At 61.2% G+C, this 115,343-nt stretch carries 89 protein-coding genes and 3 pseudogenes (2 of these 92 cut by a window edge); 35 read left to right on the forward strand and 57 right to left on the reverse strand.

Going from position 1 to position 115,343, the window contains the following annotated elements; all coding sequences use genetic code 11:
• The 16 genes from AC1RTB_RS13955 to AC1RTB_RS14030 all read right to left on the reverse strand — a co-directional run.
• A protein-coding gene (locus AC1RTB_RS13955; RefSeq protein ID WP_492881861.1) for an arylsulfatase crosses the window boundary here: on the reverse strand, nucleotides 1-642 show its 5' portion. 1,098 nt of this gene lie to the left of the window's left edge; 642 of the gene's 1,740 nt are visible here — the first part of the coding sequence; its start codon is at nucleotides 640-642; its stop codon lies beyond the left edge, outside the window.
• 102 nt (nucleotides 643-744) lie between these two features.
• Complete coding sequence (locus AC1RTB_RS13960; protein WP_492881862.1) at nucleotides 745-2,316, reverse strand: sulfatase-like hydrolase/transferase; 1,572 nt, start codon at nucleotides 2,314-2,316, stop codon at nucleotides 745-747.
• A 27-nt stretch (nucleotides 2,317-2,343) separates the two neighbouring features.
• Entirely contained in the window at nucleotides 2,344-3,777 is a 1,434-nt protein-coding gene (locus AC1RTB_RS13965; RefSeq protein WP_492881863.1) for an arylsulfatase, read from the reverse strand.
• A gap of 12 nt (nucleotides 3,778-3,789) precedes the next feature.
• On the reverse strand, nucleotides 3,790-5,490 hold the full coding sequence (locus AC1RTB_RS13970; RefSeq protein WP_492881864.1) for an arylsulfatase: 1,701 nt from the start codon (nucleotides 5,488-5,490) through the stop codon (nucleotides 3,790-3,792).
• 121 nt (nucleotides 5,491-5,611) lie between these two features.
• Nucleotides 5,612-6,619, reverse strand: coding sequence for a cation diffusion facilitator family transporter (locus AC1RTB_RS13975; protein WP_492881865.1), 1,008 nt, complete (start codon nucleotides 6,617-6,619; stop codon nucleotides 5,612-5,614).
• A gap of 393 nt (nucleotides 6,620-7,012) precedes the next feature.
• A complete protein-coding gene (locus AC1RTB_RS13980; RefSeq protein WP_492881866.1) occupies nucleotides 7,013-7,222 on the reverse strand; it encodes a heavy-metal-associated domain-containing protein in 210 nt (69 codons plus the stop codon).
• A 320-nt stretch (nucleotides 7,223-7,542) separates the two neighbouring features.
• On the reverse strand, nucleotides 7,543-8,961 hold the full coding sequence (locus AC1RTB_RS13985; RefSeq protein ID WP_492881867.1) for an MFS transporter: 1,419 nt from the start codon (nucleotides 8,959-8,961) through the stop codon (nucleotides 7,543-7,545).
• A gap of 452 nt (nucleotides 8,962-9,413) precedes the next feature.
• Complete coding sequence (locus tag AC1RTB_RS13990; RefSeq protein WP_492881868.1) at nucleotides 9,414-9,806, reverse strand: ArsR/SmtB family transcription factor; 393 nt, start codon at nucleotides 9,804-9,806, stop codon at nucleotides 9,414-9,416.
• Nucleotides 9,807-10,287: 481 nt separating this feature from the next.
• Nucleotides 10,288-11,238, reverse strand: coding sequence for a transaldolase (gene tal / locus AC1RTB_RS13995; protein ID WP_492881869.1), 951 nt, complete (start codon nucleotides 11,236-11,238; stop codon nucleotides 10,288-10,290).
• Between the two features lie 63 nt (nucleotides 11,239-11,301).
• Nucleotides 11,302-12,789, reverse strand: coding sequence for a mannitol dehydrogenase family protein (locus AC1RTB_RS14000; RefSeq protein ID WP_492881892.1), 1,488 nt, complete (start codon nucleotides 12,787-12,789; stop codon nucleotides 11,302-11,304).
• A 76-nt stretch (nucleotides 12,790-12,865) separates the two neighbouring features.
• Nucleotides 12,866-13,888: an ABC transporter permease subunit gene (locus AC1RTB_RS14005; protein WP_492881870.1), complete on the reverse strand. Its 1,023-nt coding sequence runs from the start codon at nucleotides 13,886-13,888 to the stop codon at nucleotides 12,866-12,868.
• Between the two features lie 41 nt (nucleotides 13,889-13,929).
• A complete protein-coding gene (locus tag AC1RTB_RS14010) occupies nucleotides 13,930-15,468 on the reverse strand; it encodes a sugar ABC transporter ATP-binding protein (protein WP_492881871.1) in 1,539 nt (512 codons plus the stop codon).
• Nucleotides 15,469-15,478: 10 nt separating this feature from the next.
• Nucleotides 15,479-16,954, reverse strand: a complete 1,476-nt coding sequence (locus tag AC1RTB_RS14015) for a mannitol dehydrogenase family protein (protein WP_492881872.1) — start codon at nucleotides 16,952-16,954, stop codon at nucleotides 15,479-15,481.
• Nucleotides 16,955-17,043: 89 nt separating this feature from the next.
• Complete coding sequence (locus AC1RTB_RS14020) at nucleotides 17,044-18,003, reverse strand: ABC transporter substrate-binding protein (protein ID WP_492881873.1); 960 nt, start codon at nucleotides 18,001-18,003, stop codon at nucleotides 17,044-17,046.
• A gap of 178 nt (nucleotides 18,004-18,181) precedes the next feature.
• Nucleotides 18,182-19,267, reverse strand: a complete 1,086-nt coding sequence (locus AC1RTB_RS14025) for a LacI family DNA-binding transcriptional regulator (RefSeq protein ID WP_492881874.1) — start codon at nucleotides 19,265-19,267, stop codon at nucleotides 18,182-18,184.
• A gap of 77 nt (nucleotides 19,268-19,344) precedes the next feature.
• Nucleotides 19,345-19,914, reverse strand: a complete 570-nt coding sequence (locus tag AC1RTB_RS14030; RefSeq protein WP_492881875.1) for a glucose-6-phosphate isomerase family protein — start codon at nucleotides 19,912-19,914, stop codon at nucleotides 19,345-19,347.
• A 308-nt stretch (nucleotides 19,915-20,222) separates the two neighbouring features.
• On the opposite strand from AC1RTB_RS14030, the gene AC1RTB_RS14035 reads away from it, so the two are divergent.
• The 3 genes and pseudogenes from AC1RTB_RS14035 to AC1RTB_RS14045 all read left to right on the forward strand — a co-directional run bounded on the left by AC1RTB_RS14035 (nucleotide 20,223) and on the right by AC1RTB_RS14045 (nucleotide 21,977).
• Nucleotides 20,223-20,396: a type IV toxin-antitoxin system AbiEi family antitoxin domain-containing protein gene (locus AC1RTB_RS14035; RefSeq protein ID WP_492881876.1), complete on the forward strand. Its 174-nt coding sequence runs from the start codon at nucleotides 20,223-20,225 to the stop codon at nucleotides 20,394-20,396.
• A 630-nt stretch (nucleotides 20,397-21,026) separates the two neighbouring features.
• Nucleotides 21,027-21,406, forward strand: a pseudogene (locus AC1RTB_RS14040) (IS30 family transposase); the annotation flags it as partial.
• Nucleotides 21,407-21,533: 127 nt separating this feature from the next.
• Entirely contained in the window at nucleotides 21,534-21,977 is a 444-nt protein-coding gene (locus tag AC1RTB_RS14045) for a DoxX family protein (RefSeq protein ID WP_492881877.1), read from the forward strand.
• A gap of 24 nt (nucleotides 21,978-22,001) precedes the next feature.
• Here the strand turns inward: AC1RTB_RS14045 and rraA are convergent, their stop codons facing one another.
• Genes rraA through AC1RTB_RS14060 form a run of 3 tightly spaced genes read right to left on the reverse strand, consistent with a single transcriptional unit; the run spans nucleotide 22,002 to nucleotide 23,930 of the window.
• A complete protein-coding gene (gene rraA, locus AC1RTB_RS14050; RefSeq protein ID WP_492881878.1) occupies nucleotides 22,002-22,496 on the reverse strand; it encodes a ribonuclease E activity regulator RraA in 495 nt (164 codons plus the stop codon).
• Nucleotides 22,497-22,513: 17 nt separating this feature from the next.
• Nucleotides 22,514-23,365, reverse strand: coding sequence for a helix-turn-helix domain-containing protein (locus tag AC1RTB_RS14055; protein ID WP_492881879.1), 852 nt, complete (start codon nucleotides 23,363-23,365; stop codon nucleotides 22,514-22,516).
• Nucleotides 23,366-23,405: 40 nt separating this feature from the next.
• Nucleotides 23,406-23,930: a VOC family protein gene (locus AC1RTB_RS14060; protein ID WP_492881880.1), complete on the reverse strand. Its 525-nt coding sequence runs from the start codon at nucleotides 23,928-23,930 to the stop codon at nucleotides 23,406-23,408.
• 173 nt (nucleotides 23,931-24,103) lie between these two features.
• Here AC1RTB_RS14060 and AC1RTB_RS14065 point away from each other — a divergent pair, with 173 nt between their 5' ends.
• Entirely contained in the window at nucleotides 24,104-24,700 is a 597-nt protein-coding gene (locus AC1RTB_RS14065) for a MarR family winged helix-turn-helix transcriptional regulator (protein ID WP_492881881.1), read from the forward strand.
• Here the strand turns inward: AC1RTB_RS14065 and AC1RTB_RS14070 are convergent.
• From AC1RTB_RS14070 to AC1RTB_RS14080, 3 genes are read right to left on the reverse strand one after another with little or no spacing between them, the layout of a single operon-like run.
• Nucleotides 24,671-25,852, reverse strand: coding sequence for an alpha/beta hydrolase family protein (locus AC1RTB_RS14070; RefSeq protein ID WP_492881882.1), 1,182 nt, complete (start codon nucleotides 25,850-25,852; stop codon nucleotides 24,671-24,673). The genes AC1RTB_RS14065 and AC1RTB_RS14070 overlap by 30 nt on opposite strands.
• Before the next feature lie 23 nt (nucleotides 25,853-25,875).
• Nucleotides 25,876-26,628 (reverse strand): alpha/beta fold hydrolase, encoded by a 753-nt coding sequence (locus tag AC1RTB_RS14075; RefSeq protein WP_492881883.1) that lies wholly within the window; start codon nucleotides 26,626-26,628, stop codon nucleotides 25,876-25,878.
• Nucleotides 26,625-27,275 carry a glutathione S-transferase family protein gene (locus tag AC1RTB_RS14080; RefSeq protein WP_492881884.1) on the reverse strand — a complete coding sequence of 217 codons (651 nt, stop codon included), beginning with the start codon at nucleotides 27,273-27,275 and terminating at the stop codon, nucleotides 26,625-26,627. The genes AC1RTB_RS14075 and AC1RTB_RS14080 overlap by 4 nt, the downstream gene beginning before the upstream one ends.
• Before the next feature lie 314 nt (nucleotides 27,276-27,589).
• Here AC1RTB_RS14080 and AC1RTB_RS14085 point away from each other — a divergent pair, with 314 nt between their 5' ends.
• The 4 genes from AC1RTB_RS14085 to AC1RTB_RS14100 are packed head-to-tail and all read left to right on the forward strand — an operon-like array spanning nucleotide 27,590 to nucleotide 31,452.
• On the forward strand, nucleotides 27,590-28,720 hold the full coding sequence (locus tag AC1RTB_RS14085) for an acetamidase/formamidase family protein (protein ID WP_492881885.1): 1,131 nt from the start codon (nucleotides 27,590-27,592) through the stop codon (nucleotides 28,718-28,720).
• A 7-nt stretch (nucleotides 28,721-28,727) separates the two neighbouring features.
• Nucleotides 28,728-30,011: an MFS transporter gene (locus tag AC1RTB_RS14090; protein ID WP_492881886.1), complete on the forward strand. Its 1,284-nt coding sequence runs from the start codon at nucleotides 28,728-28,730 to the stop codon at nucleotides 30,009-30,011.
• Nucleotides 30,012-30,049: 38 nt separating this feature from the next.
• Entirely contained in the window at nucleotides 30,050-30,493 is a 444-nt protein-coding gene (locus AC1RTB_RS14095) for a GlcG/HbpS family heme-binding protein (protein WP_492881887.1), read from the forward strand.
• Between the two features lie 17 nt (nucleotides 30,494-30,510).
• Entirely contained in the window at nucleotides 30,511-31,452 is a 942-nt protein-coding gene (locus AC1RTB_RS14100; protein ID WP_492881888.1) for a fumarylacetoacetate hydrolase family protein, read from the forward strand.
• A gap of 90 nt (nucleotides 31,453-31,542) precedes the next feature.
• Here the strand turns inward: AC1RTB_RS14100 and AC1RTB_RS14105 are convergent, their stop codons facing one another.
• From AC1RTB_RS14105 to AC1RTB_RS14115, 3 genes are all read right to left on the reverse strand, one after another.
• Nucleotides 31,543-34,842: an autotransporter outer membrane beta-barrel domain-containing protein gene (locus AC1RTB_RS14105; RefSeq protein WP_492943821.1), complete on the reverse strand. Its 3,300-nt coding sequence runs from the start codon at nucleotides 34,840-34,842 to the stop codon at nucleotides 31,543-31,545.
• Between the two features lie 110 nt (nucleotides 34,843-34,952).
• Nucleotides 34,953-37,682 (reverse strand): autotransporter family protein, encoded by a 2,730-nt coding sequence (locus AC1RTB_RS14110; RefSeq protein WP_492881364.1) that lies wholly within the window; start codon nucleotides 37,680-37,682, stop codon nucleotides 34,953-34,955.
• Between the two features lie 766 nt (nucleotides 37,683-38,448).
• Nucleotides 38,449-39,324, reverse strand: a complete 876-nt coding sequence (locus tag AC1RTB_RS14115) for an AraC family transcriptional regulator (protein ID WP_492881363.1) — start codon at nucleotides 39,322-39,324, stop codon at nucleotides 38,449-38,451.
• Between the two features lie 252 nt (nucleotides 39,325-39,576).
• Between AC1RTB_RS14115 and AC1RTB_RS14120 the strand changes: the two genes are divergently transcribed.
• Together AC1RTB_RS14120 and AC1RTB_RS14125 are read left to right on the forward strand one after the other, a co-directional pair.
• Nucleotides 39,577-41,097, forward strand: a complete 1,521-nt coding sequence (locus AC1RTB_RS14120; protein ID WP_492881362.1) for an amidohydrolase family protein — start codon at nucleotides 39,577-39,579, stop codon at nucleotides 41,095-41,097.
• An 85-nt stretch (nucleotides 41,098-41,182) separates the two neighbouring features.
• Nucleotides 41,183-42,688 (forward strand): amidohydrolase family protein, encoded by a 1,506-nt coding sequence (locus tag AC1RTB_RS14125; RefSeq protein ID WP_492881361.1) that lies wholly within the window; start codon nucleotides 41,183-41,185, stop codon nucleotides 42,686-42,688.
• 266 nt (nucleotides 42,689-42,954) lie between these two features.
• On the opposite strand, the gene AC1RTB_RS14130 is transcribed toward AC1RTB_RS14125, so the two are convergent.
• The 8 genes from AC1RTB_RS14130 to AC1RTB_RS14165 form a co-directional block, all read right to left on the reverse strand.
• Nucleotides 42,955-43,551: an NADPH-dependent FMN reductase gene (locus tag AC1RTB_RS14130; protein WP_492881360.1), complete on the reverse strand. Its 597-nt coding sequence runs from the start codon at nucleotides 43,549-43,551 to the stop codon at nucleotides 42,955-42,957.
• A gap of 73 nt (nucleotides 43,552-43,624) precedes the next feature.
• Entirely contained in the window at nucleotides 43,625-44,188 is a 564-nt protein-coding gene (locus AC1RTB_RS14135; RefSeq protein ID WP_492881359.1) for a flavin reductase family protein, read from the reverse strand.
• Nucleotides 44,181-44,717: an ester cyclase gene (locus tag AC1RTB_RS14140; RefSeq protein ID WP_492881358.1), complete on the reverse strand. Its 537-nt coding sequence runs from the start codon at nucleotides 44,715-44,717 to the stop codon at nucleotides 44,181-44,183. The genes AC1RTB_RS14135 and AC1RTB_RS14140 overlap by 8 nt, the downstream gene beginning before the upstream one ends.
• Nucleotides 44,718-44,727: 10 nt before the next feature.
• Nucleotides 44,728-45,717, reverse strand: a complete 990-nt coding sequence (locus AC1RTB_RS14145) for an ABC transporter substrate-binding protein (protein WP_492881357.1) — start codon at nucleotides 45,715-45,717, stop codon at nucleotides 44,728-44,730.
• Between the two features lie 64 nt (nucleotides 45,718-45,781).
• Nucleotides 45,782-46,582: an ABC transporter ATP-binding protein gene (locus AC1RTB_RS14150; RefSeq protein ID WP_492881356.1), complete on the reverse strand. Its 801-nt coding sequence runs from the start codon at nucleotides 46,580-46,582 to the stop codon at nucleotides 45,782-45,784.
• Nucleotides 46,583-46,606: 24 nt separating this feature from the next.
• Nucleotides 46,607-47,491: an ABC transporter permease gene (locus tag AC1RTB_RS14155; RefSeq protein WP_492881355.1), complete on the reverse strand. Its 885-nt coding sequence runs from the start codon at nucleotides 47,489-47,491 to the stop codon at nucleotides 46,607-46,609.
• Nucleotides 47,488-48,216: an ABC transporter permease gene (locus AC1RTB_RS14160; RefSeq protein ID WP_492881354.1), complete on the reverse strand. Its 729-nt coding sequence runs from the start codon at nucleotides 48,214-48,216 to the stop codon at nucleotides 47,488-47,490. Before AC1RTB_RS14160 ends, AC1RTB_RS14155 begins: the two co-directional genes overlap by 4 nt.
• Before the next feature lie 171 nt (nucleotides 48,217-48,387).
• Nucleotides 48,388-49,491, reverse strand: coding sequence for an LLM class flavin-dependent oxidoreductase (locus tag AC1RTB_RS14165; protein WP_492881353.1), 1,104 nt, complete (start codon nucleotides 49,489-49,491; stop codon nucleotides 48,388-48,390).
• Between the two features lie 129 nt (nucleotides 49,492-49,620).
• Between AC1RTB_RS14165 and AC1RTB_RS14170 the strand changes: the two genes are divergently transcribed.
• On the forward strand, nucleotides 49,621-50,544 hold the full coding sequence (locus tag AC1RTB_RS14170; protein WP_492881352.1) for a LysR substrate-binding domain-containing protein: 924 nt from the start codon (nucleotides 49,621-49,623) through the stop codon (nucleotides 50,542-50,544).
• A gap of 251 nt (nucleotides 50,545-50,795) precedes the next feature.
• On the opposite strand, the gene lpdA is transcribed toward AC1RTB_RS14170, so the two are convergent.
• Genes lpdA through mdeB form a run of 3 tightly spaced genes read right to left on the reverse strand, consistent with a single transcriptional unit; the run spans nucleotide 50,796 to nucleotide 56,544 of the window.
• The gene (gene lpdA, locus AC1RTB_RS14175) at nucleotides 50,796-52,520 is read right to left on the reverse strand and encodes a dihydrolipoyl dehydrogenase (RefSeq protein ID WP_492881351.1); all 1,725 of its coding nucleotides are present in this window, start codon (nucleotides 52,518-52,520) and stop codon (nucleotides 50,796-50,798) included.
• 7 nt (nucleotides 52,521-52,527) lie between these two features.
• Nucleotides 52,528-53,814, reverse strand: coding sequence for a dihydrolipoyllysine-residue acetyltransferase (gene aceF, locus AC1RTB_RS14180; RefSeq protein ID WP_492881350.1), 1,287 nt, complete (start codon nucleotides 53,812-53,814; stop codon nucleotides 52,528-52,530).
• Between the two features lie 33 nt (nucleotides 53,815-53,847).
• Complete coding sequence (gene mdeB / locus AC1RTB_RS14185) at nucleotides 53,848-56,544, reverse strand: alpha-ketoglutarate dehydrogenase (RefSeq protein WP_492881349.1); 2,697 nt, start codon at nucleotides 56,542-56,544, stop codon at nucleotides 53,848-53,850.
• A gap of 145 nt (nucleotides 56,545-56,689) precedes the next feature.
• On the opposite strand from mdeB, the gene AC1RTB_RS14190 reads away from it, so the two are divergent.
• Nucleotides 56,690-57,178 carry an Lrp/AsnC family transcriptional regulator gene (locus tag AC1RTB_RS14190; protein ID WP_492881348.1) on the forward strand — a complete coding sequence of 163 codons (489 nt, stop codon included), beginning with the start codon at nucleotides 56,690-56,692 and terminating at the stop codon, nucleotides 57,176-57,178.
• A gap of 275 nt (nucleotides 57,179-57,453) precedes the next feature.
• Here the strand turns inward: AC1RTB_RS14190 and AC1RTB_RS14195 are convergent, their stop codons facing one another.
• Nucleotides 57,454-58,245 carry an IclR family transcriptional regulator gene (locus AC1RTB_RS14195; RefSeq protein WP_492881347.1) on the reverse strand — a complete coding sequence of 264 codons (792 nt, stop codon included), beginning with the start codon at nucleotides 58,243-58,245 and terminating at the stop codon, nucleotides 57,454-57,456.
• 196 nt (nucleotides 58,246-58,441) lie between these two features.
• Here AC1RTB_RS14195 and AC1RTB_RS14200 point away from each other — a divergent pair, with 196 nt between their 5' ends.
• The 10 genes and pseudogenes from AC1RTB_RS14200 to vapC all read left to right on the forward strand — a co-directional run bounded on the left by AC1RTB_RS14200 (nucleotide 58,442) and on the right by vapC (nucleotide 66,640).
• Nucleotides 58,442-59,848 carry an amidohydrolase family protein gene (locus tag AC1RTB_RS14200; RefSeq protein WP_492881346.1) on the forward strand — a complete coding sequence of 469 codons (1,407 nt, stop codon included), beginning with the start codon at nucleotides 58,442-58,444 and terminating at the stop codon, nucleotides 59,846-59,848.
• Nucleotides 59,849-59,997: 149 nt separating this feature from the next.
• Nucleotides 59,998-60,873, forward strand: a complete 876-nt coding sequence (locus AC1RTB_RS14205) for a fumarylacetoacetate hydrolase family protein (protein ID WP_492881345.1) — start codon at nucleotides 59,998-60,000, stop codon at nucleotides 60,871-60,873.
• 35 nt (nucleotides 60,874-60,908) lie between these two features.
• Entirely contained in the window at nucleotides 60,909-61,973 is a 1,065-nt protein-coding gene (locus AC1RTB_RS14210; RefSeq protein WP_492881344.1) for a cupin domain-containing protein, read from the forward strand.
• Nucleotides 61,974-61,993: 20 nt separating this feature from the next.
• A complete protein-coding gene (locus AC1RTB_RS14215) occupies nucleotides 61,994-62,491 on the forward strand; it encodes a nuclear transport factor 2 family protein (RefSeq protein ID WP_492943822.1) in 498 nt (165 codons plus the stop codon).
• Nucleotides 62,488-62,856, forward strand: coding sequence for a YciI family protein (locus AC1RTB_RS14220; RefSeq protein WP_492881342.1), 369 nt, complete (start codon nucleotides 62,488-62,490; stop codon nucleotides 62,854-62,856). Before AC1RTB_RS14215 ends, AC1RTB_RS14220 begins: the two co-directional genes overlap by 4 nt.
• Before the next feature lie 63 nt (nucleotides 62,857-62,919).
• Nucleotides 62,920-63,813, forward strand: coding sequence for an NAD(P)-dependent oxidoreductase (locus tag AC1RTB_RS14225; RefSeq protein WP_492881341.1), 894 nt, complete (start codon nucleotides 62,920-62,922; stop codon nucleotides 63,811-63,813).
• Between the two features lie 45 nt (nucleotides 63,814-63,858).
• Nucleotides 63,859-64,812, forward strand: coding sequence for a VOC family protein (locus AC1RTB_RS14230; protein WP_492881340.1), 954 nt, complete (start codon nucleotides 63,859-63,861; stop codon nucleotides 64,810-64,812).
• Entirely contained in the window at nucleotides 64,812-65,789 is a 978-nt protein-coding gene (locus tag AC1RTB_RS14235; protein ID WP_492881339.1) for a fumarylacetoacetate hydrolase family protein, read from the forward strand. The genes AC1RTB_RS14230 and AC1RTB_RS14235 overlap by 1 nt, the downstream gene beginning before the upstream one ends.
• Nucleotides 65,790-66,012: 223 nt before the next feature.
• Nucleotides 66,013-66,243 (forward strand): type II toxin-antitoxin system VapB family antitoxin, encoded by a 231-nt coding sequence (vapB, locus tag AC1RTB_RS14240; RefSeq protein WP_492881338.1) that lies wholly within the window; start codon nucleotides 66,013-66,015, stop codon nucleotides 66,241-66,243.
• A pseudogene (gene vapC, locus AC1RTB_RS14245) lies at nucleotides 66,243-66,640 on the forward strand (type II toxin-antitoxin system tRNA(fMet)-specific endonuclease VapC). Before vapB ends, vapC begins: the two are co-directional and overlap by 1 nt.
• Before the next feature lie 451 nt (nucleotides 66,641-67,091).
• On the opposite strand, the gene AC1RTB_RS14250 reads toward vapC, so the two are convergent.
• Nucleotides 67,092-67,754, reverse strand: coding sequence for a LysR substrate-binding domain-containing protein (locus tag AC1RTB_RS14250; RefSeq protein WP_492881367.1), 663 nt, complete (start codon nucleotides 67,752-67,754; stop codon nucleotides 67,092-67,094).
• Nucleotides 67,755-67,841: 87 nt separating this feature from the next.
• Nucleotides 67,842-67,964 (reverse strand): annotated as a pseudogene (locus AC1RTB_RS14255) (LysR family transcriptional regulator); the annotation flags it as partial.
• Nucleotides 67,965-68,106: 142 nt separating this feature from the next.
• Here AC1RTB_RS14255 and AC1RTB_RS14260 point away from each other — a divergent pair.
• From AC1RTB_RS14260 to AC1RTB_RS14270, 3 genes are all read left to right on the forward strand, one after another.
• Nucleotides 68,107-69,321, forward strand: coding sequence for a CaiB/BaiF CoA transferase family protein (locus AC1RTB_RS14260; RefSeq protein ID WP_492881337.1), 1,215 nt, complete (start codon nucleotides 68,107-68,109; stop codon nucleotides 69,319-69,321).
• A gap of 20 nt (nucleotides 69,322-69,341) precedes the next feature.
• Nucleotides 69,342-70,538: a 3-sulfinopropanoyl-CoA desulfinase gene (gene acdA, locus AC1RTB_RS14265; RefSeq protein ID WP_492881336.1), complete on the forward strand. Its 1,197-nt coding sequence runs from the start codon at nucleotides 69,342-69,344 to the stop codon at nucleotides 70,536-70,538.
• A 103-nt stretch (nucleotides 70,539-70,641) separates the two neighbouring features.
• Complete coding sequence (locus AC1RTB_RS14270) at nucleotides 70,642-71,652, forward strand: YeiH family protein (protein WP_492881335.1); 1,011 nt, start codon at nucleotides 70,642-70,644, stop codon at nucleotides 71,650-71,652.
• Between the two features lie 61 nt (nucleotides 71,653-71,713).
• Here the strand turns inward: AC1RTB_RS14270 and AC1RTB_RS14275 are convergent, their stop codons facing one another.
• The 6 genes from AC1RTB_RS14275 to AC1RTB_RS14300 all read right to left on the reverse strand — a co-directional run bounded on the left by AC1RTB_RS14275 (nucleotide 71,714) and on the right by AC1RTB_RS14300 (nucleotide 79,200).
• Entirely contained in the window at nucleotides 71,714-72,427 is a 714-nt protein-coding gene (locus AC1RTB_RS14275; protein WP_492881334.1) for a gamma-glutamyl-gamma-aminobutyrate hydrolase family protein, read from the reverse strand.
• Between the two features lie 73 nt (nucleotides 72,428-72,500).
• Complete coding sequence (locus AC1RTB_RS14280; protein ID WP_492881333.1) at nucleotides 72,501-73,832, reverse strand: tetratricopeptide repeat protein; 1,332 nt, start codon at nucleotides 73,830-73,832, stop codon at nucleotides 72,501-72,503.
• A gap of 138 nt (nucleotides 73,833-73,970) precedes the next feature.
• Nucleotides 73,971-75,287: a glutamine synthetase family protein gene (locus AC1RTB_RS14285; protein WP_492881332.1), complete on the reverse strand. Its 1,317-nt coding sequence runs from the start codon at nucleotides 75,285-75,287 to the stop codon at nucleotides 73,971-73,973.
• 94 nt (nucleotides 75,288-75,381) lie between these two features.
• Nucleotides 75,382-76,815 (reverse strand): APC family permease, encoded by a 1,434-nt coding sequence (locus tag AC1RTB_RS14290; RefSeq protein ID WP_492881331.1) that lies wholly within the window; start codon nucleotides 76,813-76,815, stop codon nucleotides 75,382-75,384.
• A gap of 97 nt (nucleotides 76,816-76,912) precedes the next feature.
• Nucleotides 76,913-77,950 (reverse strand): 2Fe-2S iron-sulfur cluster-binding protein, encoded by a 1,038-nt coding sequence (locus AC1RTB_RS14295; RefSeq protein WP_492881330.1) that lies wholly within the window; start codon nucleotides 77,948-77,950, stop codon nucleotides 76,913-76,915.
• Nucleotides 77,947-79,200 (reverse strand): cytochrome P450, encoded by a 1,254-nt coding sequence (locus AC1RTB_RS14300; protein WP_492881329.1) that lies wholly within the window; start codon nucleotides 79,198-79,200, stop codon nucleotides 77,947-77,949. Before AC1RTB_RS14300 ends, AC1RTB_RS14295 begins: the two co-directional genes overlap by 4 nt.
• A gap of 150 nt (nucleotides 79,201-79,350) precedes the next feature.
• Between AC1RTB_RS14300 and AC1RTB_RS14305 the strand changes: the two genes are divergently transcribed.
• From AC1RTB_RS14305 to AC1RTB_RS14315, 3 genes are all read left to right on the forward strand, one after another.
• Complete coding sequence (locus tag AC1RTB_RS14305; protein WP_492881328.1) at nucleotides 79,351-80,148, forward strand: alpha/beta fold hydrolase; 798 nt, start codon at nucleotides 79,351-79,353, stop codon at nucleotides 80,146-80,148.
• A 22-nt stretch (nucleotides 80,149-80,170) separates the two neighbouring features.
• Nucleotides 80,171-81,253: a Zn-dependent alcohol dehydrogenase gene (locus AC1RTB_RS14310; protein ID WP_492881327.1), complete on the forward strand. Its 1,083-nt coding sequence runs from the start codon at nucleotides 80,171-80,173 to the stop codon at nucleotides 81,251-81,253.
• A 95-nt stretch (nucleotides 81,254-81,348) separates the two neighbouring features.
• Nucleotides 81,349-82,032 (forward strand): GntR family transcriptional regulator, encoded by a 684-nt coding sequence (locus tag AC1RTB_RS14315; RefSeq protein WP_492881326.1) that lies wholly within the window; start codon nucleotides 81,349-81,351, stop codon nucleotides 82,030-82,032.
• A 202-nt stretch (nucleotides 82,033-82,234) separates the two neighbouring features.
• Here AC1RTB_RS14315 and AC1RTB_RS14320 read toward each other — a convergent pair whose 3' ends face one another.
• Complete coding sequence (locus AC1RTB_RS14320; RefSeq protein ID WP_492881325.1) at nucleotides 82,235-83,920, reverse strand: hypothetical protein; 1,686 nt, start codon at nucleotides 83,918-83,920, stop codon at nucleotides 82,235-82,237.
• Between the two features lie 93 nt (nucleotides 83,921-84,013).
• On the opposite strand from AC1RTB_RS14320, the gene AC1RTB_RS14325 reads away from it, so the two are divergent.
• From AC1RTB_RS14325 to AC1RTB_RS14345, 5 genes are all read left to right on the forward strand, one after another.
• Nucleotides 84,014-84,670: an HAD family hydrolase gene (locus AC1RTB_RS14325; protein ID WP_492881324.1), complete on the forward strand. Its 657-nt coding sequence runs from the start codon at nucleotides 84,014-84,016 to the stop codon at nucleotides 84,668-84,670.
• An 85-nt stretch (nucleotides 84,671-84,755) separates the two neighbouring features.
• A complete protein-coding gene (locus AC1RTB_RS14330; protein WP_492881323.1) occupies nucleotides 84,756-85,592 on the forward strand; it encodes a protein kinase family protein in 837 nt (278 codons plus the stop codon).
• A complete protein-coding gene (locus AC1RTB_RS14335; protein WP_492881322.1) occupies nucleotides 85,589-86,644 on the forward strand; it encodes a glycosyltransferase family protein in 1,056 nt (351 codons plus the stop codon). Before AC1RTB_RS14330 ends, AC1RTB_RS14335 begins: the two co-directional genes overlap by 4 nt.
• Before the next feature lie 222 nt (nucleotides 86,645-86,866).
• Nucleotides 86,867-87,574, forward strand: a complete 708-nt coding sequence (locus AC1RTB_RS14340) for a class I SAM-dependent methyltransferase (protein WP_492881321.1) — start codon at nucleotides 86,867-86,869, stop codon at nucleotides 87,572-87,574.
• Between the two features lie 30 nt (nucleotides 87,575-87,604).
• Nucleotides 87,605-88,873 (forward strand): glycosyltransferase family 4 protein, encoded by a 1,269-nt coding sequence (locus AC1RTB_RS14345; protein WP_492881320.1) that lies wholly within the window; start codon nucleotides 87,605-87,607, stop codon nucleotides 88,871-88,873.
• Nucleotides 88,874-88,877: 4 nt separating this feature from the next.
• Here AC1RTB_RS14345 and AC1RTB_RS14350 read toward each other — a convergent pair whose 3' ends face one another.
• The 5 genes from AC1RTB_RS14350 to AC1RTB_RS14370 all read right to left on the reverse strand — a co-directional run bounded on the left by AC1RTB_RS14350 (nucleotide 88,878) and on the right by AC1RTB_RS14370 (nucleotide 95,522).
• Nucleotides 88,878-89,861: a glycosyltransferase family 2 protein gene (locus tag AC1RTB_RS14350; protein WP_492881319.1), complete on the reverse strand. Its 984-nt coding sequence runs from the start codon at nucleotides 89,859-89,861 to the stop codon at nucleotides 88,878-88,880.
• Nucleotides 89,861-91,204, reverse strand: coding sequence for an oligosaccharide flippase family protein (locus AC1RTB_RS14355; protein WP_492881318.1), 1,344 nt, complete (start codon nucleotides 91,202-91,204; stop codon nucleotides 89,861-89,863). Before AC1RTB_RS14355 ends, AC1RTB_RS14350 begins: the two co-directional genes overlap by 1 nt.
• A gap of 46 nt (nucleotides 91,205-91,250) precedes the next feature.
• The gene (locus AC1RTB_RS14360) at nucleotides 91,251-92,738 is read right to left on the reverse strand and encodes a Wzz/FepE/Etk N-terminal domain-containing protein (RefSeq protein WP_492881317.1); all 1,488 of its coding nucleotides are present in this window, start codon (nucleotides 92,736-92,738) and stop codon (nucleotides 91,251-91,253) included.
• 33 nt (nucleotides 92,739-92,771) lie between these two features.
• A complete protein-coding gene (locus AC1RTB_RS14365) occupies nucleotides 92,772-94,040 on the reverse strand; it encodes a polysaccharide biosynthesis/export family protein (RefSeq protein WP_492881316.1) in 1,269 nt (422 codons plus the stop codon).
• A gap of 138 nt (nucleotides 94,041-94,178) precedes the next feature.
• Nucleotides 94,179-95,522 carry an O-antigen ligase family protein gene (locus AC1RTB_RS14370; protein WP_492881315.1) on the reverse strand — a complete coding sequence of 448 codons (1,344 nt, stop codon included), beginning with the start codon at nucleotides 95,520-95,522 and terminating at the stop codon, nucleotides 94,179-94,181.
• 196 nt (nucleotides 95,523-95,718) lie between these two features.
• On the opposite strand from AC1RTB_RS14370, the gene AC1RTB_RS14375 reads away from it, so the two are divergent.
• Entirely contained in the window at nucleotides 95,719-98,361 is a 2,643-nt protein-coding gene (locus AC1RTB_RS14375) for a glycoside hydrolase family 9 protein (protein ID WP_492881314.1), read from the forward strand.
• Between the two features lie 9 nt (nucleotides 98,362-98,370).
• On the opposite strand, the gene AC1RTB_RS14380 is transcribed toward AC1RTB_RS14375, so the two are convergent.
• The 4 genes from AC1RTB_RS14380 to AC1RTB_RS14395 all read right to left on the reverse strand — a co-directional run bounded on the left by AC1RTB_RS14380 (nucleotide 98,371) and on the right by AC1RTB_RS14395 (nucleotide 105,954).
• Nucleotides 98,371-99,441, reverse strand: coding sequence for a hypothetical protein (locus tag AC1RTB_RS14380; protein WP_492881313.1), 1,071 nt, complete (start codon nucleotides 99,439-99,441; stop codon nucleotides 98,371-98,373).
• A gap of 8 nt (nucleotides 99,442-99,449) precedes the next feature.
• The gene (locus AC1RTB_RS14385; protein WP_492943823.1) at nucleotides 99,450-100,391 is read right to left on the reverse strand and encodes a glycosyltransferase; all 942 of its coding nucleotides are present in this window, start codon (nucleotides 100,389-100,391) and stop codon (nucleotides 99,450-99,452) included.
• A gap of 329 nt (nucleotides 100,392-100,720) precedes the next feature.
• Nucleotides 100,721-101,320 (reverse strand): 4'-phosphopantetheinyl transferase family protein, encoded by a 600-nt coding sequence (locus AC1RTB_RS14390; protein WP_492881311.1) that lies wholly within the window; start codon nucleotides 101,318-101,320, stop codon nucleotides 100,721-100,723.
• Nucleotides 101,321-101,418: 98 nt separating this feature from the next.
• A complete protein-coding gene (locus AC1RTB_RS14395; protein ID WP_492943824.1) occupies nucleotides 101,419-105,954 on the reverse strand; it encodes a MupA/Atu3671 family FMN-dependent luciferase-like monooxygenase in 4,536 nt (1,511 codons plus the stop codon).
• Nucleotides 105,955-106,349: 395 nt separating this feature from the next.
• Here AC1RTB_RS14395 and AC1RTB_RS14400 point away from each other — a divergent pair, with 395 nt between their 5' ends.
• The gene (locus AC1RTB_RS14400; RefSeq protein WP_492881310.1) at nucleotides 106,350-112,820 is read left to right on the forward strand and encodes a type I polyketide synthase; all 6,471 of its coding nucleotides are present in this window, start codon (nucleotides 106,350-106,352) and stop codon (nucleotides 112,818-112,820) included.
• Between the two features lie 42 nt (nucleotides 112,821-112,862).
• On the opposite strand, the gene AC1RTB_RS14405 is transcribed toward AC1RTB_RS14400, so the two are convergent.
• Together AC1RTB_RS14405 and AC1RTB_RS14410 are read right to left on the reverse strand one after the other, a co-directional pair.
• Nucleotides 112,863-114,203: a TolC family protein gene (locus AC1RTB_RS14405; RefSeq protein ID WP_492881309.1), complete on the reverse strand. Its 1,341-nt coding sequence runs from the start codon at nucleotides 114,201-114,203 to the stop codon at nucleotides 112,863-112,865.
• A gap of 389 nt (nucleotides 114,204-114,592) precedes the next feature.
• On the reverse strand, nucleotides 114,593-115,343 hold the 3' portion of the coding sequence (locus AC1RTB_RS14410; protein WP_492881308.1) for an SDR family NAD(P)-dependent oxidoreductase. It continues 8 nt past the right edge of the window; the window shows 751 of its 759 coding nt (coding positions 9-759); the start codon falls outside the window, past its right edge — the gene reads right to left on this strand; it ends in the stop codon at nucleotides 114,593-114,595.

Below are 115,343 nucleotides of genomic sequence, written 5' to 3' on the forward strand. Positions count from 1 at the left end.
GTTCATGAAACCGTAGAAATAGTCAAAGCCCCATGTGCTGCCGGTCGGCCAGCGATCGAACGGGCCGGCAGCACTGATCTCGACCGCCGGGGTGTTATGCCACTTGCCGATGGCAGCCGTGGTATAGCCGTTCATGCGCAGGATCTGGGGCAATCCGGCCGCGGTGTTCGGCACCAATCCGGTGTAGCCGGGATAACCGGTGCCCATTTCGATGATCACGCCGGTGCCGACCGAGTGATGGTTGCGGCCGGTCAGCAGCGCGGCCCGCGACGGCGAGCACAATGCGGTTGTGTGGAAGCGGTTGTAGCGCAGGCCATTCGCGGCCAGGCGGTCGAGCGTCGGTGTGGCGGCAGCACCACCAAAGGTCGCCGCATGTCCGAAACCGGTGTCGTCAGTCAGGATCAGCAAAACGTTGGGTGCGCCTTGGGGGGCGGCGAGCGCTTTGGGATAATCGGGCGTCGATTCTTGCCAGGTCGTTCCGATCTTGCCCGCAAAGGGCGGGACAGGTTTTGGCAGGGCAACCGGTGCCGTGGGATCGGCCGCCGTTTGCGGTGCGGCTTGACTTGAGCTGGACTGGCCATGCGCCAACCCGGGCATGAACAGCATCAATGTCGACGCTGCGAGGAGATGGATTCGAGTCATGGGAGCCTCCGCTGAATATCCGGTTCAATCTCAGGTCGCTTGCGTTTCGATGCATGTCTGGACGAGCGCTATGGCCGCGCGTCCATGGTCATGGCCTGTTCCTCATTGCTGGCGTATCGCCTCGAACTTGCCTTGCACGCCTTCCGCGCCGGTTTCAGCGCCCGCATTATCCGCGCCGTAGCGCGGCAACTGATCATTGGGTTGGCCGCCCACGAGATTGGGGAACTTCTTTGCGCTTGCCTCGTAGGCGGCAATGACAGGTCCGATCTCCTCGCCGAGCCATGTGTTCTGCCAGATGATGTTCCAGCGTTCCTTCGGATCGGATGCGAGGTTGAAGGCTCGCGGGAACGACCAGTCTTCGATCACCCCGTCGACGCGGTCGAGGCCGTCGATATGGATCTTGTAGTTGCGCCATTTGACGGCCATGAGCTTCTGCCCGAGAAAAAGCAGAACATGCTCGCGGCCCGATTTCTCCTGCTTTCCCGTGAAGAAATCGAGCTGGTCCACGCCATCGACCGGACGGTCTGTGGGCACCTTGCCGCCGGCGATGCGGGCGAGGGTTGGAAAGAAGTCGACGATCGCAACGATCTGGTTGCTCGACTGGCCCTTGGGAATCTTGCCTGGCCAACGGATGATGCACGGCGTGCGAATATTGCCTTCCAGCACTGTACCGATTTCGCCGCGCCACGGGCCGGCATCGCCAATCGTCCACCAGGGCGTGACGGTGGGAAGCGGTGACGGGCCGTTGTCGCTTGCCCACACAACGACGGTGTCGTCGGCGATGCCAGCGGCTGCAAGCGCGTCGAGAATACGCCCGACATTGTGGTCATGCTCAAGCAGGCTATCGCCGAACTCCCCGCCGGGGGATTTGCCTTTGAAATCGGGATGGGCAAGTGCCGGATGGTGGGCGAAGGCAAACGGCACGTAGAGAAAAAACGGCTGCCCGCCACTATTGGTCTTGGCGATGTAATCCACCGCGCGATCGGTCACCATCCGGTCGATTTGTCTGCGCGTGTCCTCGTCGTAGATCTGCAGGTTGCGCGGCGCTTCGCCCTTCTTGGCTTCGCGGATATACTCCACATCCCGCAGGGGCATGCCGGGTTTTCCCGCCCAGTAGATGATGTCGGTGGTTTCGAAGCCGAACCATTCGTCAAAGCCCTGATCGGTCGGCAGGCGACCCTTTCCCGCTCCGAGGTGCCATTTCCCGAACATTGCGGTGCGATAGCCCGCATCGCCAAGCATCTCGGCGATCGTGATCTCCCACGGATGCAGCCCGCCGGGCGCGCCGGCCGCAATCGCCTTGCCGATGCCAGAGCGGATCGGCAGGCGGCCGGTCATGAGCGCGGCGCGGCTGGGCGTACACTGGTTTTCGACATTGAAGTTTGTCAGCCGCAGGCCTTCGGCGGCGAGTTCATCGATGCGCGGCGTGGGGGTGTCGAGGATGCCGCCATTGTAGCAAGACGGCACCCCGTAGCCGACATTGTCGGCGAGGATGAACACGATGTTGGGACGCTGGCCGTCCCTCGCGGATGACTGCTGTGCCTGCGCGACCTCTATTGGCGCACCCGCCCCGAGTGCCGACGCCGCCGCAACCGTGGCTCCACCGAGCAGGATGCTACGACGGTTGACGGAGGCTCCCCAGGTACCAGGCTGCTGAACGACGTCGGTTGGCATGACACGTTCCCATGGTTCAACTGATGGCTATTTGGGCGGCGTATAGGGATCGGGCGTACCCATCGCGATCAGGGGGTATTTCTTCGTGCTTTCTTCGAAGTCGGCGACCATCTTCAGCACCGGGCCGAAAATCCAGCTGTCGGTGATCACCTTGTCCTCGTCCTCGCGGGGGTTGGTATAGAGATTGAACAGAAGCGGGATGCCGAGTTTGATCGGCGGTGAAACCATGGTTTCCTGCAGGTAAAAATGGACCTTGAAATTCCGCCATTTCACCGCCTGCAGGCGGTCGGCGCACCAGATCAGAATGCCGTCGCGGGCTGATTTCTCGGTCTTGCCCTCGAAAAAGGCGGACTGGTCGACGCCGTCGATCGGGCGGTCATTCGGAACGGTCGCGCCAACGATGCTCGCAAGCGTCGGGAACAGATCGACGCCGTGGACGATCTCGTCGCTGACCCGGCCGGCGGGCACTTTGCCCGGCCAGCGCAGCAGGAACGGCACGCGGATGCCGCCCTCCCATGCGGTGAAATATTGGCCGCGCCAGGGGCCGGACCAGCCGTCCCATGGCTTGATGAACTCCGGCCCGTTGTCGCTGGCAAAGATGACGATGGTGTTGTCGCGAACGCCGAGGCGGTCCACCGCGTCGAGCATCTGCCCGACATTGTGATCCATCTCCGCGAGCATGTCGGCCCAGTCGCCATTGCCGGTCTTTCCCGCAAATGCCGGGTTTGGCAGTGTCGGCAAATGCGGCTGCGTCAGTGTCGCGAATGCGAAAAAGGGCTTTCGCGCTTGCGCCTCGCGCTCCATGAAGCCGATTGAACGCTTCGTGATCTCGGCGTCGATCAGCCGCCGTTGCTCAAGGTCGTAGACCTTCACGTCATGGCTTTTTTCGCCCTTGCGCCCCTCCATGATCTGTTCAGGCGGCATGATATCGGGCGAATAACCAGACGAACCCGGCCACATCGCCTCGTCGGTGGTACGTGGAATGCCGTACCACTCGTCGAACCCCTGATCGTTGGGCAAGCGGCCGTCATGGCTGCCGAGATGCCACTTGCCGTAAAGCGCGGTCGCATAGCCGGCAGCCGACAGCGACTCGGCCATCGTCACTTCCCATTGGGTCAGGCCGTCGGCCACGCCGCCAAAAGGCACCGAGTGCGTGCCGGAACGGATCGCATATCGCCCGGTCAGGATGCTCGACCGGCTGGGCGTGCACTGCGCCTCCATGTTCATGTTGGTGAGCCGTAGGCCCTCGCTGGCAAGCTTGTCGATGCGGGGCGTGGGCGCGCCGCGCGTGATGCCGCCGCCATAAACGCCCAGCTCGCCATAGCCGAGATTGTCAACAAGGATGAACAGGATGTTGGGTTTGCCGGTATCCGGCGCAGGCGATTGCGCCGAAGCAGCCTGCATCGAAAGCGACGCCGCCCCAAAGACTGCCGCGCCGACGAGTGAACGAAAAGCCCTCATTCGCCACCTATTCTAACGGGGTTGTGCTGCCTCGAAATTCTGCTGCATCTTTTCGACGATCTGGTCGATGGTGAAGCTCGCCGGGCGCTGGCTCGGCGGAAAGTCCTTGAAGGTCGCCAGGAACCTGGCGACCACTGGCTGTGCTGCGATGAGCACATAGGCGTTGGACTCGGCCCAATCGTAATAGGTGTCCGAAGTGATGTCGGCTCGCTCGTAGGGGTCGGCGCGCAAATCGAAGAGCTTTGGCATTCTAAGGCTCACGAACGGCTCGGCCCACACCTTCAGCGTGCCAGGTGCGCGCTGTTCATCGAACACAACCTTCCAGTTCTCGTAGCGCAGCGCGATGAGGTCGCCGTCGTCGTTGAAGTAGACGAACTCCTTGCGTGGACCTTGCTCCTGTGCGCCGGTAAGGTGCGGAAGCTGGTTGTAGCCGTCGAGATGGACCTTGAAGGTCTTTCCGTTGGCGTCATGTCCGGCAAGAAGCTTTCCCTTGATCTCCGGTTCGCCGGCCGCGGCCAGAAGCGTCGGCAGCCAGTCAAGCCCGCTGAAGATCGTGTTGGAGACCTCGCCCGGCCGGATATTGCCGGGCCAGCGAATGCAGCAGGGCACCCGGAATGCGCCCTCCCAGTTCGTCGCCTTTTCGCTGCGGAAGGGTGTATTGGCGGCGTCCGGCCAGGCATGGCCGGCAGGCCCGTTGTCGGTGGTATAGATCACGATGGTGTTGTCGGCGACGCCGAGTTCGTCGAGCGCCTTGAGCAACAGTCCGACATGGTTGTCATGCTCGATCATGCCATCAGCATATTCGGTGCGAGCGGTCAGCCCGCGCGGACCGCGATGCTCCTCGCGCACATGTGTACGGAAATGCATCCGGGTCGAATTGAACCAGCAGAAGAAGGGCTTGTCGGCGCCGGCTTGGCGTTTGATGAAATCGATGGCGGCTGAGGATGTCTCGTCGTCAATCGTTTCCATGCGTTTCCTGGTCAGGGGGCCGGTGTCGTCGATTGTCTGCTTGCCGACCTTGCCGAAGCGCGGATCTTCCGTCGGATCGTCCTCTTGGGATGCCCTGCAACGCAGGACACCGCGTGGCAGATAGGCCTGCTGGAAGGCCGGCTCGAGCGGATAGGTGCGCGACTCCGGATCTTCTTCGGCATTGAGGTGGTAGAGGTTGCCGAAAAATTCGTCGAAGCCATGCACCGTAGGCAGGAACTCGTTGCGGTCGCCGAGATGGTTTTTGCCGAACTGGCCGGTCGCATAGCCGAGCGGTTTCAGCAATTCCGCGATCGTGGCGTCCCTCGTTTGCAGGCCGACAGTCGCTCCCGGCGTTCCAACTTTGCTGAGGCCGGTGCGTAGCGTCGCTTGGCCTGTGATGAAGGACGACCTGCCGGCGGTGCAGCTCTGCTCCGCATAATAGTCGGTGAACATCATGCCTTCGCGGGCTATGCGATCGATGTTCGGGGTCCGGTATCCCACAAGGCCAAACGTATAGGCGCTGACATTCGCCTGGCCAATGTCATCGCCGAAGATCACCAGGATGTTCGGACGCTTCTCTCCGGAGGCAGCCGGCCGTTCTTGTGCTTGCGCCTGCTGCAACGAAGCCTTCGACATCAACGCGGACGCAGTTACGGCTGCGGCAGCACCGAGCAGGACGCCACGACGGCTGACTGGAGTGATGGGATTGGCGCCTGGGTCGTCGCAATCGGATCGGCGCGTCATGGCTCGCTCCCTGCACCTGCGTGGACCGGACCAATCTGACACCAAGGCCCGCAGCGAGCTATCATATACTTCACCAGAGACGGCGAAAACCCTGCTGCCGCTGGTCGTGACGGGCAGTCGGTTAATGTGAGTGACCTGCGTGGAGAGCGGTCACATTGCCAGGCCCCTCCAGGCTGCAACTGGCGTCTCCTTCCCAGTTGATGCCGATCGTCGGGTGCTCGATATTGAACTTCGTCTTCAGTTCGTGCTCGACCTGCTTGACGACACTGCGAACATCGACCCCATCCATCGGCTGCACCTGGAGCGTCGCCAGCACGCGACCGGAAGTCAGTGACCAAACGTGGATGTGGCTGACGTTCTGAATGCCCGGAACACTCGTCCGAAGATGCTCGGATATCTGGGAACTGTCGGCGTTGGCGGGAGCGCCCTCAAGCAGGATATGCAGCGTGTTCTTGAGCAAGCTCCAGGCGCTGCGCAGGATCAGCAGGGACACGAACACCGAGAGAATCGGGTCGATGGGGGTCCAGCCCGTGTACCAGATCACGACTGCTGCAACGATCGCGCCGACAGAGCCGAGCAGATCGCCCATCACATGCAGCACCGCACCCTTGACGTTGACATGTTCAGAATCGCCGCGGGTAAGAAACCAAAGGACGAAAATGTTCACGAGCATGCCGATGAGGGCCACCACGAACATCGATCCGGCCAGGACCGGTTGGGGTTCCTGGAACCGTTCGATGGCTTCGTAGAGGATCCACCCGACAATGCCAAACAGCGTGAGTGCATTGACGAGGCCCGCTATCACCTCGAAACGGGCATAGCCAAAGCTACGCTGCCCATCAGCAGCCCGCCTTCCCAAACGAAAGGCGACGTAGGCCAGACCGAGGGCGATTGCGTCGGTCAGCATGTGGCCGGCATCTGCAAGAAGGGCGAGCGAGCCTGAGACATATCCGCCGACGGCTTCGACGAACATGAACGAGAAGATGATCAGGAAGGAAATGAGAATCTTGCGCTCATTGTCCTTCGTAACCACCGGAACGTGGGAGTGATCATGGTCGTGGTCATGATCATGCTCCTTGCCGTGATCGTGACCGCGATGGCCGCTGTGGGAGGGAGATGGGTTTGCCATAGGTTGGTCCAATTCGCTTCATTTAAACAGTTGAATATCTGTTCATATGTTTGTTTGTCAACCTGCCGTGGCAAAAGAATGTGCAAGCAGTGAGGTTCAGCACGAACGGTCCAGCGAGGGACTTGAGGGCGCCCGAGAAGACCGACCGCCAGAATGGCGGTAGGCGCATCTGGTCCTTCAGAGGCAGCAGCGTCGGTATTGATGAGTTCTTGGAAAGCCGCTTTCCTGGGCCGCGTTCCCTCCAGTTCCGCTTCCGACTGGCTTGCGAAGGCAGCCAGAACCAGACACAAACAATGAGGGCAGCCGGGGAGGGCTGCCCTCATTGTTTAGATTGCCTGAGGCACCGTCGCCTGCATCACCAGCGCACGCTTGCGCTGACACGAGCGAAATGTGTCAGGCGGCAGCCGTCTTTTCCTCGGCCGGATAACCAGCTTCAGACAGAATGGCGCGAACAGCCGCTTCACTCGCAGAGGTCTGGACCTGGACTTCACGCTTCGGCGGATCGGTCTCGATCTTCGCGTCGGCATCGACACTCTGCAGCGCATTGGTCACCGATTTGGCGCAACCGCCGCACGTCATGTTGGGAACATTAAAGAGATACATGGAGGCCTCCTTGGTTTGCCTCCACAACAAATGCAGCTTCCCACCGTTGTAAGGTCAAGTCCTGGAGATGAATAAATTGAGGCTTGACCTTGCTGCGGTTGGAATTTGCACGCTGACATTCCCAGAAGCGAATGGCAGGCCGTCACGACGCAGGGCACGGCGCGGTTTTGGCTAAACCCAGGGGCATGACCAGGTACGGTTGGCGCAAGCAGCGCGAACAGCGGGCGGGATCGCTGCCATGAACGGATTCCCGCATCGGACATGGAAGCGGCCGTCCGAGGTCAGGGCGGCCGCTTGGTCCGTGTTCAATCCTCGTCTGGTCAGCCGACGGGAACGTCCCGCACAGCCGGAGCGCTCCGCAACGCAACCAGCGCGAAAACGGCAGCGACTCCCGCGACGATGGCAGCGCCCAGGAAGGCAAGCTGGAAGCCAGCGAGAAGGTCCGGGTTATCCGCCGCATCCACGACCTTCCGCTGCGAGGTGGCGAGGGCGACCATCACCGCGAGGCCGACTGCGGAGCCGACCTGATACGTCGTGTTTATGAGGCCCGACGCCAATCCCGTCTCCTCAGGACGCGCGCCGGACATGCCTGCCATGGTCACCGGGATGTAGGCGAGCGACATGCCAGCCGCAGCCAGGAGGGAGGCGGGCAGGACGTCGGTCCAGTAGTTGCCATTGGCCGGAACGTTGGCGAACAGCAGGAGAGCTCCAGCCATCGCCAGAAGACCGACGACGAGGTTGGCCTTGATACCGAAGCGGCCGACGAGCCGTCCTGTTGCTCCAACCATCAGCACCATGATCAGCACTGTCATCGGCAGGAGCGCGAGGCCGCTGGCGAGCGCCGACAGATGAAGCGTCTGCTGCAGGTAGAGGTTCAGGAAGAACCACAGCGGAATCCATGCTGCGCCGAGAAGCGCCATCAGGACGTTGGCGGAAGCGAGGTTCGGGGCGCGGAAGATGCTCAGCGGCAGCAGCGGATCGCGGCTCGCCGACTGGATCGCCACGAACAGGACGAACAGGACCAGCGAGGCCGCCAGCAGCCCGAGCGTCGAGGCCGAGGCCCACTCGCCGGGTTCGGTCGTCACGATGGCGTATACAGCCGTGACCAGCGCTGCGGTCACCACGAGGGCGCCGAGAATGCCGACCTTCCCCCTGACCGCCGGCGCGTAGCGGAGCACGACGGGACTTGCGGCAAGGACGACCACGCCGAGCGGTACGTTGATCAGGAAGGTCCAGGGCCAGCTCATCCATTCCGTGATGACACCGCCGAGAAATACGCCTGCGGTACCTCCGGCCGCAGCCGACGCGCCCCAGAAGCCGAACGCCTTGCCGAGTTCGGCGCCACTATGACTGAACAGCCGCATGATGATGGTGAGCGCCGACGGAGCGATGAGCGCCGCGCCGACCCCCTGCAGGGCCCGTCCCGCGATCAGGGCTTCCTGGCTCTCGGCGAGTCCAGCAAGGAGCGACGCCCCCGTCAGGATCGCGAAGCCGAGCATGAACATACGGCGGGCACCCAAGACGTCGCCGAGCTTGCCGCCGAGCAGCAGCAGGCCGCCAAAGGCGATGACGTAGGCGTTGAATATCCAGGACAGCCCTTCGGCGGTGAAGCCGAGGTCAGTCTGGATGGCGGGCAAGGCCACGCCGATGATTGAGGTATCGAGGATGACGATGAATTGCGCCGCGCAGAGGAGCGCCAGCGCCCACCATCTGAGGTGGTCGGGCATGGTCGTGTGCATGAGGTCTGTTCCTTCGAAAGGGGCGGGTCCCGCCGGGCGAATTTTTATCGATTCCCGCGTGGCCATCCGCACGGTTCGGCCAGCCCTACGGTTTCCCGCGCTTGGAAGGTCAAGAGGCTCGTTCAGGGAATTTTGTGACGGACCCGAGCAGCCGATGCGGAGGCAGCCGGAACAGGAAAGTGGCGGCCCCCATCAGGTGATCCGGGCTCAATGAGAGTGCATGACGGGTCTTGGCGCTGCGGCGGGCGCGGTCGGCGAAGCTGGTCCGGGTTGCGCAGCCGGCCGGGGCAACGAGTCCAAGTTAACGGATTTGGGGTGTCACGTCTGGATGACGCCGGTTTGGCGATGCGATTTTATGAGATGAAAAAGCTTGGCCGGTCTGGCGGGCGCCATCGATGTCAGCAGACGCTGTCGGCCATACCTCGATTGAGGCACCGCAATGCTGGCCCAGATCACTCGTCCGCATGATCTTCCGCGATGTGCGTTGCCATGTCCTGCAGCACCTGGCTGACGTGCTGGTCGGAGATCTCGTAGAATATATGCTTGGCCTGACGCACGCCGTTGACGAGACGCGCTCCTCGCAAAAGGCGCAGGTGATGGCTGACAAGGGACAGCGACAGGTCCAGTCGCTCGGCGATGTCGCCGACCGATATCGGCCCCGCCAAACAGCTTAGGAGAATCTTCAGTCGAGACGGATCGCCGAGCAGGCGGAAGGTTTCCGCCAGAATCGTGATCTCGTTCTGCGACAAAGCGGAATGATCCAAGGGCTGGTCGGGCGCCGCGAAACTTGGTGGCCTTGCGATTTCGTCCTGTTTCTCAACTTTTGTCGGCTTGCGAGAAATCATCTGCTTGAACTACCTGTGCGGGGACGCAGATCGCCGGTTCTCAAAACGAGATGCAGTCCACATTGATTTGTCGATTTGTCGAGCCCAATCTACCGCAAGTGCGAGCGATCACAATGCACAACGCGGTCACCACCCAACGGCTGCGCGCAGTTCCTTGGTTCGCAACTCCCTCACCATGGGTTGAATCACTGAACAGCCTAGATGGTGAGAAGGCTGTTAGCGCGGCCTCTTTGGGCTGCATTCCGACATTCATTGCTGGCCTCAATTCGTAATTCGAAAAAGCCCTTTGCAGCGCAATGGGGCCAGAGCCTACTTCAAACCGGATTGGAGGCAGGCGGCAACGTCACACTGATCTGAACCCCGGAAACTCCACCTTCCGGCGGTCTGGAGAATGGTATCGGATCAGACCCGTCAAGCACTCGGACCACCTGAAGGAGGCAGGCAGATTTAGCCTCTGGGATAGTAAAGCCAAACTATCCTGTCAGAGTGTTCTTCCTATCATGGCGCGCAGGCTGCCGAGATCCTTGGCGAAGGCGCGGATGCCTTCGGAGAGTTTATCGGTGGCCATGGCGTCTTCGTTCAGCATCCAGCGGAAGGTCTTTTCGTCGATCTTGATCGGCGAAACTTTGGCGGCCTTTTCCGGCGAGAGCTTGCGCTCCAGCGTGCCTTCTGCGGCGTCGAGCTCTTCGAGTAAAGCCGGGCTGATCGTCAGGCGGTCGCAGCCGGCAAGCGCTTCGATTTCGCCGGTATTGCGGAAAGAGGCGCCCATGACGATCGTGTTGATGCCGTTGGACTTGTAGTAGTCGTAGATCGCGCGGACCGAGACCACGCCCGGATCTTCTTCCGCCGAAAACGTCTTGCCTGATGCCTTGACGTGCCAGTCGAGGATACGGCCGACGAAGGGCGAGATCAGGAAAGCACCGGCGTCGGCGCAGGCGATTGCCTGGGCCTTGTTGAAGAGCAGCGTCAGGTTGCAGTCGATGCCGTCCTTCTGGAGCATTTCCGCAGCGCGGATGCCTTCCCAGGTGGAGGCGAGCTTGATGAGGATGCGGTCGCGGGTAATGCCGCGCGCTTCATAGGCCTTGATGATCTCGCGGCCCTTGGCGATCGAGGCTTCCGTGTCGAAGGAGAGGTCGGCGTCGACTTCGGTCGAGACGCGGCCCGGAACGAGTTCGGAAAGGGCTGAACCTACGGAGATCGCGAGGCGGTCGGCAACGGCCGAGACGACGCCGTCGCGGTTGCCGCCCTGGGACTGACCCCAGCGGATCGCTTCGGCAACGGTGTCGGCAAACATCGGTGTGCCGAGGGCCTTCAGGACGATCGTCGGGTTGGTGGTGCAATCGACCGGCTTCAGGCGGCGGACGGCTTCGATGTCGCCGGTGTCTGCCACGACGGTGGTCATCGCGCGGAGTTGTTCAAGCTTATTGGTCATGGTGCTTCTCCAATCCTTCGTTTGTGTCCTCGTCTATCTTTCTTGCGTTTTCTTCGAGAGTGCTCATGCCGGGTTCTCTTCGTTGCGCCCATAGCGCGCAAGGGTGGCTCTGGTGCCGCGTGTCCAGAGTGAATCGAGATTCTGGGCAAAGGCCTCGACGAAATCCGGTGCATCTTGCAGGTCGCCGTAGATGTCGCGCATCTCTGTCCACGCGCCGGGATTGGCCCTAGCCGCCGCCGCGGTTTCTTGCAGCCTGGGCCAGATCGGGTCGCTTGGTGGGATCTGCCGGTCCGATTCCGTCGTGCCAAAGCAATGGCGGCACCAAAGGGCGGATACGAGAGCGAGCCCCGTGACGTTTCCACCACCTGCCAGCCGATCGCGGATGGCGGGCAGGATGAACTTCGGCTGCCGGTTCGAGCCGTCATAGGCAAGGCGCGAGATGGTGTCCGCGATCTTGGGATTGGCGAAGCGCTCACGAACGCGCTCGAAGTACTGTATGAGATCGACATCAGGTACAGGCGTCACCACGGGGATGATTTCGTCCCGCATCAGCCGGGAGAGGAATGCCCCAATATCCGGGTCGGCCATTGCTTCGTGCACAAAATGAATGTCGAGCAGTTCGCCGGCATAGGCGATCGATGCGTGGCCGCCGTTGAGAATGCGCAGTTTCATCAGCTCGTAGGGTGCGACATCGGCAACAAACGTCACGCCCACCTTTTCCAGGGCCGGCCTGCCTGCGGAAAACTTGTCTTCCAGCACCCATTGCGTGAAGTCCTCGCAATAGACCGGCACGGCATCGGCGATGCCGAAACGCTTTTGGCAATCCTCGATCTCGCGTGGCGTCGTGGCGGGTGTGATGCGGTCGACCATGCCGTTGGGGAAGGCAACATTGGCTGCAATCCATTCTGCGAAGCCAGGATCGGAAAGCCGCGCGAGGCCGCAGAGCGTTTCCATTGCCGCATGGCCATTGCCGGGAATGTTGTCGCAGGACATGACGGTGAAGGGCGGGGTGCCGGTGGCCTGTCTCTGCCGGAGGCCGGCGAGGATCAGGCCGAAGATCGTTTTGGGGTTTTCCGGATCGGCGGCGTCCGTGCCGATTGCATCGAGGGTCGGATCGAAGCGGCCGGAGGACGGGTTGATGAAATAGCCGCCTTCGGTGATGGTCAGCGACACAATACGGATCGCGGGGTCGGCGAGCTGCTCGATCATGCCACGCAGATTGCCCGGATCGAGGAAGCCGATCATCGCGCCCGTCACACGGGCGATGGATGCGGTGGCGGTCTGCTCGACGACGGTCGTCAGATAGTCCTGGGCTTGCAGCTTGTCCCGCATCGCTCGGTCGTAATCGGTGACGCCGGCGCCGATCAAGCCCCAATCGCGGGCTTCGCTGAGGTTCAGCAGGCGATCGAGATAGACCGCCTGGTGGGCGCGATGGAAGTTCCCCACACCGAAGTGAATGATTCCGGCGGTGATCTCTTCGCGCCTGTAGCGGGGGACTGAGGCGGACCGGGATATCGCGTCGAGGGAGGAGAGGGATAGCAGGTGTGCCATCGTGAAGCCTTTTGAGATTTTGTCTTCCGGGGGCCGGCGCGGGATACGTTCTCCACGCGCCGGGTTGGGATTTGTGTCAGGTCCGTGCGCCGGACGTCCTGAGGCGATCAAGGGCGACGGCGCCGATAATCACCAGGCCCTTGATGATGAACTGCCAGATATCGGAGACGCCGGTGAGGATGAGGCCGTTGGACAGAACCGCGATGATGAGCGCGCCGATGAGCGTGCCCCAGATCGAACCGATGCCGCCGACGAAGCTCGTCCCGCCCAAAATGACAGCGGCGATGGCATCGAGTTCGTAAGACTGGCCGAGTTGCAGGCCGTTGGCCGCATAGAGCTTTGCTGCGGACATGACACCGCCGAGCCCGGCCAGCAGGCCGGAAATGCCGTAGACGAAAAGCGTGATCAGCCAAACCTTGATGCCGGCAAGGCGCGAGGCTTCCGGGTTGCCGCCGACGGCATAGATGCGCATGCCGAGCACGGTGCGGCGCAGGATCAGCCATGAAACGACGACGGTCGCAAGCGCGATGATCACAAGCCAAGGGATGCCAAGGAATGTTCCGTTGCCGATGAAGGCGAAGTCGAGGCTGGAGTTGAAGATCGTGTTGTCGCTACCAAAGAGACGTGCAAGGCCGCGCACCGAGGTCATGGTGCCGAGGGTGACGATGAAGGGCGGCAGGCGGAGTGCGGCGATAAGCGCGCCGTTGATCAGGCCGAACCCGGTTCCGACGGCGAGTGCCGCGGGGATGCTCAGCGTGCTTAGGCCGGGCACGAGTGATGCCATCATGGCGACCATGGCGGAAGCAGCTAAAACGGCGCCGACCGAGAGATCGATCCCGCCCGTCAAGATGACAAATGTCATGCCGGCGGCGAGAACCGTGTTGATCGAGGCCTGTTGGGCGACGATCGACAGGTTGTTCCAGGACATGAATCGACCATCCGACCAGCTTAGCGTTCCGGTCTCGACATAGCCGGACAGGAGTTGGAACAGGATCGAAATCAGCACCAGCGCCGGCAGCATGCCGAGCGTACGCATTATCCCGGCAAGCGCAAACTTGCGGCTTGCTGCCCCTGTGGTGGGGCTTGTATTGCTTGTCATAGTCTCCTCCCAAATAAGACTTGCTCGTGGGGCCGGCCGCGTCAGCCCGCTTGTCCGGCATCCGATGTTGCCAGCGCCATGACGGCTTCCTGGGTGATTTCGGCAGATCCAGCGCCACCGCCGAGTTCGCCGGCGATGTGGCCTTCGCGCATGACGACGACCCGGTCGCAGATCCCGATGATTTCGGGCAGTTCGGACGAGATGACCGCGACGCCGACGCCGTTGCGGGCTAGCTGATCGATTAGTCGGTAAATCTCGGACTTGGCGCCGATATCGACGCCGCGGGTCGGCTCGTCGAGGATGAGGACGCGCGGTTTCGTTTCGAGGAGGCGCGACAGCAGGACTTTCTGCTGGTTGCCCCCCGAAAGACCGCCGACCGACGTGTCGGGGGACGCGGTACGGATGCCGGTCGCCTTGATAGCCTCGGCGGCGCGCAGCCGGCCTTTCATCCGGTTCAGAAAACCAGCTGGCCGAGCGTCGTGGGCGATGACACCAAGATTAATGTTCTCCGACACCGACATGTCCAGCATCAGGCCGAGCAACTTTCTGTCTTCAGTGAGGTAGGCGATCCCGGCATTGATCGCGTCGAGCGGGGAGCGGATGTCCACCTCGCGGCCGTCGACCGCGATCGTTCCGGAAACCTTCATGTCGGCGCCGTAGACGAGGCGCGCCAGTTCCGTGCGGCCCGCTCCGACGAGGCCGGAAATTCCGAGAACCTCGCCCTCGTGGATGTCTAAGGAACAGGGCTGCACACGGCGGTGGTCAGAGAGATCGCGGACCGAAAGGATGGTTCGGCCCCGGCTGCCATGGGCATCGTGCTCCTTCTTGTAGAAAGAGGAGAGGTCGCGGCCGACCATCATGCGGACCACTGCAGCGGGCGAAATGTCGCCGCGCTCCAATGTGCCGACATAAGTTCCATCTCGCAGCACCGACACGCGGTCGGAGAGTTCGTAGACCTCCTTCATGCGGTGGCTGATGTAGACGATGGCAAGCCCTTCGGACTTTAGTTGGCGGACCAGTGCGAACAAGCGTTCGGTCTCCCGGTCCGAGAGCGTAGTCGTTGGTTCGTCCATGATCAGCACGCGCGATTGCGCATGGACTGCACGGGCGATCTCAACCAACTGCCGTTCGGCGATTGAGAGGCCTGCAACCTTGTCGCGCGCGGTAAAACTTGCCCCGAGGCGTTTCAGCACACCCTCTGCGCCGGAGACCATGGCCTCGCGGTCAATCAAGCCATTCTTGCCGAGCTCGCGACCAAGGTGAATGTTCTCCGCGACGGTGAGGTTGGGAGCGAGTGCCAGTTCCTGGTAGATGATCGCGATGCCGAACTGCATGGCCGACATCGGGCCGGAGATCGCGACCTTCTGGCCGTCGATCAGGATTTCCGATCCTTCATCTGGCACATAGGCGCCAGAGAGGATTTTCATGAGTGTCGATTTGCCGGCGCCGTTCTCGCCCATCAGGGCGTGGATCTCTCCAAGCCGGATATCGAGGGATACATTGGAAAGAGCGCGGATTCGCCCGAATGTTTTTGAGACGTTGCGCACCTCGAGGAAGGGATGATGCGTGTCTGTCGTCATGGAAGCCTCCCTAGACCAGGAGCCGAGCCAGAGTTTCGGCAGTTCCTGTGGTTTCGAGTTGGACAACGAGGCTCAAATAGGCCTCGACGAAGCGTGGGCTCTGCCGCAGGTTCAGGCTGCGGAATGCCTCGATGTCGAGCACTGCAAGTGGATCGCCCGTGCGAACACGGCTCCAGTCGCGTTCGGTAAGATGCGGTTCGAAAACCTCAAAACGCGCTCCCTCATCGTCGACGCCCTGCAGATAGCGCCCGTAGCAAGCCATCAGGAAGGCGATACGCGAAAGGTCGCCCCCATCCTCGAGGAGTTGAGCGATGGTCTTTCCATGGAACACGACGATCTTCGAAGCGCCGTCGCCTGCAACGCGCAGCAACTGGTCCTTGATCGCCAGGTTGGCGAAGCGCTCGATCACCTTGTCCGTGAACGCTTGGACAGAGTAGCCGGCTGGCGGATCGACCCGTGGCTTTCCGTCGATATCCCAGAAGTTTTGGAGAAGCCTCGGAATCTCCGGCCGCTGCATGCCTTCATCGACGTAGCGCGAACCCATCAGGAGTGACGGATAGCACATCAACATATGAGCGGCGTTGGAGAGGCGACCCTTCACTGCGACATATGCCGACACCTCATCGCTAAAAACGACGCCGGCGAGCTCAAGCGGCGGCCGACCCGCACAGAACCGGTCTTCCACCACCCAACTTGTGTAGGTTTCGCATGTCGCGGCAACCAGGTCGTCGACGCCGATCAATCGGGTCACGCGCTGCCGTTCTGCCTCCGGCACCTGGGGTGCGATGCGATCGACCATCGAGTTGGGGAAGGCGCCGTTTTCGTCAATCCAATCTGCCAGCTCGGGGTCGACGGCGCGAGCGAAGGACACGACACCTTTCCGGGTCACATCGCCGTTGCGTTGTAGGTTGTCGCAGGAGAGAACCGTGAAGGGTAGAAGCCCGGCGTCGCGGCGGCGCGCCAGGGCCTGGACGATGTAGCCAAAGACCGTCCTCGGTGTGCCACCGGCGAGATCCTGTCGAACTGCCGGCGCGTCGAGCTGAAATTCGCCCGTGGCTTCATCGATGTTGTAGCCGCCTTCGGTGATGGTCAACGAGACGATCCGCGTTGTGCCGTCCGCAAGGCGCTCCAGCACCCGTGCGGGATCGCTCGGGGCATGGATATAGCCCGCCATGGCGCCGACGATCCGTGTTTCCATCGGCTCGGGGGAGGTGAGGGTGGTTACCGTATAAAGGTTGTCCTGGCGGCGATAGGCTTCCGCCTTTTCGCGGGCAGCGGGTCCATCCGTCAGGCCGACGCCACAGATTGCCCAGTCTTCGTTGCCGGCGTGATGCAGGCAGGTGTCGATAGCGATCGCCTGGTGGACACGATGGAAATTGCCGACGCCGAAATGTACGATGCCCGGCCGCAGTCGGCTTCGGTCGTAGGCCGGCTTGGCGACAGTGGCACCAAAAGCGTCGAGATTGGCAGCGTTGAGTTTGAGCATGATCGGGCGGGCCTTCGTAGTGTTTCACAATGGTCAGGCAGCAGCCCCAGCCCTTACGAGAAGGGGCTGCCGCAGGTCAGCCGGGAGGCTTAGTCTTCGTGCTTGTAATTCCAGCCCTTGTATTCCCCGACATTTTCGCGCGTGACGAGCGTGGAGGGGATCAAGATGAGCGGGTTCTCCGGCTTCTTGCCGTTGATGATGTTGATTGCGGTTTCGACAGATACCTTGGGGATGGCGTAGAAATCCTGGCTCGCGGAGGCCTTGATCATCTCAAAAGCCGGGTCCTTCAGGGCGTCCTCGATGTCGGGCGAACCGTCGACGGACGTGATAAAGAACTCGTTGCGGTTTGCCTGCTTTGCGGCAAGCGCGGTGCCGATGGCTTGCGGATCGTTGATCGTGAAGATGGCGTCGATCTTCGGGAAGCGTGTCAGGTAGCCCTGGGCGACTGTCATGCCACCATCACGTGATCCTTTGCCGTCCTGGTCGTGGGAGAGGATCTTGATGTCCGGAGACTTGCCGAGTGCTTCCTTGCAGCCATTGACGCGTTCGATCACCGACGACACCTGCGGACCGTTCTGGATGATCACGTTGCCCTTGCCCTGAAGCTTGTCGACGATGTACTGGCACGCGACACGGCCCGCCATGACGTTGTCGGTGGTGACGGCGGCATCCGCACCCTCAGCCGACGTGTCAAAGGCGATTACGGGAATGCCGGCTGCCTGCGCCTTCTTGATCGCCGGCGTAATGGCATTCGGGTCGCCCGGATTGAGCAGAATAAAGTCGACACCCGCAGCGATGAAGTTGTCGATCTGGTTGACCTGCTTGCCGATGTCGTAATCGTAGCCGACGGTGGTGACCTGGGCAGACGGGTTGGCCTTCTTGATCAGGCGCGTCGCCGTGTTGCTGATGATGACGAAGCCAGGATTGCCGAGCGAGCCAACCGAGATGCCGACGGATTTGACATCCTTGGCGAGCGACGGTGCGGCAGAGATGGTGACGGCAGCCGCGCCCAGCAGAAGTACCTTGGACAAAGTATGACCGATTTTCATTTTAGAACCTCCTCACAAGAGTGTTTCTCCTCAAAGAGATCGATCTCACTCCCAATGGGATCGATCTCATCGTAAAAGATTTCTCAATTTAGCGTTTTTGTCAACTGAAAATCGAGCGCTTGAGATGGAGGTCTGAAATGCCCGGCCAGGAGCGCTGCCTGCCAACGCGATGAAATCTCTACTTGGTTCCGCCGAGTCGACTGACCGAGCCACGATCGATTAACTCTGTTGGAAGCTCGATGCGCCCGAGCCTTCCCTCTCCCTTGATCTCCCTGATCAACGCGGCAACGGCTGCGCTTCCCAGATCATAGACCGGCCGTCTGACGACCGAGATCGCCGGGGCAACAACCTTTGCCCAAGGCGAATCGTCAAAGCTGATCAGCGACACATCGCGGCCAACCGCCAGGCCCAACTCACTGCAGGCAGTCAGCACGCCGAGGGCCATTTCCTCATTCGTGGCCAGGATGGCCGTCGGCCTTGGATTGAGCATCAAAAGTTCGCGCGCCGCTTGGGTGCTTTCATCGAGATTGCTGCGGCTGTAGCGAATTGCCGGGTTTGGAGCGTCCCTTGCGGAAATCGCCTCCAAGGCGCCGTCGCGCCGATCTTTTACTGTGGAAACGACGCCTTCGGGCTGTGAAATCTTGGGGCCGTTTGCCGCCGCCGTTGCGAGCAGTAGCCCGATATTCCTGTGCCCGTATTCGAGGAACAGCTCCACGGCCTCCCGCGCGCCCGTGCGGTCGTCAGTATACGCGCTGGTCACATCCAGTGCCTCGACCCGACGGTCAAGCAGGACGACCGGTTTCGCCAGTTCATCGTCCAGAATGAGATGCTTGTATATTGAGACGGACGAGGGAACGACGATCAGGCCATCCACCCTGTTTTCCAGCAACACCCTGACGGCGTCGATTTCCTTGTCGATGTTGTCGTCTGTGTTGAGCACGAGGGTCTGATACCCGGCGAGCGTGGCCGTATCGATGATGGCGCGGATTGCGGAGGAGAAGAACGAGTTGCTAATATCGGCGACGACAACGCCAATCGTCTGGGTGGTGCCGGCGCGCATCGCCCGGGCAAGGACGTTTGTGCTGTAGTTCAGCTCCCGGGCCGCCGCCATGACCCGTTCGCGCGTTTCCTCACCGACAAGGCCATAGCCGCCCAGTGCGCGCGCGGCAGTTGCGCGCGAGACTTTGGCCCTCCGCGCCACATCGATGAGCCGAGCGGGGCGGTCGCCAACGGTACGCCGATTTGTTTCTGCGTTCTCCGACACAGTTCTCTCCAATGTCATTCAAAATTCGAATCTGGCCGACGTGCTCGCTAGCCCCGGAAGGCCAAGCGATGTCCAACTCATCCGCCGTGGTAAGCAGGGTTTTCGGTGACCTTGAATCCGTCGCCGTCCCTTACCACACGTTTTCGCATTCCTTTGCGTAGGATTTCACCGTAGTCGTGGCCGGCAAGCGGGCTGCAGACCCAGACGAATACCAGCTTCTCCGTGCCGACGTTGATCGATCGATGGGCCCAGTCCGGAGGAATGAACGCGCAAACTCCCGGCAGCATGTCTACCGTTTCCGTCCGGCCCTGGCGATCCTCCAGCAGCAAGACGCCCTTGCCGCTTTGTGTGTAATAGACTTCGCCAAGATCCCGCCGTTCATGAAAATGCCCCCGGGTCATGTAGAACTCACCGGAAACATCGCCGGCATACATAGTTGTCGTGCCGAAGAAGAGGTCAGAGCCGTCCTTCCGGTACTCGATGACCTCGTAGACCAGGGGATCCGCCTCGCGACGCACCTTTTCGTCCAGTGCGCGCTTGTCCTGAAAAATTGAGGAGAGCGCCGAAAGGCGTTTGGCATACCGCCCGGTCTGCGGTGCCATTTCACCGCTTTGGCCATCGATCTTAATGCCGTCTGGGAGGAGCATGTTTTTATCCCTGCTGACATCGCCCTCGTTGGCGCGTGTCCGTGGGTCGGTCCCGAAGAAGAGTAAGCGAGGATGCGCACCGCGCGCACGGTTTCGGGCACTGGGAAACGATGGACGCTTTTCCATCACAATCGAAATGATAAAACAAAGGGTATCGAATATCCTTCATCTTAAAAGGAAATATTGAAAACACGCCCATCGAGCGCGTGACAAAACCTCTGATAATATCGAGATCGATTAGAGAATTTATGCCCTTGGCGGAAGAATCGTAAAAGGCGAAGCTCAGAAGCCTGCTCAATGCGCGCAGCATGATGCATGCGCATGAACTGCGTGAGGCTGGCATCAGCGAGCAAACGATCGCACGGGCCGTCGAGAACGGTCAAATCGAGCGTATCTCGCGCGGGGTTTATCAAAAGCGTGACGCGGAAGTCGAAGAGAACCAGATCCTCGCCAAAGCCGCTGCCGCAGGCTCCGGATTATGAATTTTCATCATATCGTGTCGATCTTCGTGCTCCCGATGAGGGGCTGTGTGGCGGCTGGATCAGGGCGGAAGGTGAACAGTTGGTGGTGCCAGTTGTGCCACAATTACCGAGAGCGACGAGCCTATTTAGGTCTGCCTAATTTAGTAAATTCATTATTTAGGCATTGTCTGGCGCTGACAGAAGGCGAAGCCTCGTTCGGACAGGCAGGTTTCAAGCGGGGATGGCCAAGGGTGTCAGGTGGGGAGAGTAGCCTCTACGGGACGGAATTCGAGATCCAGCTACGCAACAAGCTGACGCAGCGCGCGGGAATACGCGGACTGGATTCGCAAGAAAGCTCGTCACATTGATTGATCCGCAGGAGAGAATGTTCCCAGACGGCGTATCCGGAAACAGCGATCGCGTCTGGCGCTGCAAATCGACGGTAGACAGTGCGCTGCGCTTGCGATCTTGCCGGGCCCCTAAGGGTCGTGCGCTCCAGTTAGTTCCATAACCTTTGTTATGCGCCAACGACATGTAGCGGCATTTTAGAGATGCGACAGTCGTCGCCTCTTGGGATGCTGGTCGAAGGTCGGCGTTGGGGAGCAAGATCAGCGACTTGCATCGTGGCCACGGCCATCTGTGTTCGGAGTCGTCATGTCTTGTTTGATCGTCACGTCGCAGAATACCTTGAGCGCCCTTCCCCATGCCGCGCGCCGTTCGATCACCTTTGATCGCGGCACCGAATTCACCGACTGGCCACATCTTCAAGCCGGGCTCGGCGTGCAAACCTGGTTCTGCGACCCACGGTCGCCGTGGCAGAAAGGATCGGTCGAAAACACCAATCGCAGAGCCCGCAAATGGCTGCCGCGCGACCTCGCCCTCCCCTGTCGCTCAACGACAGCGACCTGAAGGCTAGTTGCAACCAGCTCAACACCACGCCGCGCAAATGCCACGGCTTCAAGACGCCATCCGAAGCCTTCCGGCAAAAGATGATGACGGCGCTGCGGCGGTCGAAGCAAGTGCGGATGTGACCACGCCCGGCACCTGCTCAATTCGTCCGGAAAAAGCTTAGGGATACAACTAAATGCAGATCTACGCATTGATCGATCGGAATCTGCACCTAACTCGTGGCAGGAACCGAAACAAACGTGAGAGATCATGCTCGAAAATCCAAAGATCCCGCTTGTCATCCCATCGCTCGGCCCGCTCTATGACGGCCTGGCCCCGCTTGGCTATACGGTGCTGCGCGTCATGGCAGGCGCCATGGTCGCCACCTTCGGTGCCGCAAAGCTTTTCACCGAAGGCGGTGCGCAAACAGATATCGACATCATCCGCCAGGTTGGTTTTGAGCCGGCCGAAATCTGGGCCTCGTTCGTTATCTGGCTGGAGTTTCTGGGGGGCTTGGCGATTGCGATCGGTCTGCTGAGCCGACCGGTCGCGGCGATGTTCGTCGGGCTGTTCGGTGTGATCCTCATCACGGTGATGATCCCGCGCTGCGAGAATTACCAACTGTCCGCGCTGTGGTTTGCGGCCTTCGCTTACATCGCGCTGAAAGGGGGCGGAAAGTTCTCGATCGACCGGCTGATCGGTCGCGAGTTCTGATGCCGCCACCGGCCGATGGCCCGTCTAAAGCGGGCCGTCGCTGGTGATGACTGCATCCTCGTCGACATGGACCCAATCCCCTTCGCGGAAGGTAACTCCACCAAAGGTGACCGGACCGGGTGACAAAACCTCGGGCTCGGCCAGGCTACGCCGAGCTGTCGTGCCAAGCGCCCTGACACCTATCCACATGTCGTCAATCGCGGTGCTGTCGCGGATCACCCCGTTGAGGATGATTCCGACCCAGCCGTTCTCGATGGCGATAGCCGCCAAGCGGTCGCCCATCAGCCCCACCCTCATCGAGCCGCCGCCATCGACGACCAGAACCTTGCCGTGCCCATCCTGTCGCAAGGCCTCCAGCACCGGGCGATGGCTGTCACGGGTTTTTAGCGGTACGCAGCGGCCCCTGAAATGGATGCGTCGGCCGAAGCGGCGGAATTGCAGATCGACCACGCGCACGTTATCGGGTGCAGCATCATGCAGGTCCGAGGTGGAGGTGGTCAGGTCGTATTCGTCTTGCATGGCATCTCCGGGGGAAATCAGGCGGCGACGCGGGCGGCAAAGCCCTCGGCCGCGATGGTGATGGTCTGGCGACGGAATTCGCTGGGAGGCAGCGCCAGATGCTGGGTGAAGAAGCGGGTGAAATTGCTGTGGCCGCTATAGCCAAGCTGCTCCGACAGCACCCAGAGCGGCGCATCGTTGCGGGTCAGCCATTCGGTAGCGATCCGCAGCCGCAGGCAGTTCAGGTAATGTCGCGGCGAGATGCCGACGCAGAGCCGGAACTGCTCGAAGAAGCGCGAGCGCGAAAGGCCGACCACCCGGGCCACATCCTCCACCCGCAGGCAGACATCGGCATTTTCCGACATGTAGGCCAGGGCCTTGCGGATGCGGTAGTCGATCGGCCGTGCCCGCTCGGACAAGGGCGCGATGGTGCCATGCTGGACGATCACCGACTGCAGAAGCGTTGCCAGCCGAGCTTCGAACAGGCGCGGATCGACCAGGGAACGGGTCATGATGAACTCGGCCAGGTCCTTAACGAGGACGCTGAGCATGGGCGACAGGTCGGCACCGTCTCGGGCAAAGGGCTGACCGACTTGCGCCAGCCCCAGCCGGGCAGCCAGCCAGGCCGGGTCGATCAGCATGGCCATGATCGTGGTCGGCCCGACGTCCGATGCGGGCTTGGCATGGCACTGCCACGCATTGACCATGACAAACCGCCGGTCGCTGATCTCCGGCGCCTGACCGTCGACCTGCATGGTGACGTCAGCCCCCGAAAGCTTGAAGAACAGGTTCAGTTCGGGATGGGCGTGCTCAACGATCGGCTGGTCGGTCGTGTTGATCGTGACCCGCCCGAACGCGCCTTGAATGATCCAGCTGGCATTCTCGGACATCGGTATCATCCTTCTCTGTGAACGGCGGCGCCAAAGGCGGTCAGTGCGCAGCCGATTGGGTTAGGAACGACCAGTCATGCGTCTTGTCCCACTGCGCGAGAAGCTTTGGCGCTTCTTCGGCATTGCGGGCGATAGTCGCCTCGCTAAGGTCCTCGGGCGCGGCCAACTCAAGCCGATGACCCGACGGGTCGAAGAAGTAAATCGAGTGAATGAAGCCGTGATCGGTGACACCCACGACCTTGATGCCCATGGCTTCCAGCCGGGCCTTGGTCTCTTCCAGCACGGCGACGCTTTCGACCTCGAAGGCGAAATGCTGGATCCAGTCGGGCGATTCGAGATCCTTCATGTTGCCCGGATCCTCCGGCACCTCGAAGAAGGCGATCGAGCTCCCGTCCTCCATTTCGAAAAACAGATGCGCATGCGGGCTGTAGAGCCCGGTCGACGGTACGTGGTCGCTGCCCACCATGTGTGAGAATTTCAGTCCCAGAACCTTGGTATAGAAATCGGCCGTCTCGCGCGCGTCACGGCAGCGATAGGCGGCGTGATGAAGCTTCTTGCAAAGCATGAACTCTCCTCCATGAAAATCCGGGGCCTTCCCCTTGGAAAACTTACCCATACAATACTTGTATATGCAGGCATTTTAATTGTGAAGGGACATGCTTATAGTCGGGGCAACGCGGGTGCGAAGCGCGGCGCCTGCCGCCGGGCTTCGACAAGACGGATGAAGGACATGATTGCATGACAAAAATCGACAAGGACGCCACCGCTGACCAGCTCGGCGGCTTCACTGTCAGTTGGCGCGGATCGCACCGCAAGGACGGTGACGGGCGCGAGGTCTTCGTCATCGAGGACAGCTTGCATCACCTGACCGCGCTGGCCGGGCGCGTGATCGGGCGCTCATTGGGCTTGCGGCTGCAACCCTATGGGGTTTCGACCGGGCAATGGCCGATCCTCGTGCATCTGTGGGAGACCGACGGCCTGTCGCAGCGCGAGCTGTGTGAACGTATCGATATCGAGGAAAGCTCGATGACGCGGGCGCTGGACGGTATGGAGCGGTCAGGGCTGGTCAGCCGCGAACGCAGTCCCGAAGACCGGCGACGCTACCATATCCGCCTGACGCCGCGGGGCCATGAACTGCGCGACCAGTTGCTGCCCGAGATGAACCAACTGGTGGCGGATATCACCGCCAACTGGCACGATGCGGATGGCGACCGGCTCCGGGTCATGCTGCGCAAACTGATCACAGCTGCCCGCGCCGATCAGGCACGCGATGACCGGAACACCAACGTCACGGCCACACAGGTCTCAAGTATCGCCGAACCCGTGCCGCGCTGACCAGTCGAGCAGCGCCGCGATGCAATCGCGCAACTGGTCCGGCTGGTCCTTGTAGTAGTGGTTCGCGCCGGCAATCTCGACATACTCCTTGTCGCGCGTGCCAAGCGCGTCGCGGATGATCGGGTTGTGGGTCGCAGGTGTGGCGTCGTCAGCCTGATTGACGATCTGGAGAACCGGCACCTGTCGCACCCGCGCCGCATTGCGCGCGCCGTTCACGTTCGAGCGGTCATAACTCCACTGGCTGAGCCAGGACCGCAAGGTCGAGAACCGTGCCAGTCCCACCGGCCCGACATTCACCGTGGCCGGATCCCCTAGGTAGCACCAGTACGGTCGCCTGCCGTTCGGATCTACCGTCGGGTCCAGCCAGCGGGGATCGGCCATCGTGCGATGGACGATGAAACCACGTTCCTGTTCAGGCCCGCCGCGTCTTTTCAACCGCTCGAGCATCTCGTCGGCCCAGGCGGTGATGCGACGGTTGCGGGCAATCTGAGCCTTGCGGTAGCGAGCCACGAATGCCGCCGTGTAGGGCGGCGGGTGAGCCGCTACAGGCGCGTAAAGGTCCAGTGAGGGATCGCGGAGCTCGGGATCGGTCTCATCTACGACCGAGGCGTCAAGCCATTGGGTCAGCGTCTCGGCCCGGGACAGATGCGCAGCGATGAAGATGATACCGTCGGCCCGCGGCAGATCGGCTCGGGTCAGGTCATAAACATCGCCCGCCGGCGTCTGCGTCACGGTTGGAGCCTCGGCCTGACCCTGGTAGAACAGGCTGAGCGAGCCGCCGCCCGACCAGCCCACCAGCACCACCTTTTCATAGCCGCCTTCCTCACGGGCCCAACGTATCCAGGCGCCCATGTCGACGGCGGTTTTTTCCATGATCAGCGCGGTGTCGTTGCGCGCATAGCGGCTGGTGGCAGTGAGCACATGCAGGCCGGCCTTTGCACAGGCAATCGGCATCGGCAGCACGTTCAGCGAGGATGACGGGTGCATGAAGATATAGAGCGTCTTCGATGCGGCGCCTTCGGGCTTCAACAGGTTGCCCTCCAGCGCGATCAGCCCCTGGCTTCCGACGAAGCCGTAGGTCTCGGTGAATGCGGCGGTTTCGCGAAACTGGACCACGACCGCGTGGCGGGTGAACTCATAGGAATGTGGCATGGCGGCTTTCCTGGGCAGACACGTCACGGCACGGCGATGAAATCTTCGACGATACGAGCCAGGCGTAGCGGCATCTCGCACATCGGGTAATGGCCGCACGCAAGCTGGGTTAGCCGGGCATCGGGCAATTTCGCCAGCCAGCTTGCGCGGATATCGTCGATCGAAAGCCCCGCGTCGCGTTCGCCGGCAAGCACCAACACTTCGTGCGGCAGGCCGCTAGCCAACGCAGCGAAGTCTTCGGCCGACCAGGCCTCGAAATAGTCGGCATAGGCAGCCGCGTCGCAGCACGCCATCGAGCGTTCGGCAACAAGCCTCGCCCAGCCTTGCGGCAGATCCTGGCCGGTTGTCACATCGACCAGAAGCGCGCGCAGCGCCACATCATGAGCCGAGTTCCGACAGATCGCCACCAGGTCGTCGCTCAGCGGCGCCTTCCCGGCCCAGACCGGGGTGACGGCCAGGATGCGGCGCACGCGGCTGGGTTGATCCACGGCCAGCCGTAGCGCCGCCTTGCCACCCATGGAGTGGCCGATGACAGAAAAGCTGTCCCAGCCCAGATGTTCTGCCAGCCCAGCCGCGTCGGCAGCGATGGTCGCGATGTCATAGGGTCCGCTCAGATCACGCGACAGCCCATAGCCCCGGTTATCCATGAAAGCGAGCGTCAGCAGATCGGGGTCCAGTGCGTCCAGCATTGGCCGGAAGATCTGCCAGTCGCCGATCCAACCGCCCAGCACGATGGCGTGGGCCGAGCCGTGGCCATGGATGTGATGCCCGATCATGCCTGCACCTTTGTCGGGCTGACAGCGGGCTTGCGAGGCGGCAGCGGCCTGAAGGCGGTGTTGTCCTGCAAGCGCTGATACCATTGCTCGATCCGAGGCAGATCACCGCCCGGACGGACCGCATTCCACATGTTGATGCCATAGGCGACGGCCATGTCAGCCAGTGTCAATGTCGGGCCGGCCAGATAGGCGCGGCCGTCTGATAGTACGTCCTCGATCAATTGCAATTCGCGGACGACACCAGTCGCGGCGAGTGAAAGCTCGGCCTGGGTGGCGGGGGGCAGGCCGGGCGCGCGGCGCAGTGCCAGGTCGGTTAGTCCCTTCAGCGCTGGGGCAAGGTGTGCCAGCTGCCAGTCCATCCATTTTTCTACCGTCGCGCGGGCGCGCGGATCAGTCGGGTATAGGCTCTGGCCGGGAATGATGTTGGCCAGATAGCGCAGGATCGTGTTCGATTCCCACAGGATGAAATCGCCATCCCGGATCACCGGAATGCGGCCTGCGGGGTTCATCGCCAGGAACCCGGAACTGTCGGCACCGCCGAACGGGCCACCAATGTCACGGCGATCATGGAGGATTTTCAATTCCTCGCATATCCACAGCACCTTGCGCACACTCGGCGCCGTATCCCGCCCCCAGACGATTAGCATGATGCCCCTCCCTCGGCTGTCGAAAGACGGGCGAGTATGGCTTGGCGGCGGCTGAGGGTCGTTTCCCGTATGTCCCGGCGCTTGCCAATTCGTCCGGTTCCTTCCACCCCGCCATCCCATGAAAATCGTACGAATTGCACAGTCGGACAACCATCGGGCAAAGCCCCCGCCCCTCTTCCGCGCCTATCCTGCCCATCTGCAACCGCCCCTGAGGAGAGGCCGGTTGCACGATCAACGACACGCAAGGGGAGGAGACCCGGATGACATATCTCAATGAGTAAGGCGTAAGAACGGACGGAATTGCGCGCAGGACATTGCTACGCATCGGCGGCCTCGGCGGGCTTGCTGCATTGGCTACACCGGTTCTCGGAATGGGCGCGGCTGGTCCTGCCAAGGCGCAGGGCACCGCCAGCGCGGCTGCGGGCGCGGTGTTCGACCCGGCCAGCTTCGGCAAGATCCACCGCTTGGATTGCAGCGAAACCACCGTGCGTGTGGGCATGATGGACCCAACCGCGAAACCAGTGCTTGAAATTGACTCTGGCGACCTGGTTCACTACCGCGACACCTGGGTCAACTGGGCCAACGAAGCCACCTATAAGATGGCAACGGAAGAGCGCGAGAAGATCCCGAAGCGCTATCCGAATGGCCCCACCTCGCTGATCGGGCCGGTGAATGTCCGCGGCGCCGAGCCGGGCGATGTCATCGAATGCCGCATGGTGCGGATTAGGCCGCGCGACTGGGGCTGGAACTCGGCCGTACCGGGCATGGGCGCCCTGCCCGAGCGGTTCTCCGACGCCTACCTGCATTACTACCGCTTCGACGAGGACCGGAAATTCGCCGAGTTCCTGCCCGGCATGAGGATCCCGCTGAACCCGACGCAGGGCTTCCTTGCCGCGCAGCCCGCGGGCGCGGATCCGGTCAGCGCGCTCTACGCCGGCGCCTATGGCGGCTGCGTAGAGATCCCGCAACTGGTCGAGGGCACCTCGCTCTACGTCCAGGTCCAGCAGCTTGGAGGCCGGATCTGGACCGGCGATTCTCAGGCCGCCCAGGGCGATGGCGTCGTCAACCAAACCGCCATCGAGACAGGGATGGAGGACCTGCGCATCCAGTACGTGCTGCACAAGCAGATGAAGATCGCTTCGCCCATTGCCCAGACGCCCACACATTGGATCGTCGCAGGCTATGGCGAGACCGTGGATGACGCAATAACCGCCACACTGGAATCGGCGATCACCTGGCTAAGCCCGGCGCTGCAGATCACCGAGATGGACGTCTTCTCGATCCTGTCCACCGCCGGCAGCCTACGTGTCACCCAGTACGCCCGCCAAAGCGGCAAACGCTACAAGTATAAGACGGCCAAGGCGGTCCATATCCTGATCCCGAAAGAGGTCTTCGACGAGGAGAAGCAGGCCATGATCCTTACTTCACTGTCCGGAAAGGCATAGGTGGCCTATGATTTCACCCGCCACGCTGCCCGCATCCAATACGGACATCGCCGACCGCAAAGATCAGCGCATGACCACATTGCACTGGCGGGTGTTTCTTCTTTCAGCGCTGGTCGCCTTCTTCGATGGCTTGGACACGCAGGCGCTTGGGCCAGCGGTTTCGGCCATTGCAGCAACGATCCAGGTCGATCCTGCCAGTTTCGGACCGGTTTTCAGCGCCTCGCAGGTGGGTTTCCTGCTGGGTGCGATGCTTTTCAGCACCCAGGGCGATCGCTACGGCCGCAAACGGATGCTGATCATCACCACGGCTCTGTTCGCCATCTGCTCGCTGGCGACTGCGATGACCTCAAGCCTGGAATACATGGTCGCGGTGCGCTTCCTGGCCGGTATTGGATTGGGGGGCGCGACGCCGAATTTCATCAGTCTTACATCGGAATATTCGCCCCCCGCGCATCGCCCGCGCATCGTCACCCTGCTTTGGGCGGCGGTGCCCATCGGCGGCATGGCAGGCTCCTTCGGCAGTGCTGTCACCCTGCCCCTGTGGGGCTGGCCTGCTATTTTCGTGATCGGAGGTGTCATGCCATTGCTGCTGGTTCCGGTGCTGATGCGTGCCATGCCCGAAAGCTGCGAGGTCGGTGCCGCCATCAAACAGGACAGCGGGGCCGCCACTATCTCGGAGACCTTTGCCGGTGACGGACGCCTGATTGCGACAATCTGGCTATGGCTGGCCTCCTGGATGACCTGGACCACGCTGATCGTGATCTCGTCCTGGACGCCACTCTTGCTGCAACGCCTGGGCTGGTCGCCCTCGAGCTCGGCCTCAGTGTTGGGTGCGATCAATGCGGGAGGCGTGATCGGTACGCTGATCATTGGCGCGATGCTGGTGCGCATCACCGCGATCCGCGCCTATATGGTCACGCTGCTGGCGACCGGGGCAGCGACGATCCTTCTAGGCAGCGCCAGCGGTAATTCTGTTCTGGTGGTGCTCGCCGCAATCGCCACGGGCTTCTTCGCCTCGGCCTCGGGCGGGCTACTGCTGTCGGTTTCATCCAGCATCTATCCGGCCAAGGTACGTTCGACCGGAGTTGGCTGGACTCTGGGCTTCGGTCGTATCGGAGCAGTCCTGGGCCCGATGATGGGCGGGGTACTGCTGGCGAACGCCTGGGGTACGACGCAGATCTACTACCTCATCGCTGCCCTGCCGCTGATGGCCGCGCTGTTTATCTGGCTGCTGTCGCGTACCCATGTTGTGCGCGCAGCCATCGCCGCGCGCCTAAGCACGCAAAGCTGATCTCCGGCCCGCCGGAACCACTAAAGGAAGGAAATCACATGTCCGCAAATCCCCATGCCGCCCTTGGCTATGACGACGCCCGCCGCGCCATCGACTGCGCCATGACCTTCGCCCGCGACCGCGGCCTGAGGCTCAGCTTCGCTGTCGTCGATGCCGGGGGGCATGTCGTCGTCATCGCCCGCATGGACGGCGCGGCTTTCGTCACGACCGAGGTTGCGCGGGGCAAGGCCTATGCCTGCATCGCCACCGGCGGCCAGCCGGGGCGGCAGCTTCGTGAACGCTATATCGAAAACCCGAACATCTGGGGAAACCTGTCGTCGCTGGGCTATAACGCGCCGCTTCTGCCTGCCATCGGTTCATTTCCGATCTGGCGCGACGGGCAGTTGATCGGCGCGATGGGTGCCTCGGGCGGGTCTGCCGAATTGGACGAGGAAGCCGTGACACAGGCCATCAGCGCAATCGGCGCCGACATCCGGCCCTGACAGAAAAAGGCAACAGCATGAAAATCTTTTCCTTCGACGATGCGGGCCGTGCCCGGCTTGGGGTCATGACAAGCGACGATCAATTCGTTGCGCTCACCGATACCGGGGCCGAACTGCCCGACGACCTGATCACCCTGATCGCATACGATCCGTCCTTTGTCGGTCTGCGCACTGCCATGACCTGGGGACGGGCAAAACCGCGTCCGCTGGAGGACGTGACGCTTCTGCCCTTCCTGGACCGGCCTAACGCGATCTGGGCGCTTGGGCTGAACTTCAAGACCCATATCGAGGAAACGGGACTTGAGACGTCGCGCATCCACCCACATGCGTTCATCCGCGTGGCCTCGTCCTTCGTGGGCACGGGCCAGCCACTCCTGGCCCCGCCCGAAGAAGTCGCCCGCGCTTTCGATTATGAAGGCGAACTGGGCGTGATCATCGGCAAGCCCGGCCGCCATATCCCAAAGGATCGCGCCTTCGAGCATGTCGCGGGCTATACCATCGTCAACGAAGGCTCGGTCCGGGAATACCAGGTGCACAACCGGCAATATGCACCCGGCAAGAACTTCGAGCAGTCAGGCAGCTACGGGCCGTGGCTGGTTACGCCCGACGAATTCGGCGACCCGGCCCGGCGCAGTGTGCAGACCTTGCTGAATGGCGTGATGCGCCAGCGCTCGGGGCTGGATGACATGCTGTTCGACGTGGCCTCGGTCATTTCCTACCTGTCCGGGGTCTATCGCCTGCGGGCCGGCGATCTGATTGCCATGGGCACACCGGGCGTCCTAAAGCCACAGCCCGGCGACACCGAGGGTAACGACCTGGAGCGGCAGTTCGGCCTGTTCAAGATCCCCGGCCTGGTCCACATGCGCCCCGGCGACGTTGTCGAGGTCACGATCGACGGCATCGGCACCCTGCGCAACCCCGTCGCGGCGGACGCGCCACGCAGCTATAGGGTGGGATAAACCATTCTTTTCAATCAGCGTGCGTCATTGCGTCGAGTCGTCCGCTCCGCCAAGGGCGTTGGTGCGTCACTCGCCGAGCCGCTCCTTGCCTCACCAATTCACCTTCAAGCCGGCCTTGCCTTCCCAGGCATGGGCATCGCCGTTGAAGGCGGCCTCGTAATTGACGTTGCCATAAAGCGTGGTGGCGTCGGTGAGCTGCATGGCAGCCCCCAGGCCAAGCTTGCCCCAGGTGCCGCCAAGGTCGGCGGTGAAGGGAATCGGGCCAGTCGCCGACGAGAACTCGGTCGTCGGATCGCCGAGGAACTCGTGCCAGACATCGGCACGGCCCCATAAGGTCAGCTTGCGCGGCGGCCCGCTGCCGTTGCGCGTGGCAGGTTCCTGGCCTCCCAGGTCCCAGCTGTGCGACAGCCGCGCCCCGATCCGCCCGGCCAGTGAATTGGTGTCGGAATAGCTGACATTGGCGGCCCCGTCGTTGAAGCCGGAGACATTGATCAGCTGGTAGACAAGCTGCGCCTGCGGTTCGAGCAGCCAGTTGTTGCCGAGGTCGAAGGGATAACCGCCTTCGAGTGACGCAGCCAGGCCGAAGGCGTCGGTGTTGCCTGCCCGCAGGCCGCGATCGGCACTCATTTCCATATCGTACCAGGTCGCCTGGACAACGCCGTCGAGATAGGCGTTGTTCTCCCAAAACCGCGTCCAGTAGCCGCCGACGCTGAAGGCGGTGAAGTCGTCGCTGCCGCCAGCGAAGCTGCGGCCGAGCAGGCTGTGCTCGACATCGGCGCTGGCGCGGCCAAGCGCAAAATAGACACCGGCATTGTCGCGCTTGCCGTCTGCATATTCCTTGCGATGCAGGTCGAGGCCGAACTGCAAGGCGCCGTAGGAATAGTCGAAGGCCGGACCTTCGCTGCCATAGATGCCGACCGGATCGCCGTCGCGGTGGCCCCATTGGCCGATCACCCGGCCCCAGGCACCGTCAGGCTGGTTGTCGCGGCCGGGGCTGAGCAGCTGGGCATCGCCGCCCATGCGTTCATGCAAGGTGCTGATGAGCCCACGGCCATAGATCGCCGCGGCAACCGGCATCGCCGCATAAAGCGAGACCTCCTGGCGGTAATGCGGCTCCAGCGGCTGACACGGTGGAGTGGCTGGGGCCAAGGTGCAATCGAGTTCGGAGCGCAGATACCAGTTTTCCGGCCCCGAGCCGTCGACACTTGCGCGGTAGAGCGTGTATTCGTAAGGACCGGCAACGGCTGGCCGGCCGAGCGCGAAAGCGCCTGGTACGGTGGTTCCGCCATTGACCGTATCGACCACCAGGATGCCGTTGGCGACGGTGAGGTCGCCGAGACCGCCGGCATTGGTGATCACCAGCTTGCTCGTGCCGCTCGCGCTGCCACCGTCGATCACCAGCCTGTCCGAAGGCGAGCCGTCGGCGTTGAGATGGGTGTTGAGCCCGACCGTGCCGCCCTCGCCGATGTAGTTGACGACCGTCAGCGTCTTGTAGCTTGCAAGCTGCGCCAGGTCGCCGGTGGGTGCTGAAAACTGGATCAGGCTCGGGTCGTTGACCAGATTGGTCAGGTTGGACGATCCCGTCATGTTCCAGGTGCTGTCGACCAGCGTCAGGTTCGAGGTGCTGCCAGGATCGGTCAACGCCGCACCGGTAAGGGTGGTGCCGGTCGCGGTCAGATTGAGGACGCCGTTGCCGGTGACATCGAGCAGCGCGCTGGCGCCTGATACCGATGAGCCGGAGACTGTCGCATCAAGCGTGGTGCCGGCGACCGCGATGCCCGCGCCTTGTACCGAGACGAGCGTGCTGTTGACGATGCTGGCCAGGCCCGGTCCTTCCACCTGGAAAGGTGTCGCCGCCAGCGCGGCGGATCCGGCGCCATGGGCGCTGATCTGGCTGTCGCGGATGACCATGCTCGCGGGTCCGCGCAAAAGCGCGCCGGATGCGGCTGGCCCATAGGTGTTGACGACAACGCCCGTTGCTTCCAGCCTTGCTCCCGGCTCGCCAGTCGCCGGCTGGAGCGGACCTCCTGGATCGTCGAGCGCAGCGACGACCGCCATTGTCGGCGGATCGCCCGGGAGAACCACCGAGGCAGCGTCGCCAAAAGCGGACAGGCCGGTGGACAAGGCTCCCGAAGTGGTGATGGAACCGCCATTGATGATAACAACACCGCGTTGCTGGGCATTCGCCCCACCCGACCTCATGCCGGTCGTTGTGACCGCCACGTTGTTTGCGGTCAGTTGATCTTTCGTGCCGGCCAGCAGACCAAAGGAGAAGTCCCCTGTGGTCTTCACCGAGCCACCGCTTATGGTCAACGTGTCGATGCCAATTCCTGTACCCGACGCGCGCACGGCGTGCGCCTCTTGCCCGGACGTCGTGATCGCCACGTTGGTGGCAGTGAGCGCGGCACCGTTCCAGTATGAAACCAGCGCGCTGGAATTGTTCGCCGTTGTCGTGACCGATCCGCCGACCAGCTTGATCGTTGCCCCGTTCTCGACAAGGACAGCAGTGTCGCTGCCACTTGTGCTGATGACCATGTCTTTGGCATCGATCGCCGCGCTAGCCCCCGTTGCGTAGAGTGCGTGGGAGGCGCTGCCCGCGGCAGTTATAGACCCGCCACCTGACAGGGTGATCACACCGCCACCGGTCCTCACGGCGCTCACTTCCGAGCCAAACGTGCCTCTGGTGCTGATGGTGCCGGTATTGACGAGGGTTCCGGACGCGCCGTTGCGGACCCAAAAACCGTTGCCCGAGACGTCGATGATCCCGGCATTTTCAGCGGCAAAGCTGCCGCCATTCATGATCACGCCATGAGCGCCCGCGATCTGTCCGGTCGTACCTTGGTTGAACGTGCCGCCGGCCACGAAATAGACGCCGGCCTTGTTGGCCCCGCCCTGGATGAAGCCGTTATTGGTCATCGACCCGCCGGCGACGTTGAAAAAGACCCCATCGGCGGCACTTGTGATGCTGGCGCCCTGCCGGTTGGTCACGGTACCGCCAGTGCGCATGTTGACCGCGGCGTTGGTCGTGGCGGTCGCGGTCACCGAACCAAAATTGTCAAAGACAGAGCCATTGGCCGCGCTGGACTCAAGCAAGACGCCATTGGCCGCTCCGCTGATCGCGCCGTTGTTGACGAGTGTCCAGTTCCGCGACGTATTGCCCTGAATTGCATTACCAGAAACGACGCTGACCGTGTTGCCCGACGGGACGACGAATTCGGTCGCGCTGGGTGTCGACTGCAGCAAAACTGTCGACGTACCGCTGGGGATCACGACAGCTTGCGCGCGCGCGGCGGGCGCAAGCGGCAAGACGGCAACGCCGCAGCCCAGAGCGGCGGCCCGCGCTGTCAGGAACATCGACCTTGGTCTTGGCGTCGAGAACATGCGGGGCATAGGGGTCTTCCTGTAAACAGGGCCGCTACATCAGACTTCGCAGTTTACTGAAGCCGACTTTGCCGCCCTTGCCATAGGTGTCGTCTGACTTTTGGCCGCGATGACTGGGTTCACCACTTCACTCTCATGCCGGCGATGCCCTTAAGCTGGTAGCTGTCGCCGAAGTTTTCCAGCGAGGTGTTGACGCTCGCCTCGCCATAGACCGAATATTTGTCGCTGTTCCAGTTGTAGGTGCCGCCAACGCCGATGCCGCCCCAGAACCGGTCGTCGCGGCTGGCGAAGGCAATCGTGTCTGAACCGTCGGCACCGCCGACGGACACTTCGGCGCCATCGAGGAATTCGTAATACAAATTGGCGATGCCATAGAGGTGGCTGCGGCTCAGGCTGCCGTCCTCGGCATCCCAGGTCTTTTCCTTGTCTAAGGTGAGGCCCGCCCGGCCACGCAGGCTGTCGCCTTGCAGCAGCGATACCTGCGCGCCAAAGACATCGTGGAATGTATCGAAATCGACATTCGAATAGGTAAGCTGCGCCTGCGGCGTCAGCGTCAGCCCGTTGTCGAGGTCGATGCGCTTGCCCGCCTCGGCCGACAGCGAATAACCGCTGCCATCGGAGCCGGAGATCAGCGTGTTGTCGGCTGTCGCCGCGGTCAGGTCGCTGTCATACCAGGAATATTGCGCCTGGGTGTCGACATAGACGCCGCTGGCGTCATACCAGGTCAGCGTCGCACCGACGCCATAACCACTCGTGTCGATCTTTCCTGTACTCTGCGGCGAAGACATGTCGGCCCAGGCCTTGGCGTAATGCACGGTCAGGCCGCCGATCAGCACCGAGCCGTCCCCGGCCTCGTGCAGCATGAAGTCGGTGCCGGCCTGGAACTTGAGCAGGTCGATGTCGCGCTGGCTATTGCTGGTCGAAAAGGCCGGATCGATGGAAAAATGGCTGGCCTCGATCCGCCCCCAGCTGCCGCGGCCCTCGATGAAGGGCGCGCCGGTTTCAGCCATCATATCGGGACCTTGTTCGGCGCCGACATTGCCTTCGCCCGACCAGTAGCGGTTGCCGACGCGCTGCTGCAGGGTCGGCAGGTCGTTCAGCGCCGCCAGGACCCTGGGATAGCTCTCATACATGGGCACGCCCGGGTTGAGCAGCGGCACATCGGGATTGCCGGCCAGCTCGGAGCGTAGGTACCAGTTGTTGTCGCCGGGGTTGGTGACGCCGTTGCGGTGCAGCGTGTAGGCATAGGCCCCGCCCACCACCGCCTGCTGGCCGTCTTGGGTGACAAAACTGCCGTCGAGCACAAATGCACCGGCGGCCGTCGTGCCTCCGTTGATGGTGTCAACAACCTTGATGCCGTCGGACAAGGTCAACGCGCCCGCCCCGCCGGCATTCTTGATCACCAGCAATGTCGAACCGCTTGCCGTGCCGCCATCGATGACCAGCATGTCCGAAGGCGAGCCGTCGGTGTCGAGACGGGTGTTGAGCCCGATCGCGCCGCCCTCGCCGATGTAGTTGACGACCGTCAGCGTCTTGTAGCTGGCAAGCAATGTCGGGTCGCCGACAGGCGCGGAGTAGTTGATCGTGCTCGCCTGGTTGGTCAGCGATGTCAGGTTCGAATTGCCCGTGAGGGTCCACAGGCTGGCGTCAAGCAATGAAACGTTTGACGTACTGCCCGCTTCGGTCATCGCCACTCCGTTCAGTGTCGATGCCCGTGCCGTGAAGTTCAACGTGCCGACGATGCCGGCATTCGCGGCGGTGTCGATGGCGACACCCGATGCGTTGTTGAGTGTGACACGGTTGAAGTTCAGCTCCGTTGTGCCAGCACGAGCGACGATGCCGTCTTTGCTCGATGTCAATGTCGAATTCGTCACGTTGATGGTGGCGAGATCCCCTGCAAGATTGCTCGAAGCAAAGATAGCTGCGGCGCGAAGACTACCTCCGGTGACGTTCACCACGCTGTTGTTCAAATTGATTGTGCCACCGCCGTAGACATAAAGCCCATAAGCTCTGTCTGCCGCCGACACGCTGATATCGGACGTTCCGGTAAAATTGACGGTTCCATTCGTGACCGCGCTCAGTCCGTAAGCGTTCGTCGTGGCGATCGCGCTTAGCTTGGCGTGGCCAGTCACATTGACGATTGCCCCCAGATCGGCTCCGGCAAGCCTTGCGTAGCCGGCGACGGCCTGTGCGGTTCCGGTAATGTTGTTGACATTCACCACCCCGGGCTGCGTCGCCGAACCGCGCGCAAACAGCATATCTATGGTCTTGCCCGTCATATCGACGGTTGCGTTTCCAGTGACAGTCGTGGTCCCGCGAAAGCTGGAAATGGCATATTGCCCGCTGCCGAATACTCCGGCGATGCCCCCCATCGCGATGTTGACGTTCTCGGCCGTGAGGTGCCCGCTGTCTTTGGTCGTCAGACCCCAGCCCTCTGTTCCGTTGCTCGATGTGTTGACGGTGGTGAGACCTGACAGCGCAATGCGGCCGTTGGTATTGGCATAGACGCCATACGGTTTGTCGGACGACGCGTTGACTGTCAGATCACGCGCCGTAATCGTCGGGACCTGTCCCGCCGGTCCGAGGCTCTCGGCGTACAGTCCCGTCGCACCGATGATGCCTGGCCCGGAGCCGCTGCCCTGTGCGTTCACCACCGTCCCCGTACCGAGGTCGATGGTTCCGCCGTTGAATGCCGCGATGACTCCGTTATCTCTGCCGGCAAGATTCGAAGCGACGATGCCGCCACCGCCAACGACCACGATGCCGTTCCCGGTTCCCCCTGTCACGCCATCGGCTCGCAGAGCCGACACTCCGATGCCGGTGACCGTCACGGTGTCACCAGTATTCAATTGGGTGGGTGGGACCCCTCCAAAGACGGTATTTACATGGTTTGCGGCAGGACCCGCAGCCGCCGGGTCCGCGGTTGCCGGGTCGAATAGCTGTGCCTTGGCAGGCGCGAGCAGGTTCGGCGCCAGGAGGAAACTGCCTGCAATACAGATTTTGACAATCGCCGTCGTCGATGTGAGCGTGCGAACGAAGTTCTTGCGCATCATATCCCCTCTCGACCATTGCCTGGCGTCACACCGGCTGCGTTGCCGCCATCGATGGGTTTGGCCCGCTGCCAAAACTGATGGCGCGCCGCCGAAATCCGCCCTTACGACCTCGAAACTCGCACACAACCTCTGCGGATGCGATGGATGTCGATTCAGCCGAGAGTACTATACTGTCGAGACGGTCTTTCATTTGACCAGTATTGTCAACGTCAGCGACGACACTGATTTTCTTGGCCCAAGCCGCAACAATGGCGGACCTGCCAGCCATGAAATGCCGCATCGGCTTATATTAGGATTTGCTTTCTTTCGGCGTTTCTTGATCGTTGCCTGTGCGCCAGCGACGGCGAACGGACCAGCCTCGATATTGGCAGTCAGACCAACGGCGGGCAGGTGGCGCCAGCCGCCAAAGCACAATATGCAATTCCCCAAATCACCCCTGCTCGCCAGGAGCGAGCCGGGGGGACTTGGGGAATTACTGGGCAGCGCGATGCTGGAGGACGGTGCGCCAGTTCACAAGAAGGCCAAGTTGAGCCGTCAGTTGAGGCAGACAGGCTTGGCTGATTTATCCACCATTGAAACCTGCTTCGCGAGATTGTGGGGCAGCTTTCATCCAGCGTCCGTCATTGGCGGTTTCCGGGTCTGATGCAGGACGGGTAAACCATTCGAACGGCGGGAGATCGGCAAAGATGATGTCGCCATCATGCATTGACGCAGGACTTGCCGCCGCTTTTTGTCCTAGTCGTTTCATCATCGCGGAAAAGGCGCTTGGCGTATAGCCGAGATCAGAAGCGACGATCTTGGCGGGCATGCCTTGCCTAAGCCAAGCCTGGGCATTGGTGAGCCGCACCAAATCAAGCCATTGGCTGTAATTCATTCCCAGTTCCCGTTGAAACTGACGCGCAATGGTTCTGGGCGTACTGGCGAACCGATCAGCCAGTTGAACGAGAGAATAATTCAACGTCAGATCGCTCATGATCTCCCTGCAAATCGCAGCGAGTCTTTCGTCTCTCGGCATCGGAATTGTCGATGCCACGCGTGGCGCTTCGACAATTTCGGTGCGCAGCAACTGCAGAATGGCCGTTTCCCGTTTTAGGTTGTGATGGTTTTTGCGGAAGCCTACCGTTTCCACCAGTAACGCCCGCATCAGCGGCGACATTTCGATAACTCGGCAGTCAAGAGCTTCCAGCCCGTCACCATGTTGCAGCATCAATGAGGTGAGATTGGCTTCGGTCAAAACATGCACTTCATGCACGCATTCGGCGGGCAACCAGACCGCGCTGTAGGGCGGAATGATCCAACTCCCCTCTTCCGTCATCACGCTGATGACGCCGGAAGCGGCGTAAAGAAGTTGCGCAAATGGATGCATATGCGCTTCGACAATGAAGCCGCGCCCGAAATTTCGGACGAGTGGCACAAACGATGTGATGGTCTGCGGCAATGATGTTCTCCCATTGCATTTGGACATGTCTCGTCTTCCTGCTGTCCTGCCAGCATAAGCGATTGTCGTTTTCGCAATAGCCTAAAAGCTCGCTCCCGCAGCTCCAATCAATAGATACTGCCGGCATGCTCGAGAGGTCTGTGGAGACTATTTTCCACATGCTTTTCGGTTGGTTCGGCCCACCCTGCCTGCTTCAGACGATAATTTGCAGTGCGGATTTTGGGTGTCGCCATTTGGGAGGGAAGAAGACGGATGACCATCACCCGCAAGGAGTTTTTTCGGCTGGGCACTGCCGGACTTGTATCAGCAATAGCAGCAGGGAAAGTCACTGCAGCCTCGGCCACTGAGACGCCTGCAACAGTGCCTGCGGCAGCCAATGGAGCGCCGCGCGCGACATTGATACGCGGCGCCGATATTCTCACGATGGACGAGAAGCTTGGCGAACTGACGGAAATGGACGTCCTGATAAAGGACGGTAAAATCGCAGCTATTGCCAAGGGTATGAATGCCGGTGACGCCGAAGTCATCGATGCACGCGGCAAGATCCTGATGCCGGGCATGATCGATGGACATCGCCATGTCTGGCAGATCATGCACGCAGGCGGTTTGGTCAAGACGCATGCGGCGAAATACAACCATTACCAGACCTGGAAGGAGCGTACCGTTGTCTGCATGACACCGGACGATTTCCATCTGGCCGGCTATGTTGGTGGGCTTCTCGCCATAGATTCCGGGGTTACGAATGTGGTGGACTACGCCCATGGCCAGCACAACCGCGAAAAGGCATTCGCAGGGGCGCGCGGCCTCATAAAATCCGGCATCGGCGGGGTGTTCTGCTATCAGATCGCTCATGATCCGACCTATGGCCCGGGCGACACAATTTCACTGGCGCAGGCATCGGCTCAGCGTCTGGCGGTTCCAACCGATGCACATTACGAGACGGCGCGCATGTTGCGTGACGAGTTGTTTTCCAGCAGTGACAGCCTGATCCGCTTTGGCATCGCGTCCAGCAATGGTCTCGCCCGTCACACCATGCATCAGGCGAAGATCGAATTCGACCGGGCGCGCGAACTCGACCCATTCCTGATTGCCTTGCATATCCACAAGCCGCATCCAATGCCGCCGGAAGGCATTTACAGACATGTTGCGGATCTGAACAAGGCGGGACTGCTAGGGCCTGAAATCCATGTTTCGCATGGCGTGGAAATGACGGACGACGAACTGATCATGCTGCGCGATACCGGCGGCATGCTTTGCGCCACCGCAATGGGTGAGTTTCCCTATGTGGCTGCCTCGATCCATGGCAAGGCACGCAAGATGGGCGTTCCAACGGGCATCGGCATCGATGTCAACCTGGCGCTGACGCAGGACTATTTCGAACACGTCCGCGCCGGCTTATGGAACATGTATCGCTCAAAAGAGTATGCGCAGATCGCACGCGAATACGAACCGGCGGATGTGCTCGATTTCGCGACGAATTCTGGCGCCAAGGCAATCCGGATGGGAGACGTGGCCGGATCGGTCACTGTCGGCAAGAATGCCGATCTCGTTCTGCTCAGTACCAGGCGATACGGTTTCGCCATTCCAGGAACACTTGCCGATCGCGTGGTCAGCTTCGCAAACCTGTCCGACATCGACAGCGTCTGGGTGCGCGGCACCTTGCGAAAGCAGAATGGCAAGATGATCGGGGTCGATTGGGCGCCTCTGAAAAGCCAGATGGCAACGGCGCAGGAGCGCATCCTGCGTGATGCCGCAACCATTACCTTCACTTGACGGCGCGGTAAGGCGTGCGAGAGCCAAGTGACCATTCTGATAGCGTTGCGTGCTTTTGGAGCACCCGCATTTGGGGAACCTATCCATGGAACTGACAAGAAAAGACTTTTTGAAGCTGAGTGTTGCCGGAGCCGCAGTGCTTGCAGCCGGGCCACGCCTGCACGCGCAGTCGGCGGCGCCCGCAACGGCAAAGCAGCCATCCGCGACGCTCATCAAAGGAGCTGACGTCCTTTCAATGGATAAGCAGCTTGGCGAGATGACCGCAATGGATGTCCTGGTCAAGGATGGCAAGATTGCCGTCATCGGCAAGGATGTGAAGATTGACGACGCCGAGGTTATCGATGCCAAAGGCATGATCCTGATGCCGGGGATGGTCGATGGTCATCGCCACGTCTGGCAGACGGCTGAAGCCGGGCAGATCGTCAAGGGCTCCAAGCTTTATCGGCACTATGACCGTGAGAACAACCTGAAGTACGGTTTGTGCTTCACGCCGGAGGATATGTATTTTTCTTCCTACATAGGCGGACTTGTCTGCCTGGATTCCGGTGTAACGACAGTTCTCGACCACATGCATGCCACCAATGGCGATGCTATCGAGGATGCCGCGGCGAAAGGGCTGCGGGATTCAGGCGTTGGCGGCTATTTCTGCTACCAGATGCGGCAGTCGCCGCGCTACGGTCCAGGCGATACCTATCCGCTTGCAAAAGCGCGGGCCGACCGCGACGGGCCGCCCGATGAGCGCCACTACAAACAGGCCGAGCTTTTGCGTGACCGCTATTTTTCCGATCCCAATGCGGTATTGCGTTTCGGAATCGGCCTGACCGGATCGGTGGGAACTCAATCCATAGAACAGGCGGCCGAAGAATTCAGGCGTTGCCGCGCGTTGGGTGCGACGATCCTGACGCAGCATATGAACCAGGATTTCCCCGAGCCGAAGCCGCCAATTCTACGTGGCATTCGCGACCTGCACGAGGCGGGGCTGCTTGGACCGGATTATCATATTTCGCATGGCAATGATGTCACCGATGAAGAACTGGCTTTCATGAAGGCAGCCGGCGCCAAGGTCTGCTCGACAACGCTTGGCGAATTCACCTATGCGACACCGAGCCTGCATGGCCGAGCTCGCGCGCATGGGGTGGATTCGGGCATTGGGCTCGATGCCGCGATCGCCATGCTGCATGACTATTTTGAGCATGCGCGCTCTGCATTCTGGGTGCTCTACAAGTCGGAGGACGGCGCAGCGCTCGCCAACAGCTACTCATCCACAGATGTTCTGGAGTTCGCGACGATCGGCGGCGCGCGGTCGCTGGGGCTCGGCGATGTCACCGGTTCGGTGACCGTAGGCAAACGAGCCGATCTCGTACTTTTGAGGGCTGACCGGATCGGATTTGCGAATTTGGGAACCTTGGCCGACCGTGTGCTGAATTTTGCCGCCATGCAGGACATTGACAGCGTTTGGACAAACGGGCGGGCGGTGAAGCGAAATGGCTCCATGCTCGGTGTGGATTGGGATGCCGCCAAAAAGCAGACAGCCGAGGTCCAGAACCGTGTCTTTTCATTGGCCGAAACCATCAACCTGACGGAAGACTGAATTGTGGTGCCGGCAGTTCGAATGGCCTTATGCCGATGGAACTGTCAGGATTTCCGGCCAAACTCGGCAAGGCATGCTTGGTTTCGCGAGGGTAGATTTTGGGTGAGGTCCCGACTTGTGTCGGGACCTCAGGCGCGTTTTCTGGCACTGTTTGACATCAAACGAGATTCGTTCGGTTGTGGTGCGCCTTTGCGCAGTCCGGGCACGGCGAGGTCGTTGAGATCGAAACGACTCCGACGCCTAACCATGCGTCGGAGATCACGCCTTCAGGCCGGCTGCGCAGTCATCGATGCGAATGCCCGCGTCACCTCGATTTCCCGAAAAAGATCGCCCAAGGCATCAATTGCGAATCCGATCGTCGCCTGATCTGTCAGACAGCCTTCCGAAATCTTGTCCTTGACGTGAGTGATCGTCACGGGTGGCCGGCAGACGACGCGCGAGCGCGTTGACGTCAGCGTCTCGCGGATCTGATAGTGCGAGCGTGCGCCCCCAAGTGCGCCAGTGGACGCCGACATGATCAAAACAGGCTTGCCTCTGAGTGGCGAGAGCGCAGCGGGACGCGATGCCCAGTCGAGGGCATTCTTCAGCACGCCGGGCATGCCGAAATTGTATTCCGGCGAACAAATCACCAGACCGTCGCTGGCCGCGATGGCGTCTTTGAAGTGGCGGACCGGTTCCGGTGGGTTGTCCCCGTCCAGATCGGCGCAATAAAGAGGAATGTCGTTCAGCGCGAAAAGCGTGATCTTCGCCTTGTCGGCCACAATGTCCACAAGGCTGCGAAGAACCATGGTGTTGTAGGATTCGCGCCTGAGGCTTCCGGAAATTCCAAGCAAGCGGAAATTCTTGCCGGTGATGACATTCATGGGTTAGGCCCCTAAATCTTAACGATACGACGAAATCGGAGGACGATTGGCGGGCGACAAGAATGTCTGACGACTACGGGGTGCCACATGAGCCAGCACCGTCGACCAACGCGAGCGACGGACGGGCAGCGACCCGCCTAGTTTCGGAATCACATGGCCGCACGGCCATGTAGCTGCCGCGAAGAAAGGCCAACGGGTCGCTGCCGCCGTTCCCTATTCTTTCGACCGCGCCGAGAAAGATGGCGTGGTCGCCACCGGGATAGATCTCGCTCTTGCGGCATTCTATAAAAGCCGTCGCTCCCTCGATCAGCGGTATGCCCGCGAGCCCCTCGACAATTGCCACTCCGGCGAACCGGTCTTGGGCACCTGCGGCAAACTGCGCCGAGATCGCCTTTTGCTCGAGTGACAGGATGCTGACCGCGAACCGCTCGCAATCCCGAAATGCCGGAAAACTCTTCGAGTCCGTCTTCAGACTCCACAGGACGAGCGGCGGATCAAGTGACACCGAACTGAAAGAATTCACTGTAACGCCATGGCGCTGGCCGTGCTGGTCCAACGTGGTGATCACCGTAACCCCCGTCGGAAACAAGCCCAGCACCTTCCTGAATTCGCCGGCGCAGATTCTGGATTCAAACATCGCAAGCCCCCCTGGTTCTGACCGCCGGCGCCGCTGCGACTTCCAGCCCCAATTGCCGGCACAGACCCAGTTCGTCAGCGAAAAACCAGCCTTCCGCGATCTTGCCGTGCTCGAAACGCAGCACGCAGAACTCGGTGATTTCCAGTTGCTTGCCGGTCGCGGCAACCCCGTAGAGATTGCCGACATGGCGTGCCCTCAAGGTAAATACGCACCACAGGCGGTCGCCCTTCACGATGACGTCTTCGACTTCGTCGGAGCGGCCCTCCATGGAAGCGTGATTGAGTTCCTGGCCGGCGGTTCCGCCGGCCAGTTCCGTCAGATGCATGATACCCCGGCGATTGCTCTTATACGTTTCCGTCATGTACTGCCGCCGCTCCGCCGGGCTTACCTGGCGATAGCGCAGGAACACATCGAGGTTGGTTTGCTCCTCATCCGTGAGATCTCCCCTCATATGCACACCGGATGATAGCGAGCCGACGAGGCTCTTCACGTTGGAATAGTCGTGCAAGGCAGGTGCCGGGGTCGCCATTATGATCTCCCTAGTTGCCCGGCTTCGGCGCGGTGAGGTCAAAACTGCTGAGGTCCAGCGGTTCGGCAACGAAACCGTACTCGTGCATGATCCTGGCCATCTCGGCATTGTCGGCCGACATGGAGGGCGGCACGGCATATTTCGGCAGCCGGACTTTGCTCAGTTTCTCGACATCCTGCTGCGTGGCGCGCGCAAGCGTTTCGAAAACGGCCTGGGGGTTGCGATTGCCTTCCTCATTGGCGCGTGCCATCGCACGCTGGATGGCAGCGACAGTGTTCGGGTTCTTTTCAGCGAACTCCTTGGTAACGACGAGACCGCCGCCGATCGCATGGGCGATGTTGTTGGAAACCGGTTCCAGGTTGCTCCATACAGTACGGCCGCCGAACTCCTCCTTGATCTGCGTGCGCAACGGATCCCAGATGCACGTCGCGTCGACCCGCTTGGCACCGAAGGCCGCCACCTGGTCCGTAGCGGCCAGCACGGTGAATTTGAAGCTGTCCTTGGGCCAACCCATGCCTTCCGCGGCTTTTTGCAGTGCCAGCACGCAGAACGTATTGGGAGAGATGACCGCGATCGACTTGCCCTTCAGATCTTCGAGGGACTTGTAGGAAGAGTCGCCGTGCACCAGAACTTCCCACGTCGTGTCGTAGTCGACATTGGCAATCAGTGCGACCGGCGCGCCCTTGCTGTGGACCCGCAGCATGGTGGTGATTCCGCCCCACACCACTTCGGCCTCTCCACTCAACAGATTGTCCGTTACCAGGCCTGCAGCGAAGTCGCGCTGCGGCTGGAAGTCGATCCCTTCATCCTTGAAGTAACCGTTGTCGACGGCGAGCCAGACCACCGCCGAACCGGCCGAGGGATTGCCGATGAACCGGAGTGACTTTACCTCCGGCTCGGCCGCCCAAGCAGCAGTGCTCATTGCAAGTGCCGCGGAAAGAGCCAGCAGGCGGCTCAGCCGACGGGTTGGTCTGCGCAGTAAGCCGAATAAATCAATCATGTTATCCTCCACCTTCGTTTCTGACGGTCGCGGCTTTCCGCTTTTTCCGTCCTCCCCAAAACTGTCAGTCGGCCTGCCCTCGGGCAGCGGCCCGCACAAGACGGGCAACCTCGCTTCTCAGCCGCACGAAACCGGGCAGCTCGCGTGTGGCGATCTGGTCACGGTCGGGTGGCAGGTCGACAGGAATCTCGGCGATCACGCGGCCGGGCTTGGCGCCCAGAACGACGACGCGGTCGGCCAGATAGACGGACTCATCGATGTCATGCGTGATGAACAATGTCGTCATGCCATAGTCGCGGTGCACGCGCAGTGTCAGGTCTTCGAGTTCCGCGCGGGTCTGCGCATCGACCGAGGCGAACGGTTCGTCCATCAGCAACAGGCGCGGGCGATAGGCGATGGCGCGGGCGATGGCGACGCGTTGCTGCATGCCACCGGAAAGCTCCCAAGGGTATTTCCGCCCCGCCGCAGAAAGGCCGACCGCATCGAGCGCATGCTGCGTGCGTTCCTGGCGCTCTGTCCGCGTCATCGGCAGGTGCTGCAGCGGAAAGGCGATATTCGCCTCCACCCGCATCCATGGAAACAGCGACCGGCTGTAGTCCTGGAACACCAGGGCGAGATGGTCGGGGACCGAGCGAACCGGTTTTCCGAACATTTCCAGGCTGCCGGAGCTTGGCATCATCAGGCCGGCGATCAGCTTGATCAACGTCGTCTTGCCGCAACCCGAAGGGCCGACGATGCTGACGAATTCGCCAGCAGACGCCGACAGCGAAACGCCCTCGATGGCGACGTAGCCGGATGCGCCTGAGCCGTACTTTTTGCTGATCGAGTTGACCGCGAGCAATGGGGCAAGGGCCACCTCCGCCATCGGCTTTTTCACTAATAATTGCATTCAGTTCGCCTCCCCGCGACCCTGTGCGCCCTCGTGCCAGCGCAATACTCGCCTCTCCGCCATGAGGAACGCAGTGTTCAAAAAGTAACCGATCAAGGCAATCATGAGGACGGTCGACCACATCTCGACGATGTCGTAGTTCCTTTGCCTCTCGATCAGGTAGTAGCCGATACCGTTGCTGGTCAGGATCCATTCCGATACCAACATCACGATCAATGAGAGCGAGAGCGTTACCCGCAGTCCGGCGATGATCTTCGGCGAAGCCGCCGGAATGACGATGAAGAGCAATCTTCGCCACGCTGGAATTTGGAACGCCAGGCCTGTCTGCCGCATCACCGGATCGAGTGAACGCACGCCTTGCATGGTGTTCAAGAGCACAAGCCAGATCGTGGAAAAGGCGATGGCAACGACGCGCGTAACGTCGTTGGCGCCGAACACGATCAGCAGAGTTGGAATGAGCGCAGCCTTGGGGATGGAACGGAGATAGCTCACCACCGGATCGACATAGCCGCGTGCCGGAGCGCTCAGACCCGCCAGGATGCCGATCGCCATCCCGATCATGCCGCCGAGTACCCAACCGGCCAGTGCCCGGGATACGCTCGGCACGACATCGTTCCATACCGCCGGCGTCGTGAACAATGCCGAGGCCGGCCCCGAGAACCAGGTCAGGTAGAACTGGTGAAAAATCTGGGATGGCGGCTTGAAGTGGAACGAGCCGCCGTCGCTCAGCGCGAGCTGCCAAATCGCCAGGAGGACTGCGATCAGGCCGAACCGGATGACGAAGCGGCGCAGCAAGCTCCAGGTTGCCGCAGCCAGGCGTCTCGCCAAGGCAACTGCTGGCGAGAGGACGCCAGTCTGCTCCGCCCTTGTCCAAAACTGGGTCATTGCGGCTCTCCCCTACGGGTTTCCCAGCCGACGAAGAGGTCGGAGACTGCATCAGCGATCATGTTGAGGAAGAAGCCAACCACTCCGGCAGCCATAAGCACCGCATATATGACATGCGGGCGGTACTCGACATTGGCTTGCTGCATCAGCAGGTATCCACCGATGCCATACGGGCTGCCGATGACGATCTCGGACGAAATGACGATGACGACCGAGATCGGCAGAGCGTAGCGTATGCCGGTTGCGATGAACGGCGCCGCCGAAGGCAGCATCACTCGGCGCCAAAGCGCAAAGCCGGTGACGCGACAGCTTTTTGCGCTCTCGATTGCTACCTTGTCCACGGAGGCGATGCCGTAAACCGTATTGAACAGAATCGGCCACAAAGTCACGTAAGAGACCAAGGCGACCTTCATCTCCGTGCCAACGCCGATTGAGAAGATGAAAACCGGAATCAGTGCGGTCCCGGGCAGCGAGCGCATCATGTCGATCAGCCCACGCGTGGCATCGTCGGCGAAACGCGAGACGCCGAGCAGCAGACCAAGCGCGATGCCGCTCAGGCTGGCTATGGTCAGCCCAATCAGAGCTGGCCCCAAAGTGGTGACGACTGCCCTCAGAAACTCGGGATCGCTCCACAGTCGCAACATCTCGATCAGTACGTCGGTGACCGGTGGCAGTACGCGCTGGTCGACCAGCCCAGACCATTGAATGAGCTGGTAGCCGAGCATCACAGCGGCGGCGCCGACAGCCGCTTTCCAGACTGCGATCAGTGTCGGCGCCAGCCGGTCGACCAACTCCAGCCATGCCTGCTGTGGCCTCGATGGATCCGCAACGGGTCTGCTTGCGGTTTTCGGCCTGAACGGAACGGGCTCCACTTTATCCTCCTCCCAGGCCGGCGATTAGGCCGTGCCGACCAGCGGCCGTATCATCTGGCCCTTCACCGGGGCGAAGCGCGTATAGACATCGCTCAAGAACAGGTCGAGTTGCCTGTTTGCCTGCTCGCGCGACATGTGGGCATAGTTGAAGCACAGCATGATGTGCGGCACACCGGCAGCTTCGCATTCCGCAATCTTCGCCGCGATCGTGTCGGGGCTGCCAACCAGCATTGCTGCCTTCAAGAAAGCGTCTGGATCTTCGGCCGAGACTCCCAAAGCGTCGCGCGTGAAAGTCGGACCGTTGGCGCCGTCCGGTCGCGGTGCCGACCAACTGCGGCGGACACCTTGCGCAAGCCGATCGATAATGGCGCGCGCTTGTGCCTCCGCCTCCTGGTCGGTCTGTGCGATGACCACCTGACGTGCGAGCGAACTCCAGGCCAGAAGCTCTTCCCTCCTGGCGAGATCGTGGACGCTTCGTTCCAACTCGCTGCGGTAGAGCGAAAAGCGCGAAGCGATCGTTTCGATCGGCGCTCGTGCGGTCATCAGGTACCAGCCGCGCTGCGCCGTCCAGACCACGCCTTCATCGTTTTGGGCCGCCCGGGCGAATTTCGGCGCAGCTCCGTATGAGGCAGGCATGATGCGCGTGGAAAGCAATCCCTTGTCATAGGTCGTCGACCAATCGTAGGGCGCATCCTCCGGCTTCTTCGCCAGTGCCTTTTCGACGACCTCGATGACTTCCATCATCTCTTGGTGACGGTTGGCAGGATCGCGCCCGAGTGCAAAGAATTCCAACGGCGAACCACCCGCGCCCATGCCGATGATGACCTCGCCACGGCACATGATGTCGAGCAGGTTGCTTTGCTGAGCCAGGCGCATTGGATGGTGCATCTGGGGAACTACGATAGCCAGCGAATAACGCGTGCCGCGCGGCAGCTGAGGCGCTAGGTAGGCCGTCATCAGGATATTGTCGCCGAAGGTGTTGTAACCGGAGACGTGATGCTCGGTTAGCGCCACCCCGTCGAAACCGGCGTCAGTCGCCCTGAAGGCCTGCTCGACCGTCAGATCGATCTGGCCAAGGTCTATCTCCGGAGCAAGGGTCTGCGGGTTGAGGTAGATGGAAAATCGCATGCAGGCACTCCCGTTTGACACTTGGTCCGGCTGCTCCAACTTGCAGCCGTCTTCATAAGTCCGAGATTTTCACTGGCGCCTTGGTGAAGCAAATGCATAATCACTATGTTTTCATGCGCTGGAGGTATGATGCCAACCGTTCAATCGCTTCGCGCATTCTGCGCGATCATGGAGGTCGGCACAGTTACCGCCGCGGCGGAATCCCTTCTGCGGACGCAACCACAGGTTAGCCGGCTGATTTCCGAGTTGGAGCAGGATGTCGGCTTTCCGCTGTTCTTCCGCCAGCGACGCCGGCTGATACCCACTCAACGTGGCAGCAGGCTCTACGCTGATGTAAAACGGGCTTTGAACGGACTGGACGAGATCGACCGGATTGCCGAGGAAATCCGCACCGACACCGAAGCCGTGCTGCGTATTCTGGTGCCACCTTATGCGGCCGGTACTGTGTTGCCCGGGGCTTTGAAGGCGTTTGTCGGTCGGTTTCCAGAGAGGCGGTACACGGTCGAGATCATCTCGCGCAATTCCATGGGGACATGGATTTCATTTCATCCCTTCGATGTCGGGATCGCCTCTCTTCCTTTCGATTTGCCAGCCATCCAGGTGCACCCATTTGCCACTGTCGAAACAGTCGTCGTGGTGCCAGCGGCACACCCGCTCGCCGAAAAGCCGCTGCTCGACATCGCCGATCTCGCCGGGGTTCCGTTCATCGCCATGAGCCGCAACACGCCCATGAGGCGTCTGGTCGACGAAATCGCCCGATCGAATGGCGTGAAGCTCCAAATCGTCGGCGAAACTGCAACGAGCGTCTCGGCCTGTGAAATGGTTGCCCAGGGGCTCGGCATCGCAATCGTGGACGCGCTTGTGCCGCTCACCATGCGCTCGAATAATATTGCCTTTCGCAGATGGAACCCCGGACACCGGTCGCAATTCGGGCTGCTTTATCCAGCAGCGGCAAAACCTTCGAATGCCGCTCGCGACTTTTCCTCGATCCTTGTCGAAACAACGCTCGCAATGGACCCGCATCTCGTCCGGTCGATTGAAGGACGATCGTGACCACCATGGGGTGGCGGTTCTAAAGCGACGATGCCATTGGCTGCCGGCGGCGAAAGTGGCCAGCACCGGCTCTAGCTAAACCCACGCCGCAAAGCGGTCAGCAATTCAGTCGGCCCTGAGGCCGGCATAGCGCTATGCTCACAAGCGCGCAGATGCCAAACACCTCCGGCCTCGTTTCGAGCGCATGGCGCGTAGCGGATTGCCTGGCTGAGGCCTGGCATGTCTAGGTGGAGGAAATTGCCCCCATGCGCCTAACTCCGCTTTCGGCTTGGCGGCAGGTCGGTGCAGACGCCCTCGGCGACTTCCGCTGCCATGCCGATGGTCTCGCCAAGTGTCGGATGCGGATGGATGGTCTTGCCGATGTCGACGGCGTCGGCCCCCATCTCGATCGCCAGGCAGATCTCGCCGATCATGTCGCCAGCCGACGGGCCGACGATGGCGCCGCCGATGACGCGATGCGTTTCGGCATCGAACACCAGCTTGGTCAGGCCGTAGTCGGCGCCATTGGCAATGGCGCGGCCAGATGCCGCCCATGGGAACCTGGCGACCTCGACCGCGCGGTCGGCCGCCTTGGCGGCGTCCTCGGTCACGCCGACCCAGGCAATCTCGGGATCGGTATAAGCGACCGACGGCACGACTTTGGCATCCATGAAGCTCTTGAGCCCGGTTGCCGCTTCAGCAGCGACATGGCCCTGGTGCACCGCCTTGTGCGCCAGCATCGGATTGCCGGTGACATCGCCGACGGCAAAGATGTTTTGCGCACGCGTGCGCATCTGCGCATCGACTTCGATGAAGCCGCGCGCGTCGACCGTAACACCGGCAGCGGCAAGTTGCAGCGCCTCCGCGGAAGGCCGTCGGCCGGCCGATTGCAGGATCAGGTCGTAACGCCTGACGCCGGCACCCTCCCCGCTCGTCGTCACGACAAGCGCATCTTTCTCGGCAACGACGCTTTCGACGCGTGCGCCCAGCAACATGGCATCGAAGCGATGGGCATTGCGTTTGCGCCAGCTCTCGACCACGTCGCGGTCGACATCAGGCAGCAGCCTGTCGAGCTGTTCGACCACGTCGACACGCGCACCAAGCGCGCTATAGACGGTTGCCATTTCGAGCCCGATGATGCCGCCGCCGATGACCAGCATGCGCTCGGGGATGAAGGGCAGCTCGAGCGCGCCGGTGGAGTCGACGATGCGCGGATCATCTGGCAGAAACGGCAGCTTGACCGGCACCGAGCCGGCAGCGACGATCGCCTTGGCGAAAGCTATCCTGCGGCTTGTGCCGTCGAACAACTCGACATCGACCAAGCTGCTATCCGTAAATTTCGCCGTGCCTCTGATCACCTCGACCTTGCGCAGGCGCGCCATGCCCTTCAGCCCGTCGGTGAGCTTGCCGACAACGCCCGCCTTGAAGCCGCGCAGCTTGTCGAGATCGACGGTCGGCGTGTCGAAGGCTACGCCGTGGTCGGCCAGACGCTCCGCCTCCTCCTTGACCGCCGCGACGTGCAGCAGCGCCTTGGAAGGGATACAGCCGACATTGAGGCAGACACCGCCAAGCGTGGCGTCGCGTTCGACCAGCATGACGCGCTGGCCGAGATCGGCGGCGCGGAAGGCCGCCGAGTAACCGCCAGGCCCGCCGCCGATCACCAGCACGTCGCAGTCGGGTGCTGCGCCGGACGCCGGAGCTGGCGATGGCACCGGTGCTGCGGCCATCGCTGCCGGCGCTTCCGGCTTGGCCTCGGCAGTTGCTGCTTCCACCCTGGCGATCAGCGCACCCTTGGAAACGCGCTGGCCGATGGCGATTTCGATCGAAGCGATGCGCCCAGCAAAGGGCGACGGCACGTCGATCGATGCCTTGTCGGATTCGAGCACGATCAGCGTCTGGTCGAGGACGACGTCGTCGCCCGGCTTGATATGCACTTCAATGACGGCAACGTCCTTGAAGTCGCCCATTTCGGGCACCCTGATTTCGCTAGTGCTCATATTGGCCTCAAACGATCGCGCGGCGGAAATCGCCCAGAAGGGCAGCGATGTGGCTCAGGAACCTGGCCGCGGCGACGCCGTCGATGACCCGGTGATCCCACGACAGCGAGACTGGCATGATCAGCCTGGGTTGGAACGCATTGCCGTCCCAGGCAGCTTCCATCGCCGAGCGGCCTGCGCCGAGGATCGCCACCTCAGGCGCATTGATAATCGGCGTGAAGCCCGCCCCGCCAATGCCACCAAGCGACGACACCGAAAAACAACCACCCTGCATGTCGGAGGCCGACAATCCGCTGTCGCGCGCCTTGTCGGCGAGCGCCCGCATCTCGGTGGCGATCTCGAGCACGCCCTTGCGGTCGCAATCGCGGATCACCGGCACCATCAGTCCCTTGGGGGTGTCGGCGGCAAAGCCGATATGAACGTAGTTCTTGAGCACCAGCTCGTCGCCGTCGAGCGAGGCGTTGAAGCGTGGATATGCCTTGAGTGCCAGCGCCGACGCCTTGATCAGGAAAGCGACCATCGTCAGCTTGGCATTCTTGTTGGCCCCATTGAGTTCCTTGCGGAACTCTTCGAGGCCGGTCACGTCGGCCTTGTCGAAATTGGTGACGTGCGGAATTGTCAGCCAGTTGCGGGTGAGATTGCCGCCCGAGATCTTCTGGACACGCGACAGCGGCTGGCGCTCGACCGATCCAAATTTTTCGTAATCGACCGCAGGCCAGGCCGGCAGGCCGGCACCGATGCCCGAAGCCGACATCGGCACGGCAGAGCCTCCTGCGAGACGCTCCTTGATATGCTCAGAGATGTCTTCGCGCAGTATCCTGCCCTTCGCCCCGGAGGGCTTTACAGCAGCCAGATCGACGCCAAGCTCACGGGCAAAGGCACGAACCGACGGCGTGGCATGCGCGCCAGCCGACGCTTCTGATTTTACCACCGGCGGGCTACTGGGCGGTGCCGCCTTAGCTGCAACCGGCGGTTCTGTCTTGGCGGGCGAAGTCGCGGGAGCGGCCTCGGCTTTTGCCGTTTCTGGTAAGGGTACCGGCGCAGGCGCAGCTGCAGCCGCATCGATCGTCAGCAGCAGCGTGCCCTGGGAGACACGCGTGCCGATCGACACCGCGAACTCCCTGACGGTTCCGGCGAAAGGCGCCGGAATCTCCATCGTCGCCTTGTCGGATTCGACCGTCATCAGCGGGTCTTCGACCGCAACGATATCGCCTGGCTTCACCAGGAACTCGACGACCGGCACATTCTTGTAGTCGCCTATGTCAGGCAACCTGACTTCCATCAGCTGGCTCATATCAACTCTTTCGGAACTGGAACTCGGGCCGGATCAACGCAACCACGGCGCATCGACTGAGCCGTCGAAACCGTAGCGGGCGATGGCGTCGGCCACCGTCTGGCGCGGCACCGAACCTTCGGCGGCGAGTGCGGCAAGTGCCGCAACCGCGACATGGCGATGATCGACTTCGAAAAAATCGCGCAAGGCCGCGCGTGTGTCGCTGCGGCCGAAGCCGTCGGTGCCAAGGGCCGTGAACGGTGCCTCGACATATGAAGCGATCAGTTGCGGGTAGGCGCGCACATAGTCGGTGGCGGCAACAATCGGCGCTTTGCCCGGCAGGCAGTTGGCGAGATGGCTGACTGCAGGTTCGGCCAGCGGGTTGAAGCGGTTGTGACGCTCGACTTCCCGTGCGTCGCGCGACAGCTCGGAGAAGCTGGTGGCGCTCCACACTTCCGAGGCGACACCCCAGTCGGCTTCGAGCATGCGCGCCGCTTCCAGCACCTGCGGCAGGATGGTGCCGGAACCGAGCAGGCGCACGAGCCCGGCGCTCTTCTTGGGCTTGTGGCTGGCGATTTGGTAGAGCCCCTTGATGATGTCAGCTTCGACGCCCGCCGGCATCGACGGCTGGGCGTAGTTCTCGTTCATCGCGGTGATGTAATAGAACTCGTCCTTGCCCTGCTCCATCATCGCCCGGGCGCCATGGTCGAGAATGACCGCCAGCTCATAGGCGAATGCCGGGTCGTAGGCGCGGCAGTTCGGCACGGTCGAAGCAACAAGCAGGCTTGATCCGTCCTGATGCTGCAAGCCTTCGCCGGCCAGCGTCGTGCGGCCGGCGGTGGCGCCGATCAGGAAGCCGCGCGAGCGCTGGTCGGCTGCCGCCCAGATCAGGTCGCCGACACGCTGGAACCCGAACATGGAGTAGTAGATGTAGAACGGTAGCATGGCGAGGTTGTGCACGCTGTAAGACGTCGCTGCCGCCGCCCAGGACGAGATCGCACCTGCCTCGGTGATGCCCTCTTCGAGCAGCTGACCGTTCTTGGTTTCCTTGTAATAGAGCATCGAGCCGGCATCCTCGGGCTCGTAAAGCTGGCCGACCGGCGAATAGATGCCGACCTGGCGGAACAGATTGGCCATGCCGAAGGTGCGCGCTTCGTCGGCAACAATCGGCACGATGCGCGGTCCAAGCTCCTTGTCCTTGATCATGTTGCCGAGCAGCCTGACTGCGGCCATTGTCGTCGACATCTCCTTGCCGTCGGCATTGAGCGCGAAGTCTGCGTAGCTTGCCAACGGCGGGATCGCCACCGGTGCCGCAGTGCGACGTCGCGACGGCAGGTAGCCGCCAAGCGCGGCGCGGCGCGACCGCAGATAGGTGAGTTCGGCGCTGTCTTCAGCAGGCTTGTAGAACGCAACCTGTTCGGCCTGCTCGTTGCTGATCGGCAGCGAAAAGCGGTCACGGAAGGTGAGCAGGGCCTCGACGTCGAGCTTCTTGGACTGATGCACAGTCATGCGGGATTCGCCGGCAGCGCCCATACCAAATCCCTTTTTGGTCTTGGCCAGGATGACTGTCGGCCGACCCTTTGTCGCCCTCGCCGCCTCGAAGGCGGCAAACAGCTTGCGGAAGTCGTGGCCGCCGCGCTTCAGGGCGTCGATGTCATTATCCGACATGTGAGCGACCAGCGCCTTGACCTCGGGATCCTCCTCGAAGAAATGCGCGAGGTTGTAGGCGCCGTCCTTGGCGCCCAGCGTCTGGTACTTGCCGTCGACCGTGGCGGCGAAACGACGGAGCAACGCGTGCTGCGTATCGCGCGCAAACAGCGCATCCCACTCCGATCCCCACAGCACCTTGATGACATTCCAGCCCGCACCACGGAAGGTGCTTTCCAGCTCCTGGATGATCTGGCCGTTGCCGCGCACCGGGCCGTCGAGACGCTGCAGGTTGCAGTTGATAATGAAGGTCAGATTGTCGAGTTTTTCGCGCGCGGCGATCGACAGGCCGGCGATCGATTCCGGCTCGTCCATCTCACCGTCGCCAAACACGCCCCAGACGTGGCGGCCCTCGGTGTTAGCGAGCCCACGGTCACCGAGATAATGCATGAACCGTGCCTGATAGACCGCCGTGATTGGGCCGATTCCCATCGAACCGGTCGGCACCTGCCAGAAATCCGGCATCAGCCAGGGGTGCGGATATGAGCACAGTCCGGTGCCACCGATCTCTTGGCGGTAGTGCTTGAGATGGTCCTCCGACAAGCGCCCCTCGAGATAGGCGCGGGCATAGACGCCGGGAGCCGAGTGCGGCTGGAAAAAGACCACGTCGCCGTCGCCCTCGCCGGTGTCGGCGCGGAAGAAATGATTGAAGCCGACCTCGAAGATCTCGGCTGCCGAGGCATAGCTGCCGATGTGGCCGCCAAGTTCGCCATAGGCCGTGTTGGCCCGCACCACCATGGCCAGCGCATTCCAACGAATGATCGCCGTGATGCGCTCTTCCATGGCGAGATCGCCGGGGAACGGCGTCTGCTTTTCAAGTGAAATGCTGTTGCGGTAGGGCGAAAACGGCAGCGTGTCGTGGACGATGCCAAGCTCCTTGGCCTTGCGGTCGAGCTCGGCAAGGATGAACTCGGCACGCGTGCCGCCGGAATTGAAAAAGAGGGATTCGAGCGAGGCCAGCCAGTCGGCGGTCTCGTTCGGATCGCCGTCGGGCGCGCTCGCGTTTTCCATGTCGATATGTGCGGAGGGGTTGTTAGTGAGCATGATGGCGCTCCGGCTCCTTAAGTTTCCACTTGCGCGCGATGGTAGCGGCAAGGTCGCGGCATTTCCTGCCGAAGATGTTGCAAATATCGTATATTGCAGTAGATATTGCCGCCAACCCTCCATCTTGCAGCAGAATGTGCCGTGAATGAAACTTGATTCCATAGACATGCGTATCCTCTCGGAGATCCAGGAAGACGCCAGCCTGACCAATGTCCAGTTGGCTGCCCGCGTTGGTCTGTCGGCCTCGCCCTGCCTCGCCCGCATGCGCGCCCTGGAGGAGGCGGGCGTCATTGCCCGCCGCGTCGCCCTGCTCGATCCGATGATGCTGGGCGCCAGTCTCAGCGTCTTCATCCAGGTCACGCTGGAAAAGCAGACCGAAACGCTGCTCGAGGTCTTCGAGACGGCGATGGCGCGCTTTCCCGAGGTGATGGAATGCTATCTGATGACCGGCGATTCCGACTATCTGCTGCGCGTGGTTGTGCGCGACACGGTGGCACTGCAGCACTTCATCATCGACCGCCTGTCCAAGACACGCGGCGTCGCCAACATCCGTTCGAGCTTTGCCCTCAAGCAAGTCAAGTACAAGACCGCACTGCCGCTTGAAGACCTGGCCACGCCGCGAACGCGGCGATAGCGATCGAGGGTGGTTGACGAAATCGTAAAACACGTCCGTCATCAGGCGGACTGCACGGTGGTACATCCCTTGACCATCGCCAGGACACGCGCAGCGAAGGCAACAGGCGTATCTGTCGTCGCTGCAGCGACTGCTCGGTCGAAATGGCGCGCATAGTGCCAAGGCGCCTCCCCCAGCAACCAGCGTGCTGGAAGCGAACAGATCTGGCGCAGTGCAATGTCCTCGCTCGGCTTCATCGCCAAGTATCGAGAGAACACCCCGTTAAAACCAGGCGGCTACTGATCGAGCAAAGCGGCAACGCGGGATGCCGCGGCCACTGCGGCTTGCCCGAGTCGCTGAAGATCATCCTGGCCAACTCTCGACCGCGGCACAGAAATCGTGATCGCCGCTGGGGTTGTTCGCCTGCCACAAGCCGGGATAGCCGCCGCAACCGTACTCACGTCTGGCTCGACCTCGGCCACACTCACCGCATATCCGCGAACGCGGACTTGCTCAAGCTCGCTCAGCAGTTCCCTGCGACTGGTCAAAGTGAATGGGGTAACGGCCGTGAGTTTTTCCGTTGGATACAATTCTTCAACGCGCCCAACGGCGAGCGTGGCGAGCAGCGCTCGACCGCCTGCGGCCGCGTGCGCAGGGACTGTGCCCCCCAAACGCGAGCCGATACGCAGCATTCGCGGGCTCTCGGCAGCGTCGACTATGAGCATATCGCGGCCAGAGAGGATGACGAGGTGAGCCGTTTCTTGAATTTCCCCCACCAACTCGTCGAGTATCGGTCGTGCCAAGGCGCGAAGGTCGAGATTGCGAACCGCTGCCAAGCCGATCTTGAGCAAAGCTGGGCCGGCAATGTAAGCGCGAGAAACCGGATCTTGTTGCACGAACTCGTGATGCTGGAGCATCTCCAGCAGACGGTGCGCGGTCGACCGGGCCACCCCCAAGTCTTTGCTCACGTCTGCCACTCGTATGGCGCTTCGATCGGAGAAGCTACGCAGCAGGCGCAACGCCTTGTCGACTGAGCCGATAGGATAGTTCGGTGTCGTTCGATCTTGCTGGGAATCGGACTCGATCATTCGCTGCTCCTTGCTTGCACCGTAGTGCTCTTGAGGCTCGGTGAGGACTCCGAGGTGCGTCCTTGTACCAAGCTCTTGACATTCCCGAAAACGCCGCACTATGTTCTTCATAGCAGATAAATGTTCTGCACAATAGAACAACTTTCGGGAGGAAACCGATGGAACGTTCCATTCTGCCAGCGAAGGCGCATGGCATATGACGTCCGCGAGAACATTGTTTCGCGGAGGTCACATCGTTTCGGTAGACCCCAAGATCGGTGATTTGGTGGGCGACATGCTGATCGAAGACGGCAAGATCGCTGCCATTGGCCGCGACCTGAGCGTTGCGCTCGGCAGCGCCAATGTGATCGACGCTTCCAAGCATATCTTGATGCCAGGGTTCATCGATTCACACCGGCATCTTTTCCAGGCCTTGTTGCGCGGACTTGCGTCGAACTGGTCGCTGTTTCAGTATTTCGTGTCGATGTTCGGCGTGATCGCTCCGAACATGAGGCCGGACGACATGTATCTCGGGACGACCTTGGGGGCCCTTGATGCACTCGATGCCGGCGTCACCGGTGTCTTCGATTATTCGCATAACCAGTCGACGCCAGAACACACCGACGAGGCGATCCGTGCCTTGCGCAATTCGGGAATTCGCGCCGTCTTTGGGTACGGCGGATCGATGGCCGAGCAGGCCGAAATTCTCGTTCCGCCCTTCAAGAGCACGACGCCTAGCAACGAAGCTGAGATCCGCAGGATCCGGAACAGGTATTTCTCGTCGGACACAGGTCTCCTGTCTTTGGGATTGGCCGCGCGAGGGCCTGACTCTTCAACCATGGAAGTCGTTCGGGCGGATTGGGCGCTTGCCAGGGAACTTGGCATTCGCATCAACACCCATATCGGCATGGGCTCGCTCGATCTCGACGGCCGGCCCAACGTGACGCGGCTTCACAAGGAAGGCCTGCTGGGCGACGATCTCATCTTCGGTCATTGCAATCTGCTTACCGACGACGAATTCCGGTTGATGGCCGATACAGGTGTTTCCGTCACAGTGACGCCGGAGGATGAGTGCTCAATGGGCCATGGCTGGCCGCCGATCACCGGGCTTCTGCGCGCCGGCATCCGGCCGAATATCGGAATCGACACCTGTATGGCTGTCGGAGGCGATCCGTTTACTGCCATGCGGTTCGCCTTGGCCGTGCCGCGTGGCCTTGCCAACCAACCTGTGCTCGATGCGCATGGCAATCCCTGGGAGTTGAACCTGACTGCCCGTGACGTGCTCGAATTTGCAACGATTGAAGGAGCACGGGCAATTGGACAGGAAGCCACCACAGGCAGCCTTACGCCCGGCAAGCAGGCCGATATCGTGATGATACGGACGGATCATGTATCGATGACCCCCGTCATCGATCCCATCGCGTCGATCGTCCACCATGCCAGCCGGCAGACCGTGGATCACGTCTATGTATCCGGTCGTGCAGTCAAGCGCGATGGCAAGCTGGTCGGCGTCGATATGGCCGATCTGAGCCAGAAGGCCGAGACGGCCTCGGAGCAAATCCTCAGTCGCTCAAATATCAGTCCCGGCTGGGCGCCGCCGAACCCACATCTCCCGCATCCATAGATGTCCCAACAGAGCGCTCCGGTGTTCTGATCCTTGTCGCCGCCGGCACCAATGGCTGCCGGAAAGGCGTGAGCTTCTTCACGCGGCTCTGTTCCGGTGGAAACCGAGAGCAGAGCAGCATTTCAGCCCACAAAGAAAGTTCTTGTTCCATGCGCATAGCTCTCTTCGACCAGTATCGTATCGGTGTCATCAACGGATCGACCATCCGCGACGTCACCAGCATCGTAGACGAGAAATGGCATGGCACCGCGTATGCCATCAACGAATTGATCGAGAACTGGGATGCGCTGAAAGCGCCTCTCGAAACGCTTCTCCCGTCGGCCAGGGAATATTCGCTCTCAGATGTAAGGCTACTTCCGCCGGTTCCCCGCCCTCGCCAATTGCTCGCAGCGCCCGCCAATTACCACGCCCATGTCGAAGAGATGACGGCATCGCGATACGCGCCAGCCGCCAAACAGGCGCTTCAGTCGCCGCGCGAGGTCGGCTTCTTCGTCAAGAGCAATGGGTCGATCAGCGGCCCTGCCGATCCGATCGAACTGCCGCCAATGCCAGGGCGTGCGTTCCATCATGAGGTCGAACTGGGTGTCGTCATCGGCAAGACAGCGCGCGGCATTGCACGCGAGCAGGTACGTGATCACATCTTCGGCTATGTCTGCATTCTCGACATCACCCTGCGGACCGAAGGTGAACGGCAAGAAGAGCGCACGATGCGCAAGTCGTTCGAGACGTTCACCCCGATTGGCCCGTTCATCGTCACTGCGGACGAGATCGCCGATCACGCCAATATCGGCCTGAAGCTGTGGGTCAACGACGAACTGCGCCAGCAAGCCAACACCAGGGATCTGATCGTCGGGGTCGACGAACTGATCGAACAGGCGAGCCGCGTCGTGACACTGCATCCGGGCGATCTCTACGCGACCGGAACACCTGAGGGTGTCGGTCCCATCAAGGCAGGCGACGTCGTGCGCGCTCAGGTCGATGGTATGGGCGAACTCGTCCTTCCGGTCGTAACGCGCAAATGGTGACGAGATCCCCTTCACACAATCTTTCAGGAGCAACAATGCAACAGCCCACATCCACCGCCATGATTGACGCTGACCAGTTCTACGAAGGCCTCCGCTCGCATCACGTCACCCCGCTGTGGCGCAACAGCAACCCCCGTTTGCTGCCTCGCGAGCCGCATAGCCGAGCCGTTCCACACGTCTGGCGATATAAGGACCTCAGGTCGCAGCTGATGACGGCCGGAAGCCTGATCTCGGCCGAAGAGGCGGATCGTCGGGTGCTGATGCTGATCAACCCCGGCCTTGCACCGGAAGTCGAGACGGCAACCAACATCTACGCCGGCATCCAGCTTGTCCTTCCCGGCGAAATCGCTCCGATGCATCAGCACGCGGCAGCGGCGTTCCGACTGGTCATCGAAGGGTCGGGCGCCTTTACGGCGGTGGACGGCGAGCGGTCCCACATGAAGCCTGGCGACCTTGTTCTCACACCTTCATGGGCATGGCACGATCACGGTAACGACAGCGACGAGCCGATGATCTGGATGGACGGCCTTGATCTGCCGCTGATCAACAAGCTCGAATGCAATTTCTTCGTTCCGGGGCCGGAACGTGCGCAGGATGAACTGGTCAAGGCCAACAGTTCCGAGCGTCTCTATGGTTCGAGCCGGCTCAACCCGGCCTGGAGCCAGTGGGACAAGCAGTATTCTCCCGTCATCAACTACCCGTGGAGCCAGACCGAAAAGGTTCTGATGGAGGCTCTTCGCGACTGGGCTGGATCTCCGACCGATGGCGTCATCTTCGAGTTTACCAATCCCCACACTGGGGGCCCGATCATGCCAACCATGGGTGCCTATGTCCAAGCGCTCCCGGCCAGGATGCACACCGAGGCTCACCAGCACACCAGCAGCGCGATCTATCACGTCCTGCGCGGCCGTGGCCAAACCATCGTCAACGGTGAGGTTCTCGAGTGGTCCGAACATGACACGTTTGCCGTTCCCGGCTGGTCGGTTCACGAGCACATCAATCTGGAAAACGAACCAGCAATCCTGTTTTCGCACACCGACATTCCGGTCCTCAAGGCCCTCGGCTACTACAAGGAACAGTCATGCAAACGTCAGGCATAAGCAGGGCTGGAGCAGACGACGTGGCGGTGAGTGGGACGACGTCCGAAACTATCGTCGGCTATGGAACTGAGCGGGCCTATGTCGAGGATACCGTCGCGCGTTTCGTGCTGGCGCTGGACGGGCGCGACATTGACGGTGCGCTTGCCTGTCTCGCACCGCGGGTCAGATGGGATTACGAGTCGGTGACGGGTAATCCTGCCACTGACATGGACGCCAACGGGCTTGCCGCGCGTTGGAAGTCCTCCATCGTCCACACCGACGCATCGCAACACTTCTTGTCGATGCCACATGTGCGGCTGACCAGCGACCGCGCGACCTGCGTGGTGCATGCGCAAGTTGCGGTGCGGCTCGTCAACCGCCTCGGCGGCCCCCAGCAGACGACACACGGAACCTATACCTTCGAACTCGCCCGCGCAGGTTCAGCCTGGAAGATCGATTCCGTGAAAATGGTCCTTCTCTGGAACGAGGGCAATCCCCGCATCATCGAACTTGCCGTGGAGAGAGGAAGCCAGCAATGAGCGCTGCACGCAAGGATACTGAAGAACGCCGCAACACACATTTGTTTGTCGTCCTGAGCCTTCCCGGCAAACGGCCAGATGACCTGCCGCAACACGTCCCAGCCCATATCGACTACATGGTCGCGCTGGAAAAGCAGGGCACTTTGGTCATGTCGGGGCCGTTTCTCGATGCCTCGGGACGGCCCTCTCCCAACGGAATGTGGATTCTCCGCGCATCGAGCCGGGAAGAGGCAAGCACCCTCGCAGCCGGCGATCCGTTCCACCACTCCGGAGCCAGAACCTTCCGGATCGAAGAATGGCAGCTGCATCAGGGGCGGATCGGGATGTCCATCGACCTCTCTGACGGAAGCAACCGCTTGTACTGACCAAATCGCGACTGCCTAGACCGCGTCGCTACCCGCACATTGCCATATTGGAGGAGTTACACCTTGAACCAGCGGACCCAGACATACACGGTTGGTCTCATTGCCCCTGGCAAGATAGGACTGCCGTTCGCAGCCAATCTTGTTGCCGATGGGCACACTGTCTGGGGATACCGACGCGGCCCCCTCGACGAATTCGTTGCCGTCGGAGGCAAGGCCGCCCGTAGCCCGCGAGAAGTGGCCGAGAAGGCGGACATCGTTTTCACCTGTGTTGCCACGGCCGATGCACTCGACGAAGTCATCAGCGGCCCGCAAGGGCTAGTGGCTGCTGGACGATCTGATCTGCTTGTGGTCGAGATCGGCGCGATGGCACTCAGCCGCAAGATGGCTGCACAGGCAAGGTTGCGAAGCGCCGGTATCGAGATGCTCGACGCGCCCGTAAGCGGCACGCCAACGATGGTTGCCCAGCGACGGGGCGTGGTCTTCGCCAGCGGAGACCAGGCTACAGTCGAACGCGTGCGCCCGTTCCTCACCGCACTTGGCCCCAACGTGGTGTATGCTGGTGCGTTCGGCGCAGGATCGAAGCTCAAGTTCGTCGCCAACACGCTCGTGGCGGTGCACACAGCGGTGGCAGCCGAGGCGATGGCTCTGGCAAAGGCGGTCGGCCTCGATTCGAAGCTTGTCCTCGAAACGATTACGCCCTCCGCCGCGACTTCCACGATGTTCAACGCAAGAGCGCCGATGATGGCGGAGGGCAGGTCCCGACCCGTCAATGGTACCGTCGCCGGGCTTGTCGACGTTCTCGATGCCATCAGTGCGACCGCGGCCGATGCCGGCGCAGTGATGCCGTTCCTGGAAACGGCCAAGAAGCTCTACGTGCGAGCCTGTGACGAAGGCTATGGCGAAGAAGACATCGCGGTCATGATCAAGATGTTTGAGCCGGCCACGGCCCAAACCTGATCTACGCCCCCCGCACTCAATCCAACCCATGTGAAAGAAGTATCCATGTCCCCAGAAAACAAGTCCCACCCGACGATCTTTCCAAAGGCCGGACGGCCGTTGAAGAGACCAGCCGGATTGGGCATCCACAGAGCCGGTCACGTTGCACTGCATGCTCCCAACCCCAGTGCTGCGGCAGAATTCGCCGTCAACCATATGGGTTTCACTTTGGCCGGGCGTGATGACGATGGGCGCCAATATCTCGCGGCTGCCGGCCCGGATCGCTACTCCCTCGTCTACACGCCGGGTCAGGGTGGGCTCGACCACATCTCGTACATCGTGCGGGACGACGCTGCTCTCGATGCGGCGTCGGCACATCTGGCACGTTCCAAAGTGGTGTTCACACGAAGCGAACCATCGTTGTGGAACCCAGGGAGATCGTTGAGCTTCAGCACGCCTGCCGGCCATGCAATTGTGCTGACCACCGGATCGACTCCCGAGGTCCCCGTTGCAGCCGCCACGCCGCGTCCAGCTGTAGGGCGCAACCCTCTCAACTGCGACCATGTGGTCGTTAGATGCAGCGACGTGCATGCCGAACTGGCATTCGCGGCCGGTGCTCTCGGACTGATGGAATCGTCTCGCATCGAGGCTCCCGACACCACTCCATTGTTGACCTTCTTCCGGGCTAGCAAGCTGTATCACTGCCTCGCTGTGGCCAATTCAGCCACGAATGGGCTCCATCACGTGCAGTTCACACTCAAGGATGGCGCAGCAATCTTCGCGTCTTGGGAGAAGATGCGGGACGATGGCAAAGTCGAATTGCTGTGGGGGCCTGTCCGGCATGGTCCTGGACACAACATTGCTTTCTATTTCCGCGACCAGGCCGGCCACATCGTCGAATACTCGGCGGAAGAAGAGTTGATCCTTGACGACGAGGCCTATTCGCCGATGCGTTGGTCGGCCCTGGACCCGCGATCGATGGACGAATGGGGGACAATGCCACCGGAGAGCTTTCTGTGATGACGCAGGTTTCAATGCAGCAAGAAACATCCAGACAGACCGATCTTTCCCAGGCAGAGCCCATCGGGGCACCTCGGTGGCGGCTTGGTACGGTCGTCGTCGATGGCCGCCCGGCCACGGTCATTGAAGTCGACGACGCGCTTTACTTGTTGGACGCAGTGATCGCGGAAGCCGGGATTTCCACCCCCACGACGCCTACAGGCGTCCGGGATCTTATCGACGGCTGGGACATTTGGCGGCCGATCCTGACCATGCTGGCCGGCAGCTCAACGCGCGCGCGCGCCCTCGACCTCGACCGTCTGGAATGGCTTCCCGCCATTCCGAACCCTCGAAAGATCGTGTGCGTTGGCATCAACTATCACGACCATGTCGCGGAAATGGGCGGCAGCGCGCCCACCGGGAGACCGTTCGCCTTCGTCAAGCCCGAAAACACATTGCTCGGTCATCGACAGACGCTGCGGCTGCCGACCATGGCCTCGATGGTGGACTGGGAGGCCGAACTTGCAATCATCATCGGCAAAAAGGCCTCCGGCACATCTTCCAAGGATGCGTTCGATGTGGTGGCGGGCTATTGCCCGTTCAACGACATCTCGGCCCGCGACTGGATATCTCAACCGACACCCGGCGTCGGACTCGACTGGATTCTGCACAAGTCATTCGACGGATTTGGTCCGCTGGGACCGCTCATCACACCGGCCGAGTTCGTGCCCGATCCGCAGAATCTTGCGATCCGGCTGTCAATCAACGGAGAGATCAAGCAAGACTCGTCGACCGCAAACATGGTCTTCGGCATCGGTCCGATCATCGAACATCTCTCTTCGGTCATGACACTGATGCCCGGCGACGTGATTGCGACAGGCACCCCAGCTGGTGTCGGGCATGGCCACGGGGAATACCTCAAGGAGGGCGACCATATTTCGCTGTCGATCGAGTGTCTGGGAGAGCTGAGTACCATGGTAGGCGGTCGCCAGGGCTGAGCGTTCCCAATCTCCAACATGCTCGGCATTGTTAAGGACGCGCATCGGGCGATGGCTGATTTGCTTCGTGTCGAGCCGACAATTGCGAGCGCTCGCTTGGCTTGGGACCGGCTCCTGCCCTATCAATGAAGGGGTCGCGCCCCTTCATTGAACCAGGCCGCACCTAGCGGGCTCGAGTTGGGATATTTTGGATATACATTGAACATATCCCGTGAGGTCAGCCATGGAACAAGGTGCCGTATTCCAAAGCAACCGCAGTCAAGCTGTACGCCTGCCCAAGGCCGTTGCCTTGCCCGACGATGTGAAGCGCGTCGACGTGGTTGCAATTGGCAGGACCAGGATCATTTCGCCGGCAGGAGAATCTTGGGGCAGTTGGTTCGATGGCGAGGCCGTCACCGCCGACTTTATGACTGAGAGAGAGCAACCCGGAGATCAAGAGCGCGAGACGCTCTGATGCTTAAATACATGCTGGACACAAACATCTGCATCTTCACCGTGAAGAACAAGCCGCAGACTGTCCGGGAGGCCTTCGACCGTCATCATGGGCAGCTTTGCATCAGCGCAGTGACCCTGATGGAGCTGATCTACGGCGCGGAAAAGTCCGCGGTTCCCGAGAGGAACCTTGCGGTCATCGAAGGTTTTCTGCTCGCCTTGAGGTGCTGAAGTATGACCCGGACGCGGCCACGCACACGGGGCAACTGCGAGCAGAGCTGGCCAAGACCGGAACGCCGATAGACCCTTATGACCAAATGATTGCAGGGCACGCACGTTCGCAAGGCTTGATCCTGGTAACAAATAACCGGCGCGAATTCGAGCGTGTCCCGGGGCTCAGGGTTGAGGATTGGGCATAGGTTCCGGCCAGCGGCCGCTCTTCTCCTACCAGGCGAATCCGAACGGTTGTTCTGTCGAAAACTTTTTTGCAAGACTTGGGGGCATGAAGGCTTCTTCAGAAGCCGCTTGCTCGACACACCCACCGCGCCCTACGCGCGAAGTTCGCGGCAGGTGCGTTCATTCGGACTGAAAGTGCGGCCTTTGCATGCCGAGCATCAATGCAGACGACGCTGAATCGGACTCAGCCTATCTGATCGATCTGATGGTGAAGGATGTCAACGCATCCCACACCGGTTTGTCCCGTCAGCGCCCTGCGGCCTTGAACCCTACGCATGCCCTGACCTTAACCGGGGACGCTAGCCAGGTTGTGGCTTGTTCTGGTCGGGCCCAGCAGCACAACTGAAAGATTGGATTTCCCAACGCCCCAATTGCACCTGGCACCTGCGTTCTTCCGATAACTGACTATCGAACTCAGCCTTGGCCGGTGAGCTGTTGAAGTTCGTGCAAAAGGGTTTCGGCAAGCCGCTGACGCGGGCCTTTCTCCAACATCACCATCGTCAGGCAACGATGTTTTTGCGGGGTGCCGAAAGGGATGCGCCGCAGTTGATTGTCGCTATCGGGTGCGCAAACGCGGGTCGGCGTGATCGAGATACCGAGCCCATGAGTGACAAGCGATTCCACCGCTTCGATCGAATCAATCTCCATCACCGGCTGAACATGAATCTTTCGCTCGAAAAGATGCTGTTCGATCTGCTGTCCGGCCCAGGTTCGCCGGTTGAACCAGATGAAGGGATAAGCGCGCAGAACATCTTCGTCCGGCGCTTCCGCTATCGAAAGCGGGACGATGACATTCAGGGGCTCCTTGCAGATCGGGAAGGACGCCAGCCCGTCCGGCAGGACGCGCGGCTCCGAAACAACCGCTAGGTCTATCTCTCGGTTACGCACGGCTTGGGCAAGTTCGCCTGAAAGTCCGCTGCGGATACGTACAAGCAGTTTTGGATGGGCGAGGCGAAGCCTGGCGAGGGCGGGTGGGATCAGGTTCACGAGCACTGATGGCACGACGCCGATCGTCACAGTGCCGACAAGACTGTCGTCGCTGGTAAGGGCGCGGATATCATCAGCAATTTTGAGCATCCGCCTGGCATGCTCGACCAGTGCAAGGCCGGTGTCGGTAAGCGTCGGCGGTCTTGTGCTGCGGTCAACGATCTGAAGCTGCAGTTCCTCCTCCAGCGTCTTGACCTGCAGGCTGATGGCCGAATGGCTGAGGCCAAGGGCATTGGCCGCCGCAGTGAAGCTGGGCTGTTCGGCAATCGCAACAATGGCCTGAAGAAAGCGAAGGTTCATGGGTCACAAATAGTGTAAAATTTTCTCACGCTAAATTATATAATATCTCGCTGTTGTCCATGTTTTATTCGCATTATGCCTGCTCGGAACTTGACGGGCGCCCTGAAGCAGCGGGCGCAATCGACTGGGCAGGAGGGGCAGCGTGCATATTCAAGGACCGCTCGCAGGGGTTCGCATTCTCGACTTGAGCCGGATTCTCGCCGGGCCGAGTTGCACCCAGCTTCTGGGCGATCTCGGTGCTGACGTCATCAAGGTCGAGAAGCCGGGCGCCGGTGATGATACCCGCGCCTGGGGGCCGCCTTTTGTCGAAGACGAGAGCGGCAATGCCACCGGGGAAAGCGCCTACTACCTCTGCGCCAACCGCAACAAGCGTTCGGTTGCGCTCGATATCGCCACCGAGGAAGGAGCGGGTACTGTTCGCAAACTGCTGGTGCATTGCGACGTCCTGGTCGAGAATTTCAAGGTTGGAGGGCTCAAGAAGTACGGGCTTTCCTATGACGACCTGAAAGAACAATTTCCACGCCTGGTCTATTGTTCGATCACCGGATTTGGCCAGACCGGCCCGAATGCCGACAAGCCGGGCTATGACCTGCTCGCCCAAGGCTATGGTGGCATCATGAGCCTGACCGGCCCAGCCGACAGCGAGCCGACGAAGGTGGCGGTCGGCATCGCAGATGTCATGACTGGCATGTATGCGGCGACCGCCATTCTGGCCGCCCTGCGCCACAGCGAAATGTCCGGAGAGGGACAACATATCGACATCGCCCTTGTCGATGCCCAGATCTCGTGGCTGATCAACGAGGGCGCCAACTATCTGCTTTCGGGCAAGCTCCCGGTGCGCCGGGGCAACCAGCACCCCAACATCGTGCCGTATCAGGTTTTCGAAACCAGCGATGGGCACGTCATAGTGGCGGTGGGCAACGACACCCAGTATCGACGCTTTTGCAAACTCATCGAAGCCCCAGAGCTTGGGCTTGACGAGCGCTTCGCAACCAATGCCGCCCGGCTGACCAATCGCGAGACCCTGATCCCGATGGTCGCGGAGAAGCTGCGTCTCTTGGCAAGGGACAGTCTGATTGCCGGCATGGAAGCAAACGGCATTCCCGGCGGACCGATCAATACGCTGCAGGATGTCTTCGACAGCGATCAGGTCGCGGCGCGGGACATGAAGATTTCCATGCCTCACCCGCTCGCAAGCGGCGGCGTTGTCAATCTAATCGGCAACCCGATCAAGATGTCGAAGACGCCAGTCACCTATCGTCGTCCGCCGCCAGTTTGCGGGGCAGACACCAAAGCAGTGCTCGCCGAACTTCTGAACCAGCCCGCCGATCGCAAGCGCCGGCCCGTCGCAAGCTAACCCAGACAAGGAGACACTCCATGTTTCAGCTCACCCCCGCCCAAAAACTGCTTCAGGATCAAGCGCGCGATCTCGCCGAAGGCCATGTTCGTGCGCGAGCTGCGGAAGTCGACCGCACCGAAGAGTACCCTTGGGACAACATCGAGAAGCTGACCAAGGCCGGTTTCATGGGGATGACGATCCCGAAGGAATATGGCGGTCGCGGGCTGACCTATCTGGATGCGGTCCTGGTGATCGAGCAGATGGCCCGAACTTGCGGGGTCACCGGACGTATCGTGGTCGAGGCCAATATGGGCGGCATCGGCGCGATCATGGCTTACGGTTCTGACGACCAAAAGAAGCTGGTCGCGCCTTACGTCCTTGCAGGTGACAAACCGGCAATCTGCATCACCGAGCCGGGCGCAGGCAGTGCTGCAACCGAGATGACCACGACAGCGGTCAAGAAAGGCGACCGCTACATCCTCAACGGCGAAAAGCACTGGATCACCGGAGGCGGCGTCTCCAAGGTGCACCTGATCTTTGCCCGCGTCATCGAAAACGGTGAAGAACAGGGCATTGGCGGGTTCATCGCCATTCGTGGAGAATCGCAAGGCTTGCGGGTTGGCAAACGCGAGCCGGCCATGGGCCTGCGCGGCATTCCCGAGACCCATCTGCATTTCGAGGATCTTGAGGTGCCCGAAGCCATGGTCGTGCGTTCGCCCCATGGCTTCCGCCGTGGCTTCGCTGCCTTGATGAGTGCCTACAACGCCCAGCGCGTCGGTGCTGCGACCGTGGCCCACGGAATCGCCCAAGGTGCGTTCGAGATCGCCCGCGACTACGCCAGGGCGCGCGAGCAGTTCGGTCGACCGATTGCCGAATTCCAGGGTCTGCAATGGATGCTTGCGGATATGTCGATTGGCCTCGCCGCCTCGCAGGCACTTATCTACAAGGCGGCGATCAATGCCGGGACGGGCTTTCCCAGCATGCAGGAAGCTGCCCAGGCCAAGATCCTGGCATCTGAAACGGCGATCAAGGTTGCCAATGATGCGCTGCAGATCCATGGCGCGATGGGTTATTCGCGCAATTTGCCCATGGAACGCATGGTTCGTGATGCGCGCATGTTCACGATAGGCGGCGGCACGGCGCAGATGCTGCGCAATCAGGTGGCCTCGGCAGTTCTCGAGATGAAACTGCCTCAGTCACGCGACGGTTATCGCGACCTTGCGGAAAAGGCGTGAAAGCCAACCCGGCTGGCCTGCGCACACCCCATAAAACAAGCAACGCAGGGCCGATGAAGCCCAGGCTCGATCCTGGAGCCTATTTCAGTGGAGCCGGACAGCAATGACGACCTTGGTCTGGCCGCGTTTTCTGACGCCCGAGGGTGCGCGCGAAATCATGCCCGGCATGGTGCTTTGCTTGACCGTCGCAATGGCGGCGACCTTTTTGAGCATCCACTATGGCGCGCCAGTCATGCTGTTCGCCTTGCTGTTGGGAATGGCCTTCAACTTCATTGATCCGGCTGGAAAGTTCATTCCCGGCGTCGCCTTGGCCTCCAGGCCGGTTCTGCGGATCGGCGTGGCGTTACTTGGAGCGCGCATCACGTTTTCGGACATGCTGGCGCTCGGACCTCTCCCGATTTTTCTGGCGATCGGCGGCCTGGCGACAACCATTCTTCTGGGCGCCGGCCTCGGCCGATTTTTCGGTCGCCCGGTCGCATTCGGAATTCTCACCGGCGGTGCAGTCGGCATTTGTGGCGCATCGGCGGTATTGGCGCTGACATCTGTCCTGCCCAAGGGAGAGCACGGCATATCCGAGCGCGACACGATTTTCACGGTTGTCGCCGTAACCGCGCTGAGCACGGTCGCCATGATTGCCTATCCTGTTCTGACTTCATTTTTTGGATTCGATGACCGGCTGTCCGGCATCTTCATCGGCGCGACCGTGCACGATGTGGCTCAGGTGGTCGGCGCCGGCTACTCGATCTCGCAGGAGGCCGGCGACACGGCCACCATCGTCAAGCTGTTGCGCGTCGCCATGCTGGTGCCCGTGGTTGCCACCATCACCCTTCTCATGACGCGTTCGGGACCGGGCGCGCGCGCTCGATTTCCGCTTTTCCTGATCGGCTTCGTTTTGCTTGTGATCATCAACAGTGTTGGTCTGATTCCAGCGCAGGCTTCAACAGCCCTGGCCGATGCGTCGCGCTGGGCGTTGGTGATAGCCATAGCCGGGCTCGGCATGAAAACGTCGCTGAAGGATTTCTTCGAAGTCGGCCCCCGAGCCATGGCTATCATTGTGGCGGAAACCGTGTGGATCGCAGCCTTCGCCGCAGTCGTCCTTTCCACCCTCGCCTGACAACAAAGTCCGGCCCATCCGCAAGCTGCCACACCTGCGGCCGATATTCGGAAACTTTGGCTTAGCCGAACATACGGGCAAAGATCGAAAAGACCGCCTGCGACACGCGGCTTTCGACGCTCATCTCTGGATGCCATTGCACGGCGAAGATGGGGTAGTCGTCAGCCGCGACCGCTTCCACGACACCATCCGGTGCCAAGGCCTCGATGCGAAGGCCATCTCCAAGTGTTGCAATGCCTTGGTAGTGGATGGAATTGATCTCCACCACGCCGGTTCCGAGCTCTCGACGAAGCAGGCTGTCCGGCGCGACATCAAGCGAATGGCTCCACGAAAACTGGCCTGGACCATCGGTACCGGCCGGAGCGTGATGGCGCAACATCCGATCGTCGGCACCAAGCCCGTCCTGCAGCGTGCCGCCCAGGGCGACATTGATTTCCTGCAGCCCTCGGCAAATCCCCAGCACGGGAAGCCGGCGGCACTTGGCCTCCAGGATCAGATCAAGGGCAACGTGATCGCGTGAAGGGTCGAACGGGCCGGCGCCGCCGCTCGCGCCATATCGTGCCGGCTCGATGTTCGACGGACTGCCGGTAAGGATGATGCCATCGAACCTCGCCAGGACAGACCCTGCCCGAGCCGCTGGGGGGATAGGCGGAATCAGAAGAATGTCGGCATCGAGTTGCTCCGAGATTCCGCTGACATAGCGACTGGGCAGATACACGCCTGGTTCGCCACGAAAATCGCATGAACAAGACATGACGCCGATGCAGGGACGCATGGTGGAACCCTCTTTTTGGAGTGTGGCCGATGCCAAAGACCCGTGCGGCCGGTTCCGTCGGCCATGCGGCTGGTCAGTGTGCTGCTGCTTCCGAACCGCGCTTGCGGAAGAAGTCGGTCAGCGGGCTTTCGGGCTTCATCAGGCTGCGCTCGGCAATCAGACCTTCGACCATCGCCCGGTCACCGGAGCGGATCGCGGCTTCCATCAATGTCAGGTTGATGACGTCGCGCTGCGCGATCGAGCCGCCGAACAGATGCGCCGAATGCCGCGCCTTGGAGATGAGCGTTTTGGCAGACGTGTAGTCCTGCCGACCGAACGCGTGAAACCCCTTCACGATCGAAAGCCCAGCGGTGCGGATGACAATGGAACTGGTGCTTGGCCCTTCGGCATTGGCTTCCAGAGCGGCAATCAGCGCCTGCGCTTCGGCCTCGCGGCCCGTCGCGGCAAAGGCCATCATAGCGTGCATGTCGTTGAACGCGATATAGGCTTGGTCGATGACTTCGGTGTAACGTTCGGCCAAGGGGGTCCAACGTTCGGCGCAATCCACTCCGTCCATCGCCAGCCGCCATAGCATCGCGGCGCTGTCGTGCATGTCCATCAGCGCCGAATCCTTGGTGACCGTCATGTAGCGGTCGTGGATCGCCAGAGCCTTGTCGAAATCGCAGTTCTCCAGGTGATAGAGATTGAGATGCCAGCGGTTATGGATCGAGAGGTAGTTCTCGCCCGCCCAGTTCTCCTCGCATCGCTCCATGAAGGCGATACCAAGCTCGGTCTTGCCCTGCATCTCATAGCAGTGCGCCAAGCCGTGCACGCCCCATGTGTCCAGCGGGTTCAGTGTGACGCAGCGCAATGCCATCTCTTCGGCCTGGGGATAGTGGCCCGATTCCTCAAGCCCGAAAGCCAGCATTCCAAGGATGTAGGAGTATTCCGGGTCGTCCTCGCTCCAATGATGGATGATCCGCGCGGGGCGGTCGCGTGTGGAACTCGCAGTCCCCAGGAGGAAATCGGTCTGGTGGCCGAATTGCAGCGCGCAGAGGTCGCGCGGGCAGTCGAGCAGAATGTCGGCATAAGCCTGTGAGGCGGCGTAGAAATCACCCGAAAGCCAAAGCTTGATTGCCTTGATATGACCAAGCTCGCGCTTATTGGCTTGGGGCGCGAGACGCTCGAGCAACGCAAATTCACGCGCAAGATCAGTCTGGTAACGCTTGTCTGAGGCGGTCAGAAGCAGTCCCGCCTGAAAGCAGCGTCCCATGATGAAATCGGGGTCCTCGGCCAGCACTGCCGCGATCATCGCGCCGGGGTCGGGCGCATAGCCCAGCATTCGCACCGCCGCAGTATGAAAGGCGTCAACCGATGCCCTGTTGCCGTGCGACACAGGTGCGCCAAAACCGTCGATCAGACCCATCGTTCAACTCCTCGGCCCGGACCTGCAGTTGCGCCAGGGCATTTCCAGTTTGATCGCTTCGGCCCACCCGGGCTCTGCGTGCCCAGGTGGGGGTTCGATTGGGCTGTCTGCGCAGGCCAGAGCCCGCGCAGGGTCTTGTCAGAGGTTGCCCATGTAGCGGTCGCGTTCGACCGGTGTGACTTGCCGATAAACGAAATCCCGCTCACGCTCGGCCTGCTGGATCAGGATCGCCAGACCGTCCCCCATTACCCTTTCCATGAAGGTCGAAGCCTTGGCCAGTTCGATCGCCTTGTCGATGGTGGTGGGCACAGGATCGGCATCGGTCCGCTTCGAGGCATCTCCAGTGGTCGGTTCGCCCTTGGGCGACAGGCCTTGCTCGATGCCGTCGAGGCCGGCGGCCAGTTCGCAAGCGAGCAGGTAGTAGGGGTTGCAGTCGGCGGCCCCGTCTCGCTTTTCGATCCGCACGGCACTGTCCTTGCCGTCGATGATCCGCAACGCCACTGTTCTGTTGTCGTAGCCCCAGGCGGTGTTGATCGGGCAGAACAAGCCCGGCACACGGCGGCGATAGGCGTTGGGCGTCGTTGAGACAGCCAAGGACATCTCGGCCATCCGCGCCTGCATCCCCGCGAGGAACGACAGACCCAGCTTGTTAATGGTGCCGTCCTTGGCGAAGGCGTTCTTGCCGTCTTTCCACAACGAATAATGCGTGTGGAAGCCAGATCCCGATTGGTCGATGAAGGGCTTGGCCATGAAGGTGGCCAGATATCCTGCGCGCCGCGCAATGTCCTTGATCATGTTGCGGAACAGGATCACCCGGTCGGCGCCGATCAGCGCCTCGTCATAGCGGATGTTCACCTCGACTTGTCCCGCCGCATATTCGGGGTTTGATTGTTCGATCGGGATGCCGATGGCCGTCAGGTGGTTGCGGATCGGGCCAAGCACATGCTCCAGCTCGGCAGAACGATTGATGCCGTAGACCTGATTGTCTTTTACTTTTGGCAACTTGGTTTCCGGGTCGACCAGGTAGAATTCAAGCTCGGTGCCGACCAGCACGTCAAAGCCCATGGCCTTGGCGCGCTCGACCTGGCGCTTGAGCACATTGCGCGGGTCGACCGGAACCGGCTTGTGATCCATGCCTTCGGTATAGGCCAGGCAGATCGCCACGCCTTCTTCCCAGGGACAGGCGACCGGGGCGGCCAGCGGAAACATGTGAATGTCCGGATAGCCGTTGTCGAAACCGCAGAACGGCGTTTCCCAGATGTCGCAGGTCATATCCATCGCAAACATCGCTCCGATGATGGCGATGCCGTTCTCGCAGGCGGATGGCCAATGCGCTGCCGGAATGCGCTTGCCGCGCATGATGCCGTTCATATCGCCGAATCCGAACGACACGGTATGGGTGCCCGGGGGCAGGTCGAAGACGGGCTTGTTGTGATTGCTTGCTTGATTGCTCATCGCTGCTTCATTGGCGACCTGCCGGTCACCGCTCCCTTATTTTGGTTGCTGCCGCCGCCGGAAGTCGAGGCTCCGGCGGTGTGGTCTTTTGACGTCAGTTGAATACGCGTCCGAGGTTCGCATATGTCTGGGGCCGGGCTGTCCTCAGCCAGCGCGCAAACACGACGCCGATCAGGCAGATCCCGGCGATGATAAGCGGGTAGGCTTTGACGAAGATCGACTCCGAGCCGCTGACCAGCGCGAGATTGCTGGCCATAAGGTAGAGGCACGACATCAGTGCGACTGTCGACAGCGCCGGCGCAATCAGCCGCCGCCAGGCATTCACACCGCGATGATCCTTGCTGAAATATGCGATCACCGAAACAGAGACGACGCATTGGATCATCAGGATGCCGATTGCGGTGAAGGCCGAGCAAAGGCCGACAATCACCTCCGGGTTCAACCCGGCCATGGCGAAGGCCAGAACGATCGCAGCGACCATGATCATCTGCACGATCCCAGCAGCCTGTGGCGACTGGTGTTCGGCATGGGTCGCAGCCATCTTGGCGTTCAACAGCCCCTCACGCGCAATCACGAAGAAGTAGCGGTTGATCGTGTTGTGGAAGGACAGCACGCAGGCAAACAGGCTGGTGATCATCAGGACCTGCAACACCACGCCGGCAAAGCCGCCAAGATGCTTTTCCATCGAGACTTGATAGAGCCCCGTGAAGTTTGCCTCGGCCGCCGCCACGATGTTGGAGGGACCGTAGTCGAGCGCGATGACCCAGGTCGAAAACGCGTAGAAGACGGCGATGATCGCTACCGCCAGATAGGTCGCGATGGGGATCGTCTTGCGCGGCTCACGCGCTTCTTCGCCGAAGATCGTTGTGGCCTCAAACCCGATGAAGGCCGAGACGATAAACACCAGTGCAAGGCTGAGATTGCCCGAGTTGACCGCACTGATCCCAAATGGCGCCAGCGTGATGCCCTCGGGTCCGCCCCCGGCTGCCAGGATGGCGATACCAAGCAGGGACAGCACAAGCACTTCGGCGATCATGAACACGCCCAGAACCCGGCCCGAGAACTCTATTTTGCGCATCCCGCAGAGGTAGACCGCGACATTGAGCGTGATGCAGTAGATCCACCAGGGAATATCGACCCCGGTGTATTGCGCCACAATCGCGTTCGAGAAGATACCGAACAGCGTCATGGCCATGAGCTGAACGGCGATGTAGGAGGCGATGGAAACCAGCGCGCCGCCCACCCCCATCGGTTTGCCAAGTCCCTTGGCGATATAGGGGTAAAAGGATACCGCCCCGCCGATATGGGCGCTCATCGTGGTGAACCCGACGCTGAACAGCAGATACATCGCGCCCACCAGGATGAAGGTCAGCGGAACTCCTGTGCCGTTGCCAGCAGCGAAAGCATAAGGCGAAACGCCCACCACCACTGCCAGTGGCGCTGCGGCTGCGACGACGAAAAAGACGATATGCCAGATGCCCATGGCATCTTTGCGCAGCTGTCCGCTGCCCGCCTCCAAAATAGACATGAACTTCCCTCCCTTATGGTTTCATTCGCCTCTTCCGCCGCGTCCCTCCAGACGCGACGAAGGCATAATCACGTGCCGGCTCTTGCTCCAGCGCGCATCAGACCTCCAGCTTCAGATCAGAGGTAGGCCGTGCGCAGCAGAGCAGCACATACCCCTCGCCGGGCCGCTCGAACGGCTCGACCGGATAGTCGAAATCGCCGCTCACCACGCGTGTCTTGCAGCTTTCACAGCTACCGGAACGACAGGAATAATCGGGATAAAGGCCTTGCTCTTCGGCAAAATCCAGAAGCGAGGGGACATCAGCGGACCAGCGCGCCGAGATCCCGGATTTGGTGAACGTAACAAGCGGGCCGTCGCTCGTGTCGCTGCTTTGAGCATGGCGCGGGGTGAAGTCGGAGGAAGGCCCAAACAGCTCGTAGCGAATATCTTCGGCCCTAACGCCCAGATCCAGCGCCATGTCATAGGCGCGCTGCATGAAGGCGCCCGGCCCGCAGAGATAAACCTCGCAGCCGCCTCCGGGCAGAAGTGCTGCCAATCGGTCACGGTCTAGGTCGCCGGTGCTGTCACAGCCGGCGCAATCGGAGGTGCCGTGCTTATAGCAAATATGTACGCTCATATTCACCGCCCGCGCCGCCAGCTCGCGGATCTCCTGTCCAAATACATGATGTGCGCCATCGCGGCAGACATGGACAAAGGCCACGCGACGCGACGCGCCCGCCAACTCCTTGGCCAGCATCATCATCGGGGTGATCCCCACCCCGCAGCTGAACAGCAGCACCGGCTTGCTTGAACCTTCGCGCAACCGAAACTCGCCGCGCGGCGCCGAAGCGCGCAGGATGTCGCCCGGTTTCACCTCGTCGTGCAACCAGCTTGAGACGCATCCCGGCGGTAGATCGGGCTGCTCCTTCGGTGCGCCCTCGCGCTTGACCGTCAGCCGAAGAGCTCCGTCCAAAACCCCGGAAACCGAGTACTCGCGCCGCAACGCATCGCTACCATCGCCAACTAGCGCCTCGACGATCAGATGCTCGCCACCACGCGCCGTTACTGTGCCCTCGGGCCGAAGCCAGAAAGACGAGATGCCTACGGCTTCTTCCTGCCGCGACAAGACAGTGTATGGGTGAAACTTGCCCGTCATGCCGAAAGCCGCACGTTCAGGTGCTCGACCCCGTTGACGAAGTTGGTCTGCACATATTCCGGCTCGCCCACAATCTCGATCTTGAGATTGCGGTCGAGGATTTCGTTCACAAGCTCGATCAGTTCCAGTCGCGCCAGCCCTGCCCCCAGGCAGGTATGCACACCGCCGCCGCCAAACCCGGCATGAATGGGCAGCTTGGGCCGGGTCACGTCAAACCGAAGCGCGTCGGGGAAGCGTGTCTCATCGAAATTGGCTGAGGCATACCACATCACCACCTTGTCGCCGCGCTTGATCGGCGTGCCTGACAGCTCGGTATCGCGGGTGGCGGTGCGGCGGAAGTAGAGTATGGGCGAGGAATAGCGCACGACCTCTTCAACTGCGTTCGACACAAGGTCGCGATTGTGGCGCAGCTTCTTGAACTGATCGGGATATTCGGCGATCAGCAACGCCAGATGCGACATAGCCGTACGTGTCGTCTCGTTGCCCGCAAAGATCAGCAGACGGAAGAAATTGGTGTACTCATTGTCGGTCAGCCGCTCGCCGTCGATCTCGGTCGAGACCAGCTGCGAAACCAGGTCGTCCTGAGGTGCTGCGCGGCGCTCCTCACCGAGTTTGCGGGCATATTCGCTCAGCGCATGGGCGGCCGGGCTGTTGAAGGGCAAAAGCCGCAGCGGCGTGGTGTTGCCGTAGGCATGCGGATCGAGCGGCTCGGCCGAGGTGCCGGCGACCAGATGGTCCGTCAATTCGATCATCAGGTCCCGATCGGCCTCGGGCACGCCAAGCATATCGCAGATAATGCCGATCGGGATCGGTTTCGACAGGCCTGCGACCCAATCACCGCCGCCTTGCGCTTGCATGGCACCCAACAGGTCGGCCGCGCGCTTGCGCACCGTCGGGATGTAGCGTTGGATCGCACGGGGAATGAACCCGGGATTCACGAGCCGCCGAAGGCGGCTGTGCATCGGCGGATCCATGTCGATCATCGAGGCTCGCGCCTCCAGGGCATCGTCATCGATCGAATAGATCTGGATGTGCCCCACCGCCGAGCTGAACAGCTCGGTATCGCGCGACACGGCAACGACATCGTCGAACCGGCCGACCGACCAGAAGCCATCCGTTTCCGAGCCGTCGATCGGATTCCACGCCAGCCCCTTCATGGCACGCAATTGCGCGAAAGCGGCTTGCGGAATGCCCGCATCAAACTGCGCCGGATTGGACAAATCCCAAGCAAGTGTTTGCCGGTGCTGCATGAATCCTCCCTATGCCGTGGCCGTCCAATTCCCCCCTGGCAGCCACATTTCCATTTGCTTAGCAGCACTGTATTCAGTATTCAATAGCCTTGTTGCCGAGACGGCGAGAGGCCTTTGGTCCAGAAAATGAGCTGTTGGGAGGAGGCTTTCATGCCCACATTCGCGCACGGCATCGACTTGCCATGCTATGTCGAAGCAGGTTCTGGCAGCCCTGTGGTGTTCCTGCACAGCATGGCTGGATCGGCGGTTTCCTGGCGGCCGCAGATCGAGACCTTACGCGCTACACATCGCTGTATCGCCTGGGACATGCCCGGTTACGGGGGCTCGGCAGCGATTTCCGAGACCACACCGATGGCCCTGATGGCTGACCTTCTTGCCCGGTTCCTGGTTGAGAAGGTGCAGGTCGAGCGCGCGCACCTCGTGGGGCTGTCGGTGGGCGGGATGATCCTGCAGTCGTTCGGCGCGCGCCACCCGGACATGGCGGCGAGCCTGACCATCATGGACAGTTCGCCAAAATTCGCTTTCGGCTCGTCCATGCGGCCCGAAGAGTTCATCGATCCGATCCTCGCGCAGCTCGCCGGCGGCATCGCAGTGCACGATTTCGCTGACGGAATGGTTCGCGCGATCATGGCGCCCGACACGCCAGAGGCGATCCGCACTGCGGGCGTAGCAGCCATGGCGCGCGCCCGTCCCGAAGGACTTGCCTTGTGCACCCGGCTTATCGGCGGGCATGACGGGCTGGCAGACCTGCCGCGCATCGCAACACCCACATTGATACTGGTCGGCGAGAAGGACAGCGAGACGCCACCTTCTTATTCCGCCGAGATCGCCGCGCGCATCGGCGGTGCCGAGATGCAGGTGATCCCCAGTGCGGGGCATCTGTCGAATGTCGAAAACGCACCCGCCGTCAACACCGCCCTCTCCGCATTCCTGCGCCGCCACCGCTGAGCCTTCAGCCAAAGGATTTTCAATGAAAGCCGCAGTCCTGCGCGCCTTCGGCGCACCGCTCGAGATCGAGACTGTCAGTCACGCCAATCCCGGTTTTAGGGAAGTTCTGGTGGAGGTCGCAGCCACAGGCCTTTGCCACACCGACCTGCATTTCATGCAAGGCCATCTGCCAGTACCGGTGCCGGCTATCCTTGGGCACGAGACGGCCGGCGTGGTGTTGGCCGTGGGCGCAGGGGTCTCTGCCTTCGCACCAGGCGACCACGTTGTCGGCTGCCTCTCGGCTTTCTGCGGCGGCTGCGAATTCTGCCTCTCGGGCCGTCCCTCGATCTGTGAAGGTGGCGATCAGCTGGTGCGGCCTAAGGACGAGCCCACTCGCTTGTCATCAGCTGGCCAGGCGGTAACCCAGTTCATGAATCTCTCGGCCTTTGCCGAGCGAATCCTCGTGCACGAAAACGCCATCGTAAAGATAGACAAGGCAATGCCGCTCGACCGCGCTGCGCTGATTGGTTGCGCTGTGACCACGGGCTTTGGCGCGGTGGTGCATACGGCAAAGGTTCAGGCCGGCCAGTCCGTCGCGGTGATTGGTTGCGGAGCGGTCGGGCTGTCGATTCTGCAAAGCGCGCGCATCGCCGGCGCGATGGACGTGATCGCTATCGACATCAATGACGCCCGATTGGAAACCGCTCGTCGTTTCGGCGCGACCGCCACGATCAATCCCAGCGGATGCGACGTTGTGGCCGAGGTGCGGGCGCTGACTGGCAAGAAGGGTGTGCATGTGGCCTATGAGGCTGTCGGGGCACCGAAACTGGTGGAGCAGTCCTTTCTCATGACCCGCAAGGGCGGGACAACCGGCCTGATGGGCGAAGGCGCGCGGATAGACCTGCCTTTCGCCCACTTCATCGCCGAACGTCGTGTGATGGGCTGCGACATGGGTTCCAACCAGTTCCGCACCGACGTGCCGCGCCTGGTGCGGCTTTACCTCGATGGGCGGCTCAACCTGGACGACATGATCACCGCACGCATCCCGCTGGCGGGTATAAATGAGGGGTTTGAGACGATGAAGCGCGGCGAAGGCATCCGCACAATTATCGATTTCCATGCCTGACGACTTGTCGCACGGAAATCTTGCCCGCATATGGCAATAGTGCAAACCTGTAGGCGGTGAAGTACTCCGCAGACCAGTTCAAGAAAGGTCCTTCTTTGGCAGAGTTCAAGCCAATTATCGTGCACAACCAGCGGCTCGCAGACGAGGTCCACCGCCAAATCCTGCTGGCGATAACAGGCGGGATCATCGCGCCCACGGACAGGATCGTTCAAGAAAAACTCGCCGCCGAGTTCCAAATCAGCCGCACCCCGGTGCGCGAAGCGCTGCTCCGTCTGGAGCAGGAAGGGGTCCTGGTGACTGCTGGTCGCGGCGGTTTTGCGCTGCGGTTGATTTCCGATGAGGATGCGCGCGAGATCTATTCCGCCCGCCAGTCGATCGAGGGTTACAGCGCGCGCCTCCTGGCCGAAACCAAGGATGAAGCTGCATTTGAACGGATTGCCGAGGTGATCCGGATGGAAGAGGCGCGCCAAGTCACCACCGCTGCCGAGTATTATGAGGCCAACAAGGCCATTCACCGGGCCTTTGTCTTGCAGACAGGCAACCGCTACCTGCTTGAGATGTTCGACCTGATGTGGAACCGCAGCATCTCGTTTCATGTATTCGCCTCGACCATGAGCGGCGGCGCCCTGGCAGAATCGCTTCGTGCACATCTCGACCTGCTGGATGCCGTTCATAGCGGTAACGGCGACGTGGCGGCCCGGGCAATGCGCGAGCATATTGTCCAGGGACTCGATTTGCAGCTAAACGCAATGCGCGCGACCGAGCGCAACGGGGCCTAAAGCAGCGAGTTGAGTGACGTCAGGGCATGGGATCAGAATTCTCTGATGTGCCCACGGGTATGAACATGCCGACCATCGCTTGAAGCGTCACCGCTTGCTACCCCAGAACATACCAGGCTTCACGTCGCCAGTCTTCCCTTCAAACGCCCACGTTTGACCAGCATCCCAAGAAGCGCCGCCTGTCGCATCGCTTCAACACCGATCATCTGAGCGCGTCTCGCTGCACGGCTTCGACGAGAGACAAATCGATCTTATCCATGCGGCCTGTCGCATCTTGTTCAATGGCTGAAATGATTTCTTCTGTCGACAACGGATCTGTTTCAGTCAACGGCCCAAAACGTACGGCAAGGCGCTCGACGGCGATACCGTTCAGCCAACAGGTTTGCGCCAGGCTGGAGTGACCGTGGAAGCCCGGCTCGCATTGCAGCAAACCCCGTTCGGCATAGTCAGGATAATTCTCGAAGGTGCTTGCATAGGCGCGCATGGCCTGCGGCGACCCGACGGCAAACTGGTCACCCACCAGGATCTTGGCGTATTGGTGGCCAAAGCCTTGATCTGCGAACAGAACCGCACTGCCTTGGCAAACCATGTGTACGTCGCGCCAGCCGAAGCCGACCATCGTCACCGGCTTGTCAGGGCGAACGCGAAGGATGAGGTCGAATTCCTTGCCACTGGCTTCAACCTGGGCGGCACAGGCCGCGATCTTGTAGTGCATCTTGGCGGAGTTGGAGAAAGCCGCGAAACGCTCGGCCTTGTCGTCCTCGACCCGAATATTGTCGGTGCCGAAGAAGGCGCTCACTTCGCTGGTGCTCGTGAGCCCGGTACTGGCCAGCGTGGCGAAAAGCGATCCGTAGCGGCTGCGCATCTCTTCCATGCCCATTCGCGTGCAATGCTCGCGGTAAGCCTCGGCGAAATGCAAACCGGCAAAGGGCAAGACCTTGCGGAACGGCTCGGCGCCCGAGCGGCCAATATCCTGCCATGTATCGACGAAGACCTCATGCTCGGTCCCCGGCAGCAGGACTTGCTTGAGGCTCGGGAACGCCTTGCGGAAGCCACGCAGCTGGCCCGAAATGCACACCGCGACACGCGGCTTGCGTGGTCCCGGCAAGCTGAACCCAAGACGCTGGCGCATCATGGACTTGCCTGCATGGAGGGCCTGATAAGGCTTCGCCCGCATCAATTTCAGGCGCATCTCGGGCGCAACAGTGCTTTGGCGCGCGTTTCGCCATATCAACGACTTAGCTGCGGCCACATCCTGGGCAGAGCCAATGCCGGCGAGCGCATCATCGATTCTCTCTTTACCGACAACGAAGCCTCGCCCGGTAATCCACCGGAACAGCACGATCTGAAACAGCGGGAACGCGGCGGTACTCACATTCGCCAGGCTGTCGATATCGGCGACGTTGCGAGCAAAACTCACCTGGTCGAACATCGAATTGTACGGCAGTTCCATGTCAGCAAGGGTAAAACCCGGCAGCTCCGCTATGTGGACGCGCGACAATTCTGTCTGGTTGAGCCATGGCAGAAAATGGCGCAGCAACAAAAACAGCAGGACGGCATTCTTGGTCAGGGGCTTCTGCGACCAGACTTCCCGGAGAAAGGGATCGAGCGTCCTGGCAACCGTTGGCAGTACATGCGTCAGATTGGCCGAATGCATCTCGGCCGCGCGCAGCACGAACTGCGGCGGTGCGTTTGAGGTAAGCTCGTCGAGGATCGCCGCGCGGAAAAAGGCGTGTCGCGCAGCCTGCGACCAACCTGCGTCGGCTGAATTCTCCAGGACCGCTTGCAGCAGCACTTTCGCCGCATCCGCATAATCGCGGGTTCCTTCAGGCGCTGCGAGAAAACATTCCGCGAACTGGCGCAATGATGAAGAGGCAGGTTCGGCCAAGATATTCGTTCCATTATCCAAATATAAGGAACTGCCGACTAGTGAAATGACGTCAGAACCCACCATCGCATCTATCTCAAAGAGGTTGATAAATTGCGCCTCCGTTCCGCAGAAGAGATCGCCGGCACCGATGCTCCTTCGTTCGGCCGCTTGCCGTCTGCGGAAGAGCTTCGCCGTTACGACGCACTGCTTTTTGATCTCGATGGAACACTGGTCGACACGATGCCGCTTCATCACCGCGCCTATGCCGAGGTTTTCGCGGCACGCGGGGCAGAACTCACCCTTGCGGACTACAGGGCGGCGGTCGGCGCGCCAGCGCGCCAGGCGATCCCCCTGATGATGCATGCGGCTGGCGTCTTGTCTTCGACCCCTGACGATGTGCTAGCCATCCATTGCGACAAGAAGACCGCCTTCACGCGTATCCTCCGTTCCAGCGTACCGTTGACCCTGCCTGCGTCGAAGCTGCTTGAAGCCGTTGCCGGTGAAAAGAAATTGGCTCTGGTTTCTTCAGGAAACCGTGACGGGGTGCTGGCCATACTGGCGACAATGGGCTGGACCGAACTCTTTGGCGCGATTGTCAGCGGCGACGATGTCGCCAACGGCAAACCCGATCCGGAACCCTATCTCACGGCTGCCGCCACGCTTGGTGTTGCACCCGCGCGCTGCCTGGTCCTGGAAGACGCCGAAGCCGGTTTGGCATCTGGCCGTGCTGCAGGCATGTCCGTCATTGATGTCACGCAGCTTGGCTAGTCGGCACATGATTGCCCTGGCCGACCATCCGGCATTCGCCAATTTCTCCGAAGTCATTCCGCTTTCGGGCTTTTCTGGCGCAACTGTGGCGTTGTTGCGCACCAGTTCTGGCAGCCCTTTCGTTCGCAAGGCCGCAAACAGCCTTGCCGCCAATCCAGGTATCGTCGCGCAGTCTGCCCGGCAAGCATGGCTGAGGGGGGTGATCGATAACGTCGCGAGTATGCCGCGCGTGCTCGGCGAAGACGAAGCGCAGGGTTTGCGTTTCTACGACATGGAATTTGCCCCCGCGCGCGACGCAATCAACTATCTTTCGACCGCAACCTTCGAGCAGGTGGCGATGTTCTCCGACCGCGTCGAGCAACTCATGCAAGCGCTGGCAGCCGCCCGCCCCCGCGCGCCGGCAATCCTGCCAGGCAGCGAGACACTTGCAGCCAAGCTCGAGCAAATCGCGGAGCGGAGCGGCGGCGCTTACGCGAATGAACTGGCAACACTCCACGAAGCGCTCCTGCTCATGGGCGAAGTCACCGGCTCGGACCTGCCGACGGCCTCTCATGGTGACCTTACATTCGAAAACATCCTTGTCGGGCGGCGCGGCGATCTTTGCCTGATCGACCCGATCGAATCTCCCTTCGACCACTACTGGTTCGACTGGTCCAAGCTCTTCCAGGAATGTGAAGGGCACTGGCATGCGCATCGGGGCCGCTCGATTGCGACCAGCGTGACCTGGTGGCTGCGCGACCGCTGGATGAAGGCCGCCGCCAACCAGTCGCCGCTCTATCCGGCGCGGCACTACTTTTTCCTCGGGCTGACCTTTGCCCGCATTCTTCCCTATGCGCATAGCGAGGCCGATAGCGCCTTCGTTGCGCGCCGCGTCGCGAGCTTTGGCCGTGCCGCCATCGACGCCGTAAGGAGCCAGCGATGAAGATTATCGTACCATGCGCGGGTCGTTCCTCGCGCTTTCCCAATATGCTGCCCAAATGGATGCTGCCGGACAATGACGGCCTGCCCATGGTCTACAAGGCCATCCGCGGCCTGAACGCGCCTGTCGAAGATCTCGTCGTCACCATCCTTGCCGAGCATCAGCAGCGTTTCAACGCCATCGAGGGCCTGAAGCGCGCCTTCGGCCAGCCAGTGCATTGCGTCGTGCTGGAGGAGCCGACATCCAGCCAGTCGGAGACAGTGGTCGAGACGCTGCGCCGCACCGGCATTGACGAGCCATTTCTCGTCAAGGACAGCGACAACTATTTCGAGCTTGGCACTATCGAACAGAAATACAATTACGTCTCTGTTGCTTCACTGGAGGATTTCGACCAGGTCAATCCGCAAAACAAGAGCTACGTACAGGTCGATCAGGAAGACATCATCATCAATTTTCGCGAGAAGAAGGTGATCTCCGACCTGTTCAGCGTCGGCGGCTATTTCTTCACCGAGCCAAAGGCATTCCTCGCGGCCTATGATGAGATGCTGCGCGGAACGCGCCTTGCCGGGGGCGAGCTTTATCTGTCCGAGATCATCGCCTTCATGGCGCTTAACAGCCATATCTTCAAAGCACGCAAGGCGAAGAACTACGACGATTGGGGCACCGTCACCGAATGGCGCCACAAGCTAGAAAGGCAGCGTGTCTTTCTAGTAAGCGTCGACGGTTTCCTGTTCCAGCGCGGATCGCTCTATTTCGAGCCCTATTTCGACAAGGTGACTCCAAACGCCCAGGCGGTCGAGGCAGTGCGCGAGATGGCGGCGGCGGGCCACACTGTGCGTTATGTCTCCATCCGCCCTTCTCACCTCGAGACCATGACACGGGCGCAGATTCAAGCGCAGCAACTTCCGGAGGCGCCTATCCTGTTTGATTGCAACGTGGCGCAATGGGCACTTTTAACCGCGCCGCATCCGACCTTGCCCTTCAAGACCTCCGAGGCGATCGAGGTCGACCCGTCAGACCCCAATCTGGCCGAGCGGCTGGGCATCAGCGGCTAAGAGCCATCGCCTTAGAGCGAAAACGTCGCGCTGACATGCGAAGGACTCCATTCATGCTCTGCATCCTCTTGCAGGCAAGATGAAGTCCGCTTCGCGCCAGCTCAACTTTACAGAGTGAAAATTGGCCACGTAGATTAACTTACTGAAAATCAACTAAATCTACTTACTTGATTTGCTGGTGGCGAACTGAAACGTGATTTGCCTGGCTATGGAGTGTATTTGATGGCCAATGCGGATACAGAAACGATCGATAGCGCCGTGTCGGGGCGAGCCGACCCGTACACGAACCCAAACAGTCTGGAGAGCCGGTTTCGGGCTAAGCGATTCGCGCTGATCCAGGAGATCATCCAGTCCATATTGCGCGCCAAGGGAAGTTGTACGATCCTTGATCTGGGAGGAACCGAAAAATATTGGGATATCGGATCGCAATTCATCCAAGACAATGCAGAACGCCTGCATTTTACGCTGGTCAACACCGCCCAGATCAGCATCGAGAAAAGCCACCTCTTCACTGCGATTGAAGGCAGCGCGACCGATGAGGCCTTATTGCAGGGCCAGAAGTTCGATTTCGTGCACTCCAATTCGGTGATCGAACATGTCGGTCAACTCGCCGATATGAAGCTCTTCGCCGCGAATGTGCAGCGCCTGGGCGCGCGTTACTACGTCCAAACGCCGAACTACTGGTTTCCTTTTGAGCCGCATTTCCGGTTTGTCGGCTTCCAGTATCTGCCAGAACGACTGCGCATCGAGATGGTGCACCGGTTTGCTCTTGGCTTTTTCAGTCGCCAGCATAACTGGAACGACGCGGCATGGCTCGTGCGCCATCATCGGCTGCTTTCGGCAGATCAGATGAAGCGCTTGTTTCCGGATTCGCGAATAAGTTTTGAGAAGTTCTCGTTTTTGAACAAATCAATAATTGCAGTTCGATAGTCCTGCGAATAACAAATTGAGGGGACGCAGGTGAAAATCGCCTATCTGCTAAACACCTATCCATTGCCGAGCACGACCTTCATTCGCGGGGAAATCGAAGCCCTGGAAGAACTTGGACTGAAGATCGAGAGACTTTCTGTCCGTCGTTTCGAAGGAACGCTCGTCGATCATTCCGATCGGGCCGAAATGGCGTCAACACGCTACCTTCTTAGCGAAAATGCCACCGGATTGTTCTTGGCCTTCGGTCGCGAGATCCTGACAAATCCGCGCGGTCTGATGCGCGCCCTCCCCGTATTGAACCAGATGCGCGGGAAGGCTTACTCTGGGCTTGTCCACCACATCGCTTATCTGATGCAGGCTTGTTTTCTGCGCCAGGAGGCCAACAGGCAGGGCCTCGCCCATATCCATGCGCATTTCGGCACCAATCCCGCGGCTGTGGCACTTCTATCGAAACTGCTTGGCGGTCCAAGTTACAGCTTCACCGCGCATGGACCCGACGAATTCAGCGACGCTGCTTATCTGAGCTTCGATCTCAAGATCAAACATGCCGCCTTTGTCGTGGCGATTTCGCACTATTGCAGCAACCTCCTTGCTTCTCTTTCCGACACCGTTGATGCGAACAAGATCATCATTGCGCGCTGCGGCCTCAAGCTCGAGGATTTCGCGCCTTCGCCGATCCCTGCAAGCGAACGCACGCTGGTCTGTATTGGCCGGCTCTGCCCACAAAAAGGCCAGATCCACATCCCGGCTGCGGTCGCGGCACTGCGCGCAGAGTTTCCCGACATGAAGGTCGTGCTGGTCGGCGACGGCGAAAGCCGTACCGATATCGAGGCCGAGATCGCGCGGCACGATGTCGGCACGCAAGTCATCCTGCGTGGATGGGCATCCAACGACGAGGTTCGGCTACTCCTCAAGGAGAGCCGCGCCATGCTGCTGCCGAGCTATGCCGAAGGCCTGCCGGTGGCGATCATGGAAGCCCTGGCGCTGTCCCGACCAGTCATCTCGACCACGATCGCCGGCATTCCTGAACTGGTGGACGAGGGATGCGGCTGGCTTGTCGAACCAGGCAACCACCAGCAACTGGTCGCAGCGATGCGCTCGGCACTGGCAGCCCCGGCGGACGTTCTGGAGCGCATGGGCAAGGTCGGACGCGAGCGCGTCGAGCGTATGCACGATCGCAAACGTCTGGCGCTCGAATTGCGGCGGCTTTTCGCGGCCGCTGCCGGCGCCGGCCGCAACGACAACTCAGCGCCGGGCCCACTTCACGACAAGACGCCTTTCCAGCCTGCCGCCGAATAGCCACTCACTTGTATTCTATAAGCCCCTGGCGTCGCCGCGTCAGGCGGCTGAGGGCATATTGCGCCACGCCCTGCATCTCCGGGAATTTCGCCAGCAAGGCGAAGGCCGCATCAAGCCATGCAAGGCGCCCTCCGCCCTCCCGCAAGGCCATGCGCGCGGTCTGCAATGGATAGGCGGTGAGCAGCAACAGGAACGCGGGATCCAGCGCCAACGCGCCCAAAAGTGCTGCCAACGGCAGCATGCAACCCCAAAACAGTGCCCGCAGCACATTGCGCCTCCAGATGCCGTAGGGCGACTCAAGATGACGATGCGCCACCTCCGCGAAGGCATGGCCAGCGCGCTTCGACCTGTTCCACCATTGGCCGAAACGCGTGATGTTCGCATCGTGCAGCGTCATCTCCGCATCAAGGCGGTGAATCTTCCAGCCGGCGGCGCGCAGGCGCACGCACATTTCCGGCTCCTCGCCAGCGATGAGGTCCGCCGAATAGGCGTCGACAACTGCCAAGGCCTCGACACGCGTCAGGCAATCGCCGCCACAGGCGAGCGTATCGCCAACCGGCGTGTCCCATTCGCGATTACATAAAGCGTTGTAGATCGTCGCGTCCGGAAAACGCTCGCGGCGACGGCCACAGACGATCGCATAACCTTGGTTTTCTACCAGAAATTCGCTGGCCTTCGCCAACCAGCCGTCGACGATCTGGCAGTCGCCATCGACGAACTGCACAAATTCGATCCCCCGAACCCGTCTGCGGAGTTCGGCAAAACCTGAATTGCGGGCTCGAGCCGCGGTGAAAGGAATAGCCATGTCGAGCCGGACAACCGTCGCGCCTAGCCCTTCGGCAACCTGCGCGCTGCCATCAGTCGAGCCGGAATCGACATAGACCGTAGTGGCGACACGCTCGCCCAGGCTTTCGAGGCAAGTGATCAAACGGGCCCCTTCATTGCGGCCGATCACCACCACACCAATGATCGGAGCATGAGACTTCATCAGCGAAACGCCACCAGCACGCCGTCAAAAGCCGTGCCATAGCCGGCTGCATAACGTGCGAAAGAAAACACAAGGATGAGCACCACAAGCAAGCCGGTCGTCGCCAGATCCTGCCGCAAGAAGGCGATCCGCTCCCGATACTGACCAAACAGGACCGGCATATAGCGGCTGAGTTCGCTGGCGGCGATCATCAAGATCGCACCCGCAATGCCGTAAAGTTGCAAGCCGAGCGGAATGGCGATGACCATGAACACCAGCTTCGCCATATTGCCTGCCGCGCCATAAAGCGGTCGGCCCAGGCCGAGCAGCGAATATTCCGATATCGTGCACAGAAGAGAAAACCAGACGCCGAGAAGCAGGATCGGCAGGATCCAGCCCGCATCATGGTAGCGCGGATCGTAAATGAGCCAGATGGCGAAATCCGCCACTGAAACGCCAAAACCGATGCAGACGGCGCACGCCAGCAGGAGCTTAAGGCGCAGCGGGCGCATCTCCGTGCGAAGTGCTCCCGCATCCTGCCCCCTGCGTGAGGAGACCACCGGAAAGATCAAGGAATAGCTCAACCTGGTGACCAGGACCGCCGGTAGGTCGGCGATTGTGCGCGCTATGCCGTAGATGCCAAGGACCGCAAGCGGGATGGCGTGGCCGAGGTAAAGCTTGTCGAAACTCGCGCAGAGAAAGGAGAGCAAGGAAGACAAGAATATCCACTTGCCAAAGGACATGATCTCGCGAGCATAAGATGCCTGCCAAGCGAGCCAGGCGCGGCCAAAGGGCAGCAGGTAACTCGCCGTCGTTCGCATGATGATGGTCATGAGGTTGGCGGCAAGAAGCGACCAGATCGTCGGGCTGTACAGCGCCAGCGCAATCACGAAGATTGCATTCACAAACTCGATCGCGAGGTCGAACAGGTTCAGCTTCACGAACTGAAGCTGGCGCTGCAGCATGTATATCGAGACCGACGCGCCGCCCATCAAGGCGAGGCCAATCGCCGATATCTGGATTGCCGAAGTTGGCAGGGTGTAGAGTTGCCCCAGCGGCGCGGCCAAGGCGAACATGAGACTGAACAGGATCACGCCGCGGACGAGTTGGATGGTCCAGGCCGTGTCGCGGAAGCGGCGATCTTCCCCCTTGCTGTTGTGTACGATGTTCTGGCCGATGCCGACGTCGGAGACGAGTTCGATACCGTTGCGCAAGGTGCTGATGATCAGCATCATGCCAAAGACTTCCGGCAGGACCAGCCGCGACAAGATCACATTCGACCCGAAGCGCAGCACGACCGAGACGAAATAGGCGCCGGTGGTCCAGATCGCTCCGTGAAGGAGCCGTTTCGAAGAAATAGCCATCAGGCCATGCCAATCCTGTTGCCTGAAAGCTTGTCGGAGGAAGGTTCTATCGCTCGAACGACGGCAGCCACTTGACCGCCGGTTCGGGATCGCACCGATTGAGGATCGATCCTACGAGCTTTTCCCAAACTGATGGGGTCGCCGACAAAGCCGCCGACAGCGCCTCATCCGAAACACGGCCGGCTTCAACGACCAAAAGGAAAGAACCGATGAAGCGCGCCGAAGCGCGGAGGTCGCCTGCGGCATCGAGTGGCGGCAGGTCGAAAACCACAAGATCGTATGCCGCCGCATCATCGAGCAGGCGTTCCATGCTGCCTGCCCACAGCATCGGCGTCGTCTTGCCGGTCTTACCAAAGGGCAAAAAATCCAGCCCGGTTCGCACGTCCTGGACGACCAGCGCCGCCAGGTCCCCTTCGCGCCCATCGAGATAGTCGATGAGGCCCTGCCGGCTCGCATGCTGCATCGATTTCGACAGTTCCGGCCGATAGGCCTGCGCATCGACGAGCAAAACGCGTTTGCCCATCTCAACGGCATGAAGCGCGAGATTAGCGGCCACGACAGTCTTGCCTTCGCCAGGAAGTGCGGATGTCACGCCGAGCGTTTTCACATGTGCCGCGCCGGTCGAGGGAAAGATACTGACGCTGGCCAGCCGCAGCGCTTGCCATTCCGGTGTGCCGGGGCGACGGGCAATCTCCGACAGAAGCGGAAGGCTCGGCCTTGACGCGCCAGCATCGTCAAGCATGCTTGGAACCACACCGAAGCACTCTGCCCCGGTCACCAAGGCAAGCTGCTCTGGCCGGCGGAAACCGCGATCGAGAAACGCCAGCGCCAGTGCGGCCACGAAGCCTGCCGCGCCACCGACCACTCCCGCAAGGGCGATGATCATGATGCCGCGCGGATTGCTCTTATCGATCGGCGGTGCGGCTGCCGACATGACTTGGGCCTTCGGACCAGCCTCGCGAAGCCGGTCGCGCAGCCAGCCGCTGGCCGACTGTACCGCTTCGGCGCGGTCGGCCTCCTGCTTGGCCATATAGGCGCGCGCCACTTCGTTGGCGAGGATCGCCGCATCCTGCGGGGTTCGCGACGTATAGCGGATCTCGACGAGGTTGCTCTGGCCGAGACGCTGGATGGCGAGGCCACTGCGCAGTGCCTTGATCGCGCCCTGCTGGTTGGACGTGTCGGGACCACCGAGCTTCAGCGTCTGGATGACGCTGGAGAGAACGGGCGTGGAGCCGATGGTCTCTATCTGTGTCTCAAGGAAGGTCGGGTCGAACTGCGACTCGGTGAAAAACGCGTCCTCGCCACTGGTCGTCAGCCGCAAATTGGTGATGGTGAGGACGGTCGACGCCGTGTATTGCGCGGGGCGAAGCGCGACATAGGCAGCAGCAAGCACCGCGCACAGAAGCGTTCCAGCGATGATAAGCCAGAGCCGCTTCAACCCCGAGCGGATCATCCAGCGCCAGTCGTAGAGTTCGAAACCTGGCGCCACGGCCTGCTGGACCAGCAATTGCTTCGGATGGCGCGTTTCGAGCATGGAAAAGCCTTCAGTAAGCCGGTGCATCGATCGTCAGGGGCGCGTCGATTGCGTTTCGACCGGCAGCGCACCGGTCGTTTCCGTCGTCACACGGAAAACCTTGACGATGTCGCCGGGCTGCACGCGCGTCGTCTCGGTCGCGTCGAACTCGGTCGTACCATTGTCGTCGGTCCGCACGATGCTGAAACGCAGCTGCGGCGCGGACTCGGCATCGGCCAAGCGAGAGAGGTTCGACGAATAGTATGCGGCACTGTCCAGGATGCGGGCGGAGGTGTCATTCTGTTCGGCCACAGCGCGAAGGTCGACCGCAACGCGTTGGGCGCCGGCGAGTGCCAAAGCACGGCGTTGCTCGTCCAGCGTGGCGATCTCGCCCGTCGCCGTATTGATCTCTTGGCGCGCCCGCAGCTTGGCGATCTCCAGATCCTGCAGCTCGCGCTGCACGTCGCTCAGGCCGCGCTCCAGCGGACCAAGGCGATGAACCGCCAGATCCTGCTTGGCCAATCGGCGGATCGTCTCTAGCTCGCTTTGCGTTGAACCAAGCTTCACGGCGACATCCGCAAGCTGGTGGTCAAGCGCTGCGATCTCCTGCTCGCGCATGGCAATCGAGGCTTCGAGGCTGCGCCGTTCGGCGCGATAGCGACCGAGCTCCGTACCGAACAGCCTGCGCTGCTCCTCGATGGCCTTCGCATATTCGGGCGATGCTTCGCCGGGCACCGCCTCCATCTCTACCGCCCCGTCGAGCTGAGCTTGCCAGCGCCGCTGTTCGGCCAGCAAGTCCCAGCGCCGCGCTTCATTGAGCTTCAAATCGCCACGGCTCGAAATCGCCACGCGCTCAAGGTCCCACTGCGAACCTTGCTCCGCCCGATAGGCGCCGCCGCCGAGGCTGAGCGCATTGAGGATAATCATGCCCGGCCGATAAGCATATTCGCCGGGGGTTGCCACGCTCCCGAGGATGTAGAACGGCCGATAAGCGACGATATCTACCGTCGTATCCGGCATTTGCGGCAGATTGGCCTTGGCCTTCAGCCGCGAAGCGATCGATGCGGCAAGTTCGGGCGCGCTCAGCCCCTTCGCCGGGATTTGGCCGAGCGTCGGCATCAATATGTCACCGCTGGCACCGACAGTCAGTTCGCCAGTGAGTGCTGGCCATTCGGATACGTGAATGCGCAGCCGATCCTGGGGGCCGAGCTCATACTCTGCCGCGCCAGCAAGAAGCTTGCCGGAAAAGCCAAGCAAAGCGAGACAGGCGACGATGGCCACGCTTCCCGCCTGCAGCTTTCTTGGTTCACCTAGCAAAGTCATCGAACCGCTCCCAACAATATCTGGCAACAATCCAAAGCTGCTAGCGCTCAACCGCTGAAATAGATTGAAGATGTTCGGCGATCCGCGAGAAAATCTTTGTACCGCCGAGATTTTCATGCTTCATGGTTAATGTTGTCCTTATTGCGCATTCAAACGCATCGCCCTTATCGGCAGAGCTTGCCTTCCGCTACAGGACACTCCGAGACGCAGGGCTATGCCGAAAATCATGCCCATCGTCATGGTCAGGAGATATTGGATCTCCCTGGCGAAGATCACCCATTCGTAGAAGGAATGGAGGTAGACGACGAGCAGCGTTACGCCGAAGCCGAGTAGCAGGTTGCCTTCGAGCGTGTGGCGCATGCGCCAGCCGGTCCGCCAGGCGACGAACAGTGGCACGATGAGCATGATGCAAAACGCGACGACGCCGGGGTATCCAGCCTCGGCGGCGGTCAGCCAATAGGCATTATGGACAATATTGTTGCGGTTACCTTCGAAACCGATGACGCCGGCGCGTTCCGAATAGCCCAAGTCGCGGGCCGTATGCACATAGTGGTTGATGCCAACGCCGAGCGGATAGTCGTCAAGGATGAAGGACGCTGCGCGGTTGAAGGCGGCACGCTCGTCATACTGGCTTTCTCCCAGCGGGTTGAGCTCGAACCGATTGGAGAAGGTGGAAATCGCCAGCGGCGCCACGATCAGAAGGGAGGCGAGCGCGGCAAAGCCGATCGCCATCTTACGCTGTGTCAGGCCCGCAAGTGCCTGCGTTACAAACAGCGTCCCCAGGCCCATGACTGAAAAGCCAACCGCCGCGCGTGATGCCGTAAAAACGACGACGATGATCGTCGCCACAACCGTGCCAACCAAGTAACGAACGTTGCGATAGCCGGCCAAAAGCAGGGCAAGATGCGGAAAGATGACGAAATGAGCCGCCATGCCGAGCGTGTTCTGGTGGATGAATAGCCCCATCGTCTGCGGCAAGTGCAGCTGGAACCGCTGATACAAGACGGCTACGAAATGCGCCGCCATACCGATCGCCATGCCTTTCAGCATCAGGAAGGGTACGTCTGGATCAGAAGTGCTGGCACGGGCCACCACGACCATCACCAGGAAGATGCGGGCGAACTGCAGCACACCAAAACTTGCGGCCACCGGCTCGGCGGCTTGCAGTAGCGAAAGGGCAGCAGCGAGGATGTAAAAGAGAAACGGCAGCTTGCACCACAGCGGCAGTTTTCCGCGCGGTATGGCGAAAAGGGCTGCGGCAGCAAGGATGTCGACGATCGAAATCTGGAGACCGTAGACGAAACCGACCCAAGACCCCGCCCAAGACAGGAGGCTGACATCGAACATCGGGATCGCAGCGGCAAAAAAAGGCAGGGCTCCAAAGACCGTCCAGAATGGCTTGCGTAGCGCAGGCGTGCTCCGCAGCAGCAGGCCGAGCGGAAAAATCGCAAGCAAAGCGAGAAAAAGAACGCCGAATTTCAAGAAACGATAACCCTTATGCCCTGACATCAGCGCGATAGCATGACGCCTGGGAATACCGGGTTAACGGGCGAATGTACCGCCATGGAAGGTTAATGATAACGTGGTTCTTGCTCTTCGCATCCTCTTCCTGGCGCTGCTTGTTTTTTCGACGAACGCAGACGCTCGTTCACCAGCGATCGAAGTCGTGGAAGTCACGATGGCAACGCCAGACATCATCGCAGTCGAACTGCGCGACCCGTCGTTCCTGCGTGGGCAGATCGTGCCCCTGCCGCAGCCGAAGCCCGAGTTGCTTGGACGCTGGATTGCCGTCGACGGCGTACTCGGTCTCGTCATCGGACCGAAGGCAACGCATGCCCGGCTTGCCGACACGCCGCCCAGCATTTTCCTTGATCGAAACAGTGTGGATGCGGCAGGCCTCTATGGCGCAATCGGTGGACGGCGCGTCATCGCCGTTCATCGCAAATCCATGCCATACGATTCCGGCCTCTACCCCGGACCGAATGGCGACACCCGGACAGGCGCCGCTTTCAAACACCAGCTCTATCTCAAACTCGACGGAGCGTTGCCACAGGGCAAGCATGTCATCCACTGGCCGAATGGAATGCTTCCCGACCAAAATTTCACCTTCAACGACCAGACGACCCGCGCACTGGCGATACGCTCGACGCAACTTGGACACGCGACAAAGGACGTAACAAAGATCGCCTATCTTGCGCTCTGGCTGCCGGGTGGCGACAACGAAGGCGCGGTCGATTTCAGGGACTACGGCCTCGACGGTTTCGATGTCATCGATCCCAAAGGCAAGACTGTCTTCTCCGGCGCCATAAGCCTGCGCAAGAGTCCTGGTGATGCCGAGCCGGGCAACGGCCTGCCCAAGCCGTTGCTAGACTACACCGCAGCAACCGCACCGCGTATCGCAATCCGATCGCTCGACAAAGAGACGCGGCGCGTGACGACAATTGCGCCGCACGGCTTGACCGAAGGGCAACGGGTGGGCCTTGAGCGGCTGGGCGGCGAACAGGATGCAGGCGCAATCTTCGCCACTGTGACCGACGTCACGGCGAACGCGTTCACGCTCGTCGATCCAAAAGGGGCGCTTCCAGCGGTACTCTCTTCCGTGGCAACCGTCGCCCCGGCGCACAGCGCCAACCGCGCCGGCACCTTCGTCTTCGAACTCGACTATTCCGCTTGGGCACCGCAATCCGGCGGACCATTCCGTCTTCGCATTCCCGGCCTCGGTGTTTCCGACCCGTTTCCGGTAGGGGCTGACATCTGGCTGAAGGTCGCGCGCAATTCGATGACGGGGCTCTATCACCAGCGCAGCGGCATAGAGATCGACGGCCGCTTTGGCTATCGGCGGCCAGTCGCGTTTCGGCCCGGGTCCGACATGACCATCATCGAAAGCAGACTGCCACTGGCCTGGTCGTCCAATTTCGACACGGGTTTCATACCCTTCGAGAAGGGGGTGAAGCCACGCTGGCGTACCGAACAAATCGCGCCGGACAGCTATTGGGGCGGCTATATGGATGCAGGCGATTGGGACCGCCGCATCCAGCATGTCGAGGTCGCGTCCCTTCTGCTCGACGCCTTCGAGGTTTTGCCCGCCGGCCAGCCTGCGTTCAACTTGAATCTGCCGAAGTCGAGCGCGCTGCTTGCAAATTCCGCCTATCGCGATACCGACGACCTGCCTGACCTTCTCCACGAAGCGATCTGGGTCATGGACTTCTTCCGCAGGCTTCAGACAGAAGACGGCAGCATTCGCGGCGGCATCGAAAGCGCAGCACACCCCTTGCTGGGTGAGCCGAGCTATCTCGAACGGCAGGAGGTCTATGCCTACGCGCCCGACCATATCTCGACCTATAAATATGCCGCCGTTGCCGCCAAGCTTTCGCGCGTTCTGAAAGGGCTGGGCAAATCCGACGCCGCCCGCCTGTTTGAGGATAGCGCCCGCGCCGCATGGGATGCAGCGGAACGTGGTTTCGCGGATCCTGATACATATTACGGCGATGCGATCACGGCAGTCACGGAGACCGGTGCGTTCGGGGCGGAAGGCTGGCCGGTACGCCGAGAGCAACTGCAGAAAGTCGCTGCGGAATATCGTGGCGCAGCTGCAGCGGCACTCTACAGGCTTCTCGGAGGTTCGGAGCCGCGGGCCATCTTCGAAGCCTCCTGGCGCAAGGATCAGGGGCTCTTCGCCCACAAGGGCGACGCTGCCTGGGATTACCTCAAGACGGCAAGCGCGGATGCGGGAATAGCTGAAGAGATCGCAGCCAGGTTTGTCGAGGAAGCCGCAATTATCACCGGCGCGCAGCAAAAAGCCGCCTACCCGAACATGAAACATCCCGGTGCACCCGCTGGTTGGGGAGAGGGCGGCGCGCCGGACTACAACCAGGTGCAGACGCTCATGCGCGCGCATCTTCTGTCGGCCGATCCGCAAATCCTGCGTGTCATGGAGCAGGGATATCAGGCCATGGTCGGGGTCAATCAGGTGGGCCTGAGCTTCGTGACCGGGATCGGTTCACGGCAGATCCTGCATCCACTACACGAAGACCACCGCGCAATGGGCGTCGCCGCGCCAAGCGGCATCACCATCTTCGGCTTCGCGCCGCAGGCAGCGACCGCCTATGGCTGGGTGTTCGGGCCACCATGGTCGCCCCTCGCCGAGTCAGGCACTACCGAAAACGCGGCGCAGCGGCGCATCGAGCCGCCGCGCTTTTCCATGCCCTATCACGAATATCTGGTCGAGCACCCTTCAGTCATCATGCAGCAGGAATATACGGTGCACCAGTCGATCGGGACGATGGCAGCGCTTGCGCTTTACCTCCACGGCCGGCAGTAACGCGGCAGGTCAATCGGCAAAGGTCTCGCGCAGGTTCCAACCAAAGCGCGCTGTATCGCGCCACCTCTGGAACGCTGCGCGCGGCCAGGAAAAGTCGGCGCGATAGATCTTGTTGGCATAGCCGGCATAAGCCCAGGAGAAGGAAGTCGAAACGCCGCCAGCACATTCCTCGAGAGGCTTGGTAGCCCGGTAACGACGCAGGAAATCCGCCGCGAAGCCCTTCAGCGTCTGCGCTTGCAGCCTGTTGGGCATGGCCACCGTCTCAGCGTCCAGCCCATATATCGTCGCCAAGACGATCAGCGCGACATAGTCTTCGCCGAGATCTGTCAGATGGACGGTGTCGGTGAACAGAGTACGCACAATGTCACCCGGCGCCATGCTCTCAAAGCCTGGGCGGGGCGCGCTGATCAGATAGTCCACCAGTTCGGCCAAGGCGAGACTCGCAGGGATGAACCCAATACCGAATCCGCGTTGGCCAGGGGCAGCGCGAGTATTGGCTGCTTCCACGACACATCGCCAGACCGGAGCGGCGAGCCGCTCATAGGCTATCCAGTCACGCGGATCGTCCTTGTCGGAAACATTGAGCCACGGCGCCATGAACCATGTCGCCCCCAACGGATTGGTTTCGAGGAAGCGGCGTTGATACTCGGCGAGATAGCGCACTGTGCCTTGGCGCATGAGAGTGTCGAGCAGGGAGTGCACTTCCGTCACGAGAAGAAGATCGTAGGCCTTGCTCCCAACCGACGGCTCGCGCAATTCGGCGAGGACGTCTATGGGGCCGCCGTCGCGATCTGTGCCAGTGGCGAAGCCGGCCCAGGGGTGCACGGGGTCAGTCCCCATAGTGCGCTGCTCCAGTGACGAGCCGCTGATATTTTGCATGTTCCAGCGAACCGACCGGCCCGAACCAGCTGCCATATCGGCCATTTTGTCCAACAGGGGACGGTCTGTCAGGCTGTGGCCGGACACAAACAGATTGGATGATGCGGCCGTCAATGTTCTGGCCTCAACCCGCAGAGCCGGCGTCGCCGCATCTTGCGCAGCAAAGCCCAACATGGCGATGCTTAGAGCCAGAATTGACAAGAACCGCATCACGCATGGGCCTCGATCAGGCCGGCTCTCTTGCGATAGAGCGTTGCCTCGTCAAATTTCCGGCCGCAAGCTGCGGCATCGCGCACGAGCCCGGCGAGGCGCTTTCGATCCCGGTCAAGTGCGATGATCAGCGCCGCGAGCCCGTCGAAATCGCCCATGCGGCTGAAGGCGCCACCGCCTTCGCCTTCGACAAGGCCCCGCGGATACGGTGCGCCGTAGCCGACGATAGGACAGCCGGAAACCAGTGCCTCGATCAGACAACGCGGCGATTCCGGCGTTTTGTGGCAAAAGAGGAAAAGGTGGCTCTGCCGCAATCTGTTAAGTATCGCATCGCGGTCGCCAACATATCCGACGAGTTCGACATGTCTGGCCAGCCCAAGCTGATCCACCATCGACCTCATCTGAGGCAGAAGCGGCCCGTCGCCGAGCCAGGTTGCGCGGAGATCAACACCTGCCTGCACGGCACCATGGACGGCCCGCAGCCAATCTTCCGGCCCCTTCATTGGAGCAGCGCGCCCAACATAAGCGAGCCTCAACTGCGTGCCCGCCTCGATTTGCGCAGCCTTGAGCATAACGTCGCCGGTCGCGATGAAATCCTCCCTCCGCGTATGGACGTCGTAGACGCAAGCCGGGTTGCTCGAAGAAGCGGCAAACGCGTTGAATGTGTCCATGCCCTGGAAGAGGCCCAGCGACGATCGGCGGACCAGATAATGATGATAGCTCCGCATGAGCGGAAGCGTCATGCGTTCCTTCACGCGGCGCTTGAAGCTCATCGTATGCAGCGTGTTGCGCAACACGTCGTATTCGACCCGGTCGAACCAGACGGCGAACTTTCGCCCCTGCCGGATCGCTTCCAAACCGCCAATCGCACCCCAGTCGCCGAAAATGCAACCAATCGTGAAGCAAAGCTTGTCGGCCTTGCTGATTTCTTCGGCGAGCATTGTGCGCGTTGCCCGATAGGCGCGAAAAAACGCACCGATCTTGTAGGCGAAAGGCAAGGCTAGAAACCGTAGCCGGTCGGCGTCCGGTAGAGAATCGACATCGAGCCAGGTCACCGAGGTGTCGTCCTCCGCATCGCCTTTCATCAGAAGGCCGCAAAAGACGACGTGCTTGAAGCGCTCGGCCCAACGCCCAAGGCCGGCGCAGGTCTGGTCATCGAGCTGGAGACCGCGCGGCCCCCGGCGCAACCGCACCATTGTGACCAGCAGCAAGGTCTCGTCGCATGACGCATAGGCGACGTCACCAGGATCGCCTGGCTCGACGGTCTGTATCAGGCCCATGTGGTGAATTCCTGCCGCACGGTTTTCGCCGGTACGCTCTTTAGGCCAATGGCCGTGACAATGAAGCCGGCATCGATGGCAAAGCGGCCTTGTAGCTGGTCACCACGGCGAAATGGACTGGCGTTGACATGAAACATCGCTGCGAAGGTTGCCGCCACCATGTCGAAGCGGATCGAAACTGCGTGAAAATCGATCAGCAGGCCAGTGAGCGGGTACTGGGTTTTGTATACTGTTTCCTTGGCGCTGAAGATCGCCCGCGCCATGAGACCGCGTTGGCGCTCCGGCAGCGTTTCCAGCCAGGTGATCTCCTGCTCGGTGCAGATCGTATCTGTGAGATCATCTTCCAGCGGTTTGGCTGGCTCCATATCAAGTCCAAGCGAGCGGAAACCGTCGGCTTTCCTGGCAACCACCGCACCGCATAGACCGTCGCAATGGCTGATCGAGCCGACGATGCCTTCCGGCCAGATGGGTGCACGGTCGGCCCCCGCAGGGATGGCTTGCGCCGCAATGCCGAGCGTTCGCATCGCCGTGCGGGCGCAATCGCGCCCAGCAGCAAATTCGCGCCTTCGCTGTTCGACAGCGCGCACCATATAGGCCTCTTCGGCAGGATAGAGGCTTGCCGCCATCCGTGATGGATCAGCGGTTGCAACACCCACGCCAGGCCCGAACAGCATAGCGAGAAGACCCATCAGCTTCCTCGCATGCGCTGCATCGTAGCGCGTCGGTCGCCAAGTGCGGCACGGCGCATTGCGGCGCGATCAGCAACCTGGCTGAGCCGCTCGTCGGATTTGCCGCGGTCGGCAAGATACCCAGAGAGTGCCGCGACTGTCGGGAACCGGAACAGGTCGGTGATGGCGATGTCCGGTGCGATCGACGCCTTCAGCTCCCGATGCGCCTGAACGGCTAGAAGGGAATGCCCCCCAAGCGCGAAGAAGCTGTCATTGAGCCCGACGCGTTCGACGCCGAGAACGCGCCGGAAAGTTTCGGCGATCTCGCGCTGCACATTGTCGACAGGGGCGACATAAATCTCGGTTTCGGCCTCACGCTTTGTCTCCGGCTTCGGCAGTGCCTTGCGGTCGACCTTGGCGTTTGGCGTTAGCGGAAAGGCGTTGAGCGTCACGAAATGCGCCGGCACCATATATTCTGGCAGTGAATTCGCCAGATGCACGCGCAACGCATTCTCGTCGACCCGTTGATCCCTAAGGCGTAGATAGGCAACGATGCGCACATCGTCGGCACGGTCCTCGCGGGCCACGACGACGGTCTCGGCGATACCGGGGAAATCGGTGATCCGCGACTCGATCTCGCCAAGCTCGATGCGATAGCCGCGCACCTTGACCTGATGGTCGGTGCGGCCGAGGAATTCCAGCACGCCGTTGGTCGTGTAGCGCACGAGGTCGCCGGTGCGATACATTCTGCCGTCGGCGAAGGGATTTGGAACGAAGCGCTCACGGGTCAACTCATCGAGACCGAAATAGCCGCGCGCCACCCCCTCGCCACCGATGACGAGTTCGCCAGTCATGCCAGGCGCGACCGGACGAAGCGCTGCGTCGAGCACATAGAGCTGGGTATTGGCGATCGGCTTGCCGAGGGGTACCACGCCCTCTGTGAGGTCGGCCGTCATGGTCGAGGACCAGATGGTCGTCTCCGTCGGGCCGTACATGTTTTCGATCGGTGCTGATGTCACCTTGCGCAACTCGGCAAGCAAGGATGCCTGCAGGGCCTCGCCGCCAATGAGCAGATGGCGAACCTGTTTGAGGGCCCGCCGGTCTTCGTCGTTGACCAGGAACATGCGTGCCATGGACGGCGTGCACTGCAGATGCGTCACGCCATGAGCGGCGATATCGGCGGCGAGCGCACTCTGCGGCACCACTTCGTCTGCATCGGCGCCACGTACCCGCGCGACGACCTCGGCCAAGGGCTTCAACCGCTCCAGAACAATGTCACTCGGTACGCCGTAGTCGATCAGGCAGGCAACCTCGTCGACGCCGATAGCTGCGATCTGGTCTACACGCCCAAGCGCGTCCTCCACGGTGCCGAACAGGCCGCTGTCTTCGAAGTAGCGCAGGAAGGCGAATTCGAGGATGGCATCGAGTTCGTCGGCCCGCAGCGACTGCAGGTCAATATCCATCGGCTGGGCCACGCCCTGTGGTTTCTTGAAGGCCGGGAAAGCCCAGGCATACTGCTTGATGAGTGCTGCAGCGCTGCGCAGATAATCCTTCATCGGCGCGCGCGCGCGCTCCCGCACTTCCTCACGATCCTCGCCGAGGAGCGTGTGCAGCATCAAGGTGACCTTGTGCGCGTTTGGATCGTACCCTGCTTCGGTCAGCGCCTCGCGATAGATGCGGATCTTGCCGGCAAGCTCGTCGATCGACTGGCCGAGCAGGTGGGTGAGTACATTCGCGCCCATGCGCCCGGCTTCGCGGTAGGTCTCAGGATTGCCCGCAGTGGTGATCCAGACGGGCAATTCCTGCTGTACCGGGCGCGGCTGGGTGACGACGCCGATCGTGCCCGCGCCGAAATCGAAGTCGACCTTCTCGCCGCGCCAGAGGCGGCGGACGGTGTCGATATCGCGCAGCATGGCGGATTTGTTGTGCGGCGGTGCGTTTTCGGGCCGCAGCACGAAATCCTCGGGCATCCAGCCCGATGCGAAGGCAAGGCCGACGCGACCGTTGCTGATATTGTCGAGAACCGCCCATTCCTCGGCGACACGCGCCGGGTGATGCAGCGGCAGAACGCAGGAACCGGCGCGGATAGCCAGGTTTTTCGTCACAGCAGCGACGGCAGCACCTGTCACCGCTGGATTTGGATAAGGGCCACCGAAGGCATGGAAATGTCGTTCCGGTGTCCAAATCGCCTGAAAGCCATGCTCGTCGGCGAACTTTGCCCCTTCCAGCAGAAGCCGATATTTCGCCGGCCCCGCACCATCGTCGTTCCCCCAGTAGAACAGGCCGAAATCCATCGGTGCCTTGCCGGTCGCGCGGCGACGCGGCGCTGTCGCGGTCTTGTGGTCATGCACCTCGCTTGCATGGATCACCACCTTGAAGCCACGCGCCAGCGTCCAGAAAAGCTCCAGCACGGAGATGTCGAAGGACAGGCTGGTGACGGCGAGCCAGACGGGCTGCCCGGCCTCATCGATTGCGATACGATCGTCCATGCCGACGAAGAAATTAGCGACATTGCGATGCTCGACCATCACGCCCTTGGGACGCCCTGTCGAACCCGACGTGTAGATCATGTAGGCCAGATTGGCCGAGGTGACGCCGCTGCGCGGCCGCTCGGCACTGCCCGGCGCCAGCAGGATGTCTTCGATGTTCACGCGTTGGGCGCCATGCAACGCCAGCGCCCTGTCGAGGGCGCGCTCGCCGAGCACCACGGGCGCACCGCTGTCTTCAACCATCAGGGCAAGCCGGTCGGCCGGAAACATCGGATCGAGCGGCACATAGGCTCCGCCCGCCTTCTGGATGGCCAGGGCGCCGATGACCAGTTCTGCCGAGCGTGAAATATGCAGCCCCACCAGCGTGTCAGGCTTCACGCCGAGCCCGATCAGATGGTTGGCAACGTGATTGGCCTTTTCATCGAGCTCGCGGTAGGTCAGCTCCTGGTCGAGGAACGCGACCGCAACAGCGTCGGGTGTCAGCTCCGCCTGGCGCTCGATCAGCGTATGGACGCAAACCGCGCGGTCATGGTCGCGCGCAGTCTCGTTCCAGCCATAGAGAACGCGCTGGCGCTCTGCTTCCGACATCAGCGGAAGGTCGCAAACCGCCTTGTGGCCATCGGTAAAGGCGGCGGCGAATATGCTCAATCGGGAAAGCATATCCGTAAGAGCGCGATCCTCGACCCTTGCCTGATCGACCAGCACAAGGGTCTCGTCGGCGCCGAGCACGAATGTCAGCGCGGTCCCCTCAATGAGGTCAGCCTTCGAAGACGAGGCGGTCTCGGCCAACCCGATGGTCAGACGCGGAACGATCAATCCTGGTACGCGCTCCGCAAGATCGGACACGTAGGTGCCCCGCTCGCGTAGCTGCCCCAAGGCTTCATTTGTCCTTGCCTCGAACGTCCCGGCCGTTTCCCCGTCCAAGGCTTCGATATGAAATGGCACTGATGTCGCGAAGTGCCCGGGAAACTGGTTGTTCTGCGCGACGATGACATCGGTCGCATAGGCGAAATCCAGCGAATCCTGGCCGGAGAATCGCGCAAAGAACGCCGCAAGTACTGCTGCTCGCGAATCTGCAGGAACGGGCAATTGTACGGGCTTTGTGGCGACCCGCGGCGAATGGTCCGACGACCGTGCTTTGATGCCAATCAGGTCGACATCGCGAGCAGCAGTGATCGCCTTGCGGAAGCGCCCCTCATAGCGGGCCGCCCGGGCGACGGCCTCGTCGAGCGCCTGTCCCTCGGCATCGCTCATCAGCGGCAACCGCATCCCCTGAACAAGGCGTGAGCTCAGTGCTTTGTCGACATTCCACCCAAGGCCGATGCCCTGCACCAACACCTGGTGGTCCGCAGTCGCGATGACAGCGCCCTTGTCAGAGACCGAGAGCACCATGCCTGCCGGCTGGCCGTCGGCATACCCGACGACCTCGAACCTGGTGACGGCGAACAAGCCCTCTTCCGTCCAGATTTTCGCGCGAGCCAGCGGGTTGGCATAACCCGAGCCGAAATCGAGCCCGCGCACCAAACGCGACAATGCCTGGACATCCCGGTCGAAGCGCAACGTTCCAGCCGCCGAAGGGCGGCGGTCTTTGGCGTAGTAGGTTCGCTGCGAAAATTCCTGTGGCTGCGGCGCAAGCACGTGCCCCTCAATGGCAGACAGCATTTCCTCAAAGGTCGCGATGCCCGCCTCGAAACACTTGGTGTTGAGGGTGAGTGCCGTCTCGTCCGAGCCGATCTCGACGATGCGCTGAGCGTAGATTTCGCCCTCGTCGATGCCGGCCGTCAGCGCATGCCAGGTGACGCCGTGGCTTGCCTCGCCTTCCATGATAGCCCAGGCCGGCGCGTTGAGGCCGGCATAGCGAGGCAGCGGGCCGTCATGGAAATTTGCCGCGCCCTGCCTCGCGCTACGCCAAAGCGCATCGGGGATGATGCGCAGGTTGGCCGCGCTGAAAAGCCAGTCGTAATCGACATTTGCAAGCCGCCGCTCCACATCCGCATCGAATGCGCAGACCGATATGCCAAGACCATCGGCCCAGTTTCTGATCGGCGAACTGTCCGTCACGATCATCGCGATCGCATGTCCATGCGCCCGCACGATCTCGGCGCACTGCACCAGAAGCGACTCGTCCCCGATCAGAACGCATTTTAACTGCCCTGAAGGCATGTGGCCCAACCCCATGAGCTGCGATGGTCGCAGCGTCTATACACCAATTGATCTAAACAAGAATGAGAGCGCCCGACGTGTTTTCCATCAAGACTTCAATGTTTGGTTAAGACTGTTGCACAACCGCTGGGTTAATACCGGCGACCACCTTGCAAATTAGAAATGACGACGGAAAGTTTAACGCCGTTTTCACTTTACCTTGTTCCTTAGAATGAACTCGGCAACGCGGACAGATTCGGCTAGTTTGCGATCGGAGCGTCGCATCCACAAATGCCGAATAGAATAACGGACATTTGGCGATGTATGAAACCGATCAGGTGTCTCCAAACGACATTGCAATTGTCGGCATGGCGCTTCGCGTGCCTGGAGCGCGAAATGTCCGTGAATTCTGGGAGAATTTGCGCGGCGGTGTGGAATCCATCCGTGATGTAACCGAAGAAGAGCTGCTGGCCGCAGGCGAGTCCGCCGCACGTATCCATCTGCCTAACTATGTGCGCCGCACCTCCGAGCTTCCCGGTATGGAGATGTTCGATGCCGACTTTTTCGGGCTGAGCCCCAAGGAAGCGGCGATCATGGATCCCCAGCACCGGCATTTCCTGGAATGCGCGTGGGAGGCGATGGAAGATGCCGGGCGTACCCCGGATTCGAGTGTCGGTCCCGTCGGCGTTTTTGCCGGCTGCGGCATGGGCTCCTATTTCTATTTCAACGTCTGCAGCAATCGCCAGCTTGTTGACCAGGTGGGCATGTTCCTGTTGCGGCATACCGGCAACGACAAGGACTTCCTGGCCACACGCGCCTCGTTTGCCTTCGACCTTCGCGGCCCAAGCATAAACATCCAGACCGCCTGCTCGACCTCGCTCGTCGCGATCCATACCGCCTGCCAGAGCCTGCTTGCCGGCGAATGCGAAATGGCGCTTGCTGGTGGCGTCACGATCGAGTTGCCGCACCGGCGCGGCTACCTTTTTCAGGACGGCGAAATTCTCTCGACCGATGGCCATTGCCGGGCGTTCGACCATCGCGCCGACGGCACAGTCTTCGGCAGCGGCGCCGGTGTGGTCGTTCTGCGACGCTTGTCCGACGCGATCGCCGACGGCGACATCATCCACGCCGTCATCAAGGCAACCGCCGTCAACAATGACGGTAGCAGCAAGGCCGGCTATCTCGCACCGAGCGTCACAGGCCAGGCGGAGGCCATCATCGAGGCTCAGGGCCTCGCGGGCATCTCCGCAGATGACATCCAATATGTCGAATGCCATGGAACCGGCACCTATCTCGGCGACCCGATCGAGATCGAGGCGCTGACACAGGCCTTCCGGCAGAGCACTGCCCGTACCGGTTTCTGTCGCGTCGGCTCGGTCAAATCGAATATCGGCCATCTCGACACGGCAGCGGGCGTGGTGAGCGTTATCAAGACGACGCTGGCGCTCAAGCATCGCGAAATGCCGCCGACACTGAACTTCGAGAAACCCAATCCGTCGATCAATTTCGCCTCCAGCCCGTTCGTCGTCAACGACAAGCTGACCCCGTGGCCCATAGGCCCTGGCCCGCGCCGCGCCGCGGTGAACTCGCTGGGCGTCGGCGGTACCAACGCGCACGCGATCCTCGAGGAAGCGCCGAAGCCGACAGTCGGTGCGACAAGCAGGGTCGGCCGAGCGCCGCAGCTCTTCCTTTTTGCCACCAAAAACCGCAAAGCGCTCGACCGCGCGATGGAGCAGATCGGTGAGGAGTTGGAACGGCAGCCGGCGCTGCCACTCGCTGATGTCGCTTACACATTGTTTGCGGGTCGAAAGCATTTCGAACATCGCCGCGCTATCGCAGCACGCAGCCGCGACGAGGCGATCGCCCTTCTCTCCGGCTCCGATCCGAAGCGTCTCCATACACACAGCACGATCGAAGCCGCGAATGCCGTGTTCCTGTTCCCCGGCGGCGGCGCGCAGCATGTGGGCATGGCGCGCAGTCTCTACGCTGAGGACACCGGTTTTCGCGCGACCGTCGATGAAGGCTTGAGCTATCTTGAGCCGGAAGCCGCATCCCAGATTCGCCGCGTCTGGCTGGCCAGTGACATCGACCATTTCCAGGCGGCACGCGATTTCCTGCGGCCTTCGCTGCAGCTTCCCGCCATCTTAATTGTCGAAATCGCCATCGCGCGCCTGTGGATGCGCTGGGGCGTCAAACCGTCAGCGTTGATCGGCCATTCGATGGGCGAGAATGCCGCCGCCTGTATCGCTGGCGTCATGAGCTTCCGCGACGTCGTCAATCTCGTCCGACTGCGCGGCGAACTGTTCGACACGGTCGAGGCTGGCGGCATGCTGTCCGTTCCGCTGTCGCCCGAAGCGCTTTTGGAACACATGAATCCGGCACTTGATCTCGCCTCGGTGAATGCGCCCGAACTCTGCGTGGTTTCGGGCCGCAACGAGGATCTGGAAGCGCTGCGCCTGCGTCTGGCCGAGTATGGCATCGACGCATCGCGCATCGCCATCGACATCGCCGCGCATTCCCAGATGCTGGACCCGATCCTCGGGCGGTTCGAGGCCTTCCTGCGCGGCATCGACCTGCGCGCACCGACCATTCCGATCGTCTCCAACCTAACAGGTGAATGGCTCACCGCGGCTCAGGCGCGGGACCCGCTTTACTGGGTCCGGCATCTGCGCTCGACCGTTAACTTCGCCAAGGGCCTCGCCACGGTTTCGGCGCAGCCGGGACGAGTTTATGTAGAGGTCGGCCCGGGCCGCGCCCTGTCGTCGTTGGTCAAGCTTCAGCCCGGCGTCGAGGCAAATCAGGTCATCAACAGCCTGCCGCATGCCGAGGAGGCCACCGACGACCATGTGCACTTTCTCGCCGCGATGGGCCGCGCCTGGGCGACCGGCCTCGACGTGACGCTCACCAAGCTATGGGAGGGAAACCGCGCGCGGCGCGTGTCGCTGCCAACCTATCCATTCCAACATCAACGCTATTTCATCGAGCGCAGCGCCATAGCCGCGACAATTGAAAGCGAACAGGATTTCATCGGCAAGCAGCCTGAAATGGCAGACTGGGGCTACCGGCCAAGCTGGAGACAGGCGTTGGCTGATGTGACGATCGACGCCGACGCTCAACCCGCGTCCTGGCTGATCTTCATGGACGACACTGGTCTTGGCGCGGCGCTGGTCGAGCGGTTGCGCACCAAGGGGCACCGCGTCGCGACGGTCAAAGCGGGCGACGGCTTTTTTAGGCATGGCGCCGGCGACTACATACTGTGCCCTGAACAAGAGCGGCCAGGCTATGACGCGCTATTTTCAGGGCTCGCCAGCGACGGCGGAGTGCCGGAACGCATCGTGCATCTCTGGCTTGTGACCGGCGAAGAGACCTTCCGGCCGGGATCCAACTTCTTCAGCCGAAATCAGGAACGCGGCTTCCAGAGCCTGTTCTTCACCGCACAGGCGCTTGGTGAAATCGAAGGCTTGGAGCCGCAGATCACGGTCGTGACAAACGGGATGCAGCGGGTGGGCGGCGAAGCCCTGCCCTATCCCGAAAAGGCGACCATCCTCGGTCCCGCCCTCGTCATGCCAAAGGAGATGCCGGGCGCCACGGTCCGCGTCATCGACCTCGAATTCTCCCCACCAGTGCTTCCAGTGAGGGGCGGCTTTCTGCGGTCGCGAAAACCGGCAATCGAGCTTGCAACCTCCCTGTCGGACCAGCAACTCGATCAGCTGTGGGACGACATCTTCGCTACGCCCGTTTCGGAAACCGTTGTCTATCGAAAAGGCAAGCGCTGGATTCGCAGCTACGAGAAACTGGTGCTGGCCGACGCAAAAATAGATACCAATTTGCTGCGCGAAGGCGGCGTCTATCTGATCACTGGCGGCCTGGGCGATCTCGCGCAGGTTATCGCTGGCGAACTGGCGTCGCGTTTCCAGGCGAAGGTGGTTCTGACCGGGAGGCTCGCACTTCCACCCCGGCAGGAGTGGGCAAAGCTGGCCCTTCCACTTTCGCGCAGTGACCGGACGCGACGCGCAATCGAGGCGATCCAGGCCTTGGAAGCAAAGGGTGCGGAAGTGCTCTATGTCACGGCCGATGTAGGCAACCTGGAAGATATGGCTGTGGTGGTCGGCAAGGCGCATGCCGAGTTCGGCGACATCAACGGCGTCTTCCACGCAGCCGGCATAGTGGACGACAATCTGATCCAGTTGAAATCACTGGAGGAGATGGAAGCTGTTTTGTCCCCAAAGCTGCATGGCACCGTGGTGCTTGACCAGATCTTCCAGGACAGGCCGCTCGATCTGTTTGTCTTGTTTTCGTCGACCAGCACCGACACCGCTCCCGCCGGTCAGGTCGACTACGTTGCCGCCAATGCCTATCTCAACGCCTATGCCGAGAGCCGCTTCGCCGACAAGACGCGGAAGACCGTGGCTCTGCACTGGGGTGTCTGGAACGATGTCGGGCTGGCGGCGCGTGCCACTGGCCAGACCGCGAAAGCTGAAGCCACAAGCCTGCATCGCGGCACGGCACGGGGACCGTTCTTCAGCGACTGGGTGGAGGACGCACAAGGAGAGGTGTGGCTTCAGGCGCGCATTTCGCCACATAGTCACTGGATGCTCGACGAGCATCGGCTCGTTTCCGGCCAAGCCATACTGCCGGGCACCGGCACGATCGAGATCATCGCGCAGGCGATGCGGGAATATGGCGCCGACCTGGACCAAGAGATTGCGGATCTTTTCTTCCTCAGGCCGCTCGAAGTCGATGACCGGCGTGAGAAGATCCTGCGCGTGCGGCTTGCGGCGGACGGCGACATTCATCGCGTGCTCGTTGCGGCGGCGGATGCCGAATTCAGCACCGAAGGTTTCACCCTTCACGCCGAAGCGACCATTCGCAAACGTCTTTCCCAGCAGCATGCCGCCTCGGATTTGGCAGCCGCCTCGGCGCGACTGAGTGCCGGCCAGCGCGCCGAAGGTGGAGTGGCGCTACGCTCCGTCCAGGAGGATCATATCCGCTTTGGGCCGCGCTGGAGGGTATTACGGTCGCTTTCCCGTGGCGACCAGGAAGCCTTTGCCGAGCTCAGGCTCGACGAGGCATTTCGCGCCGACATCGCGCAAGGCTTCGCCGCCCATCCAGCACTGCTGGATATCGCGACCGGATTTGCGCTCGACCTCGCGCCGGGCCATGCAACATCGCGCGCCTTGTGGGTGCCGATGTCTTATGGCAGCATCGCGCTGTTCAAGACACTTCCCGAAGCCATCGTCAGCTGGGCACGGCTAAGCAAAATCTCCGATCTCGGCGACGGCTTCGTATCCTTCGACATCACCATCGCCGCACCGGACGGCAGCGTCGTTGCGGAGATCGAGCGTTTCGTCATGAAGCGGCTAGATGACGATCTCGCTTTGGCGGCGGCACGCGGCGTCGATCGTGAGCGCAAGCCTGCTGGTGGGGAGCCGTTGTCGCCGGCCGTGCAGCAACTCGCCGCTCAGGTTAGTCAGGGCATCCTGCCAGCCGAAGGCTTCGATGCCATGATCCGCGCGCTCGGCACCGGTCAGCCGCAGCCTATCGTCAGTTCGATAGACCTTGCCGCGCTGCGCCTGCGGGCGGCGCTGCCGCGCTCTGAGGCCCAAAGCTCTGGCGAGGTCTTCGAGCGCCCCGATCTCGACAATGACTATGTCGCGCCGCGCGACGAGATCGAACGTACACTTGCAGGTTTCTGGAGTGAATTGCTCGGCGTCGAGAAGATCGGCGTGCACGACAGTTTCTTCGACATCGGCGGCCACTCGCTGATTGCGGTGCGCCTGTTCCGCATGATCAGAAAACAGTTCGCGCTCGACTTGCCGATCTCCGTCCTGTTCGAGGCGCCGACCATCGCCGGGTGCGCCGCATTGATCGGCAAGCAGGTCGCGCCGAAATCTGCCAATACGAGTGATGCCGCCGTCTCAGATAACCAGAAGATCGAAAAGGCTACCCACCTTGTCGCGATGAGCACGGGGCGTTCCGGCGCCGGCTCGCCATTCTTTCTCTGCGCCGGCATGTTCGGCAATGTGCTCAATCTGCGGCAGCTGGCGATGCAGCTTGGCACCGACCGTCCGATCTATGGGCTCCAGGCGCGTGGCCTTTATGGCGACCAGGAACCGCACGACAATTTCGTCGAGATGGCGCGTGACAATCTAAAGGAAGTTCGCGCCGTCCAGCCGTTTGGACCCTATCTGCTGGGCGGCTTCTCCGGCGGTGGTCTCGTCGCATACGAAATGGCGCAGCAGCTGCGCGAGGAGGGTGAGGAGGTCGCGCAACTGATCCTGCTCGATACGCCCTTGCCAACACAGCCGCCGCTGTCATTGCGCGACAGGCTCTCCATGAAGGTGCAGGACCTGCGCCGGGAGCGCCTGAGCTTTGTCACAACCTGGATCGGCAATCGCCGGCGGTGGAAGCAGAACGTCGAAGGTCGCGCGGATGCAGAGCAGGATGAACAGTCCTCCGACCAGCTCCACAACCTGGCGATCGAAAACGCTTTCCGCGCAGCATTGCCGCGTTATGAACTGAAGCCTTACGCGGGAAGGGTGCTGCTGCTTCGACCAAAACTCAGCATCATCTATCGTCTGAGCGGCGGACGCATGCTCCAGCAAGGTCGCAACATCGCGATGGAAGACAATGGCTGGGCGCCATTCGTCGCCGATCTGACCGTGCAGGAAGTGCCGGGCGACCATGACGGCATGGTGCTCGAGCCTTTCGTGCGCATCCTTGCCGACCGCATCAGAAGGCGGCTGAACCAGCCGTTGCGCGGTGCGGACTACGGGATCGCGGCGGAGTAGCTGCCCGACTTAGCGCATGATCTCGAAAACTGGGAACACGCTCTAATTGGCGGTTGCCGTCTGCTCGATGAGCGGCACGCCGAAAAGCTCGGCAATCAGCCCCGTTTCCGCCGCGATCGTGTAGTCGGCTGCGAGCACGTCGTAGCGCGCACCGTTGAGGTTGATCTCCGAATTGGCGAGGTCGGCAATCGCCCTGATCTCGTCGAAGGTGGAGCGTTCGCCCACCTTCCGCTCCGCGCGCACGCCTTCCAGGCCTGACGCTGCGTTACGTCTTTCCGCCTGGGCTAGGCTATACATTCGCGCAGCGAGCGCTCGGCGATCGTACGCGGTACGGACCGCTGCGGTCACTCCCAGTCGCGCCGCATCGGATTCGAAGACCGCGGCGCGGTTTTCGTCATTGCGTTGCCTGACGGTCGCGCTGGCCCGGCCACCTGTATAGATTGGCATGGAGAACCGGACCTCGCCGCGTCCCACGACATTGCGATCGACTCCGGGAAGCGTATCCTGGCCGCCGCCTACACTCAGCCCGGCCGACACGGTTGGCAGCATGTCGCCTTTCGCTTCGCCGACACGAGCCTTGGCGGCCTCGGCGCGCGCATCGCGTTCCCTGACGCGAGGATTGTTGTTGACCGCCAGCTCGATGAGGTCCTGTTCCTCGCTCGGCATGTAAAGTTTCGAGACATCGGGCAGTTTCGTCTCCGGTGAAATGCCGAGCCTAAGGGCGGTGCGGCTTGCCTGGGCAATCAGCAGCCTGGCGCGCTCGCGCTCGACTGAGAGGCGTGACAACTGGCGTTCGACATCATCCACATCGACGCGGCTCGCTGCCCCGGCCCTCATCTCGGTCTCTATGCCGCGTTTGAGCTTTGCAAGAAGGGCAGCCTGCCTGCCAAAAATCTCGACAGCACCCTTTTGCCGGTTCACCTCGATCAGTGCGAGCGCCAACTCATAAGAGGCGGATAGTCTCCGGTCGTTGGCCGCCTCGCCGCTCGCGCGGTACTCAGCCTTCGCCGCAGCAACGGCAGCCTGGCCTCTGCCGCCTTGATAAAGGGGAAAGTCGACCCTCAAGGCATAGGAATAGGCATTCCCGTTCGTTCGCGTGTCGAAATCGTCGCCCTTGCCGGCCGCGTATCCGGCGCTTGCTTCCATGCCCGCATTTGGCAGCAGGGTCGACCGCGCCCGCGCGATATCTTCGCCCGCCGCGTCGCGCCGGGCATCGGCGGCCAGTATCTCGGGGTGTGTGCTAATCGAGGCGAGGCTGCCGACGCTGCCGGTGACGACCTTATCGGTCCCGGTGATGGGGGCCTGCCGGACCGAGCCGTTCGCGCAGCCAGCCATCGCAAGGCAGGCGCTCAAAACAGCTACAGCCGTTCTGTAGTAGGACATTAGCGACCGCCAACCCGTTGTATTCGACCAGTTCTTCGCGGCGAGTCAAAGGACCAAGCCGCAATGATAACCAGTTGGTAAACAAACACGGTTAAGGCATGGTAAATGCAGAGCGTTAGGGCCGCGGCGTCCCTCAGCTGGACAAACGCAATGCGTTGTCGATATCGACTAACCCGCACATCCAGCAACCCGTTCAACTGCCCCTGAGGCAGGCGCGCGTAGCCATTGAAGGGCCAACACAATCAGCAACGATCGAGGCCGATTGAACATGAAATTATTTGGCAAGAGGCCGCGACGGATGTATCGCCCAGCCGGTAACCGACACGCAAGAGATGCTAGATGATGCATCGGCAGGATATCCCTGCATGGCGAAGAGGTGGGATGTTCTTTTATGCCGCCAATGTTTGACCGCCATCGGCAAGCAGCGTCTGGCCTGTGATCCAACCGCTTAGCGGAGAAGCCAGAAAAAGCAGCACCCGCGAAATATCGTCAGGTGTGCCAAAACGGCCGGACGGAAAGGTGGCTCGCGTTTTATTATATAGGTCTGGATCGTCGTTGCGGCACTTGTCCCACCAGCCGCCGGGAAACTCGAGCGAACCAGGGGCAACGCAATTGACCCGTATGCCCTTGGCCGCAAGTGCGGCTGCCTGCGATCGGGTGAAATGCATCACGGCCGCCTTGGCCGCGCCATAGGCTGACGTGGTCGGAGCTGGGCCGAAGGCGGTTCGTGACGCAATGTTGATGATCGCCGGATTGGTGCCTTGCTCCAGAAACCGCTGTGCGGCCCGTGAGGCTCGCACGGTTGCCAATACATCAATACCAAGGCTCGCCGCCCAATCCTGCTCGGTGTCGGAACTCGCTTTGCCTGTGGCGTTGTTGATGAGGATATCGACCCCGCCCAATGCGGAAGCAGCCTCAGCGATATAGGCCTCAATCGACGAATTTTCTGCGAGATCGCAGCGCGCGGCATGCGCGGTGGCGCCAAGCTGGGCGATGCTATCGCGCGCATTCAACAGATCGGCCTCGCCTCTGGCACAAATCGAAACCAACGCGCCGGCACCAGCAAAGGCAAGAGCGGTATGAAAACCCAGGCCCCTGCTCCCGCCGGCGATGATGACGCGGCGGCCCCTAAGGTCAAGT

The organism is Aminobacter sp. GW821-FHT11F06, assembly GCF_058808215.1.

Excerpts from the sequence above, each read along its gene's own strand:
- AC1RTB_RS14310 (WP_492881327.1), top strand. The coding sequence starts at position 80,171 with ATGAAAGCCGCAGTCCTGCGCGCCTTCGGCGCACCGCTCGAGATCGAG.
- AC1RTB_RS14300 (WP_492881329.1), bottom strand. The coding sequence starts at position 79,200 with ATGCAGCACCGGCAAACACTTGCTTGGGATTTGTCCAATCCGGCGCAG.
- AC1RTB_RS14000 (WP_492881892.1), bottom strand. The coding sequence starts at position 12,789 with ATGGCACACCTGCTATCCCTCTCCTCCCTCGACGCGATATCCCGGTCC.
- AC1RTB_RS14030 (WP_492881875.1), bottom strand. The coding sequence starts at position 19,914 with ATGCTCCTCCCAGACGGCATTAAGATCGATGGCCAAAGCGGTGAAATG.
- AC1RTB_RS14220 (WP_492881342.1), top strand. The coding sequence starts at position 62,488 with ATGAGCGCTGCACGCAAGGATACTGAAGAACGCCGCAACACACATTTG.
- AC1RTB_RS13960 (WP_492881862.1), bottom strand. The coding sequence starts at position 2,316 with ATGCCAACCGACGTCGTTCAGCAGCCTGGTACCTGGGGAGCCTCCGTC.
- AC1RTB_RS14150 (WP_492881356.1), bottom strand. The coding sequence starts at position 46,582 with ATGGCGGAGGTGGCCCTTGCCCCATTGCTCGCGGTCAACTCGATCAGC.
- AC1RTB_RS14340 (WP_492881321.1), top strand. The coding sequence starts at position 86,867 with ATGGCCAATGCGGATACAGAAACGATCGATAGCGCCGTGTCGGGGCGA.
- AC1RTB_RS14290 (WP_492881331.1), bottom strand. The coding sequence starts at position 76,815 with ATGTCTATTTTGGAGGCGGGCAGCGGACAGCTGCGCAAAGATGCCATG.
- AC1RTB_RS14120 (WP_492881362.1), top strand. The coding sequence starts at position 39,577 with ATGACCATCACCCGCAAGGAGTTTTTTCGGCTGGGCACTGCCGGACTT.
- AC1RTB_RS14045 (WP_492881877.1), top strand. The coding sequence starts at position 21,534 with ATGCTCGAAAATCCAAAGATCCCGCTTGTCATCCCATCGCTCGGCCCG.
- AC1RTB_RS14140 (WP_492881358.1), bottom strand. The coding sequence starts at position 44,717 with ATGGCGACCCCGGCACCTGCCTTGCACGACTATTCCAACGTGAAGAGC.
- AC1RTB_RS14405 (WP_492881309.1), bottom strand. The coding sequence starts at position 114,203 with ATGTCCTACTACAGAACGGCTGTAGCTGTTTTGAGCGCCTGCCTTGCG.
- AC1RTB_RS14010 (WP_492881871.1), bottom strand. The coding sequence starts at position 15,468 with ATGACGACAGACACGCATCATCCCTTCCTCGAGGTGCGCAACGTCTCA.
- AC1RTB_RS14190 (WP_492881348.1), top strand. The coding sequence starts at position 56,690 with ATGAAACTTGATTCCATAGACATGCGTATCCTCTCGGAGATCCAGGAA.
- AC1RTB_RS14035 (WP_492881876.1), top strand. The coding sequence starts at position 20,223 with ATGATGCATGCGCATGAACTGCGTGAGGCTGGCATCAGCGAGCAAACG.
- AC1RTB_RS14335 (WP_492881322.1), top strand. The coding sequence starts at position 85,589 with ATGAAGATTATCGTACCATGCGCGGGTCGTTCCTCGCGCTTTCCCAAT.
- AC1RTB_RS14385 (WP_492943823.1), bottom strand. The coding sequence starts at position 100,391 with ATGCTCGCCGAAGAAATCAGCAAGGCCGACAAGCTTTGCTTCACGATT.
- AC1RTB_RS14005 (WP_492881870.1), bottom strand. The coding sequence starts at position 13,888 with ATGACAAGCAATACAAGCCCCACCACAGGGGCAGCAAGCCGCAAGTTT.
- AC1RTB_RS14095 (WP_492881887.1), top strand. The coding sequence starts at position 30,050 with ATGTCCGCAAATCCCCATGCCGCCCTTGGCTATGACGACGCCCGCCGC.
- AC1RTB_RS14020 (WP_492881873.1), bottom strand. The coding sequence starts at position 18,003 with ATGAAAATCGGTCATACTTTGTCCAAGGTACTTCTGCTGGGCGCGGCT.
- AC1RTB_RS14305 (WP_492881328.1), top strand. The coding sequence starts at position 79,351 with ATGCCCACATTCGCGCACGGCATCGACTTGCCATGCTATGTCGAAGCA.
- AC1RTB_RS14350 (WP_492881319.1), bottom strand. The coding sequence starts at position 89,861 with ATGAAGTCTCATGCTCCGATCATTGGTGTGGTGGTGATCGGCCGCAAT.
- AC1RTB_RS13970 (WP_492881864.1), bottom strand. The coding sequence starts at position 5,490 with ATGACGCGCCGATCCGATTGCGACGACCCAGGCGCCAATCCCATCACT.
- AC1RTB_RS14205 (WP_492881345.1), top strand. The coding sequence starts at position 59,998 with ATGCGCATAGCTCTCTTCGACCAGTATCGTATCGGTGTCATCAACGGA.
- AC1RTB_RS14170 (WP_492881352.1), top strand. The coding sequence starts at position 49,621 with ATGCCAACCGTTCAATCGCTTCGCGCATTCTGCGCGATCATGGAGGTC.
- AC1RTB_RS14075 (WP_492881883.1), bottom strand. The coding sequence starts at position 26,628 with ATGATCGGGCATCACATCCATGGCCACGGCTCGGCCCACGCCATCGTG.
- AC1RTB_RS14360 (WP_492881317.1), bottom strand. The coding sequence starts at position 92,738 with ATGCTCGAAACGCGCCATCCGAAGCAATTGCTGGTCCAGCAGGCCGTG.
- AC1RTB_RS14235 (WP_492881339.1), top strand. The coding sequence starts at position 64,812 with ATGACGCAGGTTTCAATGCAGCAAGAAACATCCAGACAGACCGATCTT.
- AC1RTB_RS14280 (WP_492881333.1), bottom strand. The coding sequence starts at position 73,832 with ATGGGTCTGATCGACGGTTTTGGCGCACCTGTGTCGCACGGCAACAGG.
- AC1RTB_RS14015 (WP_492881872.1), bottom strand. The coding sequence starts at position 16,954 with ATGCTCAAACTCAACGCTGCCAATCTCGACGCTTTTGGTGCCACTGTC.
- AC1RTB_RS13985 (WP_492881867.1), bottom strand. The coding sequence starts at position 8,961 with ATGCACACGACCATGCCCGACCACCTCAGATGGTGGGCGCTGGCGCTC.
- AC1RTB_RS14090 (WP_492881886.1), top strand. The coding sequence starts at position 28,728 with ATGATTTCACCCGCCACGCTGCCCGCATCCAATACGGACATCGCCGAC.
- AC1RTB_RS14230 (WP_492881340.1), top strand. The coding sequence starts at position 63,859 with ATGTCCCCAGAAAACAAGTCCCACCCGACGATCTTTCCAAAGGCCGGA.
- AC1RTB_RS14100 (WP_492881888.1), top strand. The coding sequence starts at position 30,511 with ATGAAAATCTTTTCCTTCGACGATGCGGGCCGTGCCCGGCTTGGGGTC.
- AC1RTB_RS14395 (WP_492943824.1), bottom strand. The coding sequence starts at position 105,954 with ATGATCGTGACGGACAGTTCGCCGATCAGAAACTGGGCCGATGGTCTT.
- AC1RTB_RS14125 (WP_492881361.1), top strand. The coding sequence starts at position 41,183 with ATGGAACTGACAAGAAAAGACTTTTTGAAGCTGAGTGTTGCCGGAGCC.
- vapB (WP_492881338.1), top strand. The coding sequence starts at position 66,013 with ATGGAACAAGGTGCCGTATTCCAAAGCAACCGCAGTCAAGCTGTACGC.
- tal (WP_492881869.1), bottom strand. The coding sequence starts at position 11,238 with ATGACCAATAAGCTTGAACAACTCCGCGCGATGACCACCGTCGTGGCA.
- AC1RTB_RS14070 (WP_492881882.1), bottom strand. The coding sequence starts at position 25,852 with ATGCCACATTCCTATGAGTTCACCCGCCACGCGGTCGTGGTCCAGTTT.
- AC1RTB_RS13965 (WP_492881863.1), bottom strand. The coding sequence starts at position 3,777 with ATGAGGGCTTTTCGTTCACTCGTCGGCGCGGCAGTCTTTGGGGCGGCG.
- aceF (WP_492881350.1), bottom strand. The coding sequence starts at position 53,814 with ATGAGCCAGCTGATGGAAGTCAGGTTGCCTGACATAGGCGACTACAAG.
- AC1RTB_RS13975 (WP_492881865.1), bottom strand. The coding sequence starts at position 6,619 with ATGGCAAACCCATCTCCCTCCCACAGCGGCCATCGCGGTCACGATCAC.
- AC1RTB_RS14160 (WP_492881354.1), bottom strand. The coding sequence starts at position 48,216 with ATGCTCGGCTACCAGCTCATTCAATGGTCTGGGCTGGTCGACCAGCGC.
- AC1RTB_RS14295 (WP_492881330.1), bottom strand. The coding sequence starts at position 77,950 with ATGACGGGCAAGTTTCACCCATACACTGTCTTGTCGCGGCAGGAAGAA.
- AC1RTB_RS14135 (WP_492881359.1), bottom strand. The coding sequence starts at position 44,188 with ATGTTTGAATCCAGAATCTGCGCCGGCGAATTCAGGAAGGTGCTGGGC.
- AC1RTB_RS14365 (WP_492881316.1), bottom strand. The coding sequence starts at position 94,040 with ATGACTTTGCTAGGTGAACCAAGAAAGCTGCAGGCGGGAAGCGTGGCC.
- AC1RTB_RS14285 (WP_492881332.1), bottom strand. The coding sequence starts at position 75,287 with ATGAGCAATCAAGCAAGCAATCACAACAAGCCCGTCTTCGACCTGCCC.
- AC1RTB_RS14055 (WP_492881879.1), bottom strand. The coding sequence starts at position 23,365 with ATGTCCGAGAATGCCAGCTGGATCATTCAAGGCGCGTTCGGGCGGGTC.
- AC1RTB_RS14080 (WP_492881884.1), bottom strand. The coding sequence starts at position 27,275 with ATGCTAATCGTCTGGGGGCGGGATACGGCGCCGAGTGTGCGCAAGGTG.
- AC1RTB_RS14355 (WP_492881318.1), bottom strand. The coding sequence starts at position 91,204 with ATGGCTATTTCTTCGAAACGGCTCCTTCACGGAGCGATCTGGACCACC.
- AC1RTB_RS14210 (WP_492881344.1), top strand. The coding sequence starts at position 60,909 with ATGCAACAGCCCACATCCACCGCCATGATTGACGCTGACCAGTTCTAC.
- acdA (WP_492881336.1), top strand. The coding sequence starts at position 69,342 with ATGTTTCAGCTCACCCCCGCCCAAAAACTGCTTCAGGATCAAGCGCGC.
- AC1RTB_RS14400 (WP_492881310.1), top strand. The coding sequence starts at position 106,350 with ATGTATGAAACCGATCAGGTGTCTCCAAACGACATTGCAATTGTCGGC.
- AC1RTB_RS14250 (WP_492881367.1), bottom strand. The coding sequence starts at position 67,754 with ATGCTCAAAATTGCTGATGATATCCGCGCCCTTACCAGCGACGACAGT.
- AC1RTB_RS13980 (WP_492881866.1), bottom strand. The coding sequence starts at position 7,222 with ATGTATCTCTTTAATGTTCCCAACATGACGTGCGGCGGTTGCGCCAAA.
- AC1RTB_RS13990 (WP_492881868.1), bottom strand. The coding sequence starts at position 9,806 with ATGATTTCTCGCAAGCCGACAAAAGTTGAGAAACAGGACGAAATCGCA.
- AC1RTB_RS14375 (WP_492881314.1), top strand. The coding sequence starts at position 95,719 with ATGGCAACGCCAGACATCATCGCAGTCGAACTGCGCGACCCGTCGTTC.
- AC1RTB_RS14275 (WP_492881334.1), bottom strand. The coding sequence starts at position 72,427 with ATGCGTCCCTGCATCGGCGTCATGTCTTGTTCATGCGATTTTCGTGGC.
- AC1RTB_RS14195 (WP_492881347.1), bottom strand. The coding sequence starts at position 58,245 with ATGATCGAGTCCGATTCCCAGCAAGATCGAACGACACCGAACTATCCT.
- AC1RTB_RS14105 (WP_492943821.1), bottom strand. The coding sequence starts at position 34,842 with ATGCCCCGCATGTTCTCGACGCCAAGACCAAGGTCGATGTTCCTGACA.
- AC1RTB_RS14165 (WP_492881353.1), bottom strand. The coding sequence starts at position 49,491 with ATGCGATTTTCCATCTACCTCAACCCGCAGACCCTTGCTCCGGAGATA.
- rraA (WP_492881878.1), bottom strand. The coding sequence starts at position 22,496 with ATGCAAGACGAATACGACCTGACCACCTCCACCTCGGACCTGCATGAT.
- AC1RTB_RS14145 (WP_492881357.1), bottom strand. The coding sequence starts at position 45,717 with ATGATTGATTTATTCGGCTTACTGCGCAGACCAACCCGTCGGCTGAGC.
- AC1RTB_RS14390 (WP_492881311.1), bottom strand. The coding sequence starts at position 101,320 with ATGGTGCGCGCTGTCGAACAGCGAAGGCGCGAATTTGCTGCTGGGCGC.
- AC1RTB_RS14065 (WP_492881881.1), top strand. The coding sequence starts at position 24,104 with ATGACAAAAATCGACAAGGACGCCACCGCTGACCAGCTCGGCGGCTTC.
- AC1RTB_RS14200 (WP_492881346.1), top strand. The coding sequence starts at position 58,442 with ATGACGTCCGCGAGAACATTGTTTCGCGGAGGTCACATCGTTTCGGTA.
- lpdA (WP_492881351.1), bottom strand. The coding sequence starts at position 52,520 with ATGAGCACTAGCGAAATCAGGGTGCCCGAAATGGGCGACTTCAAGGAC.
- AC1RTB_RS14155 (WP_492881355.1), bottom strand. The coding sequence starts at position 47,491 with ATGACCCAGTTTTGGACAAGGGCGGAGCAGACTGGCGTCCTCTCGCCA.
- AC1RTB_RS14270 (WP_492881335.1), top strand. The coding sequence starts at position 70,642 with ATGACGACCTTGGTCTGGCCGCGTTTTCTGACGCCCGAGGGTGCGCGC.
- mdeB (WP_492881349.1), bottom strand. The coding sequence starts at position 56,544 with ATGCTCACTAACAACCCCTCCGCACATATCGACATGGAAAACGCGAGC.
- AC1RTB_RS14060 (WP_492881880.1), bottom strand. The coding sequence starts at position 23,930 with ATGCTTTGCAAGAAGCTTCATCACGCCGCCTATCGCTGCCGTGACGCG.
- AC1RTB_RS14130 (WP_492881360.1), bottom strand. The coding sequence starts at position 43,551 with ATGAATGTCATCACCGGCAAGAATTTCCGCTTGCTTGGAATTTCCGGA.